This window comes from Allosaccharopolyspora coralli (assembly GCF_009664835.1).
In the GTDB taxonomy this organism is placed as follows: domain Bacteria; phylum Actinomycetota; class Actinomycetes; order Mycobacteriales; family Pseudonocardiaceae; genus Allosaccharopolyspora; species Allosaccharopolyspora coralli.
In genome coordinates, this window is sequence record NZ_CP045929.1 from 2,803,396 (window position 1) to 2,918,738 (window position 115,343).

Below are 115,343 nucleotides of genomic sequence, written 5' to 3' on the forward strand. Positions count from 1 at the left end.
GACAGCATCCGGCGGTTCGCCGACGAAGTCGTCGGAAAGGCCTGAACCGCACCGGCCCGACTCAGGAGGAACTGTGGACGGGATTTTCTGGACGGCGACCGAGGCACATCATCCTGCCCGGTCGGCGGCGCTCGCCTCGATGGACGCCGTGACACGCGGCGCGAAGGAGGAATGGCTCGACCTGTTCACCACGGACGCGGTCGTCGAAGACCCCGTCGGTCCGTCGGTGTTCGACCCGGACGGCACGGGACATCACGGGCGCGACGGACTCGCCGCGTTCTGGGACCTGGCCATCGCCCAGAGCACCCGGCTCGAGTTCCACATCCACGAGTCCTTCGCCGCGGGAGCGGAAGTCGCCAACGTCGGCCTGGTGCGGTCCTTCCTGCCCGACGGGCACGTCATGGACGCCGAGGGGGTGTTCGTCTACCACGTCGGCGACGACGGTCTGCTGAAGTCGATGCGTGCGTTCTGGGAGTTCGACCGGGCCATGACGACAATGCGCAGCGCGGACAGCGTCTGAGAGGGCATTGGGGAACTTGGGGAGGTGGTCCGGTACCGCCGCCCAGTTCGCGCCTCGCGGCGTTGGGGTCCTCTTGAGTACGCGGCCGTACGCGGCGAGAACCCCTGCCTTGCGAGACACGAACTCCGAACGCCGGAGCCCCTCACCCTGCTGCGGCTGAGCACGTATGAGGCGTGCCCTATGGGCACACAAGCCAGTTCCCCAATGCCCTGTCAGAGGACGCGTGGCTCCAGGCTTCGGTTCAGTGACCCTGAGCGTGGCTTCCTCCTCCGACGCACACGAGCCGGTCGCGCCCATCATGAACTGTCGTCGTTCGTGTCAGCGGCTCAACCACGGAGCGGTCACCACCCACGCAGCCCGACCGCCGGCGGGTTCTCAGCCCCCTCCTCGCGAGGACAGCGACTTCGCTGCGTAGGTGGCTACTCGAGAAAGCGATCCCGCAGCGAGGAGGGCGCTGAGGTTCCGCTACCCCGACCCACCGACCAGAACCTCAGGAGTTCACAGACCCTCGTGGCGGGATTCAGTGGTAGCGGACCGGAAACTCCTTGACGCCGTTGAGCCAGCCGGACCGCAACCGGCGGGGCTCGCCGACCTGCTTGATGTCCGGCATGTGGTCGGCGATGGCGTTGAACATCAGGTCGATCTCCACCCGTGCCAGGTTCGCCCCGACACAGAAGTGCGCGCCGGTGCCTCCGAACCCGACGTGCGGGTTGGGGCTGCGCGTGATGTCGAACCGCTCCGGCGCGTCGAAGACCTCGCCGTCGAAGTTCGCCGAGCTGTAGAACATCACGACCCGCTCGCCCTTCTTGATCGGCGTGCCGTTGAGTTCGGTGTCTTCGGTCGCCGTCCGTTGGAAGGAGACCACCGGAGTCGCCCACCGCACGATCTCGTCCGCGGCGGTCTCGGGACGTTCGGCCTTGAACAGCTCCCACTGGTCGGGGTTGTTCAGGAACGCGTGCATGCCGTGCGTGATGGCGTTGCGGGTCGTCTCGTTGCCCGCCACCGCGAGGAGAATCACGAAGAAGCCGAACTCGTCGGGCGACAGCGCCTGCCCGTCGACGTCGGCCTGAACGAGCTTGGTGACGATGTCGTCCATCGGACATCCGCGCCGTTCCTCGGCCATGTTCATGAAATAGCCGAGCACTTCGGTGGCCGCGGTGGTCGGGTCGACGGAGTACTCCGGGTCGTCGTAGGCGACCATCTGGTTCGACCAGTTGAAGACGTCCTGGCGATGTTCCTGCGGAATCCCCAGCAGTTCCGCGATGGCCTGCAGCGGCAGCTCCACCGCCACGTCGCTGACGAAGTCGCCGGTTCCGTTCTCGACCGCGTCGGCGACGATCCTGCGTGCGCGCGCGTCGAGCGCCTGCCGCAGGTTGTTCACCGCCTTGGGCGTGAATCCTCGGGAGATGATGCCGCGCACCTTGGTGTGATCGGGTGCGTCCATGTTCAGCAGGATGTAGCGCTGCAGTTCGACCTGTTCGCGCGTCATGTCCTCGTTGAACCGGCTGACCGCGGTGTTCTGCCAGCTCGAGAAGACGTCGCTGCGCCGCGAGACCTCTTTGACGTCGGCGTGCCGCGTCACCACCCAGTAGCCTTCGTCGTCGAAGCCGGCTTTGCGGTACGGCGTCGGGTTCCACCACACCGGGGCGGTACGTCGCAGCTCGGCGAACTCTTCCATCGGGAGCCGTTCGGCGTACAGATCGGGATCGGTGAAGTCGAAGCCTTCCGGGAGACTCGGGGCGACCACGGCTACCTCCTGCGTGCTGGCGTACGGACACCCACGACGGCGCCGGTACGCGGCATCAGTGAAACGCGTTCTACGTGAAGAGAACCACATGCCGTTGCGTCACGTAAATCCCCCGAGAGCCGGAGGACCGGTCTCTCGATGATCGACTTTAGCTGCCATGCGGGCGAATCGCACACGATTTTCCTCACGCGCCCACGACAAGGGAGCCTTGTTCCAAACAAGAACGTGTTCTACATTGATCGGACGCGAACGCGGCGAGAGGAGCGGCACCGTGGGCACACCGGTCATCGTCGAAGCGGTGCGCACGCCGATCGGCAAGCGACGAGGCTGGCTCTCCGGCCTGCACCCGAGCGAGCTTCTCGGCGCGGCACAACTCGGGGTTCTCGACCGCTGCGGCGTCGAACCCGCGCAGGTCGAGCAGGTGATCGGCGGATGTGTCACCCAAGCAGGCGCTCAGTCCAACAACGTGACCCGCACGTCCTGGCTGCACGCCGGACTGCCCCATCACACCGGCTGCACCACCGTCGACGCGCAGTGTGGTTCCGCACAGCAGTCGACACACCTGATCGCCGGGCTTGTCGCCGCCGGAGCCATCGACGTCGGCATCGCCTGCGGCGTCGAGGCGATGACCCAGGTCCCGCTGCGCAGCAACCTGGGCGTCGACGTCGGCTCGCCGCGCCCGGATTCCTGGGACATCGACCTGCCGAACCAGTACGAGGCCGCCGACCGCATCGCCGCCCGACGCGGACTCACACGGTCCGACATCGACGAGTTCGGAGTGCGCTCGCAGCAGCACGCGCGGCGCGCGTGGGACGAGGGACGATTCGCCCGCGAGATCGTCGACGTCTCGGCGCCGGCACGCGACGCGGACGGAACACCGACCGCCGCGACCCAGCGCATCTCCCGCGACCAAGGACTGCGGGACACGACTCTCGACGCGCTGGCCGGATTGAAACCCGTTCTCGACGGAGGCCTGCACACGGCCGGAACGTCCTCGCAGATCTCCGACGGCGCTGCCGCACTGCTCATCATGGACTCGGACCGGGCTGCCGCCCTCGGACTGCGCCCGCGGGCGCGCATCGTCGCGCAGGCGCTGGTTGGTGCGGAGCCGTACTACCACCTCGACGGCCCGGTGCAGTCCACCACGCGCGTGCTCGAACGCAGCGGCATGAAGATCGGCGACATCGACGTCTTCGAGGTCAACGAAGCGTTCGCCTCCGTCGTGCTGTCCTGGACCCGGGTACACGAGCCGGACCTCACGCGGGTCAACGTCAACGGCGGGGCCATCGCACTCGGGCACCCGGTCGGCAGCACCGGGGCCAGGCTGCTCACCAGCGCGCTGCACGAGCTGGAACGACAGGACGCCTCGACCGCGCTGGTCGCGATGTGCACCGGCGGCGCGATGTCCACCGGCACCGTTCTCGAGCGACTGTGAACGGCTGATCGCGATGTCGCTGCCACCGACCATCCCGCGCGCTCTCGATCTCGCGGCGGAGCGTTTCGCCGATCGCGAGGCACTCGTCGATCACTCCGGTCCTTCGGAGGTGCGACTGACCTTCGCGCAGTTGCGCCACGAAGCCAGACGGCTCGCGCGGGCGCTGCTCGCTCGCGGACTCGGCGCCGGTGACCGGGTCGCGGTCAACGCACCGAACTCGCACCACTGGGTGCTGGCCGCGCTGGGGATCCTCTACGCCGGAGCGACCCTGGTACCCGTGAACACCCGCTACACCGGCTTCGAGACCGCTGACGTGCTCCGCCGCAGCGGTGCGCGGGCGCTCGTGGTCGCCGGCCCCTTCCTCGGGGTCGATCGTCTCGCCGCACTACGTGAGGCCCTGTCCGACGGCACCCTTCCTCCCGAGATCCACACGGTGGTCCAGATTCCGGCAGGCACGGACTCGGTCGTTCCGGACTCGGCGGCACTGCAATGGCACGAACTCGACGGAGCGGGGGCGTCCGTCGGTTGGGATGCGGTCGACGCCGCGGCGGGCTCCGTTCACGCCGACGACACGAGCGACATTCTCTACACCTCGGGCACCACCGGACTCAGCAAGGGCGCGGTCAGCACCCACGCGTCCGCCCTGGGGGTGGCCGACGCGTGGGCCGCGTGCGGAGAGGTGAGCGAGCGGGACCGCTACCTGGTGGTGAACCCGTTCTTCCACAGCTTCGGCTACAAGGCGGGCATCCTCGTGTGTCTGCTGCGTGGTGCGACCATCGTGCCGATGCCGGTGTTCGATGTGGCGAACGCGCTGGACCTGGTGCAGCGCGAAAGGATCACCGTCCTGCCCGGTGCGCCCACCCTGTATCAGTCCATTCTGGACGCACCCGACCGTCGAGCCCACGACCTCACGAGCCTGCGGCTCGCGGTCACCGGCGCGGCGACGGTTCCCGTGGTGCTGGTCGAGCGGATGCAACAGGAGCTGAATTTCTCCACGGTACTCACCGCGTACGGCCTCACCGAGGCCGTCGTCGCCACCATGTGCCGCCCCGGCGACGACCCGGCGACGGTAGCCACCACGTGCGGCCGTGCGGCAGCGGGATTCGACTTGCGCATCGTCGATCGGGACGGAACCTCGTTGCGCGCCGGTGAGGTCGGTGAGATCCAGCTACGCGGGCCGCATTCGATGCGCGGCTATCTCGACGACGCGGAAGCAACGGCAGAGGCGTTCGGCCAGGACGGATGGCTGCGCACCGGCGACCTCGGCAGCGTCGACGACCGCGGCTATCTGACGATCACCGACCGCCTCAAGGACATGTACATCTGCGGCGGTTTCAACGTCTATCCCGCCGAGGTGGAGCAGACCCTCGCCCGGCTCGACGGCGTCGCGGACAGCGCCGTGGTCGGCGTGCCCGACGACCGACTCGGCGAAGTCGGCAAAGCCTACGTGGTGGCCGACGCCGCCCACGCCGTCTCCGCCGAGGACGTCGTCGTGTACTGCAAGCAGCGCCTGGCGAACTACAAGGTCCCCCGCAGCGTCGAATTCCGGGACACACTCCCCCGCAACCCCAGCGGCAAGGTCCTCAAACGCGACCTGCGGTGAGGTGAACGGCACTTTCGCCTCGTCTGAGTGGGCGAAAGTGCCGTTCGCTTCGATGGGTTAGGAATCCTTGCAGCAGAGATGTCGTCGTGTCGTGTCAGCGGCGAAGCTGCTGAGCGGTCACCCCGTACGCAGCCGGACCACCGGCGGGTTCTCAGCGCCCTCCTCGCGAGGACAGCGATTTCGTTGCGTAGGTGGCTACTCGAGAAACCGATCCCGCAGCGAGGAGGGCGCTGAGGTTCCGCTACCCGACCCACCCGAGCAAATCCTCCTGAAGGAGTTCTCACACCCAGTCGTCATCCAAGGGCCAGGTCAGGAAGTCGTTCAGTTCCGCGGTGGGCCGCTCCCACACCGGCTGCGGCTCGATCCCCGTGTACGCACCGCGGTAGAACAGTAGAGGCCGTTCGGCGTGGTGCGGGCCGAGGGTGCGCACCCGTCCCACGACGACGTAGTGGTCGCCCGCGTCGTGCACGGTCTCGACCGAGCAGTCGATCCAGGTGAGCACGTTGGCGAGCACAGGTGCACCCGACGGGGCGACCGCCCAGTCGACACAGGCGAACTTGTCGGCACCGCCCTTGCCGAACACGGTGCTCACGTCCCGTTGCGCCTCGGTGAGGACGTTGACACAGAAGTGTCCCGCCTGTTCCATGATCGGCCAGGTCCGTGAGTTCTTGCCGGGGCAGAACAACACCAGTGGCGGTTCCAGTGACAACGCAGCGAAGGACTGGCACGCGAAACCGACCGGCTCTCCGGTGTCGCTCGAGGCGGTCACGACGGTCACGCCGGTGCAGAAATGCCCGAGTGCCTGGCGAAACTCCCTGGGATCGACCGAGTCGGTGACCACTGGGGACTCTGCTTGCACCTCGTCACTCCCTTCCGTCGCCGGAGGCCGCACTCACTGCTCGCGCATTCCGACGCTGAAGTCGTGTCCCCACAGGCTCACCGCGGTGCTCTCCCGTGCGACCCAGTCCTCGTCGTCGACCTGTCGGCCCTCGCACCCGAACTCGACGTCGAAGCCGCCGGGTGTCTTCATGTAGAACGACAGCATCAAGTCGTTGACGTGACGCCCCAGCGTCGCCGACATCGGCACCTTGCGACGTTGCGCTCGTTCCAGCGTGAGCCCGACGTCGTCGACGTTCTCCACCTCGACCATCAGGTGGACGATGCCGCTGTCGGTGGGGAACGGCAGGAACGCGAGGCTGTGGTGCCTCGGGTTGCACCCGAAGAACCGGAGCCATGCGGGCTCGCCGTCCGCCGGACGACCGAGGAGTTCGGGGGCCATGCGCATCGAGTCGCGGAGCCGGAACCCGAGCACGTCGCGGTAGAAACGCAACGCGGCCTGATCGTCGTCGGTGGAGAGTACGACGTGGCCGAGTCCCTGTTCCTCGGTCACGAAGCGATGTCCGTACGGGCTGACCACGCGCCGGTGCTGCAACGCCGCCCCGTGGAAGACTTCGAGGGTGTTACCGGACGGGTCCTCGAAGCTGACGAGTCCGTTCACGCGCCGGTCGGCGAGTTCGTCGGCCGTGCCCTCCTTGTACGGGACACCGGCTTCGTCGAGTCGGCGCCGGACGTCGTCGAGCTCCTCCTCGTTCGCCGCTTCCCACCCGGATTGCGCGAGCCGGTCCTTCTCACCGGGCACGATCACCAGTCGTGCCGGGAAGTCGTCCATGCGCAAGTACAGGGCGTCGGGATTCGGGCCACTGCCCTCGACCATGCCGAGCACCTTGAGGCCGTAGGTGCGCCAGGCGTCCATGTCGGTCGCCTCGATACGCAGATAACCCAGCGAGCGGATTCCCATCGCGTCCGTCCCTTCTCGCGGCGCCGCCGCCTAGTCGACCAGGAAGTCCTGGGTGATGCGGTTGAACTCGTCGAACTTCTCGAGTTGCGCCCAATGTCCGCAACCGCCGAACACGTGCAACTGGGCACGCGGGATCAGTTTCAGCGCGAGCAGCGCTCCGTCGAGCGGGTTGACCCGATCCTCCCGGCCCCACACCAGCAGGACGCGCTGGCGGAGCCGGTGCGCCTCCCGCCACAAAAGCCCTTCCTCGTACGTGTCCGGCTGCGCGAACGACGCTCCCATCGCCTTCATCGCCGCCCGTGATTCGGGCGTGGTGGCCGCGGCGAACCGCTCGTCGATCAGCTCGTCGGTGATCAGCGATTTGTCATGCACCATCGTGCGCAAGAAGTCGGCCAGTGCGTCCCGACTCGGTGCCATGCCGAAGGTCATGAGCTTGCCGACGCCTTCGGTGGGGTCCGGCGCGAACACGTTGAGGCTCAGCCCGCCCGGTCCCATGAGCACCAGCCGCCCGGCCCGGTCGGGATGGTTCAGTGCGAACCGCACCGCGGTTCCGCCCCCGAGGGAATTCCCCAGCAGATGTGCCTTGTCGATCTCGAGCACGTCGAACAATTCCCGCAACGCCGACGCGCTGTGGGTGAAGTACTGTCCGTGCTCGGTGGGTTTGCTCGACCGGCCGAAGCCGACCTGGTCCACCGCCAGCACGTGGAACCGTTCGGCGAACACCGCGACGTTGCGGTGGAAGTTGCTCCACGCCGACGCGCCGGGCCCGCCACCGTGCAACATCACGACCGTCGTGTCGTGCTCCCGGCCGGCTTCGTGAACGTGCAGGTGCAGGCCGGACGGCAGCTCGACACTGCGGCCGGCCTCGACGACCTCGGCGGACGTGGCTGTCACGATGTCTCCTTCACCTCTCGTGCCGAACACTGTGTCCTGGCCGCTGTATGCGGTCACACCATCGAATCCTTGACCGGCAGGCCGAACTCGCCGGTTCCGAACATGGTGTACGCACGCTCGGGGTCGTTGGCGGCATGGACCCGCCCGGCGTGCGCGTCACGCCAGAACCGCTGAATCGGGGTCCCGGTTGCCAGCGCACGGCCACCGGAGTTCTCGAAGAGCCGGTCGATCGCCTCGATCGACCGCGCGGTTCCCCGGACCTGGTCCCGGCGGGCGCGCAGCCGCAGCGACATCGGGATCTCCTCGCCCGCCTCCAGCAGCTCCAGTTCCTCGGTGAGGTTGCGGGTGAGCTGCAACCACGCGGCGTCGATCTCGCTGGCGGCCTCGGCGATCCGCACCTTCGCGAACGGGTCCTCTTTGGACTGCTCGCCCGCGTACGCGGCGCGTACCCGCTTTCCCTGGTGCTCGACGTGCGCGTCGTAGGCGCCCTGGGCCATTCCGATGATCGGTGCGGTGATGGTCGAAGGGTGCACGGTGCCCCACGGCATCTTGTACAGCGGCGCGGTGTTGACCTCGTGGCCGGGGCAGTCCGTCTTGGACATCGCCATGAAGCTCAGCGCACGGTGCGCGGGAACGAACACGTCGTCGACGACGATGTCGTTGCTGCCGCTGCCCCGCAGGCCGACGGTGTCCCACACGTCGTCGATGCGGTAATCACCCAGCGGCAACAGGTAGGTGCAGAAGTCGACCATGTTCCCCTCGTCGTCGAGGGCGGGGCCGCCGACGAACACCCAGGTCGCGTGGTCGCAGCCGGACGAGAAACTCCACCGCCCGGACAGCCGGTAGCCGCCGTCGACGACGCGGGCCTTTCCCATCGGGGCGTACGACGACGAGATCAGCGTGTCCCGGTCCTCGCCCCACACCTCCTGCTGAGCCTGGTCGCCGAACAGCGCCAGATGCCAGGCGTGCACGCCGACGATGGAAGCGACCCACCCTGTCGACCCGCACGCGCTACCGATCAGGGTGACCGCTTTGTAGAACGTGACCGGGTCGGCCTCGAAGCCGCCGTAGCTGGCGGGCTGCAGCAGCCGGAAGAATCCCGTTTCCTGGAGTGCGGAGATGCTCTCCTCCGGCACCCTCCTGGCGTCCTCGGCCTTCTGCGCGCGCTCCCGCAGATCGGGCAACAGCCGGCGTACCGCGTCGACGACCTGCTCGGTGTCCTGCTGAGTCATGCGATGCTCCCGTTCTGTCTCGGCGCGGGTACCACTACGCGATCACCCGCCGCCCGGGTCCGTACACGGACGCGGCAGGCGCACCGCGCCAGCGGACCCAGACTAGAACATGTTCTCATTACTGTCGATGGGACGGACTACGCGAGTGCCGCTTCCCGCTGCAGCTCGAGCGCGATATCGATCAACTGGTCCTCCTGGCCTCCGACGAGCCTGCGCTGCCCCGCGCGGGCCAACAGGTCAGCGGCGGAGACCTGGTAGCGCTCCGCCTGACGCGCGGCGTGTTTGAGGAAGCTCGAGTACACCCCGGCGTAACCCATGACGAGCGCGGATCGATCGAGCAGGCATTCCTCTGGCATCGCAGGACGCACGACGTCCTCGGCCGCGTCGGCGATCGCGTAGAAGTCCACCCCGGTGCGGACACCGAGCTTGTCGCAGACCCCGACCAACGCCTCGATCGGCGTATTGCCCGCCCCCGCCCCGAATCTCCGGGTACTGCCGTCGATCTGTACCGCACCCGTACGGGCCGCGGCGATGGAGTTCGCGACGCCGACGCCGAGGTTCTCGTGGCCGTGGAAGCCCACCTGCGCGTCGTCACCGATCTCGGCCACGATCGCCGAGACCCGGTCGGAAACCTGTTCCAGTACCAGCGCCCCCGCCGAGTCGACGACGTACACGCACTGACACCCCGCGTCCACCATCACCCGGGCCTGCCGAGCGAGCACATCGGGCGGTTGTGAATGCGACATCATGAGGAACCCGACCGTCTCCAACCCCTGGTCCCGTGCGAGACCGAAGTGCTGCACGGCCACGTCTGCCTCGGTGCAATGGGTCGCGATCCGGCACAGCGACGCGCCGTTGTCCCGGGCGATCCGGATGTCGTCGGTGACGCCCACCCCCGGCAACATGAGGAACGCGATCCGGGCGTGCACGGCGGTCTCGACCGCCGCGATGATGAGTTCCTGTTCCGGCGTGCCGGAAAAGCCGTAGTTGAACGACGAGCCGCCGAGACCGTCGCCGTGCGCGACCTCGATGACCGGAACACCGGATCCGTCCAATGCGGACACGATATCGCGGACTTCCCGCACGGTGAACTGATGTCGTTTGTGGTGAGAGCCGTCGCGCAGCGAGGTGTCGGTGACCCTGATGTCGCGGTCACCCGAGAACGTGCGTACCAGGCCGTTTCCGGATGTCGTGCTCACGCCACCGTCTCCTTCGCACCCGTGGCCCCGAGCGGACTCGTGACCAGCTCCTCGCCGACCTTGACCGCGGCGGCCGTCATGATGTCGAGATTTCCCGAGTACGGCGGCAGGAAGTCACCGGCGCCCTCGACCTCCACGAACACGGCGACCCGTGCGAGGCCGCCGGTGGCCTCCGATGCCTCGTCGAACTGCGGGTCCGCGAGCAGCCGGTAGCCGGGGACGTACGAGGCGATGTCCTCGGCCATCCGGGTCACGGACTCACTGATCGCGTCGACGTCCGCACCGTCGGGAATCGCACAGAAGATCGTGTCCCGCATGATCATTGGAGGGTCTGCTGGATTGAGCACGATGATCGCCTTGCCGCGGCTCGCACCGCCGATGGTCTCGATTCCGCCTGCGGTGGTGCGGGTGAACTCGTCGATGTTGGCCCGCGTGCCCGGACCGGCCGAGACCGAGGCCACCGACGCGACGATCTCCGCGTAACTCACGTCCACGACTCTCGACACGGCGTGCACCATCGGAATGGTGGCCTGCCCACCACAGGTGATGAGGTTGACGTTCGACGCGTCCTGGTGGGCCCCGAGGTTCACCGGAGGCACCACGTACGGGCCTACCGAGGCCGGAGTGAGGTCGATCGCGCGAATGCCCGCCTCGACGTAGCGGGGAGCGTTCTTCCGGTGTACCGCCGCCGAGGTCGCTTCGAACACGAGATCCGGCAGATCGTCTTGGGCGAGCATCCAGTCCACTCCCCCGGCACTGGTCCGCACCCCGAGCTGTTCGGCCCGCCTGAGGCCTTCGCTGTCCGGATCCACGCCGATCATCCATCGGGGCTCGATACCGGAGCGCACCAGCTTGTAGAGCAGGTCCGTCCCGATGTTGCCCGAGCCGACGATCGCCGCCGTCACTGTCCCGCTCATCGTCCACCTCCCGTTCCCCCGGTGATCGCTCCGGAAACTCCGCTGTCCGTTCCGGGGGTTGCACTGTCGTGTCCGGAGTCCGTGCCCTCCTGCGTGAATGTCAGCGACACGGAACCCCAAGGTCCGTCCTCGGTGGTGAAATCGGCGCGGAAGCAGGATCCCGAGACGGCGTCGAACGCCTTGGTGCACGAGCCCGGCAGGACGACGTTGCCTGCGCGGAGCCGTACGCCGTACCCGGCGACCTTTCGCGCGAGCCACGCCACGGCCGTGGTCGGATCGCCCAGTACGGCGTCGGAGCGCCCTTGCGCGACACGGTCGTCGTCCTGCCACAACGTGGCCTCGATCGCTCGGACGTCGAGCTCCGACGGTCGTGTACGAGGGGCACCGAGCACGAAACCCGCCGACGACGCGTTGTCCGCGATCGTGTCGCCGATGCTGATCTTCCAGTCCGCGATGCGGCTGTCGATGAGTTCGATCGCGGGCACGAGCGCCTCCGTGCACGCCAGCACGTCGGCTTCGGTGCAGTCGTCTCCCGGCAGGTCGGCTCCGAGTACGAAGCCCACCTCGACCTCCACACGAGGAACCAGATAGCGGGACGTGCGAACGGGTTCGTGCTCGCTCAACCGCATGTCGGAGAGCAGATGCCCGTAGTCCGGCTCGTCGACACCCATCATCTGCTGCATCACGCGCGACGACAGGCCGACTTTGTGCCCGACGACGTCGACGTCCGCGAGGCGGCGCCGGATGTTCACGAGTTGGATCTCGTAGGCGTCCTCGGGTGTCAATTCCGGGAACTGCTCGATGAGCGGCGGAATCGGCACCCGATCTCGTTCCGCCGTCCGCAGCCGGTCTGCCAGGGCGGTGCGTTGATCACTTGTGAGCACGAGACCTCCTGCCCGTTCCTTCGTCACCGGCACCGTCGGCCGCAGCGTGCGCGCCGCTCCGGCGCCCGGAGAACACGCAGTCGGCCAACGACAAGCCACTGACGTAGGACCGGGAGCAGATCCCGACCGCCGACCGTCCTGCGGCGTACAGCCCCGGAACGGGCGCGCCGTCGTCGCCGCTGACCCGGCCCGTTTCCTCGTCGACGGCCAGCCCCCCGAGGGTGAGCATCGGACACGGATACACCTGGCTCGGCTTGATCGAAATGTCGATCAGCGAGAACGGCCCGGTAGCCGGCGGCTGCGCGAATTCCACGGGCTTGCCCGTCTCGTCCGGTGCACCGGACCGTGCCGCGGTGGTCGCTGCGTCCACTGTGGCCTGCAAGCCGTCCGGAGCGATGCCCGCGCGCGCCGCGACGCCACGCACTGTAGGCGCGCTCACGCGTCCCCGCCCCAGCAGATACAGCGCTTGGAGCCGCTGGAACCACACTGTCTGACTACCGATCTGCCTGCGGGCGCGCTTGCGCAGCTCGGCGTCGACGAGCAGCCACCCCTTGCCACCGTTGCGTTCGATCATCGCCTGTCCGAGCGCCGCGCCGTATCGGGACTCGTCACAGATGCGGTGTCCGTGCTCGTCGACGAGCAGGCCACCGAGCAACGCGCTGGGCGGTGTGATGAATCGCCAGGCGGACACGCGATCCAGATGTGCGACGGCTGCACCGGCCCGTTGTCCGAGCCGGATACTCGTGCCGTCGTCACCGCGCGTGCCGAGCGGGAGTCCACCGCGGTAGTCGGGCGCGTGTTCGCGCATCATCTCGCGGTTCGCGACGAACCCGCCGCTCGCGAGCACCACACCGCGCCGCGCGTGCAGACGCACTGGTGTGGCGTGGCGTGATTCCAGCTTCTCGACCCGAGCGTGCAGTGCCCGGGACAGTTTCGGTACGTAAAGGCCGGGTTTCGCGGCGAGCTTGCTCAACCGCGCGTGGCCGCTGCGCACGCGAGCAGGCGCATCGAGCAGCGTGTCGCACTCGATCCCGGTGACCGTGCCGTCCGCGTTCTGGACGAGATCCCGCACCCGCGTCTGGCGGAGCACCCGCACGCCGTGGGCCTCGACGGCGCGTTCGAGCACCTCGAACAGCACCGACCCCGAGGTGCCCCTGCCGCGCACTCGATGCCCTCGAGGCGCCGGACGCGCCGCGTCCCGGAACCCGCCTGCGGATTCACTCCCGGAGTAGTACAGGTAGTGGCGATTGCTGGGATACGACGTCTTGTACGGACACAGGCTCGACTCGAACGGCACACCCAACTCGCTCAGCCACCCGATCATGGCCGGACTGTCGGCACAGAACCGCGTGAGCGTCTCCGCCGAGACGGCGTCACCGACTTCCTCGGCCAGGTAGGCACGCATCGCCTCGGTCGAGTCGTCGACGCCCGCCGCCCGCTGCACCGAGGTCCCGCCTCCCGCGTAGACGACGCCGCCCGACAGGCGGGTCGCTCCACCACCGGTGAACCGGTCGACGAGCACGACCTCGGCGCCGGCGCGTGCGGCCTCGATCGCGGCGCAGGCACCGGCGGCGCCGAAGCCCACCACGACGACGTCGGCATGCAGCTCGCTGACCAACACATCCTCCTGGTGAAACAGGTTCTCATGCGGTTGCCCCGGGCGACTCTGCCAAGTTTTCCGGCGCGGCCGTAGCGTCCCGACGGGACAAAACTATAACATGTTCCAGTAGACGTGAAGTTGCTTTGGAGGTGCCATGACCACACCCGCTCACCCGCAGACGGGCGGCGACCTCGGCGAGACCGCCTTCGACGTCGTGATCGTCGGCAGCGGCGCGGCCGGGATGACCGCAGGGCTGACCGCCGCACGGCACGGCCTGCGTGCGGTCGTCGTGGAGAAGGCCTCCCGGTTCGGCGGCTCGACGGCCCGCTCCGGCGGCGGCGTCTGGATCCCCAACAACGAGGTACTCCGCCGGGACGGCGTCGACGACAGCGCCCAGGACGCCCGCACCTACCTCGCACACATCGTCGGCGACACCGTGGCCGACGACCGTCGGCAGGCCTTCCTCGACCACGGGCCGAGGATGCTCTCGCATGTGCTGCGCGCGAGTCCGCTGCGGCTGCGGTGGGTGCCCGACTACTCCGACTACTACCCCGAAGCACCCGGCGGTCGCGGTGGCGGACGCTCGGTCGAACCCGGCGTCCTCGACGGCCGCGTCCTCGGCGCGCATCTCGGTGAGCTGGAGCGCGACTACGTCCGCTCCCCCCGCAATCTCGTGATCACCCAGGCCGATTTCCGCAAGCTCAACCTCCTGATGCGGCGACCCACGAGCGTTCTGCGTGCGCTCCGCGTCGGGCTCCGGTGGGCGTGGGGAAACATCACCGGCAGACGCCTGCTCGCGCGCGGTCAGGCCCTGGCAGCCGGACTGCGGGTCGGATTACGCGACGCGGGGGTGCCGCTGTGGCTCGACACTCCCATGCTCGACCTCGACCAGGACGCGTCCGGACGCGTCACCGGCGTCGTGGTGGAACGCGACGGTGAACGCGCCACTCTCCGCGCCCGACTCGGCGTGGTCCTCACCGCGGGCGGCTTCGAACGAAACGAGCAGATGCGCACGCAGTACCAGCGACCACCCATCGGTACCGAGTGGACGGTCGGGGCGAAAGCCAACACCGGCGACGCCATTCGGGCCGGTCAACGGGCCGGTGCCGCCGTCGAGCTCATGGACGACGCGTGGTGGGGGCCGTCCGTCCCGCTGTCCGGAGGGCCGTGGTTCTGTCTGGCCGAACGGACTCTGCCGGGCTGCATCATGGTCAACGGGCAAGGGCGGCGGTTCGTCAACGAGGCCGCGCCGTACATCGACGCCGTGCACGCCATGTACGGGGAGGGCGACGGCCCGGCCCGCAACATGCCCACGTGGCTCATTCTCGACCAGCGGTACCGCAATCGATACGTCTTCGCCGGCCTGGGACCCCGACAGTCGTTCCCGGGACGTTGGCGCAAGGCCGGGGCGGTCCACACGGCTCACAGTCTCGACTCGCTCGCGGAGAAGATCGGCCTGCCACCGGAGAACCTTCGCTCCACCGTGGAACGCTTCAACACGTTCGCGCACACCGGGGACGACACGGAGTTCCGTCGCGGTGACAGCGTCTACGATCGCTACTACGGCGACCCGACCGTCCGGCCGAACCCGTGCCTCGCCGAGTTGCGTGTGCCCCCGTTCCATGCCGTGAAAATCGTGCCCGGCGACCTCGGAACGAAGGGCGGTCTGGTCACCGACGTCCACGCCCGCGTGTTGCGGCAGGACCAGAGCCACATTCCCGGGTTGTACGCGGCGGGGAACACCAGCAGCGCCGTCATGGGCCACACCTATGCCGGTCCGGGCGCCACTCTCGGTCCGGCCATGACATTCGCGCACCTCGCCGTCGAGCATCTCGCCGACGCACCCGCGAACCCACCGGGCACGCCGCCGAGCACAGCGGCCACCACCCAGAACGCGGAACCGTGAGCATCCGTCCACCCAGGACCGTGTCGACCACCGGGGCCACCCGAGGAGAACGAGGAACAGCACCATGACGCAGGTTTCCAGCAACGGCCACGACGAGGTCCGCATCATCGACGTCGGCACTCCACCCACGCGGTTCGCGCGCGGTTGGCACTGCCTGGGACTCTCCGAGCAGTTCAAGGACGGCACACCGCACGCCGTACACGCGTTCGGAACCAAACTCGTCGTGTTCCAGAGCTCGGACGGCGCCCTCAACGTCCTCGACGGCTATTGCCGGCACATGGGAGGCGATCTGACCCAAGGCACCGTCAAGGGTGAGGCCGTGGCCTGTCCGTTCCACGACTGGCGATGGGGCGGCAACGGCCGCTGCGTCCAGATCCCGTACACCAAACGCGTGCCGATGCGCGCGCGAACCAAGTCGTGGACCACGATGGAACGGAACAAGCAGCTCTTCGTCTGGAACGACCCGGAAGGAAACCCGCCGCCGGAGGACGTCACCATTCCCGAGCTGCCCGAGGTCGACTCCGACGAGTGGAGCAACTGGACCTGGGACTCGGTGGTCATCGAGGGCTCGCACTGTCGGGAGATCATCGACAACGTCGTGGACATGGCGCACTTCTTCTACATCCACTACGCGTTCCCGACGTACTTCAAGAACGTGTTCGAAGGCCACGTCGCCACCCAGTACCTCAACACCAAGGGGCGCCCGGACATCGGCGGAACCCAGTCCAACTACGGCGGCGACGAGAACCTCGGTCGTTCGGAGGCGTCGTACTACGGGCCGTCGTACATGATCGACTGGCTGGAGAACGAGTACAAGGGGATGAACATCGAGACCATCCTCATCAACTGCCACTACCCGATCTCCGAGAACTCGTTCGTCCTGCAGTGGGGCGTGCTCGCCAAGAAGCTTCCCGGCCTCACCGACGAGCAGGCCGACAAAATGGCGGCGAAGATCGCCAAGAACACCGGCGTCGGGTTCCTGCAGGACGTCGAGATCTGGAAGAACAAGACCCGCATCGACAATCCGCTGCTGTGCGAGGACGACGGTCCGGTCTATCAGTTGCGCCGCTGGTACGAGCAGTTTTACGTGGACGTCGATGACGTGGCCGAGGACATGACTGCGCGGTTCGAGTTCGAGGTCGACACCACCCGCGCCAACGAGGCGTGGGAACAGGAGGTCGCCGACAACCTCGCGCGCAAGCAGACGGCGGCTCAGGCCGGGGAGGCCTGACGTGGCGTCGCCACACTGGGCCAAGGCACCGACCTTCGCCGATCGTCCGGAGATTCGGGCGGAGCTCACCGAGCGTACCGCCGCCGACCGCGCGGAGTACCTCGCTTCGGGCCTGCGGCCGATCGAGTGCGACCGCTGCGGAACGTGCGTCCGGGTCAAGAAGAACAGCCGGCGACACACCAGTGTGCAGTGGGACAACGGCTCGGCTGCCGGGTGTGCCGTGTTCGCCGAGCAACGCGCCGACGGGCGCCCGAGCGCGCTCATCGACAGTTGCCCCGACCTGGCGGCCAGCATCGACGCCGCGGTCCGCGACGGACGGCTGCGGGTGGGAGACCAGGACCAGGAGCAGGTATGAGCGAACCGCAGCTTCCCGACACCGGTGCTCGGACGCTGGAGGTGACCCGCGTCGTGGTCGAGACGCACGACGCGGTGTCGCTGGTGTTCGCCGTACCTCACGACGATCCGGACCGATTCCGGTATCGGCCCGGTCAGTTCCTCACGCTGCGGGTGCCGAGCGAACACACCGGTTCGGTCGCACGCTGCTACTCGCTGAGCAGCTCACCACACCACGACACGGAGCTGAAGGTGACGGTCAAACGCGTCACCGACGGCTACGGCTCCAACTGGTTGTGCGACAACATCGTGCCAGGGTCCACAGTGGAGGTGCTTCCGCCCGCTGGGGTCTTCACTCCGCACTCCTGGGACGAGGATCTGTTGCTAGTCGCGGGCGGGAGCGGGATCACCCCCGTCGTGTCGATCCTCAAGTCCGCCTTGGCCGAAGGCACCGGCCGGATCGTCGTCGTGTATGCCAACCGGGACGAGAAGTCCGTGATCTTCGCCGAGGAACTGCGCCGGTGGACCGAGCAGTACCCAGACCGGGTCACCGTCGTCCATTGGCTGGAGAGCGTGCAGGGATTGCCGTCCGAGACGACGCTGCGCACGCTGTTCGCGCCGTACCGGCAGTTCCACGCGTTCGTCTGCGGTCCCGAAGCGTTCATGGACGCCTCCTCGGCCGCGCTCAAAAGCCTGGGGCTGCCACGGGAACGGCGTCAGGTGGAACGCTTCCTGTCGTTGGAACAGAACCCGTTCGACCACGACGCCGCGGACGAGGCGGCTACCGACTCACCCGACGCGGGCGAAGCGACGGTGCACGTCGACCTCGACGGCGAACAGCGTCAGCTCGCCTGGCCGCGAAACAAGCGGCTGCTGGACCTCCTGCTGGAACAAGGCATGGACGCGCCGTTCTCGTGCCGCCAGGGAGCGTGCAGCGCCTGCGCGTGCCGCGTCGACAAGGGTGACGTGACGATGGTGACCAACGCGATCCTGGAACAGGAAGACCTCGACGAGGGCATCGTGCTGGCCTGCCAGTCGCTGCCCGTCACCGACGAAGTCCATGTCAGCTACGAATGAGGTGACCCGTGCCGATCGATCCGGACCAGGCCATCGGTGCCGTCCTGCCCACGCAGGAGTTCGGTTGGAGCTCTTCCGACGTCCTGCTCTACCACCTCGCGGTGGGTGCGGGAGCCGATTCCGTCGACCCGCGTGAACTGCGCTACGTGACCGAGAGCGACCTGCAGGTGTTGCCGACCTTCGCGATCGTCGCTCCGAACTTTCACAGGTCCGACCCTCCGGAGGTTTCCTTTCCCGGGGTCGAGATCGACCTCGCGAACGTCCTGCACGGTAGCCAAGAGATCGAGGTGCACCGTCCACTCCCAACCGACGGTAAAGCGACCGCCCGGACACACATCGCCGACGTGCAGGACAAGGGAACAGCGGCAGTGATCGTCCAGGAGACCGTCACCTCCGACTTGGACGGAACTCCGCTGTGCACGACGCGGTCGAGCATCTTCGCACGCGGGGAGGGAGGATTCGGCGGAAACCGAGGGTCTTCTCCACGTTTCGAACGCCCCGCGCGGACACCGGAGGTCGTGCTCGACTCCCCCACGTTGCCTCAGCAAGCGCTGCTCTACCGACTGTGCGGTGATCGCAACCCGCTGCACTCGGACCCCGCTTTCGCCGAAGCCGCGGGATTCCCGCGACCGATTCTGCACGGGTTGTGCACCTACGGCATGGTCGGCAAGGCGATCGTCGACGAGCTCGCGGGCGCAGACGTCACCCGGTTGCGTTCGTACGGCGTCCGGTTCGCCGGCGTCGTGTTCCCCGGCGAGACCGTCCGCACCGAGTTGTGGCGCGAGGGTCACGAGTGGGTCGGCGTCTCGTCCGTTCCCGCGCGCGAGGACGCTCCCGTCCTCAGCGACATCCGCGTCACCACCGACGACTGACGCACGCCACGAGGCGCCCGGGCTCCCCGGCGCCTCGTGTGATCAGCCGATCAGGGCTGTCGGTGTGGCGTCACGAGGCGGTGAGCACCAGGCCGCTGGTGGGGACACCGGTACCCGCGGTGACGACCAACTTGTCTGCGTCGGCGACCTGGTTCACCGAGGTGCCCCGAAGCTGCCGGACGCCCTCGGCGATCCCGTTCATACCGTGGATGTAGGCCTCGCCGAGCTGACCACCGTGCGTGTTGAGCGGGAACCGGCCACCGAGTTCGATCGCACCGTCGGCGATGAACTCCTTTGCCTCGCCCCGGCCGCAGAAGCCGAGTTCCTCCAGTTGCACCAGCACGAACGGCGTGAAGTGGTCGTAGAGCACGCCCATGTGCATGTCCTGCGGTGCCAGCCCGGACTGCTCCCACAGCTGTCGGCCCACCACACCCATCTCCGGAAGCCCGCTGAGCGAGTCACGGTAGTAACTGGTCATGGTGAACTGGTCCGGACCGCTCCCTTGGGCCGCGGCGGCGATCACCGCGGGAGGGTGCGGTAGGTCGCGCGCCCGTTCGGTACTGGTGACCACGAGCGCCACGCCACCGTCACTTTCCTGGCAACAGTCCAGCAAGTGCAGCGGCTCGGTGATCCACCGCGATTCCTGATGCTCGGCGAGCGTGATGGGACGCTGGTAGAACCAGGCGTTCGGGTTCGTCGCCGCGTGTTTGCGATCGGCCACCGCGACCCGCCCGAAGTCCTCGCTCGTCGCGCCGTACTCGTGCATGTACCGCTGGGCGAACATGGCGACCTGTGCACCCGGGGTGCCCAGACCCATCGGATAGCTCCAGCTGTTGTCCAGTCCCGACGACGTGCCTGCCGACGCCGCGGCGGTCGCCACCTGACCGAACCGGTGCCCGGAACGCTCATTGAATGCCCGATAGCACACCACGACCTCGGCCATCCCCGTCGCGACGGCCATCACGGCCTGCTGCACGGTCGCGCACGCGGCGCCTCCGCCGTAGCCGATCCGGCTGAAGAAACTGAGTTCCGGTATCCCGAGTTCCCGCGCGAGGGCCACCTCACTGTTGGTGTCCATCGTGAAGGTGACCAGTCCGTCCACATCGGATGGATCCAGTCCCGCGTCGTCGAGTGCGGTACGGGTCGCCTCGGCCGCGAGCTGCAACTCACTGCGCCCCGACTCCTTGGAGAACTCGGTCGCTCCGATTCCGGCGATGGACGCGACCGACGATGCGCTGTTCATGCGTGCCCTCCCGGCAGAACGACCCGCACGGAGGCTCGCACGTGTTCGCCCAGACTGTTGCGTCCCAAGACCTCGATGACATGGCGGACCTCGTCGCCGGTTTCCTCGGTGTCGAGTACCTGACCGAACAGAGTCAGAGTCTCGTAGGCATAGCACGGGACGCCGAGCTTCACCGACACCCCGCGTACCAACGCCTCCGGTCCCACCCAGTCGGTGACGTACCGCTGCACGATCCCCGTCGAGGTCAGGATGTTGACGAAGATGTCCTTCGACCCCTTGGCGTTCGCGAGATCACGATCGTGATGCACGTCCTGGAAGTCACGGGTCGCGATCGCGGTGCTCACCACGAACGTCGGCGTCACCTCGATCCGCTCCTCCGGAAGCGCATCACCGATTCGCACCTCGTTCGCCGTGCGTGTCCGGCCGAGCCCTGCGGTCATCGCGACACCTCCTCGTTCACGGGCCGCCAGTACGGCAACGCGACTTGTTCGTCCACCTGCTGGAATGCGACCTCGACGCGTTGCCCGATGCGTACGTCGTCCGGCGCACACCCGTGCAGTTCGCCGAGTACGCGCACCCCTTCGTCGAGTGCCGCGACCGCGATCACCAACGGCAGTTGCTTGCCCGGCACGGCGGGCCGGTGGTGCACGACGTAGCTGTAGACCTCGCCGAGGCCACACGCCACCAGGTACGTCGGTTTCGTCGCACCGCACTCGGGGCACATCGGGCCCGGAGGGTGGCGGAGCAGCCCGCAGTTTCCGCAACGCTGGATACGCAGCTCTCCCGCCGCCGCGCCTTCCCAGAAGTACGCCGTGTCCTGGTTGATCGCCGGCAGAATCGACGTGCCCAGCGGAGTACCGGATTCCTCCGTACTCGGCTGGGCACTCGATTCCGGTTCGCGCTCGGACGGGCGGAACTTCAACACTCGGAACATCATCTCCGCGACCGCTTCGTCCCCGGAGTACCAGATGTTGCGTGTCGTGACGAACCAGCCCTGCCCCAGCCCGGTGTTCTTCGGCCCGACGACGGACTCGAGCTTCGTCGACACCGCGACCGACTCACCGTGGCGGAGGTAGCGGTGATACACCTGATCGCTGTTGGTGGCGACCACCGAGGTGAAGCCCTCCTCGTCGAGCGCCGCCATCATCCGGTACAGGGGGTCCTTCGGGTCCCGCTCCGGATTCAGTCCGGGCATCGTCCAGACCTGCGCCATCGCAGGCGGCGCGACAAGTCCTCCGTGGACCGAATCCTGCGCGGCCGCCGGGTCAATGTAGACGGGGTTGCCGTCACCGATCGCCTCCACCCAGTTGTTGATCAGCGGAAGGTTCACCGGGTCGCGGCCCGCACGGCGCGCGGACTCTCCCTCGACCCGGATCGTGTCGGCCAACCGCAGAATCGCGGCGGACACCGCGTCGTCACCGTCGTCTGTCGTCGTCATCTGATCCCTTCCGATCAGCGCGGTACCTTCGGCAGGCCGAGACCCGCCATCGCGATCAGTTCCCGTTGGATCTCGTTCACCCCGCCCCCGAAGGTGAGGACGAGGTTGCGTTTGGCCTGCACGTCGAGCCAGTCCGCGAGTTCGGCGGTGTCCGGCTCGCTCGGATCCCCGTGCCGTGCCACGAGTTCCTCCAGGTCGGCGACGATGCGTTGCAACCGCTCGGAGCCGAAGACCTTGGTCGCCGACGCGTCGGCGATGCTCACCGGGCCGTCCGCAGCCGACGCCGCGACCTGCCAGTTGAGCAGCTCGTTGACGCGCAGATCAGCACGGATCCGGGCCAGCGCGCGCCGGACGTCGTCGCGTTCCAGCAACGGCGCACCGTCCGGACCGGATTGTCGCCCGGCCCAGTCGCGAACCGCGTCGTACACGCACGCGATCCGGCCGGACGGCCCGAGCATGACGCGCTCGTGGTTGAGCTGGGTCGTGATGAGTCGCCACCCCTTGTCCTGCTCCCCCACCAGCCGATTCGCGGGCACCCGCACGTCGTTGTAATAAGTTGCGTTCACGTGGTGCGCGCCGTCGCAGGTGATGATCGGCGTCCACGAGTACCCGGGGTCGGTGGTGTCCAGGATGAGGATCGAGATTCCTTTGTGCTTGGGTGCCTCGGGATTCGTCCGGACCGCCAACCAGATGTAGTCGGCGTCGTGCCCACCCGTGGTGAAGATCTTCTGCCCGTTGACGACGTAGTGGTCGCCGTCGCGAACCGCGCTGGTGCGCAGCGAGGCGAGGTCGGTTCCCGCTTCCGGCTCGCTGTAGCCGATCGCGAAATGGATCTCACCGGAGAGGATCTTCGGCAGGAAGTAGGCCTTCTGCTCGTCCGTACCGTGCGCCTGCAGGGTCGGACCGACGGTTTGCAGCGTGACCGAGGGAAGTTGCACGTCGGCGCGAGCGGCCTCGTTTGCGAAGATCTGTTGTTCGATCTCGCCGAACCCCAGGCCGCCGAACTCGGTCGGCCACCCCACGCCGAGCCAGCCGTCCCGTCCCATGCGCCGGACCACGTCCCGGAACGCCGCGTTGTGGCGGTCCGTCCGCATCGCCTCGCGCTCCTGCCGGCTCAACAGGGTCCGGAAGTACTCGCGCAGTTCCTGCTCCAGTGTGCGCTGCTGGTCGGTGAGTTCGATGAACATCTCGTCCCCTAAACCGTCGCGAGAGCCTCGAGCCGCTGGGCGCTTCCTCCGGCGAGCGCGGCGAGGTCCTTGATTGAGGAGTAGTAGCGGTGCATCGGGTAGGTGACGTCCACGCCGACACCACCGTGCAGGTGATGGCAGGTACGGACCGCCGTGGGCAGTTCATCGGCGAGCCAGAAGGACGCCACGGCGAGATCTTCGTCCGGGTCGAGCCCTTCGCCCCACCGCCAGCACGCGGACGTGGTCGCCACACTCATCGTGCGGGCGGCGACGTAGACGTCGGCGATCTGCCCCGCGACGGACTGGAATTCCGCCAATGGCCGGTCGAACTGTGTGCGGTTGCGCACGTACTCGGCGGTGAGGTCGAGCGCCCCGGCCAGCGCGCCGTCGGCCGTCGCACACAGTCCACAAAGGATGCTGCGATACAGTTCCCGGACCACGTCCGGCCCGGTTCGTTCGCCGAGAAGTGCGCGGCGCGCCAACCGAGTCTCGTCGAAGTGCACACTCGCGGTCGGGACGCCGGCCGAGTTCGTTTTCGAACTGACCTTTACTCCGTCGGCGGCCAGGTCCGCAATCACCACGGCCGGTTCACCGTCACACGAGACCGAGACGAGAGCCCGGTGCGCGGTCTCGGCGTGCTGGACGGCGGTTTTCGTCCCCGAGACGACGATCGCGTCGCCGTCCGTGCGGGCTGTCACACGCGGAGCGTGCGGGAACGGTTCCGAGGGTTCGTGGAACGCCGCGGTGAGTATCCGGCCCCCATCGACCCCGTCGAGAACTGATTGCTGGGCCGGTGTCCCCAGACGCGCGATCGGCAGCACCGCGAAAGCCGTGGTCGCGAGCACCGGAGCACGGATGGCGCGGCGTCCGATCTCGCGCAGCACGGCGGACACTTCCACGGGACCGAGCCCGGCACCTCCGGAGTCCTCGCGCACGGCGAGCGACAGCAGACCCGCCTCACCGAGCGCCTTCCACACCGCCTCGTGCGCGGCATCGTTGTCGTCGCCGGCGCGGTCGCTCTCGCGCCGCAGCACCTCGGCGGCCAGGTCTCGCACCGCCGCCGCGGAGTCCTCCCACGCGAAGTCCACAGTCACTCCTCGGTTCCGGGCGCTTCCCGGGTCGGCCAGCGACCCGTCAGCGAACTGAAACGTGTTCTCGTTGTATCGGCTCGATGCGGACGGCGCAAGATCCTCACCCCCGGGGAAGGCCGAGCAGCCGCTCGCCGACCACCGACAGCAGCACCTGTGTCGTCCCACCGGCGATACTCAGACACCGCGTGACCAAGAACTCGTGCACAGCCGCGGACGCCGCCCCGTCGACCGCAGCGGCATCGGGACCGAACATCTCGAGCGCGAACTCGGCGACGTCCTGGCGATGCCAGACGCCGACGAGTTTCTCCACACTGGACAACGCTCCCGCCGACTCGTCACCGTGTAGTCGCCGCAACGTGGACCGCAGTCCCAGCAACGCGGTCGACACGCTCGTCGCCACGTGACCGCCGAGCTTGTCCAGTACTTCGGCGTCGACCTGCGCGGTTCCATCGCGGCAGAGTTCGAGCGCGCGCTCGACGCCCTTGCCCAACGAACTCCCGCTGAGTGCGACACGTTCGTTGGCCAACGTCGCGCGGGCGATCTTCCAGCCCTGTCCCGGTGCACCGACGACGTCCGTGTCGGGCACGAAGACCTCGTGCAGAAACACCTCGTTGAACACGGCGTCGCCCGTGATCTCCCGCAGCGGTCGGATCTCGACACCCGGGCTCGCCATGTCCACCAGGAAGTAGGTGATGCCTTGGTGTTTGGCGGCATCGGCGTCGGTGCGTGCCAGGCAGATCGCCCAGTGAGCGTCCCTGGCCAGCGAGGTCCACACCTTCTGTCCGGTCAGCTTCCACCCGCCGTCGACGCGGACCGCCTTGGTCCGCAACGAAGCCAGGTCGGATCCTGCTTCGGGCTCGCTGAACAGCTGGCACCACACGACCTCGCCGCGCAGCGTCGGACGGACGAACCGCTCGCGCTGCTGGTCGGTGCCGTGTGCGATGAGCGTGGGCACGGCCCAGCCCCCGATCGTCAGATCCGGTCGCCGGACGCCTGCGCGTTCGAGCTCTTCGTCGATGATCAGGCTCAACGCGGGTGAGGCGTCCCGCCCGTACGGGGCCGGCCAATGCGGTGCGACACAGCCGGATTCGGCGAGCCTGCCTCGCTGTTCCGATTCGGGCGCCTCCGACACCGCGCGCAGGAGTCGGCGAATCTCCGGCCGTTGCGGTTCGGCCTGCTCCAAGAGCTCCTCGGGCACCCGCACGCTTCGCCGCATTCCGGCCGAGGCGAGTTCGGCGGCACGCTTGCGCCAGCGAGAACCGCCACCGCCCGTCCGGCGCAGCGCCATCGCGCGACGCAGGTACAGATGCGCATCGTGCTCCCAAGTGAACCCGATACCGCCGAGTACCTGGACGCAGTCCTTGGCCACCTCCACGGCGGCGTCGAGTGCGAGCGCCCCGGCCACCGCCGACGCCAGCGGTCGCTCGTCGGGCGCGTCGTGCACCGTGCGCGCGGCGTCCCACGACACCGCCGCGACCTGCTCGACACGGCACGCCATCTGCGCACAGAGGTGTTTGACCGCCTGGAACGTTCCGATGACGTGGCCGAACTGCTCGCGGGTGCGCGCGTGGTCCACGGCAGTGCGTAAGCACCAGGCCGCGACACCGGAGGCCTCCGCCGACGCGAGCGTGACGGCGAGGTCCCGCACTTCACTGGTCCCGAGCCCCTCGACGCGCACTGCCTCGGCCGCGCTCAAGCTGACCCGGCCGTAGGTTCGGGAGAAGTCCATGGGTTCTCGTGCGGTGACGGCGACGCCCGGCTGGTCGGTCGCCAGCACGAACCAGGACTCGCCGCTCCCGCCGGATGCCGGAACGAGGAGATGGGAGGTGTCGCCCGCGCTCACCACGTGGTCGATCTCGCCGGAGAGGACGACGTCGCTTCCGGTGTCCCGGCCGCCACCCTCGCTGACATCGGCACTGCCGTCGACGTCACCGGCGACGGCAACCGAGAACGACCCGTCCACGATGCCGGTGAGGATCTCGTGCGCCACCGCCTGGTCGCTCCTGCTCGAGAGCAGGACGCCTGCCAGTGCCGTGGACAGCAGCGGACCGGGGACCAGCGCCGCGGCGGCCTGTTCCAACGCTGCCGCCAAGTCGGCGACCGTGCCCCCGCCTCCGCCGACGTGCTCCGGCAGCGCCACTCCGAGTGCGCCGAGCTCGGCCAGACCCGACCACTGGCGCGTCGGCGCCCCTGGCGAGCCTGCCTGCGGCTCGCGGTCCCGTACCGACGTGGTGTCGAACGAACCGGACCACGCCTTGATCGACTCCTGGAGCGCCAGCTGCTCCTCGGTGATGGCAATCGGCATACCCGGCAGACTAATAGAACGTGTTCTATTTTGGCCAGGTTCTCCGCACGAATCCGCGGAACAGTAGAGTCGTCGGCGAGCCCGACCGAGGAGGAACCGCGTGCACGAGCCAGCACAGACGACGGGCCTCGCCCGCGAGGTCCTGCGGCGCGCGGAGGACGCGGTCGGCTTCATGCCACCCGCCGAGGGCGAAGCACTCGCGGCAACCGCCCTGAGCCACCTCGGCACCGGCATCGCCCTGGAAGTCGGGACCTACTGCGGCAAGTCCACGCTCTACCTCGCAGGCGCCGCGCGGGAGACCGGCGGGACCGTCGTCACCGTCGACCACCACCGTGGGTCCGAGGAACACCAGCCCGGCTGGGAGTACCACGACCCGACCCTGATCGACCCGCACGTGGGTCGTCTCGACACGGTGGGGACGTTCCGGCGCACGCTCGCCGACGCCGGGCTCGAAGACCACGTCGTCGCGGTCCTGGGGCGCTCCCCGCAGGTCGCGGCGCTCTGGCGGTCACCGCTGGCGATGCTGTTCATCGACGGCGGACACACCGACGCCGCGGCGGTCGCCGACTACGAGGGCTGGGCTCCGTGGGTTTCTGCCGGCGGCGTGCTCGTCATCCACGACGTGTTCCCGAACCCGGACGACGGCGGACAGGCGCCATACCGGATCTACCGGCGCGCCGTCGACAGCGGCGTCTTCCGCGAGATCGACGTGTGCGACTCGATGCGGATCCTGCAGCGCGTCGAGGGAACCGCAGGCAGCCTCCACTGAGCTGACAAGAACCGTGCCAGAAGGTCTTGCTCGGCGGGTCGGGTGGCGGTGGTCGTGCTGCATACGTGGTGAGGCTCAGCGGCTCCGCCGCTGACACGACACGAAGAAAACCCTTCCGACAGGAGTGTTCAGCGGCGGAGATCGGCCGCGCAGTCGCACGCGGCGGCTTCCACCGCGAGCCCGGACGGCAGATCCTCGGCCCGGAAGATGCCGTTGCCCGGCGTGGTGCGGGACAGCGCGTCGGCTGCCAGGATCACCGAGGCACCGGTCCAGGTCGTGCGTTCCACCGGCCAGCGTTTGTCGTCCTCGTAAACGTAGCCGGTCCAGTAGGAACCGTCCTGCTCACGCAGATGCTGGATCACCGCCAGCAGCTCCCGCGCCCGGACACGCTCTCCGAGGGCGTCGAGACTCAGCACCAGCTCGCACGTCTCCCCGCCGGTCACCCAGGGCCGGTCGTCGACGCACAGCGCGCCCCACCGGGGCACCACGAACTCGTTCCACCGCTCGGTGATCCGCCGCAACCCCTGCTCGCCCCGCACCGCACCACCGAGCACCGGGTAGTACCAGTCCATCGAGTAGCGCCGCTTGGACGCGAACACCTCGGGGTGCCCGCGCACTACATGCCCGAGCTGACCGAGTGCGACCTCCCAGTCCGGCTGCGGCGAACCGGCCAGCTCGGCGAGCGCCAGCCCGCAGCGCAGACTCTGGTGGATGCTGGAACAGCCCGACAGCAGTGCCTCGCCGGTGGAGTTCCCGTCCACGTCACGTCCCCACTCGATCTCGCCGCGTTCCCGTTGCAAGCCGAGTACGAAGTCGAGCGCGGCACGCACGCACGGCCACATCCGCCGCGCGAACCCGTCGTCACCGGTGATCAGCACGTGGTGCCACACCCCGACGGCGATGTAGGCGCAGAAGTTCGAGTCCGACCCGGCGTCCTCGATCGCACCCGTGCGAATCTGGATCGGCCAGGAACCGTCCGTCCGCTGCGTGCGACGAGACCACTCGTAGGCCGCGTCGGCCTCCGCGAACAAGCCGGTCGCCGACAGCGCCATGGCAGACTCGACGTGGTCCCACGGGTCCACGTGCCCACCCGGAAACCACGGCACAGCGCCGGAATCCTCCTGCACCGACGCGATCGAGCGTGCCGTGTGCGCCACGTCGTCCGCCGAGAGAATTCCGTCGAGGAACGGCACATCAGGCACGGGGTACGGCCACCTTCGGTTTACTCAGGTACACCGCGACGCTCTTGCCGATCACCGGATCGAGCAGCTCCTCAGCGAACCGGGTGATCCAGGGCCTGCTCATCATGTCCCACACCAGCAACCGGTGGTACGCCTGCGGTAGCGGGTGATCGTTGTTCTCCGGCCCGACCGCGCACTTCAGCCACCAGTACGGCGAGTGCAAGGCGTGCGCGTGGCGCCGGAACACCGGGACGAGCCCGGCGTTGCCGAGCTTTCCTTCCAGCTCGTCGATCGTGTAGATGCGGACGTGACCACCTTCGTTGGCGTGGTAGGTGTCCGACAACGCCCAGCAGACCCGCTCCGGGAACCAGCTCGGCACGGTGACCACCGCCCGCCCACCGGGCTTGAGCACGCGCACGAGCTCGTGCATGGCCTTCTCGTCCTCGGGAAGGTGTTCCATGATCTCCGAGGCGACGACCATGTCGAAATGCTCGTCCGGGAACGGCATTTGCAGGGCGTCACCGGCCACAGTGGTCGCCGACGTACCGGCGGGAGCCTCGCCCTCGTGTTCCATCGCGGCGAACATCGTCGCGACGTTCTCCAGCTCGCCTGCGTCCTGGTCGAAGGCCACGACCTCGGCACCGCGCCGATACAGCTCGAACGCGTGCCGCCCCGCGCCGGCACCCATGTCGAGCACCCGCTGGCCCGGCCGTACGCCGAGTTCGTCGAAATTCACCGTCAGCACCGCTGCCACTGCCTCTCTTCGTTCACCGGTGCCCGGCACCGGCAGCACCCGCGCCTCGTGCGCGGGTCTTCTCGATCGCCTCCGTATAGCAGTCCACTGTGGCCGCGGCCACGGAGGGCCAACTGTAGCGGCGCAACGCCCGCTCTCGTCCCGCCGCACCCATCCTGCGCCGGCGCTCCGGATCGTCGAGCAGGTCACCGAGCGCCCGGGCGAGCGCCTCGGGATCGGCAGGCTCGACCAGCTGAGCGGCCTCGCCGTCTTCCCCAACGACCTCGGGGATGGCTCCGGCACGGCTGGCCACGAGTGGCGTACCACACGCCAGCGCTTCGACGGCGGGCAGCGAGAACCCTTCGTACAGGGACGGCACACAGGCCAGCTCGGCCGTGCCGACCAGCTCGGCGAGCTCGTCGTCGGCGATCCCGTGCACCGTCCGCACCGCGTCCGAAATCGACAGATCGTCGATGAGCCGCTCGGTCGGCCCGCCCGGCGTGGGCTTGGCCACCAGCACCAGTTCGACGTGGCGTTCGGTCCGCAGCTTCGCCACCGCCTCCAGCAGCGTGCCGACCCCCTTCAGCGGCGTGTCCGCGCTGGCCATCGCCACGATCCGACCCGGAACCCGCGGGCGCTCGGACGGCCGGAACACCTCGTGGTCCACCCCGAGCGGGACGACCCGGAGACGATCCCGCGGAACGGCGAAGTCCTCGCTGATCGCCTCCGCCGACGAGTGCGAGACGGTGAGCATCTCGGGAAGTCTGCGCGCGACGCGCTTCTGCATCCGCAGGAAGCCGTACCACCGACGGAGCGTGAGCTTGCGCCGGCCGCGCGCCGCGGCGAGATCCACCCGGCGATCGTGGGTGATCGGATGGTGCACCGTGGTCACCAGCGGCACACCGGCCCGCTGCAACGACAACAGGCCCGAGCCGAGGCACTGGTTGTCGTGCACGACGTCGAACTCCCCGGCCCTGGCCCGCAACGCCTTCGCCGCGCGCAGGCTGAACGTCCACGGTTCCGGGAAGCCCGCCGACCACATGACGCCGAGCTCGGCCACGTCGACCAGGTCACGGATCTCCCGCCAGTGCGGGGTGCGGAACGGGTCGGTCTCCCGGTACAGGTCGAGGCTGGGCACCGGCGTCAGCGTGACGCCGTCGTCGAGTTCCGGATACGGCTGCCCGGAGAACACCTCGACCTCGTGTCCCAGATCGAGCAGACCCCGGCTCAGATATCGGACGTAGACGCCCTGACCACCACAATGCGGCTTGCTCCGGTAGGACAGGAGTGCGATTCGCACGGTTCACCTCACACAGCCGCGATCGAGCCGATAGAATGAAACATGTTCTGATCGGTTTGCCTCGTCACCCTAGCCCGTCCTCTCACCACATTTCACATCGTGCGAGACCGATCACTCGCTCGACACGCACAACTTCTCAGGAGATCGTTCCCATGGCCGGATCGCCGCGTCAGCGCGCAACCGGGTCCACCGTTCTGAACCCCCTGCCCGAGGAAGCCCCGCCCGCTACAACGGCTCAGGCCGAGCGACGGAAACGCATCGTCGAGGCCACGATCGCACTCGCCGCGAAGGGCGGGTACGACGCGGTCCAGATGCGCACCGTCGCCGAGAAGGCCGACGTCGCCCTCGGGACGTTGTACCGGTACTTCCCGTCCAAGATCCACCTGCTCGTGACCGGCCTGGCCGAGCAGTTCGAGGCCGCGCAGGAACGGCAGAACCGACGCAAGATCCCGGGTGCGACCACCTACGAACGAGTGCTGTTCGTCCTCAACCAAGCCACCCGGACGCTGCAGCGGAACCCGCAGCTCACCGAGGCGATGACGCGCGCGTTCATGTTCGCCGACACCTCCGCCGCCGCCGAGGTCGACCGGGTCGCGGCGCTGTCCGAACAGTTCTTCACCCGGGCGATGACCGACGACGAACCCACCAACGAGCAGCGCGCGATCGCCAGGGTCATCACCGACGTGTGGATGTCGAACCTGGTGGCATGGGTCACTCGGCGGGCGTCGGCGACCGACGTGTCGAACCGGCTGGAGTTGACCGTCCGGTTGCTGATCGGCGACCCGAACGAGACCGCACCGGAATGATGCCGCCGCCCGGCGGTGCCGTGAGAACTCCTTGCTGAACGAGCTGTCGTCGTGTCGTGCCAGGGGTCACCACGGACGCAGCGGGACCGCCACAGAACCACCTACGCAGATCGATCCGCGCGACCTCTTACCTCAGCCGAGGCGTTCGAGGATGGTCACGTTGGCCGTCCCCCCGCCCTCGCACATCGTCTGCAGGCCGTACCGCCCTCCGGTGCGTTCCAGCTCGTGCAGCATCGTGGTCATGAGCTTGGTGCCGGTCGCTCCGAGCGGGTGACCGAGCGCGATCGCCCCGCCGTTGGGGTTGACCTTCGCCGGGTCGATGTCGATCTCCCGCTGCCAGGCGAGCACGACGCTGGCGAACGCTTCGTTGATCTCGACGACGTCGATCTGATCGGCGCTCATGCCCGCGCGGTCCAGCGCGTGACGGGTGGCCGGGATCGGCGCCGAGAGCATGAAGACCGGGTCGTCACCGCGCACGCTGAGGTGGTGCACGCGGGCGCGCGGCGTCAGGCCGTGCTCGCGCACCGCACGCTCCGAGGCCACGAGCACGGACGAGGCACCGTCGGAGATCTGGCTCGACACGCCGGCGGTGATCCGTCCGCCGTCTTGCAGCAGCTTCAACCCGGCGAGCTTGTCCTTGCCGGTGTCCCGGCGCGGACCCTCGTCGTGTCGGACGGCACCCAGCGAGACGGTCTCGGCGTCGAACCGTCCCTCGTCGATCGCGGTGACGGCTCGCTGGTGGCTCGTGAGCGCGAAATCCTCCATCTCGTCGCGCGAGATGCCCCACTTCTCGGCGATGAGTTCGGCGCCGCGGAACTGGGTGACGACCTCGTCGCCGTAGCGGTCCTGCCAACCGGTCGAGCCCGAACCGGGCCCGTAAGCGACCGGGAACCCCAGGTCGCCACTGCCGTTCAGCGAGCTCCCGATCGGGATCGCGCTCATGTTCTGCACCCCGCCCGCGACGACCACGTCGGAGGTGCCGCTCAGGACGGCTTGGGCCGCGAAATGCACCGCTTGCTGTGAAGACCCGCACTGGCGGTCCACGGTCACGCCGGGGACGTGCTCGGGGTACCCGGCCGCCAGCCAGCCTGTCCGCCCGATGTTGCCCGCCTGGGCGCCGACGGTGTCGACGCAACCCCACACGACGTCGTCGACCGCGCTCGGATCGACACCGCTGCGGTCGACGAGCGCCCGCAGGACGTGCGCGGACAGGTCCGCTGGGTGGATCTCGCTGAGACCGCCCCCTCGCTTGCCGACCGGGGTCCGCACCGCGTCGATGATGTACGCCTCAGCCATGATCGTGTCCTCCCACCGGTTGCGACCGCGCGGACCGGGTGCTCCGCGCACCGGGGCGAACTCTAGTCGAACAAGCAAGCGTTTGGTACGCCACGGTGGTGCGAACGGCACTTTCGCCTCGTCTGGTGGGGCGAGAGTGCCGTTCGCCTCGGTGGTCACTTGCTGCTCGGCGGGCCACTCGGCGACTCGATCACCAAACGACAAGCGCTGAGCACGCCACCGCGGCTAGCGTGACCTCCACACGGGCGAACGCGAACCGGGGAGACAGGAACATGGCCACGAGCACGGACAGGCAGGCGACCGAGCGCGCCTCAGCACGGTCGACCGCACTGCACGAGGCCGACAGTCACGATCTGATTCGCGTGCACGGCGCGCGCGAGAACAATCTCAAGGACGTCCACGTCGAACTCCCGAAACGTCGGCTGACGGTGTTCACCGGGGTGTCCGGCTCCGGGAAGAGCTCGCTGGTGTTCGGCACGATCGCCGCCGAGTCGCAACGGATGATCAACGAGACCTACAGCGCCTTCCTGCAGGGCTTCATGCCTGCGCTGGCGCGGCCCGACGTCGACCTTCTGGAAGGCCTGACGACGGCGATCATCGTCGACCAGGAGCGGATGGGATCGAACCCGCGCTCCACGGTCGGCACGGCCACCGACGCCAACGCGATGCTGCGGATCCTGTTCAGCCGACTCGGCGAGCCGAACCTCGGTTCCCCCAACGCCTACTCCTTCAACATCCCGACCGTGAAGGCCAGCGGCGCGATCACCGTCGAGCGCGGCGCCAAGACCAAGGCGGAGAAGACGACCTTCAACCGGCTCGGTGGCATGTGCCCACGATGCGAGGGCATGGGCTCGGTCAACGACTTCGACCTGACGGCGCTCTACGACGAGACCAAGTCGCTCGCCGAAGGCGCACTCACCGTTCCGGGCTACAGCATGGACGGCTGGTACGGCCGCCTGTTCCGCGGCGCGGGTCTGGACATGGACAAGCCGATCGGAAAGTACGGCACGAAGGAGCTGCACACCCTGCTCTACGCGGAGCCGACCAAGATCAAGGTCGATGGCGTCAACCTCACCTACGAGGGGGTGATCTCCAAGATCCAGAAATCGATGCTGTCCAAGGACGTCGACGCGATGCAACCGCACGTCCGCGCCTTCGTCGAACGGGCGGTGACGTTCACGACCTGCCCCGAATGCGACGGCACCCGGCTCGGTCCCGAACCCCGGTCGTCGAAGATCGACGGGAAGAACATCGCCGACGTCTGCGCGATGCAGATCAGCGACCTGGCCGAGTGGGTCGGAGAGCTCGACGAGCCCTCCGTGGCCCCGCTGCTGACCGGACTGCGGCACCTGCTCGACTCGTTCACCCGGATCGGGTTGGGATACCTCTCCCTCGACCGGCCCGCGGGCACGCTCTCCGGCGGCGAGGCGCAACGCACGAAGATGATCCGGCACCTCGGGTCCTCACTGACCGACGTCACCTACGTCTTCGACGAGCCCACGATCGGGCTGCACCCGCACGACATCGAGCGGATGAACGCCCTGCTGCGGCAACTCCGGAACAAGGGCAACACCGTGCTCGTCGTGGAGCACAAACCCGAGACGATCGCGATCGCCGACCACGTCGTCGATCTCGGACCTGGCGCTGGCGCCGGCGGCGGCGCGGTCTGCTTCGAGGGCACCGTGGAGGCGCTGCGGGACAGCGAGACCATGACCGGCCGGCACCTCGACGACCGCGCGAGGCTCAAGGACTCCGTGCGATCCCCTTCCGGAGCACTCAAGGTGCGGGGAGCGTCGACCCACAATCTCCAGGACGTGGACGTCGACATCCCACTCGGGGTGCTCTGCGTGCTCACCGGCGTCGCCGGCTCCGGGAAGAGCTCGCTGATCGACGGATCGGTCGCAGGCCGCGAGGGTGTGGTGGTCATCGACCAAGGTGCGATCCGCGGGTCGCGGCGCAGCAACCCGGCCACCTACACCGGTCTGCTCGAACCGATCCGCAAGGCCTTCGCGAAGACCAACGGCGTCAAGCCCGCGCTGTTCAGCTCGAACTCCGAGGGCGCCTGCCCCACCTGCAACGGCGCCGGTGTGATCTTCACCGACCTGGGAGTCATGGCCACCGTCGAGTCCACGTGCGAGGACTGCGAGGGCAAGAGGTTCCAGCCCGCGGTGCTCGAGTACACCCTCGGCGGGAAGAACATCGCCGAGGTCCTCGCGATGTCGGTGGCCGAGGCGGAGGAGTTCTTCGGCGCCGGCGACGCACGCACCCCGGCCGCACACCGGATCCTCGACCGGCTCGCCGAGGTCGGACTCGGCTACCTCACCCTCGGCCAGCCGCTGACGACGCTGTCCGGTGGCGAACGGCAGCGCGTCAAACTGGCCAACCAGATGGCCGACAAGGGTGACGTGTACATCCTCGACGAGCCCACGACCGGCCTGCACCTCGCCGACGTCGAGCAGCTCCTCGGCCTGCTCGATCGGCTCGTCGACTCCGGCAAGTCGGTCGTCGCCATCGAGCACCACCAGGCCGTGATGGCGCACGCCGACCGGATCATCGACGTCGGTCCCGGTGCGGGGCACGACGGCGGCCGGATCGTCTTCGAGGGCACCCCCGCCGAGCTGGTCGCCGCCCGCTCCACCCTCACCGGCGAGCACCTTGCCGCCTACGTCGGCAGCTGACGCCGTTCCACGTGACGGGCACGGGGTGATCTGCGTGGCTGGTTCCGTGGCCGGTCTGCGTTCACCGGCGGGACGATGGCCGACGGAGCCAACCACCCGCGGGTTCTCAGCGCCCTCCTCGCGAGGACAGCGATCCCGCAGCGAGGAGAGCGCTGAGGTTCCGCCACCCGACCCACCCGGCAAGACCAGCTGTGCGGAGCTCTAAGAGCCTGTCTTTGATCTTGGTTAGGGGGTGGGGGCCCGCGTTTGTGGGCGGGTCAGTCGTCGGCTCATCATAGTGATCATGGCCCAGTTGATGAAGGCCTCGGAGTGTTCGGGGAGGCGTTCGTAGTCGCGGGTGTTGCGGCGGGCTTGGCTGATCCAGGCGAAGGTTCGTTCGACGACCCATCGGCGGTGCAGGGGCACGAACCCGGTTTGTTCGGCGAGTTTTTTCACGATCTCGACGGTGATGCCCAGGGTTGTTTTCGCCCAGGTCAGCAGGGTTCCGGTGTAGCCGCCGTCGGCCCAGATGTGGCGCACCCTGTGGTGGGCGCGGTGCAGCAGTGACAGCAGAGGGCGCCCGGCGGGCCGGTCTTGCAAGTTGGCGGCGGTGACCATGACGACCAGCAGCAGTCCCATGGTGTCCACGGCGATGTGGCGTTTGCGGCCGTTGACCTTCTTGCCGGCGTCGTAGCCGCGGGTGGAGTCACCGACTGTTTCGGCGGCGCGCACCGATTGCGCGTCGATGGCGGCTGCGGTGGGCCGCGGGCGCCGGCCGGCCTGCTGGCGGACCTGTTCACGCAGCGCATCACGCATTATTTCCACCGTGCCGTTCTCGCGCCAGCGAGCGAAAAAGCCGTACACGGTCTTGCAGGGCGGAAAGTCCACGGGAAGCGCGCGCCATTTCACTCCGTTGTCGGTGACGTAGCGGATCGCGTCGACGATGTCGCGGCGGTGGTGCTTCTCCGGACGCCCCCCGGCCGGGCTGGCACACGCCGCCGTGGGCAGCAGTGGTTCGATCACTGCCCACTCGGCGTCCGTCATGTCCGACGGGTAGCGGCGAATGCGGGCCGATGCGCTGGACGAAGGCGTCGTGGGGTACAAACTGAGTCGGGCCTCTGCTGTTAGTGATCATGACTGGCATCACGATCACTAGCAGAGGCCCTTCACATGCCCACCACCGGGATCCAAGACAGCCTCTAAGAGCGCATAGTGCCCGTAGGGCACGGTCATACGTGCTCAGCCTCGACAGGGTGAGGAGCTCCGGCGTTCGGAGTTCGTGCCTCGCAAGGCAGGGGTTCTCGCCGCGTACGCGTGGTACTCAAGAGGACCCCAACGCCGCGAGGCACGACCTGGGGCGGCGGTACCGGACCACCCACCCAAGTTCCAAACGCCTTCTAGGTAAGCTTCACTGGACCGTTACTGGTACCTGGGGGATTGCCGTGATCGCTGTCGACGCGCAGACGGAGCGTGTGTCGTTGACGGTGTCCGGACGCCCCCTCGCGCCCTGGGCCCGCACCGGCGTCCTCACGATCGTGACCGTCACCGCCGCGCTCCTGACCGCGATCAACGGACGCTACGGCTACCTCTCCGACGAGCTGTACTTCCTCGCGGCCGGAAAGCACCATCTCGACTGGGGCTACATGGACCAGCAGCCGCTGGTACCGCTACTGGCCGCGGCCGCCGACGCGCTCGCACCGGGAAACCTGTACCTGTTCCGACTGCCGACGGTGGTCATGATGGTCGTCGGGATCGTGGCGACCTCCCTGCTCGCCAGGGAACTCGGAGGAGACCGGCGCGCGCAGGTCCTCGCCGCCGCCGCGTACCCGTTGTCACCGTGGCTGCTGCTCAGCGGACACTGGCTCGCCGCGGCGTCGATGGAACCGGCACAGTGGACGGTCATCCTGTGGCTGCTGACCCGATGGGTACGCCTGCACCGGAACGGACGGCGCCGAGACCGCCTGCTCCTGGCGGCCGGGCTCGTCGCCACCGCCGCGTTGCAGACCAAGTTCCAGATCGTCGTACTCGGCGTCGCGGTGCTCGCGTCGGTCGCCGCCGTCGGACCACGTCCCATGCTCGGCCGGCCCGCGCTCTGGGCCGGGGCGGCGCTCACGCTCGGCACCGCCGTCCCGACGCTGTGGTGGCAGGCTCGGCACGACTGGCCCGCTCTCGACATGGGCACGGTCGTCGACACCGAGACCTCGCGGTGGCTGTTCCTGCCCGGTGCCTTGTTCTACTCCGGCGTCGCCGTCGGCGCGGTGCTGTGCCTGCTCGGTCTCTGGACGCTGCTGCGGTCCGAGGAACTCCGCGCGTACCGGTTCCTCGGCTGGACCGTGGTCGCGGTGGCGGCGTTCTTCACCGTCGCCAGTGGACGCCCGAACTACCTCGCCGGTCTCTACGGACTGCTGTTCGCCGCTGCGGCGGTCGGTCTGTGTCACCGGCGAGCGTCACGCGGCGCACGCTGGCAGTGGGTGCCGTGGCCCGCTTACCTGCTCTCGGCCGTGCTGCCGCTCGTCCTCCTGCCGCTCTACCCGACCCAGGTGCTCGCGTCGCACCCCCAGCTCGCGAGCTACTCACGGCTCTACGAGACCGGCTGGCGGGAACTGGCCGCCACGACCGCCCGGGCGTATCACGCGCTCCCGCCGGAAACCCGCGACCGCACCGCCGTGGTGGGTGAGAGCTACCCCATCACCGGAGCGCTGGACGTCCACGGTGTCGAGCTCGGTCTGCCCGTCGCGCACAGTCCGCACCGCGGGTACTGGTTCTTCGGAGCTCCGCCCGACTCGGCGGACTCGGTGCTCTACGTCGGAGTCGACGACACGCTCGACCCGTACTTCGGTCGACGGCGCACGCTCGACACAGTGGACTCGGACCTGGTGAACATCGCGCAGGGCGTTCCGGTCACACATTACGAGCAGCCCACGACGCCGTGGTCCGAGCTGTGGCCGCAGCTGCGACGGCTCTGACTCACCCGGCCGTTCCGGTGGACATGAGGACGGTCACCGCCCGGCACACCCACTGACCGTCGCCGTCGTGGATGTCCAGTTCGGTCCGGATGAGCTCGTGGTCCCCGGCGTCGCGGACGTCGGCGACGCGCCCGGTCACGGTGAGCACGTCACCGGCCACGATGGGCCTGCTGTAGTCGAAGTCCTGTTCGCCGTGCAGCACACGGCTGTAGTCCATCCCGAAGTCCGCCTCGAACAGCGGACTGTTCGCGGCGCCGATACCGGCGAAGACCATCGGAAACGTCGGCGGCGCGACGACATCGGAATGCCCGGCGCGGCGGGCGGCTTCCCGGTCGGTGCGGAGCGGGCTGCGGTCCCCGATCGCTTCGGCGAACTCGCGGATCTTGACCCTGCTCACCTCGTAGGGTTCGTCGGCTGCGAACTCGTGCCCCACGTACGCGCGATTGATCGGCATGACACTCCCCGGTGTCGACTCCGGCCGGAACTGTAACCGCGCGTGAGTCTTTTTGGTGGCTATAGGCACCACAAAGGCTCACGCGGGCCCTTGCTGGACGAACGGACGCAGGGTGACTCCGGCGCCGTCCAGCTGCTGGCGGACCCGGCGAGCGACCTCGACCGCGCCCGGCGAATCGCCGTGCACGCAGATCGAGTCACCGTGCACCTGCACCCGCGAGCCGTCGACCGCTTCGACCCCTTCCCCGCGAGCCACCGCCACACACCGGCGGGCGATCCGCTCGGGATCCTCGAGCACCGCTGCCGGCTGCGACCTCGGCACCAACGTGCCCTCCGGGGTGTAGGCACGGTCCGCGAACACCTCGCGCACGACCCGCAGCCCCGCCTGTTCGGCCAGTTCCAGGAACCGCGACCCCGGCAGCCCCAGCACGGCGAGATCGGAGTCGTAGAGCGAGACCGCGCGCACCACCGCCGCCGCCTGTGCCTCGTGCCGCACGATCGCGTTGTAGAGCGCACCGTGCGGCTTCACGTACGACACGCGGGATCCGGCGATCCGGGCGAACCCGCTCAGCGCGCCGATCTGGTACACGACGTCGTCGGTCAGCTCGGCGGGTGGGACGTCGACGAATCGCCGCCCGAAGCCCGCGAGATCGCGGTAGCCGACCTGCGCGCCGATCGCGACACCCTGCCGGGCCGCGTTCACACAGGACTCTCGCAGCACCCGCGGATCACCCGCATGGAAACCACACGCCACGTTGGCGCTGGTCACCACTCCCAACAGCGCCTCGTCGTCGCCGAGGGTCCAGCGTCCGAAGCTCTCGCCGAGGTCGGCGTTGAGGTCCACGGTTCAGCCCGCCGCGATCGGTCGGCGGCACACGTAGGTACAGGCGGGCGGGACGTTGCGCCACACAGTGCGCGTCGTCACCACCTCGTCGAACGCGGCGTCCACTCGAGACCGGAACGCACGCGCACCGGACATCCCGAGCGCGTGCACGTAGGCGAAGGTCGTGAACGCGCCGCCCGGAGCGAGCACCGCACCGACCTCGGACAGGATGGAGTTCTGCGACTCGGCCGAGAACAGCGACCACGGCAGGCCGCTCACGACCGCGTCCACCCGGTCGATGCCCTGCTCGGCCAGCAACGACGACAGCTCGGCGGCGTCGCCCTGCACGACGTCCAGCCAGGGCAGGTTCGCACGCAGGTAGTCGATCATCCCGGCGTCGAGTTCGACCGCGAGATGACGACCCCGCTCTGGCAGCCGCTCGGAGATCGCGGGGCTCAAGGCGCCGGTGCCCGGCCCGAGCTCGACGACCACGGGTGCGCCCGACGAGGGCACCACGGCGGCCATCTCACGCGCGAGATGAAGTGAACTCGGCGCCACCGCGCCGACCGTGCCGGGCTCACGCACGGCCCGGAGTGCGAAACGCCGGTACACCGCCCATCGGGATCCGGGTCGCGTGCTCCGCCGACCGTTCTCGGGTGGGTGGTCTGCGCTGATGCTCTCGGATGATCTCACGAGTCGCCTTCGACGTCGGACAACGGCGGTGCCGTTCACGGACGAACCCACCCTATCGAGACCGCCGGTCTCGGAGCACCCACGGACCACGCCCCAGCGTCGATGTAACGCACACCACGCCCCGTGCGATGACCACCGTGACGGCCCGACCTCGCCGGACGCACAGGCGGGCACGCAACGACGCCCCGGTTCGACATGTCGAACCGGGGCGTCGTCATCTGTCGTTCCGGCGAACGCCAACCGTTCGAATTACCGCCGGTAACCGGTCTGCGACTCCCCGTCTTTATTGGTCTTCGACGAAGCGGCGGCCGGGTGAATTCGCGGCTGTTCGAGCGCTCATTCGACCGAATCGAGAGTGGCCGCCTTAAGCTCGGAAAACCATTCCGGGCGAAAAGACAGCAGGGCCCGTCCGTCTACTGGACGAGCCCGGTGGGGCCTTGTCAGGCCACGAGTTCGTGCGAGTTCTGGTCCGCGGTGGCAGGCACCGAGACACGACGGACCCACGCCGTCGCCGCGACCGCCGCCGCACCCAGCAAGGCTGCCTCTGCTGCCAGAACTGTCCACACCATGGTCATTTCCCGATGCCTCCCTTCTGCGATCCTCCCCGCTCCCGAGTGCGCGCGAGCGCGCGCGCAAGCGCGCAACATTGCCGCTCACACGCCGTTCGGAAGAGGTTTGGGGCGAACAACCCAACACCACTCATCGTAGGCCGCGAGCCGTGAACGGTCTAACCACATCAACGTGTTTTGTGTCGCACCCGCACGGAGGACCGTCATACACGGCATCCGAAACCTCGGAGTGCATTTCGGGACTTGGGTGGGTGGTCCCGATACCGCCCCCTCACGGTGCTGCGGCTGGTCGGGTACAACCTTCAGCTCCCACATGCACGCTCAGCCGGATCCTGTCGAGTTCGTTCTCCGGACGGCGACCGCGCGAAGCGCGTGATGGCCGATGAGAATGACAGCGGTCCCGAGCGCGATCCCGCCGAAGCCGAACTCCGGGGTGAACTGCAACGACACGCTCCCGACCCCGATGACGACGCCGGCCGCGGTCGGCAGCAGGTTCACCGGGTCGGCGAAGTCGACCCGGTTCTGCACCCAAATCTTCGCGCCGAGCACGCCGATCATGCCGTAGAGCACCACCGTGATGCCGCCGAGCACACCGCCCGGAGTGGCCGCCACGATCGCCCCGAACTTCGGGCACAGACCGAACAGCACCGCCACGAGCGCGGCCACCCAGTAGGCGGCCGTCGAGTACACCCGGGTCGCCGCCATCACACCGATGTTCTCGGCATAGGTCGTCGTGGGCGGCCCGCCGACCGAACTGGACACCGAGGTGGCGAGCCCGTCGGCGAACATTGCACGCCCCCGACTGCCGTCGAGTCTGCGGCGCGTCATCTCCTCGACGGCCTTGACGTGGCCGGTGTTCTCCGCCACGAGCGCGATCACCACCGGCAGCACCACGAGTACGGCGGGGAGGCTGAACGACGGCGCCTGCACCGGCGGCAACCCGAACCACGGCGCCTCCGCGACCGCGCTCAGATCCACCCGGTACCGCTCCACCACCTCACCGTCGGCGTTCGGAGACCGGATCATGCCGAACCATCGATCGAACCCCCAGGACAGCGTGTAACCGGCGACGAGCGCCACGAACACGGCGATCCGGCCCCAGAAACCACGCAGCACCACACTGCAGACCAACAGCACGACCATGGTGAACAGCGCGATCCACTGATCCTGGGGCCAGTAGGTCTCGGCGACCACCGGCGCGAGGTTCAAGCCGATCAACAACACCACCGCGCCGGAGACCACCGGCGGCAGCACCCGGTTCACGACGTGCGGGCCCACCAGGTGCAGGATCACCCCGACCACCGCGAGTGCCACACCACTGATCAGGATCGCGCCGAGCACGGTCGCGGTGTCCCCGCCGCCCGCCCGAACGGCGGCGACCACTCCGACGAACGACGCGCTGGAACCGAGGTAACTGGGGATCCGTCCCTGCACGACGAGCAGGAACAGGATCGTCGCCAATCCCGAGACCATGATCGCCAGGTTCGGGTTCAGCCCCATGAGGACCGGGAACACGAACGTCGCGCCGAACATCGCGACGACGTGCTGGGCGCCGAGGCCGACCGTTCGTGGCCACGACAACCGCTCGTCCGGTGCCACCGACTCGCCCGGTCGCGGTGTCGCGCCGTCGCCGTGCACCGTCCACCCGATGCCGAGCCGCCGCGCCGTGTCCTTGAACATGCGGATTAGTGTCCACCATGGACCGCTGCGGGACAGCTCGGCGCGACCGAGGCGTCGTCCGACTCCGGTTCACTCGCGGAGCCAGTCGCTCCACGTGACCTCGCCCAACGTCCCTTCAGGACACGTCATGGCCTGCAAGCGTCGGCGCGTCCTGTCCGGGAGCGGAAGTCCGAGAACGCGGAGTCGCCGCCGACGTGCCGTCTGCCACTGCTCGACGGCGGTGGCGAGGTCCATCACTTCCGGGCCGCCGAATTCCGCGGCCGTCCCGCTGGGCCCCTTCGCCACGGCCGCGGCGGCGAACGCGGCGAACTCGTCGCTGTCGGCGGGCTGGATCGGCGCCGACTTCGGCAGCGGCACGAGCGGCAGGCGTGCCGCGGAGTCGAGCATCCGCGCGATCAGCCAGTGGAACGGGGTGGACCGGACGATCGACCACGGTACGTCGCCGACCCGCACCAGTTCCTCGGCGGTGTGTTTCAACCGCGGGTACGCGCCCCACGGTTCCTCCACTCCGACGATCGAGACCTGCACGAAATGCCGGACGCCGTTGGCGGCGGCGAGGTCGAGCAGCTGGCTGGTGGCGTCCACGTCCACTTCGGGCGGGCTGCGCCGCGCGTCACGCGGAAGCGGGAAACCGCGTTGCGCCGCAGGTGAATGGGTCGCCGCGTGGATCACGACGTCCGCCCCGTGCACGGCTTCCGGAACTCCTCGACCACTGGCGAGATCACCCCGGTACCACCGGATGTCCGTGTCGGTGCCCGGGCTTCTCGTGAGGACCCGTACCTCGTGCTCGCCGGCCAGTCGCGCCACCAGCGCACGTCCCACGTGACCGGTTCCGCCGGTCACCAGCATTGTGCTCATCGCGGGACCCTCACGTGCGCAGCCGGGGCAGCACCTCGGAGCCGTAGAGCTCCACTGTGGTCTCGTTCGCGTCGTGCATCGCGTACACCGCGAACTGGTCGACGCCGAGCTCGGCCAGCTCGGCGAGGCGCTCGACCTGAGCCTGCGGCGGTCCCAGAAGACAGAATCGGTCCACGACCTCGTCCGGAACGAAGTCGGTGCTGGGGTTGCCCGCGCGACCGTGGTGGGCGTAGTCGTAACCCTCGCGCCGTCCGATGTAGTCCGTGAGCTCCGGCGGAACCTCGTCCGACCCCGCGCCGTACCGTGCGACGAGATCGGCCACGTGGTTGCCGACCATTCCGCCGAACCACCGGCACTGTTCCCGTGCGTGTTCGAGGTCGTCCGAGACGTAGGCCGGTGCCGCCACACAGATCGTCACGTCGTTCGGGTCCCGGCCGGCCGCCACCGCCGACTCGCGGACGTGCTCGATCATCCACCGCGCCAGGTACGGATCGGCGAGTTGCAGGATGAACCCGTCAGCGACCCGGCCTGCGATCTCCAACGCCTTGGGGCCGTAGGCACCCATCCACACGGGAAGTGACATGTCCCCCGCGACCCACGGCAGCTGCACCAGCGTGCCGCCTCGCTCGACCGACCCCCCTTCGGCGAGCGCCTTGATCACATCGATCGCGTCTTCCAGCGTCGCCAGCGAGGCGGGCCGGCCTCCGGTGACGCGCACGGCCGAGTCGCCGCGACCGATCCCGCACACCACCCGTGGACCGAACATCTCCTGCAACGTCGCGAAAGTCGAGGCCGTGACGGTCCAGTCCCGTGTGGACGGATTGGTCACCATCGTGCCCACACGCAAAGACTCGGTGTTCGACAGGATCCGGCTGTGGATGACGAACGGTTCCTGCCACAGCACGCAGGAATCGAACGTCCACCCGTGTGTGAATCCGACGTCCTCCGCACGACGCATGAGCTCGACGACCGACCGGGCAGGCGGATCCGTTTGCAGAACCAGTCCGAAGTCCATGTCGTCTCCGTTCGTCGGTCAGCTCAAGTACTGGCAGGTACTGCGCTGCAGGTAGCGCCCGTGTCCCTTGCGTCCGACGTACTCCCCCGAGTCGATCACGACCTGGCCGCGGGAGAGCACCGTGCGCGCCGACCCGGTCACCCGGCGGCCCTCGTAGGCGTTGTAATCCACGTTCATGTGGTGTGTCTCGGCCGACAGGACGTGTTCGGCGGCCGGGTCGTAGACGACGATGTCGGCATCGGCGCCGGGTACGATCGCACCCTTACGTGGGTGCACACCGAACATCTTCGCCGGAGTCGTGCTGGCGAGTTCGACCCAGCGCCTACGCGAGATCCGGCCGTCGACGACGGCCTGGTGCAGCAGGTCGAGACGGTTCTCGACACCGGGGATTCCGTTGGGAATCTTGGAGAAGTCGCCGGTACCGAGTTCTTTCTGCTGCGCGAAGCAGAACGGGCAGTGATCGGTGGAGACCACGGACAGGTCGTTGGTGCGCAGCGCCCGCCACAGCGACTCCTGGTGCTCAGCAGGACGCAGCGGGCTGGAGCACACGTACTTCGCCCCTTCGAACCCGGGGCGTGCCAGGTCGTCGACGGTGAGGAACAAGTACTGCGGGCAGGTCTCGGCGAACACCGGAGTCCCGACGTCCCGCGCTGCGGTGATCTCGGCGACCGCGTCGGTCGACGAGACGTGCACGACGTAGAGCGGAACATCGGCCACTCTGGACAGTTGAATCGCCCGATGGGTCGCCTCGGCCTCCAGAAGCGGGTGCCGGACCTGGCCGTGATACTTCGGGTCGGTGTGCCCGGCGGCGAGGGCCTGCTTGACGAGCACGTCGATGGCGATGCCGTTCTCGGCGTGCATCATCGTCAACGCGCCGTTGCCCGCGGCCTGCTGCATCGCTTCGAGGATCTGACCGTCGTCGCTGTAGAACACGCCCGGGTAGGCCATGAACATCTTGAAACTGGTGACGCCTTCACCGACCAGCGTGTCCATCTCCTTGAGGGTCTGCTCGCCGATGTCGGAGAGGACCATGTGGAACCCGTAGTCGACAGCACATTCACCCTCCGCCTCGGCGTGCCACGCGTCCAGCCCTTCCCGCAGCGCACGACCCCGCGACTGAATCGCGAAGTCGACGATCGTCGTCGTACCGCCCCAGGCCGCCGCCCGGGTGCCGGTTTCGAACGTGTCGGAGGCATAGGTCCCGCCGAACGGCATCTGCATGTGGGTGTGGCCGTCGACCCCGCCCGGCACCACGTACATCCCGCTCGCGTCGAGCACCCGGTCCACGCCGGCCACCCATTGCTCGCTGGTCTCCGGGCCGGCGAGGGCGGCGATCCGCTCACCCTCGACGAGGACGTCCGCGAGGATCTCTTCGGTGGCGGTGACCACGAGTCCACCGCGGATGAGTGTGCGGCTCATACGTCACTTCCCTTCCCGCAGTGCGGCGAGCAGGATTTCGGCCCCACTGCGCGCCTCGTCCTCGGTGAGGCTCAACGGGGGTGCGATGCGCAGGACGTTGCCGTGCAGCCCTCCCTTGCCGACGAGCAGACCGCGCCGACGTGTCGATTCCAGGATCGTCGTGGCCAGAACGGGGTCGGGTGTGCCGGTGCGGGCGTCACCGAGTTCGACGCCGATCATGAGCCCTTTGCCCCGGATGTCGACCACTTCCGGGATCGCTTCGCACCCGTCCTCCAACAGTGCGCGCAGCCGCCGCCCGACGCGCAGAGCGTTGCCCTGCAAGTCGTGCGCGAGCAGGTGTTCCAGGTTCGCCAGCGCCCCGGCCGTGGTCACGGGACTGCCGCCGAACGTGGAGATCGAACTCGCCTGCAGGCTGTTCATCACCTCGGCGGAGGCGACCACGCCACCGATGGACAGGCCGTTGCCCAACCCCTTGGCGAAGGTGAGCATGTCCGGCGGCCCGTGCTGCGCGTGCGCCTGCCAGCCCCAGAAGTGCTCGCCGGTCCGCCCCCAGCCGGTCTGCACCTCGTCGCTGATCCAGAGAATCCCGTGTTCGTCGAGCACTTCCCGGAAACGACCGAGCAACCCGTCGGGCGGCACGGCGAACCCGCCGACGCCCTGGATCGGCTCGGCGATCAGGCACGCGACCGTGCCGTGAGCCTGGTCGAGCACGTCCCGGAGGTCCTCGACGCAGGCGTCGGCGAGTTCACGATCGCCGAGGTTCGCCCACGTTCCGCCCGGACGGCGGCTGCCGTGCACGTACAAGGTCTGGACCGGGGACAGGCTCGTCGCGGACCAGCCTCGATTGCCGGTGACGGCCATCGAGGCGAAGGAGCGGCCGTGGTAGCTGTTGCGCAGCGCGAGGATCTGGTTGGAGCCCCGATAGCACGTCGCGAGCAGCATCGCCGTGTCGTTGGCTTCGGTTCCGCTGCTCGTGAAGAACACTCTCGGGTCGTCGATGCCGGAGAGTTCGGCGACCCGCTCGGCGAGTTCGATCATCGGCCGGTTCAGGTACAGCGTCGAGGTGTGCAGGATCTTCGCGGCCTGGTCGCTGACCGCGGCCGTCACCGACGGCAGCGCGTGCTCGGTCATGGTGGTGAGGATCCCGCCGAAGAAGTCGAGATAGCGGTTGCCCTCGGCGTCCCAGACGTGCCTGCCTTCGCCGCGGTCGATGTCGATCGGTTCGCCGTAGAACGTGCCCATCCACTGCGGCATCACCGCGTTGCGACGTTTGGCGAGGTCGGCGTGCGTTCCGTGGGCTGGTGTGTGCTGCAATTCCGGTCCTCTCCACAGGGTGTGCGAGTCACGCCGTCACCGGTCAGGGGTCGGTGAGCACGGAGTACGCGTCCGGGCGCCGGTCCCGGTAGAACGCCCACTGGGTACGGACCGAGTCGACGAGTCCGAGGTCGAGGTCGCGGACGAGCAGTTCTTCCTCGTGAGCACTGGCAGGCGCACCGACGAACTTGCCGCGCGGGTCGACGAAGTAGCTCGTGCCGTAGAAGTCGTTGTCGCCGTATTCCTCGACGCCGATCCGGTTGATGGCCGCCACGAAGTACTCGTTGGCCACCGCCGCCGCGGGCTGTTCGAGCTCCCAGAGGTGCGACGAGAGCCCGCGACTCGTGGCGGACGGGTTGTAGACCAGCTGCGCGCCCGCGAGCCCGAGCGCCCGCCAGCCCTCCGGAAAGTGCCGGTCGTAGCAGATGTAGACGCCCACGCGTCCGACGGCGGTGTCGAACACCGGCCACCCCAGGTTGCCGGGACGGAAGTAGAACTTCTCCCAGAAGCCGGGCAGGTGCGGCAGGTGGTGCTTGCGGTACTTGCCGAGGTAGCGACCATCGGCGTCGATCACGGCCGCGGTGTTGTAGTAGAAGCCGGGGCCGTCGACCTCGAAGACGGGCAACACGATCACGATGCCGAGTTCGCCTGCCAGAGCGCACATGCGCCGCGTGGTGGGGCCGCCCGGGACAGGCTCGGCCCACCGCTGGTGCTCGTCGTCCTGCACCTGACAGAAGTACGGCGCGTTGAAGACCTCCTGGAACCCGATGATCCGGGCACCCTGTTCTCGTGCGGTACGCGCGTACTGTTCGTGCGTCTCGACCATCGACGCGCTGTCACCGGTCCATTTGGCCTGGACCAGGGCGGCTCGAACCACCGCGGACATGGGCACCGCACCCCCTCGTCGGAGTCCGGCAGGTCGGCTCGAGCCGGACATCATCCGAACATATGAGCCAGACCACACAGGTGCAACGGCGCTGCCCGGGTGGCTCCGCCGATCACTCGTCCGGCGGGTGAGCGCCGTACTCGTGGCGCCGGGCGGCCCAGCGGGTGTAGCGGCGCGCGTCGCGGAAGACCGCACGCGTCTCCCGCGCCATCCCGACCGGGTAGCCGTGCTTGAGGACGCGGTGCTCGGCCGTGTGCTCGACGTAACCGAAGGCGTAGAACACGCCCACGAACAGGCCCATCCCGAGGCACCCGAGGCGGATCTCGAGCGGGCCCGGTAGCAGCATCACGACCACGCAGAAGGGGAACAGCTGGACGAGTGTGCGCGCGAGGTGCCGCAACAGCCACGTCCGGCACGTGACGTCGTACAGCACCCATTCGGCGTAGCGATCCGGCAACTTGCCGCCGTAGGCGTACCAGATCCACTGCACCGGGTTCGGCCGCGCCTCCACGTCCCCATCCTAAACCGCACGCGTGAGCCTTTTTGGTGGCTATAGCGACTACAAAGGCTCACGCCCGCTGCGCTGCTGCTCACACGAATGTGTGGACGTCGGCGGGCTCCGCACCCGACCGGTCCTGTCCGCATCGTCGCTGCCAGTGGCGTTCCTACCGGATCGTCACCCCGGCCTCGCCGACACCCCGACGGCGGCCGCACTAAGCAGACATTAAGACCACCCGAATCCCGCGCTCCTAGTGTTCGAAGCCGCTCACCCCCCGAGTGGGCACCCGCACTGCAACGGGGAGCGACACCCCGCACAGACGGACCACCGCGCGAGGACGTCAGGAGACCTGATGGGCGAGGTACCCAGCGACTGTCCCGGCCCCGACACGGAACGCTGCACCGGCGACGCCCCGAAGGCGCCCGTTCGGCCGTTCGACGCCGAGTTCCACTTCAGTGTCGTGAACTCCGGGAACGCCACCGCCACCGACGACTCCGTCCTCAGCGACAGTCTCGAGGCAGCACTCCGCACCACGAGCACTCGCGAGCGGTGGACGGTGACCAACGGCGGGCCGTGGTGCGCGGCCACGCCGGAAGAGGGTGTGCGCCGCACGCAAGGGTGGAAGCTGCACGTGTCTGCGACGCCCGTGTCGGCTCCCGACGTTCTCGACCGCGCGCTCCCGGTGCTGCTGGAAGCCCATTCGCCGTTCAAGTTCACCGCGAGCCGGAACCACCTCGCGATGCTCAACGACCGGCACACCTCGCGCGGTCATTCCGGCAAGTTCCTCACCGTCTACCCGGACAGCGACCAGGAGGCGGTTGAGCTCGCGGAACGGCTCCACGAGGCCACCGACGGCCTCGCGGGACCGCGAGTGCTCTCCGATCGCCCGTACCGGCCCGAAAGCCTGGTGCACTACCGCTACGGGGCGTTCGTCGAGCAGCGGCGGTTGTCCCACGACGGGTTCTACGCCTGGGTCATCGAGGACCCGGAAGGAAACCCCGTCGAGGACAAGCGGGTCGGGCAGTACGTTCCGCCGGACTGGGTCACGTGTCCGTTCCCGAACCCGCCGGCCGCGAAGTCCGGCGACCAGCCTCGCCCGCACAGCAACGGTGTGCTGATCGGCGACCGGTTCCTCGCCAAGGAAGCCATCCGGCACACCAACAGAGGCGGTGTCTACCGCGCGACCGATACCGAGACCGGTGAGAAGGTGATCGTCAAGGAGGCCCGGCCGCACGTGGGCACCGACCGGACCGGATGCGACGAACGCGACCGACTCCGGACCGAAGCGCGTGCCCTCGAACATCTCGCCCCGTCGGGACTGTCCCCACGGGTGATCTCGTTGTTCGAACAGGCCACACACGTGTTCCTCGCCGAGGAACACATTCCCGGCACACCGATGCGGAACTGGGTGGAAGAACGGATCCGCTCGAACGGATGGCGGCAGGCGATCCCGGACACCGAGCCGATGGCTCGTCGCGTGGTGAGCCTGTTGCGCGGAGTCCACGACGCCGGAATGGTCGTGCGGGACTTCACGCCGAACAACATCATGGTGCTGCCGGACGGCGAACTCCGGCTGATCGACCTCGAACTGGCGGTTCCGGTCGCGGACAGCGAAGTGCCCGGCCACGTGGGCACACCGGGGTTCAGTGCGCCCGAGCAACTGCGCGGCGCGGCACCGGACCCGCGTGCCGACTTCTTCAGTCTCGGCGCGACCCTGTGCTTCCTCGCGATCGGCGATGCTCCGGTGCTGGTCGAGGATTCCGGCCCAGGGCAACGATCCCCGCACGAGGCCCTGACCGAGTGGCTGACCGCGCGGTGGCACGGCACCGGCCTCCCCGACGCGCACCGCACCCTCGTTCTCGACCTCATGCGGCCCGAACCTGCGGACCGGCCCACAGCGGTGGACGCGGCCACGGTTCTTCGCGAGCCACGTTCCACGGCTTCACCGAGATCGCCGCACAGGCTCGCGGCCGAGAACGCCGAGCACGCGATCGACGGTCTCGCCGAGCACCTGCTCGCCACCATGCAACCGGACGCGGATCGGCTCTGGCCCGTTTCGTGCGCCCATGGCTCACCCGATCCGTGCAGTGTGCAGCACGGGGCGGCGGGTGTCCTCGGTGTGCTGACCCGGTGCCGCGCGCTGGGAGTCGCCGATACCGCGCGACTCGACCACGCGCTCGCGACGGCCGGTGACTGGATCACCGCGAGGATGCGGACGACGGACGGACGACCTCCCGGCCTGTACTTCGGTGAAGCCGGTATCGCCTGGGCGCTCCACGACGCCGCGGAGCAGCTCGGGGACGAACGGCTGGCTGCGGAGAGCCGGAGCGTCGCGGCGAGACTACCGGTCGCCGCGCTCAATCCGGACATCACCCACGGCACCGCGGGCATCGGACTCACGCTGTTGCGTCTCTGGCAGCGCACGGGCGACCCGGAGCTGCTCGCCAACGCCGCCAAGTCGGCGGACCATCTCGTCGCGAGCGCACTCGACGGCCCCGACGGCCTGAGCTGGGCGACTCCGGCGGAGGCCCATTCGAAACTGGCAGGCCGCCGGTACCACGGTTTCGCGCACGGCACGGCCGGAGTCGGCTACTTCCTCGCGGCCACGGCGGAAGCGACCGGCGACGACACCTATCGGGCCGTGGCGACCCGGGCGGGCGAGACCCTGTTGCACCACGCCATTCCCGATTCCGACATGGGACTCTGGGGTGCGGGCACCGGTGACCCCGCGACCGCGCCGCACTGGTGTCACGGTGCGTCGGGCATCGGTACGTTCCTCGCTCGGCTGTATCGCCTCACCGGCGACGACCGGTACCGCACCTGGGCGACGATGTCGGCTCGTGCGGTCGTGGAGAGCTCGTCGCGCGGGGTTCTCGCGCAGTGTCACGGATTGTCCGGCAACGCCGAGTTCCTGCTCGACCTGCACGAGATCACCGGTGATCGGTCCTTCATGGACGACGCGCACCGGGTGGCTCGGCTCGTGCACAGCAGTCGCACGTACCAGGACTCCCGGGTCGTGTTCCCCGACGAGCGGGGCGGTCTCACCAGCACGTGGGGCGACGGCATGCCGGGTGTGCTCTCGTTCCTGCTCCGGCTCGTCCACGGCGGCGGCCGCATGTGGATGGTCGACCCGGCGACACACGGGAGCACGACGTGAAGCGCCGGGACGACACCGTCCGTCGACGGACCGGCTTCGCCTTCGCCGCTCGCGGCCGACGAGCGGTGTCGGTCGCGACGCTGGACGACCGCTCGGTGCTCGAGGCGTGGGACCTGACCGGCCACGTCGCCCGCGCCGCCGACGTTCCCTCGGTTCCGGTCGACCAGGACACCGGTGTTCTCCCGCTCGACGACGGCGGGTACCTGCTGCTGCGCGGCGCGGGTACCGCAACGGTGGAGATCGGTTCCGTCCCGCCCGAACGCGACTCCGAGGACGCCGACGATCTCGGGCCGGAGCGAGTGCTCGGGAAACTGCCCGCGCTCGGCGGCTACCTGCTCCCCTCACCCGCCGGTTCTTCGTTCCCGGGGATCGCGGTCGTGATCGGCACTGATGTGTCCACAGTGGTCCGTCTACGCCCCGATCTTCGGACTCTCGAAGAGACCGCGCGGATCCCCGGAGTTCTCTCAGGAGGTTCGTGGCTCGAACGCGACGTGGCCGCTTTCAACCGGACACCCAACGACGGCCAACCGGACGGGATCGTCGTCGACGTCGAGCAGAGCGCGTGGCGCCGGACCTGGTCGGTGTCGGACACCAGCGCCGACCGGATCGTGCTCTACGCCCCCGCCACCCGACTGCTCGTGGTCAGCAGCAACGCTTCGGGCCGTACCCGCCTCGGGTGGGGGATCCTCGGGCGAGGGACGGTCGAGTTCCCCGACGTCCTCGTCGACGACGACTTCCCGCAGCAGGCGCTCGCCGTCGACGAACGGGGTGAACGGGTCCTGCTGCACCGGATGCGGGGCGCGGTCTCCGAACTGTCGGTGTGGACGCCGTTCGACGGGCACGTCACGCCGCTAGGAGGGCCGCGCGGAGTCGTGACCGGCCCAGTTTCGTGGCACGGCGAGGTGATCCACCTGCCCTTCTCGCGTCCGACCCTGCCGCCGACGATCGCCACCGTCGGTCTCGCCGAGCGCCGGACGCCGCCCCGATGGACATTGCCCCGGCTTGCTGCGGGATTCGCCCACGCCGACCTCGTTTCCGTCGACGGCGCACAGGGGCCGATCGAGGCGGTCCGGTACGGCCGCCGACGCCGACGTGAACAGGGCACACTCGTAGTGGCCCTGCACGGAGGTCCGCTGTCGGCGTGGCGGTACGAGTTCGACCCACTGTTCCAGCGCCTGGCCGCGGCTAGTGTCACCGTCCTCGCGCCGAACTGCCGGGGCAGCGTCGGCTACGGCAGCGACTTCAGCATCACCGGGCGATGGGCGAGTGCCGATCTCGACGACGTCCGGGCACTCGGCCGGGACCTCTCCGCCGAACGCCGCGCGTGGGGACTGCGGGCACCGATTTTGCTCGGCGCAAGCTACGGCGCGTACCTGGCCTTGCTCGCCGCGTGCTCCGAGCCGGACCTGTGGTCGGGGTGCATCGCGTTGGCGCCCTTCCTGTCTCCCGCCGGACTGCGCGTCGACGCGGGTCGAGCGGTACGGGAACGCATCGACGCGCTCGGTGGCACGGACGACGATCGCGACGTGCTGCGCCGGTGTTCGAGTCTGCGCGCGCCGTTGATGCTCGTGCACGGCAGCCGGGACGAACGCATCCCCGTCGAACAGTCCCGTGCACTTCATCGGCGCCTGCTCGCCGACGAGGCGACGCCCGTCGACTACCTCGAACCCGACACCGACCACGCCGGCGTGGTCGCCCACCAGTCGCGGCAGCTGCTGCGGCGCATCGAGCACTTCTGCCTGACGAGCACGACTGAATCCGCTCGGGCAGGAGCACAACCACTCGATCCGGGGGAAGGAGGTGAACGAGATGGAGCTCCAGGACTTCGACATGGTCGCCTCACTGCAGGAACTGCCGGAGACCGACCCGATTGAGGTCGACGGCATTCAGCTGGGCGGAGGCGGAACCTGCGCCTGCGTCGGCCTGCTGACCGTGCTGAACACCGTCTGCATCGGTGTCTCGTGCGTGAACTGATCCGCAGTCGACACACCACCGGCCGCGTTCCTTCGCGGCCCCTCGAGAGCTTCTGCCTCGCGGGCACGGCTCGACCGGGCGGGAGTACTCACATCGCACAGGAGGGGAGGTGAACGACATGGAGCTCCAGGACTTCGACATGGTCGCCTCACTGCAGGAACTGCCGGAGACCGACCCGATTGAGGTCGACGGCATTCAGCTGGGCGGGGGCGGAACCTGCGCGTGCGTCGGCTTGCTGACAGCACTCAACACGGTGTGCGTCGGTGTGTCGTGCGTGAACTGATCCGCATGTGAACCGGTGTTCCCGCCCGCTGGTACCGGGCGGGAACACCGGCCCCTGACGTGCGGGTGCGTGGGCACCGCGCACATCGCTCAAGCAGAGCGCATGTGGGTCGGTGGTCCAGTACCGCCGCCCCGGAGCTCCTCACCCTGCCCCGGCTGGTCAGGTACGAGGCGTGCCCTACGGGCACAAAGCCAGTTCCCACATGCGCTCTCAGGACCTACTCCACAGTAACCGATGCGGGGAGAGCACGGCGATGGCGCTCGGCGGACTGACCAGGGGCTTGCGCAGGCTCGGCGCCGGAACCGCTGGTGACGGCGCCGCCGCGCTGCGCACCGCGGGCAACCGGGTCCTCGCCGACAGCGCCCGCCGCGCCCCCTGGATGGTCGCCGCCGTCGTGGCGACGACACTCGTGCAGGTCGTGGCGACGCTGCTCGTTCCGGCCGCGACGGCCGTCGCCATCGACGCTGCCGTCCGAGGCGACGGCCTCGGATCCGCACTCGGTCGCCTCGCGCTGCTGCTCATGGTCATGACGGCCGCCATGGGGGCGGACGAACTCGTCAGCGCCTACTTCGGCAGCGCCCTCACCGCCGACCTGCGGCACCGGCTGGTTCGCAGCGTGCTCGGCCTCGGCACCGCCTCGACGCGGCGTTTCCCACCCGGCGACGTCGTGGCGCGGTTGACGGAGAACGCGGCCAGCCCGGCCAGTTTCCTGCCGACACTGCTCTCGGCCCTGGCCACGGTACTCACCACGCTCGGCGCGGTCGTGGGGCTGGCCGTCATCGACGGGCGGCTCGCCCTGACCTTTCTGGCCGGTGTTCCGCTCGCGGTGCTCCTGCTCCGGGTGTTCCTCACCCAGGCAGGCGACGCGATGCTGCAGTACCAGCAACGGCTCGCGTCGCTGGCGGCGCGGCTGCTCGACGCGCACCGAGGTGCCCGCACCATTCGCGCCTCCGGCACGGTCGAGCAAGACATCGACCGCGTGCTGGCTCCGCTACCCGGGCTCAACGACAGCGGACGCGCCATCTGGTCGGCCCAACGCGGCGTCAGCTGGCAGATCTCGCTACTCGTGCCGATGCTGCAGGTCGCCGTCCTCGCGGTGGGCGGCTACGCGCTGAGCACAGGCAGCATCACCGCAGGCCAGCTCGTCGCTGCCTCCTCGTACGTCGCCCTCGCGCTCGGCATCGTCGGCGTTCTCGACTCCCTCGTGGCCCTGTTGACCTGTCAGGTGGGCGCGGGCCGTGTCGCGGAGGTCCTCGACTCCCCACGGCCGGTGACCACTCCGGTGGCCCCGGTATCACTCCCGAACGGGCGGGGGCGGCTCGACCTGCGCGGCGTCCGGCTCCGCGAGGGCGAGACCACCGTGCTCGACGGGCTCGATCTGAGCGTCCACGCGGGCACCTGTGTCGCTCTTGTCGGACGGTCGGGCGCGGGCAAGTCCGCACTTGCCTCGCTCGTCGGCCGGTTACGCGACCCTGACGACGGAACCGTGCTGCTCGACGGCGTCGACGTCTCCACAGTGGACCCGCACGAACTCCGGAAGTCCGTCGCCTACGCCTTCGAACGCCCCGCGATGCTGGGCGAGACGGTCGCCGACCTCATCGGCTACGGGACCCAACCGACGGAGCGCGGAGTTCGACAAGCGGCAGAAGTCGCCCAGGCGGCCGGGTTCATCCGCTTGCTACCGGACGGTGTGGCGACCCCGCTCGACCGGGCGCCGATGTCCGGCGGCGAACTGCAGCGTCTCAGCCTCGCCCGCGCGGTACTGCGCGACGCCCGGCTGCTCGTCCTCGACGACGCCACCAGCAGCCTCGACACCGCCACGGAACTGAAGGTCGCCGAAGGAATCGATCAGGTCCGGGGAGACCGCACCGCGCTCGTCGTGGCTCACCGTGTCGCGACCGCCGCGCGCGCGGATCTGGTGGCGTGGCTGGACGACGGACGCGTTCGCGCGATCGCACCGCACCGCCGACTCTGGTCCGATCCCGGGTACCGCGAGATCTTCTCGGCCCGGCTCGACGCGGAACACGACGAGAACCCCGACACGGTGGTGCGGACATGAGACTCACCAGCGGCGCCCGGCTCCTGCACGAGCACCTCCGCCCTCATCGACGGTCGTTGGGGCTGCTCCTGGCGTGGTCGGCGATCGAGGCGCTCCCGACGTTCGCGTCCGGGATACTCGTCGCCCGAGCCATCGATTCGGGATTCCTCGCGGGACGGCCGGGAGAGGGATTCGGATGGCTCGCGACGCTCGCCGCCCTGTGGGTCGTCAGCGCGTTCGGGACCCGCCAGGTGTACCCACGGCTCGCCGACACCGTCGAACCGATGCGGGACACGTTGCTGCGAGCGGTGGTCGCCGCCTCGCTGCACCGGGTCGTCCGGGAGGATCGCCTCGCAGGCGGTTCCAGCGTCGCGCAGATCACCGAGCAGGTCGACGCGGTCCGGATGCTGCTGTCGACGATGCTGCGGAACATGCGCCAGATCGTCGCCGCAGGCGTCGCGGCCCTCGGCGGGCTCGTCGTGCTCTCACCGTTCATCGCCGCCGTCACCGCGGTGTGCGTGACGGTCGCGGTCGCCTTCTTCGCTCTGCTGCTGCGAGTGCTGTTGACCCGCTACCGGAACGTCGTGCTGCACGGCGAGCAGGTCGGTGAGCGCGCCGTCCCCGTCGTCGACGGCATCCGCGACGTCGTCACCCAGACCGCCGAATCACGCGCGGCCGCCGACGTCGGCGAGGCGGTGGAACGCCAAGCCGCGTCACTACGCGCCTTCGCACGGGCGCGAGTGTTCCGCCTTCCCGTCGTGACACTCGGCGTGCACGTGCCGCTGATCGCCTTGCTCGCACTGTCTCCGTGGCTGCTGTCCACCCAAAGCCTCTCCACGGGCGCACTGGCCGGTGGAGTCGTGTACCTCGCGGGCCCGTTGCAGTCGGCCATGCTGTTCCTCGTCAACGCGGGCAGCACCATGCTGGTCAGCATCGGGGTGGTCCTCGACAGGCTCGCCGAGGTGTGCTCGAACGATCGACCTTCCGACGTCGAGCACGGTGCCGTGGCCGACACAGACGGCTACGACATCCGACTGAACGAGGTCACCTTCGGCTACTCGCACCACTCCCATCCGGTTCTCGACCGTCTCGACCTCGACCTGCCTGCGGACAGTCATCTCGCCGTGGTCGGGCCGAGCGGTATCGGCAAGTCGACGCTGGCGAACGTCCTCGCGCGCCTCGTCGAACCAGCGGCGGGCACGGCGTTCTTCGGCGGCACGAACCTGGACCGACTCGGTGCGGACGATCTGCGCCGCGAACTCGCCCTCATCCCGCAGGACGCCTACGTCTTCGCCGGAACCGTGTGGGAAAACCTCACCTATCTCGCTCCCGACGCAACCCGGTCCGAAGTGGATCTCTCGGTCGACGCGACCGGCGCGCGCACCACAGTGGACCGGCTCGGTGGCTACGCGGCGACCATTCCTCCCGGCGGCGACGGACTCTCTCCCGGCGAGCGACAACTGATCGCGTTGGCCCGTGTCCACGTCTCACGGGCACGAGTGGTCGTCCTGGACGAGGCCACCTGCCATCTCGATCCCGGTGCCGAAGCACGTGCCGAACGGGCGTTCTCCCGGCGTCCCGGCACCCTCGTGGTGATCGCACACCGCATCAGCTCGGCGCAGCGTGCCGACCGGATCCTGGTTCTCTCCGGTACCGGCGCCGACGTCGGGGGGCATGACGAACTGCTCAGTCGCAACCGCCTCTACGCGGACCTAGTCGGTCACTGGCAAGCCGTGCCCTGAACAGAGGGCGTTGTGAAACTTGGGTACGTGGTCCGGTACCGCCGCCCCGATTCGCACCTCGCCGTGTTGGGGTCCTCTTGAGTACCAGGTGTTCGCAAACGCGCCCCGAGCTCAGGCCGCGGTGCGCCGACAGTCTTCGTCCGGCCACGCACCCCGGCCAGCCGCGAGGTGCGCTACCCGAGCACCCACGCACACCGCTCCGCGCATCCCGTCTCCAAACGGCTCCCTCAGCGCTGCCCGGGTATCGCGACCGCCATCGAGCCGGGCTCCCGACCGACCGGAGCCGGTCTCGGCTCCACCCCGATCTCCATCATCCGCTGCACGTACTGGGTGTGCCGACGCCGTGCCGCGCCGAACCGTCCCGCACGCTGCAGCAGCGCGACGAGGTCGAGATGGACCCGTTCGTCGTAGATGTCGACGTCCAGCAGCCGCACCAGGCACCGCGCCGCGTTGTCGGTATCGCCCGCGGTCTCCCAGCACACTGCCAAGGCGGAGAGCAACGACCACCAGGTCGACGCGACCTCTTCGGCCAACGACACGGCCCAGGGCTGGCCGGTGTCCTCCTCCAGGAACACGCCCGTGTACAGGCGTTCGGCGCCGAGCATGGCCTCGAGAGCTGCCTCACCGCCTCTCCGGTGCAGATCGAGCGCGGCCCACGACCGCGCCAGGAAGGCTTCGACGTCGATCTCCACGAGTGAGCGATCCAGCCAGACCGCGGTGCCGTCCCCGGCGACGGGTCCGTCCTCGGCGCGCCCCGAAGGCTGCAGCACCTCGCGCAACGTGAACAGCAGCACCGACAACCGGTTGGCCGACTTGCCCGGTGCGACCTCGGGCCACAGCAGCTCGCGCAACGCCTCCCTGGAGACCGGCCTGCGGTGGGCGACGAGGATCTTGAGCAGGTCCCGCGCCTTGCGCGACTTCCACTCCGCCACCGGCACGGCCACGCCGTCGCGCCACACCTGGAACGTGCCCAGCGTGCGCACCGTGATCGGGGGACTGCGATGAGCCGAGGCCTGCAACGGCCCGGCGACCTGTCTGGTCTGCACGTCGACCCCGCAATCCCGGAGGAACTCGGCGGCGCGCGCGGCCTCCGGGTCCGACCCCGGGGAGAGCCTCCCCGCCACGACCAGGGCCGCGGCCGCCTCGACACCACAGCCTGCCTCCTGCCAGACCTGCACCGCTTCGGGGAGTCGACGGCGCTCCCGAGTCGGTTCGTCGGCGGCCAGCACGCGCAGCACCAGCGACTCCGCGATCCCGACTTCCTCGCCCCGCGTGCGTGCGAGTTCCGCGGCTCGCGCCGCGTCGCGCAGTGCCGCTCGTGCGTCGCCGTCGAGCAGGCGCAGCCACCCGCGTGTCACCAAGGCCGGGATCGCACACGTCGTCTCCCCCGAGGCCACGGCCCGGTCGACATGACCGAACGCGGACGCGAGGTCCTCGGCAGCCGTGACCCGTGCGATCCCGACGAGCGCCGCGCCCCTTCCGACGGTGTCGTGACTCCGTTCGGAGAGCTCCAAAGCGCGCTCGTAAGCCGCCAGCGCCCGTGCCCGCTGCCCGCGCAGCCGATGCACGTCGGCCAGACCGCACAACGGACGGACGAGCAGTCGGGATCCCATTCGTTCGAGCGCTCCCCTCGCCTCGGTGAAATCGGCCGCGGCGTCCTCGTGACTCCCGGCACGCAGCGCGGCTCTGCCGCGCATGGTCAAGGCCAACGCTGTCGCGCACACGTCGCCGCACCTGCGTCCCAGACGCACTGCGGCATCGGCTTCCTCGCGGGAGCCGAGCGGGTCGCGGGACTCCGTCCACTGTTCGAGGGTCACGACCCGGATGCGGAGTTCCTGGAGCACGTCACCGGCTCGTGCGGCGGCGTCCAGTGCTCCGGTGCGATAAGCCTCGGCACGGACGAGGTCGCCGGAGCAGGCGGCGTGCGTCGACGCTGCGAGGTACACGGCAGCGTGCGCGCCGGCGTCGCCCGACGCACTCGCGGCGGCCTCGGCCCGCTCCACCAGCGCACCTACGTCGGCGTGGTCACCGACAAGCCGTCGTGCGGCGGCCGCCAATGCGAGAACCCGGGCGCCGTCGGCCGTGCGCTCGCCTCGCGGGTCCGAGCGGGCACAGGCCTGCAGGGCCTCGTCGATCTCACCCCGGTCGCAGGCGAGCTGCGCGACCCGCCAGGCCAGCGCCGGTTCCAGCATCTCGCGGTCCGCACCGGCATCCCGGAACGCCGCCAGCGCCGCGACCCACTGGCCCCGAACCTGGCGCGCCTGCCCCACGATGCGCAGAGCGGTGGGGTCCTTCCACGTGGTCACGTCGATGGAGGCGATGCGTTGCACGTCCTCGGCGACTCCGGCCTGGACCATCACGGCACCGTGCGTCGCCAACAGCGTGGCGCACACTTCCGGGTCGCCGGACGCGACGGCGTGTCCGAGCGCCGGTGACAGTGCGCCCTGCTCACCGCAATGCCGGGACAGTCCACGATGCAGCGCGGTTCGGGTGCGCGGTGCACGGCGTAGTTCCAGAGCGAAGTGGTCGCGCAGCGGTGGCACGAGCTCCCAGCCGCGGTCGGCCTCGGCCCGCACCAAGCCACGCCGGGCCAACCCGATCAGACGTTGTTCCCAGGCCGGACAGGGCACCGCCGCGCCGCCGCGGTGCGCACACGCGGCCAGCGACCGCAGGTCGTCCCGCGAGTCGGCCGTTTCCTCACCGAGAACCTGCTCGAGCACGTATCGGTGGAACGGCTCCCCCGGTGTGGCGAACCGCTCCACGACGCTCACCCGACGTTCGAGCGGGATGTCTCGGAGCAGTCCGATCAGATGGTCCACCGCGCCGGGCCAGCCACCGGTCGCACGCCAGACCAAGTGCGCGAGAGCGCGTGGGTCCTCTCCGACGGTCGCCCGCACGAGCGTCTCGATCTCCGTCTCCGAGTACCCCAGATCCTCGGCTCCGAGCTCGGACATTCCGCCTTGGCCGCGCAACGATTCCAGCGAGAACGGCAGCGGCTGACGCGACAGGAGCACCAGGCTCAACCAGTCCGGGCCGTGCAAGCACACGTCCCGAAGCTGTCGTGCCTCCGAACTGTCGGGCGTGATGCGCTCCAGACCGTCCACAATCAGCACCGCGGCGATGTCCGGCCGGAGGGAATGCAGCCAGCTGTACAACGGCTGCTGATCCGCGGGTTCGCCCTCCACCAGGTCCGAGATCGCGGAGCGGACACGTTCGGCGAGGTCGCCACGCCCGGGAGTCCCCAGTGAGACCCACACCGTGTTGTCCGGGTCGCCGTGCTCGCGCACGCTCGTCGTCTTGCCCCAGCCTGCCGCAGCGGTGACCACGCAGACGCGCCGTCGTCCCGCAGGCCGCAACGCGTGGCTCAGCCGTGGGCGCGGACCGACGGCGAGCAGCTCGTCGCGGCCGGTCATCCGGTGACTCGTCGGTCCGTCCAGTACTGCCGTGTGCGCGACTCGGATGGCGAACAGAACACCGTCGATCACTCCCCCGGGCACCGCTCAGCCTCGGCGCCCCCTCGATCGAAGCAGAAACCGCGGGGCACATTCGGGAATGTCCCCTACCCACCATCGCGCGAGGGTCAGGGCGCGTGTCACCCCGTTCGAATGACAGCGCCGGAAAGGCCGGAGAAACCCCCGATTGTGGTAATCCACGGGCGGCATTTCATGAAATGCATTTACGAAGAACGCTCATCTCGAGCGGCGTTCACCTCGCCTTCCGGGCGACACACAGGACCGACTGACCAAAGGGCACCCGAACGTGCTTCTCGATCCGCCTCGTCACGGGCACCAGGAACCGGTCGTAGACCGACACCAGTCGCGGATTCGGCGCGCCGGCACCGCCCTTGCGCACCGCAGCCCACCAGGCGAAAGCGCCGACGAAATTGACCGGACGCGCGACCTCGACCCGCAGTTCCGCCTCGCGCGCGGCCGCGCTGACCGTACTCGGCGTGTACCGGCGGAAATGGCCGACTTTGCGGTCGAACTCGCCGTAGAGCCGCTGGTATCCCGGGACGAACAGAATCACCGACCCCCCCGGCCGCAAGGACTCGGAGAGCGAGCGCAACGCGGCCGCGTCCTCCTCGACGTGCTCGAGGACGTTGATGGCGATCAGCGACTCCACCGGATCGTCCAGCACCTGCTGGCCGTCGAGGTCGAACTGCATCGCCTCCACCTCGGGCCGATGCTGGAACCGTTCCTTCATGTGGCTGACCGCGCCGGGGTCCACGTCGGTCACGACGTAGCGGTCCGTCCCGGTGAACCCGTCCGCGAACTCCCCGGTCCCGGCACCCACCTCGAGGACGGTGCGGCCACAGTGCGGGCGGATCAGCTCCCGCTGGTAGGCCATGTACCGGGGTTTGCCGCGGTCGTTCTCCAGAGCTCGTCCGGTCGCAGCCGTGAACGCGCCCTGTCCTTGGTCCACCGGGCTCTGGTCGTCACACGTCATGGGGCTCCGCATCGTCGCGGCCCACCACGGGAGCGCACCCACAGGCGAACGGATCACCACGTGGTACCCGAAATGGGCGTTCTGTCCGTCTTCGGCGGACGCTAGCAGAGGCGACACACGCACACGGCCGGGCGCCCCCACGACGTCGAAATTCACCCGATCGGGCACACAACCGAAACGGCTTCGCCCTGCCAGTCCGGCATACCGCACCCACCCGTACCGCGCCACGCGACACTCCGAACCGGACTCGCGGCATTCGGGTCCTTCACCGGCGGCACCCCACGAACACGGCCGAGATCGACACCGATGCGACGCTTCGACGCTTCGGCGGTGGGACCGGTCGACGGAACGGTATTGCCTCGTGGGTTAGCGCCTCGCCGAACCCCGGGGTTCGTTCAGCGGCACGTCACCGAGCCACACCGTCCATCGGATCGGTGCAAGCCCGGCCCGACCATGCTGCGAACCACCCACGGCGCGCTCTACGCTCGGACGAGCTCGTCACCGACCGCACCACCGAAGGGACCGGCATGGCCGCCCCAGCCGGGGTCGCACTGGAATCGGCTTCAGGTCGCTGGCTTCTCGTCGCGACGATGCTCGGCTCCGGCGTCGCCTTCCTCGACGGGTCCGTCGTGAACGTGGCTCTTCCCGCGATCGGACGCGACCTCGGTGGCGGCTTCGCCGTTCTGCAGTGGACCGTCGACGCCTACCTGCTCACGCTCGGGGCGCTGCTGTTGCTCGGTGGCGCCATCGGCGACCGCTACGGCCGCCGCCGCGTCTTCCAGCTCGGGCTCGTCCTGTTCACACTCGCCTCGCTGGCCTGCGGACTCGCGCCGTCGGGACCCGCGCTGATCGTCGCGCGGCTCGCGCAAGGTATGGGCGGGGCACTACTGGTCCCCGGCAGTCTCGCGCTCATCAACGCCACGGTGCGCACCGACGATCGCGGCCGGGCGGTCGGCACGTGGGCCGCGCTGACGGGTGTGGCCTCGGCCATCGGCCCGTTCGTCGGCGGATGGCTCGTCGATGCCGTGTCCTGGCGGTGGGTCTTTCTCATCAACCTGCCCATCGCCGCTGCCGCCATCTATGCCGCGCAGCGCCACGTTCCGGAAAGCAAGGGCTCGAGCACCGGACCGCCCGACCTCGCCGGTGCCTTCACGGCGACCCTCGGGCTGGCTGGATGCGTCTACGCCTTGATCGAGATCCCCGCGCACGGCGCGACGACGGTCACTCTCGTCGCGGCGGTCGTCGGCGTGGCCGCGCTGGTCCTGTTCCCGTTCCTCGAGAAGCGCCACCCCGACCCGCTACTGCCGCTGGAACTGTTCCGCTCGCGACAGTTCACCGGCGCGAATCTCACCACGCTCACGGTCTATGCCGCCCTGGGTGGAGCGCTGTTCCTGCTGTCACTGCAACTGCAGACGACCATGGGATACAGCGCTCTCGCGGCCGGAACCGCCACGCTGCCGATCACGATCATCATGCTGCTGCTCTCGAGCCGGATGGGCGGGCTCGCGCAACGCACCGGACCGCGGCTGCCGATGACGATCGGGCCGCTGGTGTGCGCCGTCGGCCTCGCACTCATGACTCGCGCACAGCCGGGCGCCGGATACGTCACCGGCGTCCTACCGGGGGTGGTCGTGTTCGGTCTCGGTCTCGCGATCACCGTGGCGCCACTGACCTCGGCCGTGCTCGCGTCCGTCGATCCGGAACGAGGCGGGGTGGCCTCGGGAGTGAACAACGCGGTCTCACGCATCGCCGGACTGCTCGCGGTCGCGGTGCTGCCGGTGGTGGCAGGATGGGATCCGGCGGGGCCCGGCGGAGTCGGCACGGTGTTCGGACGAGCACTGCTGATCTCTGCCGTGTTGTGCGCATTCGGCGGTGCTCTGGCGTGGTGGACCATCGATCGGACGGTCGCGGTGCAGTCGTCCCCGGTTCCCGGTGTTCAACACGCCTGCCAGCACCCCTGCACCCGCGAATCCGCGAACACGTCCGACTGAGCGCAGTCGACCGTTACCCCTTCCAGTGATCGACCGGCAGCGGACCCCGGTTCATCACGGTACGGATGGCGAACGTGCTGCGCGCATCGACGACGGGGCCGATCGCGAGGATCTGGTCGAGGAGCAACCGCTCGTACTCGGCCAGCCCTGGGACCACCGCCTCGACGAAGAAGTCGGCCTCTCCGGAGACCACATGGCAGGCGACCACCGCCGGACAGGCGATCAGCGCGGATTCCACGAGGTCCGAAGTCTCGCGGGAGTGTCGTTCGACCTTGATCGCGATGAACACCGTCAACCCCAGGCCGATCTCGTCTCGGTCAAGCTCGGCTCGATACCCGCTGATGACCCCGCTCGACTCGAGCGCCTTGGTGCGGCGCAGACACGACGAAGGCGACAACGACACTGACTCCGCCAGGTCGACGTTGGCGATTCGCCCGTCGCGCTGAAGCCGAGCCAGTATGGCGCGATCTGTCTTGTCAGCAGCGTAGTCCGACATAGTCAGGACGATACACCGTCCGGTCTCGGCATAATATTGCGCGAGGGACGCCTGGCTCGGTCATATTTGCCATCGCGTGCCGCGCTTTGTGGGCCACCCTGACGAGCATGGGAAACACACCCGCTACGGCACTGTCGATACCTCGCGGAACCGCGCTCTACATCGGTGCTTTGCTCGGCCCGAGCCTGATGCTGCTGCCCGGATTGGCCGCGAGCCTGGCGGGTCCGGCCTCGATCCTCGCGTGGCTGGGCCTGCTGGTCCTCTCCGGACTACTGGCCTGGATCTTCACCTGCCTCGGCACTCGCATCACGAGTTCCGGGGGTGTCGTCGCGTACGCCCACGCCGGACTCGGCTCGGCTGTCGGCCGGGTCGTCGGCTGGTGCTTCCTCGGCGGAGTCATCGCGGGCGCACCGGCCGTGTCCCTGATCGGCGGAACGTATGTGGCGACCCTGGTGGGCGGCGGGCGCACCGCGAGCGTCGCGGCCGCGGCCGCGCTCCTGCTGCTGGTACTCATGCTGACCCTCGGCGGAGCCCGCACCACGAGCGGCGCTCAGCTCGCACTGGTCGCGGTGCTGATCCTGCTCGTCGCCCTCGCGGTCGCGGGTTCAGCGCACGAGGCGCGCGCCGCACACTGGACACCGTTCCTTCCGCATGGTTGGGCGTCGGTGGGCAGCGCGGGCGCGGTGTTGATGCTCTCGTTCGTCGGATGGGAAGCGATCGCACCACTGACCTCACGATTCCGGCACCCGGCGCGGCAGCTCCCGCGCGTGATCGGTACCGCCTTCGCCGTGACGACGGTCGTCTACCTCGCTCTGGCGGCCGCCACGATCGCCGTGCTCGGCTCCGGCGCGGCCACGCTGGTCCCGCTGGCGGAGCTGCTTCGTGTCGCCGTCGGGCCGCTCGGGCCGGCGCTCGCGGCCGCCGCAGCCGTCGCGCTCACGCTCGCTGCCACGAATGCTTACCTCGCCTCTGCCACGACGCTGGCGAGCGACTTGGGCGCACGTGCACGCACGGCTGGACGTACGACGTTGCAGATCGGAATCGCCGTGGCCGGTGTCGCGCTGCTCGGTACCTACGCCGTCGACCTCATCTCGGTCGACCAGCTCGTGGCTCTGCCGACGACCCTGTTCCTCACGGTCTATCTGGGATGCACGATCGCGGCTGCACGGGTGTTGCGTGGACCCGTTCGCGCTGCCGCGATCGTCGCCACCGTTGTGATCGGGATCGTGTTGGGTTTCAGCGGGCCGGCGCTCGTGGTCGCGCTCGGAGTGTCCGCCTTGGCCCTCGCAGTCCACCACCGCGCCCGCTCCACAGGGGACGAACACGAGACCGACCCGGTAGGCGCAACCCATCTTCCCGAGTAAGGGGTCCTTGCAGAATGAACTGTAGTCGTGTCAGCGGCCACACCGCCGAACGGTCATCACTCGCGCACATCAGCCAGCGGCGAGTTCTCAGTTCCCTCCTCGCGAGGACAGCGATGTCGTCGCGTAGGTCGCTACTCGAGAAAGCGCTCCCGCAGTGAGGAGGGCATGAGGTTCCGCCACCCGACCCACGGAGCGAGCGTGCTCACCCTCCATGCGCAGAGTTCTCGTCCAGCAACGCCTGAAGCTTCGCACGCACCGCGTCCGGAAACGGACAGGTCTCGTTGCGTTCGACGTCGACGTGCAGCGCCACGAGGTCCTCGGTCGCCACGACGGTGTCCGCGACACGCATCTCGTGCGAGACGAGGAGCTTCTTCGACCCCACCTCCGTGACACGGCTCCGTACGACGACCGAGTCCTGCTGCCTGACCTCACGCAGATAACGGACCCGAGCCTCCACCGTGTACAGCGAACACCCGCTGCCCCGGCGATACTCGTCGTCGAGTCCGGCCAGTTCCATCAGCGCGTCGGTCGCGAACCCGAACACCAGGACGTAGTAGGCCTCGCTCAGGTGGCCGTTGTAGTCGATCCATTCAGGACGGATCTCCTGCCGGAACTCCGGAATCGTCGTCATCGTTGCGACCCCCGCACCTCGTTCATGGCCTCCATGACAGCGATGATCCCCTGGTCCCGTGCCGCGACCAGGTCCTCGATGGACCGCCCCTGCGCGGCGGACTCGCATCCGGCAACCATCTGGTCCCGCAACTCGTCGGTGAGGTCGGGCGCCTCGAGCCGGGTCCACGGCGACTTCAACGACGGGCCGAAATGGTCGAGCATGTGCGCCATACCGCCTTGGCCGCCTGCCAGGTGAAAGGTCAGACACGGCCCGAGCAACGGCCAGCGCAATCCCGGTCCCTGCGTGATGGACGTGTCGATCTGCTCCACTGTGGCTTCGCCTTCGGCCACCATGTGCAGCGCCTCCCGCCAGATCGCCTCCTGCAGCCGGTTGGCGATGAAGCCGGGAACCTCGCGGTCCATGGTGATGACCTGTTTTCCTGCCACCTCGAAGAACTCGGCCGCCCACGCCACTGCTCGCTGCTCGGTCCGCTCGCCGCCGACGACCTCCACCAGCGGGACGAGGTAAGGCGGGTTGAACGGGTGCCCGACGACGAGTCGTTCGGGCGTGGCACACCGCTGCTGCATCTCCGTCATGCCGTAGCCGGAGGTCGACGAGGACACGACGACTCCGGCGGGTGTGGCTGCGTCGATCCGGGCGAGTACGTCCCGCTTGAGTTCGAGGTCCTCCGGGACGCTTTCCTGCACGAACTCCGCGTGCCGCACGGCCTCCTGCAACGTGGCCGCCACGGTGAGATTGTCCCGCGACGCCCCGTCGGCCAGCCCGAGCCTCGTCAACGCCGGCCACGCCGCGTCGACCAGAGCGCGAAGCGCCGTCTCGGCATCGGATGCCGGATCCCACGCCGTGACCTCGTAGCCGCGTGCAAGAAAGTGCGCGACCCAGCCGCCTCCGATCACTCCGGCACCGATGCAGGCGATTCGGCGCGCCTCGGCGGGCGCGGTGCGGTACTCGTTCACGACGTCACTCCCTGCCGGTCGTGGCTGCGGTTCAGCCCGAGGATGCGGCGTGCCGCGTCGGGTGTGGCGACGGTCGAGCCCATTCCCTCGACGACGCTCACAGCGCGCTCCACCAGCTGCGCATTCGTCGCCTTCACGCCCTTGCTCAGGTACAGGTTGTCCTCGAGACCGACGCGGACGTGGCCTCCGAGCGCGGCGGACTGGGCCACCCAACGCATCTGGTTGCGACCCAGGGAAAAGCTGGCCCAGTTCGCACCCTTGGGAAGCATCCCGACCATCGTGTGCAGGAGGCCGGGGTCGGCCGGAGCGCCGTACGGGATTCCCATGCACAGCTGGAAAAGCGGCGGCGCGTCGATGATGCCTTCGTCGATCATGGTTTTAGCGAACCACAACTGGCCGGTGTCGAAGATCTCCAGTTCCGGCTTGACGCCGAGTGCCTGGATGCGGCGCGCGCCGGCACGCAGCATATCCGGAGTGCTGATGTAGAGCTGGCTTCCCTCGCCGAAGTTGACCGATCCGCAATCGAGGGTGCAGATGTCCGGCAACAGCTCCTCGACGTGCGGAAGCCGTTCGAGACCGTTGACCAGGTCCGTACCGTCGGCGGCGCGATGCGGATCGGCGGGATCGAGGAACAGGTCCCCGCCCATTCCCGCTGTCAAGTTGACGACAACGTCCACACCGGACTCTCGGATGCGCTCCACCACCTCTCGATAGAGTGCGACCTCTCGCGATCCCTGGCCCGACTCGACATCCCGTACGTGGATGTGAACGACGGCCGCCCCGGCGTTCGCCGCGGCCACCGCGTCCTTGGCGATCTGGTCGGGGCTGACCGGCACGTGCTCGCTACGACCGACGGTATCGCCCGCACCGGTCAGCGCGGCGGTGACGATGACGTCATCAGACACGACATTCTCCCTTCACAGGACGGTTTCTCGACAACAAGCGTGGTCCGCCGTGATCGAGCGGACCTACTGGACTTTCAGTGGCGGACGATGTTCCGGTCGACGAAGTCCTGCAGGACCTGTCGCATCCGGTCGACAGAGCGCCCCGGCCTGCCGGTGAGCACCTGGATCCCGAGACCGTCGACGAGCGCGGTGAGCGTCAGCGTCAACTCCTCCGGGTCGGCGTCGGTGAACAGGCCTTGACACTGCCCTTCGCCGATCGTGCGTGCGATCGTCTCGTGCCACCGGGTGTACGAATCACTGTGCAAAACACGGAGTTCGGGCCGGAGCGCGCTCTCGTTCCACACCTGCAGCCAGATCGACCACTCCGAGCGAAGCAGCCCGTCCGTCGGCAGCTGGAGTTCGACCAGTCGCAGGAGTCGTTCGTGGGCGTCGTCGACGGTCTGCAACTCGGCGATCTGCCGTTCGAATGCGAGGCGCACCGAGTACCGCAAGGTCTCGACGAGCAGGTCGTCCCGACCGGGAAAGTGATAGTGAATCGTGGCGGTACTCGTCCCGCACGCCCGAGCGATGTCGGTGATCCGGACCGCGTGATAGCCACGCTCGGCGATCAGGTGCCACGCCGCATCGAGAATCTGCTGGTACCGACCGGCCTCGGTGACATCCACCGGGTCGCGATCGGACAACGCGGTTCGCCGAGGCACGGCCACGCGTTCGACGTCGTCGCTGCCGTTGAACAGCCAGCCGACAGTGACTCCGCCGACCTCGGCGACCCGGGTCAGCTCGACCGCGGTGAACCGGCGGGTCCCGCGCAAGGACTTGGACAGCTTCGGCGCGTCCAGGCCGACCCGGTCGGCGAACTCGCGTTGGCTGCCCGAGTACCCGTCGAGCACCTCGCGCACCCGGTGCCGAACCTCGGCCGTCGTCTCTGCCACGACACATACAGTAAATCCCGCTTGCGCTAATCGCAATCCATCGCAACTCATTGCGGCGATCTGACCCGCGCGAGCGGAGCTATCTCGATAGCAGATACGTGCTTATACGCTGTTCAGATACGGCCCGCTTGACTTGACCGCGCGACGAGAGCACAGTACGGCGTTGTCGCGTCGACTGATTGCCCAGTTGAATCGCAACGCCGGACACGGGTTCTGCACCCGCTCCCGGGCTCGTCGGCCGACCGGTGGTGCCGCTCGCCCACCGGCCCAACGTTTCAGTGGAGGTGCTTCCGCCATCGATGTGCGGACGAACAAGATCTCGCTCAACCAACCGGTCTTCTGGTCGTCGCTGACGCTCGTCGCGGTGATCTGCGTACCCGTCGTGCTCGCCCCACAACGAGGTCAACAACTCCTCGACGGCGTGCTCGGGTTCTTGTCGGGCAGCTTCGGGTGGTTGTATCTGTGGTTCGCCGTGGCGGTCGCGGGGTTCCTCGGTTGGCTCGCGTTCAGCAGACACGGCCGCATCGTGCTCGGCGACCCGGGTGAGAAACCCCAGTTCGCCACCCATTCCTGGCTGGCCATGATCTTCACGTCGGCCATCGGGGGCGGGATCATGTACTGGGGCATCATCGAATGGGCGCACTACTACAACGAACCGCCCATGGGAGTGCAGCCCCGGAGCGTGCAGGCCGCGGACTGGGCGGGCGCCTACCCGATGTTCCATTGGGGCATCACGGCGTGGGCCTTGTTCTGCCTGCCGGCGATCGCGCTGAGCTACGGCTATCACGTGCGCAAACATCGGACGCTCCGACTCAGCGACGCCTGCCGTGGCGTCATCGGCGATCGAGCGGACGGCTGGCTCGGCAAGTCCATCGACGCGCTGTTCCTGTTCGGCCTCGTCGGCGCCGCAGGGACCTCGCTCGGCCTGGAGATTCCCGTGGTGTCCGAGAGCATCGCCTCCCTGACACCGATGGAGAAGGGGCCGACGCTCGACATCCTCGTGATCGCCGTCTGGACCGCCCTGTTCGGCACGAGCGTCTACCTCGGACTGCAGAAGGGCCTCAAGCGCCTGGCCGACGTCAACATCTGGCTCGCCGCCGCCCTCGGGCTGTTCCTGCTGGTCGTCGGGCCGACGGTGTTCCTCATCGACACCACGACCAACAGCGTTGGACTCATGCTGCAGAACCTGCCCCGCATGAGCTTCTACACCGACCCGGTGGGTGGTTCCGGCTTCGAGGAGGACTGGACGGTGTTCTACTGGGGCTGGTGGATCTCCTACGCACCGTTCGTCGGTCTGTTCGTCGCGAAGATCTCGAAAGGTCGCACGATCCGGGGCATCATCGGCGCGATGTGTCTGGCAGGCAGCGCCGGCTGCTGGCTCTCGTTCGCGCTGCTCGGCAACACCGCGCTGTTCTACCAGATCCAGAATCTCGTTCCGGTCGCCGACATCGTCGAATCCGAAGGCGACACCGCCGCGATCATCGCGGTACTCGACACCGTTCCCCTCGCCCCGCTCGCTCTCGTGGTCTTCCTCCTGCTGCTGGTGATCTTCCTCGCGACCACATTGGACTCGTCCGCGTACACGATGGCCGGCGTGGCGTCCAAGCATCTCCCCCGGGATGCCGACCCGGCGCGGTGGCACCGCGTTTTCTGGGCGGTCGTCCTCGCCGGTGTGTCCATCGTGATGATGTACTCCGGTGGGCTTGAGACACTCCAGACTCTCTCGATCATCACCGCGTTCCCGCTGATCTTCATCCTGGCCCTGGTCCTGTTGTCCTTGCGGCGCTGGCTCATCGAGGACGAACGGCCCAGCTCAGAGGCCGACCCCAGTCCGGAGGCCGCGCCCGACAAAGTCGGTGCCGGTTCGATGTGAGAGGGCAGTGTGGAACTTGGGTGGGTGGTCCGGTACCGCACCGTGCTGGGCACGTATACGGCGTGTCCTACGGACACAAACGCCACTTCCCCACCGCACTCTGAGGGATCGCGGGCGCTCGGAGACGGCGCGCTAGCGTGACCGGATGACGACACGGCCGTTCGGTTCCCGGCTGCTCGGCGCCCCCGAGCAGTCCGGCGCGATGCTCCGGTGGCGCGTACAGGTGCTGCTGACCGCGTCGCTGGTGCTGGCCAACCTGATCGGCGCCATCGTCGTGGTCGCGCTGATCATCCTGGTGATTCCGGGACCGACCGTGTTCACCGGTGGGCTGTCGGTCCTGTCGATCGTGCTGGTGCCGGTGTACGTCGGCTCGGCGGTGCTCATCGGCATCGTCTGGGGCACCGCGCGAGCGCTGCGGACGTTGCGCTGGGCGTTCGAGCGCCGCGAGCCCCACGAACGCGACCGGCGGGCGACGCTCAGCGTGCCGTGGCGGCTCACGAGGATGCAGGGCGTGCTGTGGCTGATCGCGGCCGTGCTGTTCTCGACCATCAGCGTGCTGACCAACCCGGACGCGGTCTTCAAGGTGGCGTTCACGGTGAGCTTCGGTGGCATCGTGGTGTGCGCGAACTCGTACATGCTCAGCGAGTTCGCCCTGCGTCCGTTCGCGGCACGTGCGCTTTCCAGCGGCCCACCGTTGCAGCGCCGGATGGTGTCCCGAGTGAGCATCCGGATCATGCTGGCGTGGGCGTTGGGCTCCGGGATCCCCGTGGCCGGGCTCATGGTGGTGGCGCTGTTCTCGCTGGTCCGGGACGACGTCTCGAGCGTGCAGCTCGCGATCGCCGTCCTGGCACTCGGTGCGGTGACGTTACTGTTCGGGTTCCTGCTCGTCGTGTTCCTCGCGCGGGCGACGGTGGCACCCGTGCACACGGTGCGGCTCGCGTTGAGCAAGGTCGAGCGCGGTGCACTCGAGACCGAGATCGTCGTCTTCGACGGCACCGAGCTGGGACTGCTGCAGTCCGGGTTCAACCGCATGGTGGCCGGATTGCGGGAACGGGAACGCATCCGCGACCTCTTCGGGCGTCACGTCGGACGCGAGGTGGCGGGCCAGGCGGTGCAGCGCCAACCCGAGCTCGGTGGCGAGGTCCGCGAGGTAGGCGTGCTGTTCGTGGACGTCGTCGGCTCGACAGCGCTGGCCGCCGAGCGGCCGCCCGGCGAGGTCGTCACGCTGCTGAACCGCTTCTTCGACGTGGTCGTCGACGAAGTCCACGCGTGTGGCGGGCTCGTCAACAAGTTCGAAGGCGATGCTGCGCTCGCCGTGTTCGGCGCGCCGGCCGACGTCGACGACCCGGCGGGCAGCGCGCTCGCCAGCGCACGGGCCATGGGCAGGCGCCTGACCAACGAGGTCTCCGAGTGCACGGCGGGCATCGGCGTCGCATTCGGCAGCGCGGTCGCGGGCAACGTCGGCGCGGAGAGCCGTTTCGAGTACACGGTCATCGGTGACCCTGTGAACGAGGCGGCCCGCCTCACAGACCTCTCCAAAGAGGTGCCGGGCCGGATCGTCGCCTCCGCGACGGCCGTCGACAACTCCGACGCGGCCGAAGCCGACCGCTGGCGGGTCCTCGACGAGGAGCACACCCTGCGCGGCCGGAACGAGACCACTCGCTTGGCCGTCCCGGCTTCGTGAGAGTCGTTATACGCTGCGGCGACACCGAGTCACGGCCCGGCGTCGTCGGCACAGAGGCGATGTTGTACCGTACAGACACACCCCACAGCGGGTGGCCGGGACGTGGCGCAGCTTGGTAGCGCACCTGACTGGGGGTCAGGGGGTCGTGGGTTCGAATCCCGCCGTCCCGACCAGCGGCAAAGCCCGCTGAACTGCCCCTCGAGGTAGTTCAGCGGGCTTTCTCGTGCGCTGGCTTGGGTCTTGGTCAGCGCACTGATGCATGGTCGACAAAGCCGACGGAATCCAGTCTTTGACTCAAGGCCGGAACGGGGTCGCGTCGATCTCCGCTCCAGGAGGCGATGGCTGAACGGGCCCGAGCCGCTTTGAACGCCCGCCGACGGAAGCAGCCCGTGCCACTTGAGCCATCGCCGATGGCCCCTAAGGCCCCTTGGACCGTAAGCTGTTACGAATCCCAGCGGCCCTACGGTGATTTCGGGCTCCGATCGTACTTGGCTTCGGCGAGCCTGCCGTCAGCTACGCCGATGCTCTCTGCCCGCTGGAGGATATGCCTGCGATGTGGGGTCAGTCGTGGCTCGCCTCGGACCGGAACGAATCCGAGACGGACCAGCGTTTCCTTGTGGAGCTCATCCGTCGATCGGATATTTCTGCGGGCCTTCAGCAGCGCAGCACGCATCGCGTTCGCGATCTCTTCCGGTGCGACCTCCTCGAGCTTGCGGCCGCGCTCACCGTCCTCCGCCGCCGACCGGCGGAACCCCCGCCACCTCACCGGATCCAACCGTGCAGGCCACACGAATGCGCCAAGGGGCGACTCGCGTACCACCAGGCTCGGGGGCAAGTACCGCAGCACGCTCTGCACCCGGGAAGAGTGACTCTTCCCGAAGTCGAACCGCTCGAGAATCAGCTTCACCAGCCGGTCTCGCTCGATCGGACCTTCGACCTCGACCACCTCCACGAATGCTGATCGCAGCAGCCGCCGTACCCCCGGATCCCGATCGACATCATTAAGATCCTGCTGTGATCCCAGGCGGGTCGGTTCGTAGGGCGTGAATCGCTGCGGCTCCGGTACCGCGCAGGCCGATCCGCTGTCTGCGCCAGGTGTCCCGCCGACCGGTTCGTGATCACCGTCCGCGATGTCTGGTGCCGCCTCGGCGACTGTCGCCAATGTTCGAACTGAGTCCGCAACGCCGACCGCGACACGCTCGTCGCCGTCCTCGTTCAGGATGCCGGTTTGCGGGGGAGACTGACCCGACTCAGCCGAAGCTGGTGCATCATCAGTCCGGGCAGGCAGCGCCGACGGTGGTGTTCTCGATACGGCCTCACTGCTGGCTTCCTCCTCAAGCGTTTGCTCCGGTGCGCCGGTAGCGGGTTCGCGTGCCCCAGCGATGGCCGCGTCGATCTCGACAAGCACACGGTCCCGATCGTTGATCCACTGAGGGAGCCATACGCGCACGACAGCAGGCCATTTCATGACGCTGCGCAGCAGTTCCGGAGCCGCATCGCGGTCAGCCACAGTCGGCCGGCGGCTCCACTCCGGGCTGTCCAGCAGCACGGCCGCCTGCCAAGAGCTACTGCCTGCATCACGCGCCGCCAGGTCGACCGTGAAGTGCGACAGCCCATATCGCGGGGCGACCTCGTAACCGCGCGAACGGAGACTGTTCGCGATCTCCTCGATCACTGGCTCCCGATGTGCCCGACGTTGAGGGAGCGGCTCACCGTCGGTTCGAGAGCCGTCGAATGCCATTTCGAGGTACTCGCGCAGGTGTCGCACACCGAGCGACTTCGTCCGGCTCAGGTCGAGATCAGCCGGGTCGAACGAGCTGAACAGGATGACCTGAGTGCGAGCCCGGGTGATGGCCACGTTGAGACGCCGTTGACCGCCCTCGCGCAGCAGCGGCCCGAAGTTCATGGGGAGCTTCCCAGTGGCGCGATCGACGGAGAAGGCCAGCGAGAACAGGACCACGTCCCGTTCGTCGCCCTGCACGTTCTCCAGGTTCTTCACGAACAGCGCCTCGTCGTCCTCGCGAGCCAGTGCCGCCTGCACGAGCGGGTCGTCGCTCTCCTCGAGCAGGTTCAACAGCAGGTCACGTTGCTGGATGTTGAACGTGACCACACCGATCGAGCGTTCCCGTGTATCCGAGTCCGCGAGGATCTTCCGAATTTCGGCGACGATCGCTGCCGCCTCGATCTCGTTGGTCCGACTCGCTCGTGTTCCCCGGTCAAACACTCCCGCCACACGCCGCGCGGAGACACCGCTGCGCGGTCCGCTCCCCGGGGACGGCAGACTGGCGAGCTGGTTCTCGTAGTAGTGCGTGTTGGAGAAAGCGATCAGTGACTCGTCCGAGCTGCGGTAATGCCAGGACAGCCACACCTGCGGCAGTCCGGACTCCACGCACTCGCTCAAGATGCTGTCCATGTCCTCGGGAACCGGCACGTCCTCGCCGGAGTTCTCCGCGGTGTCGTCGTCGCCGCGGTTGACTTCCATCACGCTGGTCGGTGGCATCTGTTTCGAGTCACCGACGACCACGACCGACCGGGCACGCCCCATCGCACCGACCGCTTCGGCCACGCGAATCTGCGACGCCTCGTCGAACACCACAAGGTCGAACTCCACCGAACCGGGTTCGAGGAAGTTCGCCACTGACGCGGGACTCATCAGGAAGCACGGCATCAATCCCGTGATCGTGCCCGAGTGGCGCGTCAGAAGCTCTCGGAACGACAACCCCCCTCGCTTTCGCTCGAGCTGCCGGACGAGCTCCCCGTCACGGCCCGACTTGTCCGTACTCACCCGTGGGCGCTGCTCGATCAGCTTGCCCGCTAACCACTCCGGCACGTTGGCTCGGAGCCTGCGCGTCGCCGTGAGGTACTCCTGCACCTCATGTGTGTGCGCAGGCCCGTCGAACAGGTCCAGGTTCGTGTCGGACAGACGTTCCGACAACGCTGCGGTGGCCACTCCCCGTTGGAACGCCTCCTCAGCCTCTCGGGCCTCGATGTCCGCGTCGAGCAATTGCCGCGCGAACGTCGACAACCCGGCCGCCTCCATGACGTCGAGCTGGATGAGCACCGCGCCCCACCGGTGCGGGCCGGTCAGACCTCGGGCGTGCACCTCTTCGGTCCACGCTGCGCCGTCACGCTCCCAAGCCGCCGTCCATGCCCGACCGTTCGTCCACCGGTCGAACTCCGTCCGGGTTGTCGCCAACAGTGCCAGCCACGTTCGCCATGCCTGGACGATCGCGTTCAGGTCGTTGACCGGTAGCCCCGCCGCCAACGCGGCGTAGACGCGAGCCAGGTCGGGTTGGTTCACCGAGAGGTTTCGCCACACAAGGGCGTAATGATGAGCGGTCTCGACGGTCCGGACGGCGTGGGCGTGGGCGGGTCGCCACTGCGGCGGCAGTTGCAGCCCCTTGACAGCCGCTGCCTGCTGCATCAGGTCGGTAGCGGCCGAGCAGACGGTCATGGCGTCCGTGAGCAGCTGGTACACCGTCTGCTCATCGATCCGAACGTCGCCGTGAGCGTAGGGCTGGAGGCGTTCGGCGACAGCGCGAAGCTTCTTCTTCCGACGCCACATCGACCGCCGCGCCGCGTCCGCCTCGGCATGCCAGCCGGCCAGTTCCGCGTGCTCGAACACCTCGGGACGCAACGCCGTGAGAATCTCCTGGTGCTGCTCACGGAACTGACCGAGCGCCTGGTGGAAGGCGGCAAATGCCGCGTCCCACCCGGACTGCAGTGTGGAGGTAGTGGCAGACTCGTCGACCCGGTAGCCGGTCGTGGCGATCCGGGCGGCTTCCAACGTCGCGCCGAGCTCTCCCGGACCCTGCAGCGCGGCAACGGCGGCTCGCAGCGGCTCGGGCAACCGCTGCCAGAGCGCACGGACCCGCTCCAGCTCGTCCACGGCGGCGCGGCACTGGTCGGACTCCAGGGATGTTGCCGACCGCAGGCCGCTGAGCCGCCACGGATGCTGCGGGCGCACCCGCGCCGATTCCAACACGGTCGGAAGCTCGCGCGCCGCGTTCGCGACCGCTTCGCGCTGCTCTTCGGGCAGCGAGAAGTACGAGGGCGCAACCTCGGCGGTCGGCCCGACGCCGTGGGCGAGCACCGCTTCGTAAGCTGACCAGGCGGAAAACCCCGCCGCGTTGGTCTCGTGGATGCGTTCTGGGTGGCGCCGCAACGTCTCCAACCGCTTGCGGTAAGCCGTCTCGGCAGCCGTCCACCCGTGCCGATCAGGCGTGACCTCGTGATGCAGAGCGTCCTTGAGCTGCTGGCGAATGTTGGGCAGAGACTGTTTCCTGCCGTGCAGGTCGAGGCAGAAATGGTCGAACCCGATCGCGCCAAGACGGCGTTTGACCACATCGAGCGCGGCTTGTTTCTCCGCGACGAACAGGACCTTCTTGCCGGAGGCGATGGTGTGGGCGATCAGGTTCGTGATCGTTTGCGACTTGCCGGTCCCCGGCGGGCCTTCGAGCACGAACGACCGGCCCTGTGCCGCCATGGCGACGGCCTTCATCTGCGAACCGTCGGCGGCGATCGGCAGGTGCAGCGCCGACTCGTCCACCTCGACGTAGCCGGTGTCCTGTGGATCCTCGAACCGGTCTCCGGCCTTGGTCACGAGATGTCGCACGACCGGGTTGCTCGTGACGGTCTCCCAGTGGTTGGTCAGATCGCGCCACATCTGAAACGTGGAGAACTGGAGCAACCGCAGGCTCGCACTCGACTCGATCCGGTAGTGCAAGTTGTTCTCGACGAGACTTTGCCTGATCTTGGCGAGAGTCCTGACGATGTCGATACCGGACTCGTCGGTGACCGGCTTGTCCAACTCCGGGATCCGCAGCCCGTGGTGCACCCGCAACCATTCGATCAGGCAGTAGTTCGGGGTGGCGATCTCGTCGCCGTCAGCGACGATCGAGTAAGCCTTGTGCCCGGAGCCGCCTTCCAGCCGCACCGGCAACAGGAACAACGGAGCCCGCGCCTCTCCCGTTCGGGAGGGGTGCACGAGTGCGCCCAGCGTCAGGTAGAGATAGTTCCCACCCGTTTCCTGCAACATCGTCCGTGCCTCACGCTGCAGCGTGCGCAGCCGGGTGACGTAGCGCTCCTCAGTGACGTTGCCGTAGACGCGGTGATCGGTGGTCAACTCGTCCGCGAGGACCGCGTCGTCCAGTTCCTGGGCGCGGTGGATCCCCGCGAGCTTGTGGACACCGCTGATCGTGTCCTGGGCCACGACGGTGATCGGTGTGTGCTCGTGGACGAGATCGTCGAGTTTCGGCAACGCCTCCGCCGGCGTGTGCAGATCCAGGCCCTTGCCCCGGGTCGGCAGTTTGAGAAGCGGGTTGCGCAGGCTCAGGTCAAGCAGGCTGTTGCGCCACTGCCCCACCCGGGCCGGTGCCCCGTCGTCAACGAGTTCGACCGCCGGCTCGTCGTCGGTGTTCGTATCGGTATCCAACGGCACGAATCCGGCCAGCTGGTGCGGCAGATTGATCCGCGGAGTCGTCTGGTCATCAATGTCCCCCGAACCCTGCGCCACCTCGCTCGGGCGGTCACCCGACGGCAGCGGTTTGATCCCGGAACGGTGCGCCAAGTGCACGTCCACCATCCCGCGCAACCCCGACGCACCGGCGTGCAAGTGTCCGAGCCCGACACTCACGGCGCGTTCGAAGTCCAGCGTGTTGCTTCCGCGCCCGACACCGGTCAGCTCCACCGGCACGACCATCCCGGACTGGACGAGGTTCGCCACGTGGTTCGTGTCCAGCGACACCGCCTCCGGCAGACGGCTGTGTTGCCGGAAGAAGCCCGCGAACGCGTGCTCTGGCGTGAAGAAGATCAGCGGATGCAGGCCCGCCGCCTCCAGGCACGCGGCATAGGTAACCGACAGGTCGATGCAGTTGCCGAGCCGCTCGGCGAGCACCCCCGCCGTCGTACGCACCTTCTGGCCCGTGTCCTCGAACGAAGCGGGCATCGTGACATAAGTGATCGACTCGGCTCGCAGTGCCTCGTAGATCGCTCCGGCGATCAGAACAACACGCTCGGAACCGGACTGGTACCCGTCAAGGCTGCCCGTTCCGGTCTGCCGCTCCAGCAGCTGCGCCGCTTGGCGCAGGACATGCGACACCGACGACGTGTTCGGCTGTACGAACGCCGCGATCAAGTCGTAGACGGCGGGCGCATTGAACCACTCGTTGTGCGCAAGGACCTCCGACGGCACCACGAGATTCGCCAGCGTGTCCGCACCGTGCGCGACCGTGACGCGGTACTGGACCGGGAACGCTTCGTCTGTGTGCGCGAACGTGGCGGTTTCGCACGTGAAGCCGGTGAAGGTATCGAACCGCAACTCTCGTCCACCGGCGACGCCGGGAACTCTTCGTACCCAAGGACCGGCCAGCAGTCCCTGCGGACCGGACAGTTCCACCGTCACCTCGAGGTCACGCAACTCATCGACGGTGAGGTTCTCCACCACAAGCCGGCGAACGAGCGGCACCCTGTTGTGCGCGAGCGCGTAGTTCAACGCGGGCGGTACCTGCACACCCAGCCGCAGCTGATCGTCGGAGTGTTCGGACTCGGAGAACAGCACGCGACTCAAATGAACCTCCCAGAACGGTCACAGACACACCAGTGCCCACGATCGACGCGACAGACGACGGCCCCGTTCCTGGTGTGGCCAACGCAGCCCACAGCAACGATCGACAGCGACCACCCTGAGTATCGTCACCGGCACCGGACGTGTAAGCAGCAGTTACCGACTCGTTGCATGACCGTGCGTCGGTCTTGTGCCGCACGAGCCTCCGGCTTCGGTACCACGGCGAAGGTCCGATCAATCCACGGTCAGTTGATCGACTCTACGACGCGGACCACAGGTTGCGACGATTGATAAACTGGAGACCGCGCTTTCTACCAGTGGGCCGGTTCCGGTCAACGGGCGACGACGCCACCAACACCGCACCCGGCAAGCCCACTACCAGCGACAATCCATCCGCGAACCATGATTCACACGAACTCCGGCTGCCGCACTAGAAGCAACCGATGCCACGAGCGAGCTCCAGTGAGGGGCCGGCCTGTTTTCGGACGGCTTGTTAGTGGGTTATTTTATGCCGCGTTCGCATGGTTGTAGTACTCGGCATGGGCTTCGTTCGGGGCCTTGTATCCGATAGCGGAATGGAGCCTGCGGTGATTGTATCGAAGCTCGATATAGGAAGCAATGTCAGCCTTGGCGTGGTCTTTGGTGAGGTAGGTAACTCGATGAACGCGTTCATTTTTCAGGGTGGCGAAGAAGGATTCGGCCATGGCGTTATCGAAGCATATCCCGGTGCGTCCGACGGATTGTCGGATGCCGAGCGAGCGTAGCGTCATCGCGAAGTCGGCGGACGTGTAGTTGCTGCCCCTGTCTGAATGGAAAATCGCGCGGGCGGGAAGGGTGTGGTTGCGGGCAGCCATGTGGATCGCCTTCTCGATAAGTGGTGTGCGGTAGTGGTCGTCGATGGCCCATCCGACGACGGCTTTCGAATAACAGTCGATGACCGTGGCCAGATACACCCATCCCTGTCCGGTCGGGATATAGGTGATGTCGCCAACCAATTTCTCGCCCGGCTCACGGGCGGTGAAGTCACGTTTGAGCAGGTCCGGCAGCACGTGCGTGCTCGCCTGGGTCAGGCTCGGGCGCCAGGGCCGAGGCTGGCAGGGGACGAGCTGCTGATCCCGCATGATGCTGCGCACGAGCTCCGGCGTGGCCGGCTCTCCGCAGCGGGCCAGCCACGCGTGGATGCGCCGGTGGCCGTAGGTGCCATCGGAGTCGTCGAAACACTTCTTGATCAACGTGCCCAGGTAGCGACGGCGCCGGTCGGTGTCCGACTCGGGTCGCGACAGCCAGTCGTAGAATCCAGATTTCGACACGTTGAGCCAGGCACACATGTTCTCCACGGTGTAGCTCTTCACGCCGTGTTCGTCCGTGGTGTCCTTCTCTGCAGCGATGAACGCGTACCGCTGGCTCACCGATACTCGCTGGCAAAGAAGGCGGCTGCTTTTCCCAGAAATTCCGTCTTCATGCGCAGCTGACGATTCTCTTCTTCCAGCTCACGCAGTCGCGCACGCTCGGACACGCTCAACGACGGCTCCGGAGCATCGTGCGCGGCCTCGTACGCGTTCACCCAGTTCCGCAGGGTCTGCTGATTCAACCCGAGCTCGCGAGCAACCTCGGCCACCGTACGACCGGTCTCGGTCACCATCTTCGCCGCTTCATCCCGAAACTCGGGAGAATACGACCGACGCTTCGTTCCAGACACAGACAACCTTCCCTCGAAGGAGCGATTTTAGTTGGCTGCCTGTCCGAAAACGCCACGGCCCTCTACAGTCGATCCACCAAGCCGGTGTTGCATCGGTTGAGTCCGGTGCCCTCTCCCAGACGCTTGATCCATCCCACTACGCCGAGGTTGTCTCTGTAAGCAAGGCCAACGGAAACCGCAGCAGCCTCATGTCAGCTCTTCCTCTGCGACAGTGCGGCATTACTCAGAGCCACGTAGTAGTCGACGCCGGTGCGTAGGACGTCGTCGTTGAAGTCGTACTCCCGGCTGTGCAGTGGCATCCCACCACGGGCCGGGTCGGTGCCGTTGCCGAGGAAGGCGAAGCAACCGGGCACTGTCGAGGCGAGAACGCCGAAGTCCTCGCTGGCCATCGACGGAGCGCAGCGTGCGTTCACGCGCTCGGCCCCGACGGCTCCGACGGCGGCATCGACGGCGACCGCGGTCGCCGCTGCGTCGTTGGTCGTCGGCGCGAATTCGTGGGTGTAGGTCACGATGCAACTCGCGCCGTGGGCGACAGCGATGTGCTCGCACAGTTCCCGCATCCGATGCTCCAACAGTGTCTGCACGTCCGGGTCGAAGACCCGTGTGTCGCCACGGAGGACCACCTCATCGGGGATCGCATTCCGGGCGCCATCGGTGGTGACCTCGGTGCACGAGACCACGGCCGAGGAGTACGGGTCCACGTTGCGTCCCACGATGGTTTGCAGCGCCAGGACGATCTCGGCGGAGACGACCAGCGGATCGATGACCATGTGGGGGCGGGCGGCGTGCCCGCCACGGCCGGTGATACGGATTTCGAAGTTGTCCTCACTGGCCATGATTCCGCCGTCACGAGTGTGCAGTTCACCGGCGGGCAGTCCGGGCATGTTGTGCAGACCGTAGACCGCCTCGACGGGGAACCGGTCGAACAGCTTGTCGTCGATCATCGCCTGCGCGCCGCGGCCGTGTTCCTCGGCGGGCTGGAAGAAGAAGTACACGGCACCGTCGACGTCCCCGTGCGCGGCCAGTTCAGCTGCCGCACCCAGCAGCATCGCCATGTGGCCGTCGTGGCCGCAGGCATGCATCACCCCTTCGTTGCGGGAGATGTGGGCGTGCCCACCGCGTTCCTGCAGCGGCAGGCCGTCCATGTCGGCACGGAAGCCGATCGCCCGATCGCTGCCGCCACCGCGTAGCGACCCCACGACGCCGGTGCCCCCGACGCCGATCTCGACTCGCAGACCCAGGGCGCGAAGGACATCGGCGACATAGGCGGCGGTCGCATGCTCCGCGAACCCGGTCTCGGGCCGCTGATGAAGGTCGTGACGCCACCGGCGAAGCGTCGTATCCAGATCCTCGATCATGCCGCGAGTCTGACCGAGCGGCAGGATCGTTGCTAGGCAGCAGGTGCGGAGCTCAGAACTGCCCGGCGCTGGCCAACGAACCCGCACTGGTTCGGCGAACCTCGCCTTGCCGAACGCCGGGAACGCCGAACCGACACACCGAATGCGTCAGGAGTTCTCAGAGCTCGCCGGAGTGGTCAGTCCTGATCGGCGAAAATGCCCTCTATGCTGCAGTCGAAGGTGCGGGCGAGCCGGAATGCGACCTGCAGGCTGGGGTCGTACTTGCCCTGCTCGATCGAGTTGATCGTCTGCCTGGATACGCCGAGTTCGTCGCCCAACCGTTGCTGGCTCCACCCTCGCTCGGCCCGCAGCACTCGAAGCCGATTGCGCATCAGAGGTACTTCTCGGAGCGTGCGCCGTGTGCGAGTGCCCAGCACACCGCCCCGGCGCCGACGATCATGTATCCGTCCGGCTGCGGAAGGTCCGCGATCGCCTGTATCAGCATGTAGGTGAAGGCGACCCCCATCAGGAGCCAAAAGGCGAGCCCCGAGCTTTCGACGTAGACGGTGCGCTCCACGCCTTCCTGACGCAGCACCGACCGGCCGATGACGGCGGCGACACTCAGGAAGCCAGCGATGGCGACGACGGCCAGGATCGCGCCGAGGAGGCGCGTAGGACCGGCGCCGAGCCACACCACCACCACCACACCTGCCGCCACAATCCCGCTCGTCCACACTGCGCTACCGGCCCACACGGTGATCGTTTCGACGCGTGTCAGGTTCGAGACGTTGGCATTCGACATACCCGAAAAAGTAAAGTCTACTTCCCATATTGTCAAACTCACTTTACAGTGCGAGTGATCAAGCGGTGCGCGCGCCGGTGCTCGGTAGACAAAGTTGCGCTGGGAGCGCAGCGAGTGCGGCGCATTGACGAGGGCGATACGTGGTGGTGGGTGATGCGCGACCCGGCTGGCAACGCGTTCTGCCTGATCGCTGCGCAAGGTGCCGATCGGTCGCTGTGATGGCGAGCCCTGCGTTCGCCGAGCGTGCTGTGCGGTCACTACGTGGGCGCTCGGGCGGTCAGCAGCTGGGCGCCCTCGTCGTCGGTGACGAAGACGTCGGTGAGTCCCGCCTCGCGTGCGAGAGAGACGAGCTGCTCGTCGTCGTAGAAGTGACCGTGGCCGGCGACCGGTTCTGGTGCGGCGGCCGTGCCGCGCAGCGACGGTCCGGTCGTGTATACCGCCAGGCGCCCGTCCGCTGCGAGCACACGCGCGCACTCACGCAGCACTCCAACCGGGTCGTCGAAGAAAAAGAACACCACTGACAACGCCGCTGCGGTGAACGCCCCGTCTTCGAACGGCAACCGGTCGGCCTGCCCTCCGACGACCTCGGCACCGTTGGCGCGATCACGGGCGAGCGCGACCATGTCGGAGCTGTGGTCGATGCCGGTGGCCTGGGCGCCGGCATCGAGCGCGTCCCGCAACAACTGTCCGCCTCCGCAGCCGACGTCCAACAGTCGATCACCCGCCCCAAGGTCCAGCGCCCCCAGGATCGCTCGGCGCGCGAAGTCGTGCGTCGTTTCAGCCCCATAGACCGCGATTGCCTGCCCACCCGAAGGGCAGCGTGCTACTCGATCGATCAGCCAGCTGTCGAACTCCTCGTCCGGTCGGCCACTGGCGAGCCACGCCTGCAAGTCCTCGTCACCAAGTCCGAAGGTGTCCAACAAACTCAGATTTGCGCCCATGGCGCGACCGTACACAGCGTCGAGGGGCGAGACATGTACGAGGAAGCACTGTCCATGGGGCCGGACGCGACAGACGCGGCCACTCGTGCGCTGGCGCCCGAGGTCGCGGCGAAGGGCCTGAAGTCGCGATGCGCCTCGATCATCTCGGCGGTGGGGTCGATGATCTCCTGATGCTCGCCGATGACGGGAGCAACAACAGCACCACCAACACCCAGCCGCTCATCTCTGCCCGTGCGAGATGGTTCTCGCCCTGCGATCCACCGAGTGATCCACCATGGACGGTGGTTCGCGATGGAAGGTCCAGTGCTCGGTGTGAGGCGAGCCAGCTCCAGCGTCTCCGGTGCGGTCACGTTCTACTCCAGGAACGACGGCCTACCGCCCAGGATCACACGTCGACCCGCGGCACATCGCCAGTTCCTTCCACTTCAAGGCGATCCGTGGAAACGCCCTCCCGCCGACGACCTTGCGTGCGAGGATGCCTCGGCACGCATCCCGACTCTCAGGAGGCCACCCCCATGCAGCCAGCACCACCGGCGACGTCGCTGGTACAGCGCCGCCCGGACGTCACCGCCTACGTCACCGTCGTGACAGGCGTGCTCCTGACGGCTGTTGTGGTGTTCGGCGCGGGATTGCTCACCGATCTTCCGAGCTGGGTCTTCGGCGGTGTCGGTGGCGGCAGCGCGGCGTACGCGATCGTGTGGCTGCGGACCCGCTCGCACGTCGTCGACCGTAGTGGGATTCGTCGCGGCCCTACGCGCGTCGAACTCGACCAGCTGACCGAGTTGACCGTCGCGAACCGCTCACTGCGCGTGCGGGCGGGCAAGCGAGTCCTCCGATTCAGCCTCGCCGAACTCCACGCCGACCCGGAGACCCTCGACGCGTTGCGTTGGGCGCTGGCGGACCGGCTCGACAACTCGTCGGTGCACTGCGACACGGCGGCGCGTGGACTGCTTACCGGCTCGGTGTCGACCGACGGACGCCCGACACTGCGCTGGATGTGGTGGGCGGGCGTGGCGTCGGCCGCTCTGAGCCTCGGCGCGAACGTAGCGGGCTTCGTCGATCCGGAGATGTATTCGATGCCGTCGGGCATCGTGGTCGTGACGATCGCGTTCGTGATCGTGTTCCTGCTCGGCTGGTCGGTCGCGTGGTTGTTCTTGCTGCGAGCGGCTGGACAAGGACGCGGCTGGGCGCGCAGCGTCGCCGTCGTGGCAGCGGCGCTCTGGATCCTGAGCAGCTTGTCCTCGTTCACCGGTCCGGACATGTTCGGAGGCGTCGCCGCAGACGTCCTCATGGGCTTGTGCGCGATCGCCGTCCTCGTCGTGCTGCTCCTACTCAACGCACCCGAAGCACAGGCGGCGCAACGGGAGCGGGAACGTTCTCCGGGACAGTGACCTACGGGCCGACGACCCCCGTGGGTGCGAGGGGTGTTGTCGGGCTGAGACGCCCATCCGACGAACTTCCGTCCAGTAACGCAGGATGGAGGGGACGGTCACCGACGAGGAGGCAACCCGTGGATCTCGACGACGCACGCGCGATCGTGCGTGAGCAGCCGCGCGCTGTGCTCGCGACGACCCGCAAGGACGGAAGCCCGCAGATGTCGCCGGTGCTCGTCGCGGTCGACGGGCAGGGGCGGCTGTTGGTCAGCACCCGTGAGACAGCGATGAAGGCTCGCAATCTCGAGCGTGATCCTCGGGCGTGGTTGTGCGTGCTGCCCGACGGATTCTTCGGGCGCTGGATCCAGGTCGAGGGCAGGGTCGAGGTCGTCACCTTGCCCGAGGCGATGGACCTGCTGGTGGACTACTACCGGCGGGTCAACGGTGAGCATCCCGACTGGGACGACTACCAGCGTTCGATGCGGGAGGAACGGCGGGTCGTGGTCCGGATCGAGCCGGCACGTGCGGGCCCGGACCGGTCGGGCTGACCCCGCGGAACCCATCGGAGCCGGTCGAACCTGGAACGCACGCGAATCGAGGCTGTGGCGCCACAGTGCGCCGAGGGTCTTTCCGCCGGTCTGGCGCAGACCGGCCACCAGCGCGTTCTCACCTCGTGACTGGCAAGGACAGCGTCGACGTGATGGAGAGGCGCGCTACCTGAGCTCGACGCTCCCGCAGCCGGCCGCGAGGTGAAGTTCCGCCACCCGACCACCCACACGCATCAACCCGCGCGCTCATGCGGCTTCCGTGCGTGTCGTGAAGTCTGCGCGTTCCAAGAGCCACGACACTGCCAGCCCTGCCAGCAGACCCCAGAACGCGGAACTGATGTTCGCCACCTGCACACCGGAGACCGTGACCACGAAGGTGATCAGCGCCCCCATCGTGAAGCGGCCGCTGAACGCGGTCACGAACGAGGTTTGCAGCACACGCAGCATCGCCAACCCACCGAGCGCGGCGATGAACGCGCCGGGCGCACCGAGCATCCACTGCGTGAACAACGGCGCGAACAGGCCGAACCCGATGGCGAACACCCCGCACGCGATTCCCGCGATGTAGTGGCGGGAACGCTCACCCGACGCCACGAGCAGCGCGTTGGTCGGCCCCGTCAAGCACGTCGACACCGCTCCCACGAAGGAGGCCAGCACCGACCACACCCCGCACGCGATGGCGGCCATGTTGACCGGCGCCCGGTGGCCTGCCGAGCGCAGCACGGCCACACCCTGGCCGTTCTGCACCACCAGGACGGTGATCGTCAGCGGGATCACCAGTTCGAGCATCGCCTGCCACGACCACTGAGGGGTGGTGAACACCGGCGCCGCGAGCCACTGGCTCACCGGTCCCGGCGCGAAGCGCCCGCTGACGGCAACCGCGAGTCCCCCGATGAGCAACGCGCCGATGATCGGCGGCAACCACCGGCCCAGCGCTGCCCGCCAACTCAACACCACGAACAGCCCGACCATGGGCCCGGCGATGGCGATGTCGGACGCGACGGCTCGGACGAGGTCGAGCCCGAAGCTCAGGAACACCCCGGCGACCATCCCCATGACGATCGGCATCGGGATCAGCTCCATGACCCGGCGGACCCACCCGGTCAGCCCGAGCACGAGGATCAGCACGCCGGTGGCGACGAACGCACCCACGACCTCGGGCCACGCGAGATGTGTCAGGGCGGGGCCGACCAGCACAGCCCCGGGAATCGTCCAGAAGAACCCGAGCGGCTGGCGGTAGGACCAACACGCAAGGATCGTGAGAATGCCGTTGAGGAAGAAGACGCCGAAGATCCACGACGCGAGCTGAGCGGAGGAGAGCCCGCCCTGCTGTCCCACGGCGAGGATGACCGCGACCGGCCCCGTCGCCGCGAAGATGAGCCCGACGAGACCGTTGGCGGCGTAGAGCGCGCCGAAATCGCGGGCGAGACGGCGCGGCCCCGGAAGAGGTCGTGTGGGCAGCTCGAAACCGCGACGCTCGACCGTCGTCGTCTCCGAGGTTTGCTCCCGCTCGGCCGTCTCGGTTGTCATCGGCACCTTTCGACACTGCGACGCCACGGTGGGGCCGCCCGATGCGCTTCCCGCGACAGAGCGGCTCGCCCGAACGGACCGTACTGTCCGTGCTGCTCAGGGGCCAATACGCGATGACGCCGCATCAAGAGACAACGCCTCTCAATGGGGTCCAGGGTGCGCAATGTCGCCCACCGCTGAGGGTGCGTGAGTCTTTGTGGTGCCTATAACCACCACAAAGGCTCACGCATCACGCCGCCGCTGGGCGTAACGACATCGCAACCACGGTTGGCAACTGATGACAACTCGTTGCCGCGAGCGGGCTCTCCTGGGTGAATACCGGGAACACGTATCGCGTCTGCCGCTCGACGACGAGCAGAACAGGGATCACCATGACCAGCAAGCCGTTCGCGCTCGCGGCCGCACTCAGTGCCCTTGCGCTGGTGCTGGCCGGATGCGGTCCCGCTGCCGACACTGCCGGTGAGGAGCGCGGCGGGACACTGCGCCTGGCTCTCAACCAGTCCGAGGACCACCCGTCCTACGTCGCGCTCGAGAACTTCAGCGACCGCGTCCGCGAACGCACCCAGGGCCGATGGAACATCGACGTCTACCCCAACGAGAACCTGGGCAACCAGCAGGAGTCGCTCCAACTCACCAGCGACGGCAGCGTCGACCTCGCGATCGTCTCCGGTACCCAGCTGGAGAACCTCAACCGCGACTTCGTGGTGTTCAACCTGCCGCACGTCTTCGAGTCCATCGAGCACCAGATGCGGGTCATCACCGACCCGAGCATCGTCGGTGACCTCTACTCCTCGCTGGAGGACAGAAACCTCACCGTGCTCGGCGGGTTCACCCAGGGCGCGCGCAACATCTACAGCTCACGCGGCCCGGTGACCAGCCCCGCCGACCTGGCAGGCCAGAAGATCCGGGTGCAGGAGAGCAAGGTGCACGCCGACATGCTCGACAGCATGGGCGGCGCTGCCACACCCATGGCCTACGGCGAGGTCTACACCGCTCTGCAGTCCGGTGTGCTCGAAGGGGCCGAGAACAACGAGGTCTCCTACGAGACCCAGAAACACTACGAAGTGGCTCCGCACTTCTCCCGTACCGAACATCTCATCGGGCTCGACTACCTGGTCGCGAACACCGATCGGCTGGACCGGCTGCCTCCCACCGACCGCGCGGTCTTCGACGAGGAATGGGCCGCGACGATGCGGGAATTCACCGATCTCTGGACCACAGCGACCGACGAGGCCATCAGCGAGTTGCGCAGTCAGGGCGTCCAGTTCCACCCGGTGGACGATGCGGCCTTCCGCGAAGCCCTCGCGCCGCTGACCGAGCAGGCGCTGCGCACCGCAGGCCCCACCGCCCGCACGGTGTACGAGAAAACACGGGCGGAAGCGCCGTGAGCCAGCGAGGGAAACGAATCCGAAAGGCCGGGAGATGCGGGCGTTGAAGAAGGCTTCCGACAGGGTCCTCGCCACCGCGTGCGTGGCCCTGTTCGCGATCCTGATCGTGACCGTGACCTGGCAGGTGTTCACCCGGCAGGTGCTCAACGAACCCAGCAGCTGGTCGGAAGAGCTGGCGAAGTACGTGTTCGTCTGGCTCGGGATGTTCGGCGCCGCACTCGTGTTCTCGGAACGCGGTCACATCGCCGTCGACGTCGTCGCCCGAAAACTCCCCGAACCGATCCAGCGTGTGGTCGCCGTCGGCGTCCAACTGATCGTTCTCGTCTTCGCCGGCCTCACGCTGGTGTGGGGTGGCCTGCGCCTCACTGCCGTCGGCTGGGGCCAGAGCCTGACGGCACTGCCCGGCCACCTCGGGCTCGTCTACCTGGTCATGCCGATCACCGGCGTGATCATCGCCTACTACGCCCTTTACCACGTCGCCTCGATCCTGCGCCGGGACGAAGTAGCGGTCGAAACCGACCACACGGCCGAGGAAGTCTAGGAGCAGTGATGGATCCAGCACTCCTCGCAGGGCTCGTCCTGCTCGTCGGCATCAGCAGTCTGATCCTGCTCAGCGTCCCGATCGCCGTCGCGATCGGCCTCTCCTGCACCGTCGCGGCCATCGCGGTGCTGGGAGCCGATCACGCCGTTCTCGTCGCCTCCCAACAGATCGTCTCCGGCACGAGTTCGTTCACGCTGCTGGCGATACCGTTCTTCGTGCTGGCCGGGGTGCTGATGAACAACGGCGGCATCGCCACGCGGCTCATCGACGCGGCGAAGGTACTCGTCGGGCGGATGCCCGCGTCGCTGGCGCAGACGAACGTGGTCGCCAACGCGATGTTCGGCTCGGTCAGCGGCGCTGCCGTGGCCTCGGCCGCGGCGGTAGGCAGCACGATGGGACCGCGGCAGAAGGAGGAGGGCTACGACCCCGCTTTCTCCACCGCGGTGAACGCGGCGTCCGCGCCGGCCGGGATGCTTCTGCCACCCAGCAACACGTTCATCGTCTACTCGCTCGTCAGTGGCAGCTCCGTGGCCGCACTCTTCGTCGCGGGATACGGGCCCGGCCTGCTGTGGGCGCTGGCCTGCATGCTCGTCGTCTTCCTCTACACGAGGAACCGGAGCGAGTTCGCGGGCTCCGGGGGCGTCACCTTTCGGCAAGCACTGCTGGTGCTTTTCCGGGCCGTGCCCGCGATGTTGATGATTCTCATCGTCATCGGCGGGATCCTGGCGGGCTTCTTCACCCCCACCGAGTCCGCGGCGATCGCGGTCCTCTACTGCTTGGCGCTCGGGTTCCTCTACCGGAATCTCACGATCTCCGCGCTGCCCGGCATCCTGCTGCAGGCGACGCGCACGACTGCGATCGTCATGCTCCTGGTCGGCGTCTCCTCGGCGATGTCCTGGGTGATGTCCTACACCGGCATTCCCGACGCGATCTCCACCGGGCTGTTGGGGATCACCGAGAGCCCCACAGCCATCCTGATCCTGATGATGATCACGTTGCTGGTCGTGGGCACGTTCATGGATCCCACGCCCGCGATCCTCATCTTCACGCCGATCTTCCTGCCGATCGTCGAGGAGTTCGGCATCGACCCGGTGCACTTCGGCACCATGATCGTGTTCAACCTGTGCTTGGGAACCATCACGCCGCCGGTGGGCAACGTGCTGTTCATCGCCGCCCGCGTCGGTGAACAGCGGATCGAACCCGTGATCCGGAGACTCGCCCCCTTCTTCGCGGCGCTGGCGGCGGTGCTGTTGGTGGTCGTCCTCGTTCCGGAGCTGTCCCTGTGGCTGCCGACGCAGCTCAACCTGCTCACGAGTGACTAGATTCCGTTGCACGAGCCGGCTTCCTCTCGTGCCTGCTTCGAGTCGCTGTCCTGCCGTGCCCCGGCGTCCGACTCGTCACCCGGCCTCGCGCGAATCGGTGCTTCCGCGTCCCTGTGCATCGGTAACCGCGTCGGTCTCGCCTTCGCCTGGGGCCGCCTCCGGGCCCGCGCGGTCACCATCGTCGTCACGTGATTCCGGCGCGGCGACGCTGTTCTCGGGCGCCGATTCGGACTGCTGGGCGCGCTGCCCGCGACGTTGTTGTTCGCGATAGCCGTAGGCGGCTTGGCGCACCGCCTCGTCGCTTTCCAAGCTGGACCCCAGGGCGCCCGCGACCACGCCCATGGTCGTGAACCCCCACGCCAGAGCGATGTAGGTCGACGGTGTCGCCGCTGTCGGGCCGACCGTGCTCGCGATCAGCGACATCGGCACGAGAAAAGCCGCGACGGCGAGGTTGATCACGAAGAGGCCGAGATACAGACACCCCACTCCCACGGTCAGAGTGGCCACAGTGGAGAGGTTGTACAGACGCGCCTGTTCCCGGTCGTTCGCCGTGCCGGCCGAGGGGCTCTCCCACAGATGGTGCGCGGCGATCAGCCAGCCCACCAGCACCCCGACCGAGAGCACCGCGGCGATCACTTCGCGCAGCGGGCTGAGCTCGTAGGCGATCTGCCAGATCGTGCTCGACGAGAGGCCGAACGCACTCGTGGCCACCGCAGCAACCAGGGCGCTGGACATGCCGAAGACCAGACCCCATGGACGGTTGGTGCGCACCATGCCCGTCAACAACCGTGCCCGCCCCCGTTTCCGGGTGGCCTCGTAGCGCACGTCGACCTCACCCTGGTCGGTGGAGGATTCGGTCCGCGTGATCGGCGCGAGTATCCGAGTCGGACGGCTCTGCAGCTGACGCCGGCTCTCGCCAGGGTCCTCTTCGGCCCGTTCGGCGGCGGTGAGCTCTTCGAGGACCTGCGTGCACAGCTGGCGCGCACGGCGCCGCGGTTGCAGTCCGCCGAGCGCAGGCAACGAGATCACGGCGACACGCTCGTCCCGGTGGACCTCGGCGAGCACCGGCCGCCGGTCCCGACGCAGCGGCAGGTCGGTGACGCACAGGGCGAAATCCCACCCGCGCCGTGCCCTCAGTGCCGACACCGTGTGCAGAATCTCGAGCACATCGTGCTGGCCCGCCGCGATCGGATCGACCTCGACCTCGAGGTCCCACTCGTGCTCGTCGCTGAGCACGTCGGGAAGTTTGTCGGCCAGCCATTCCGCGGTGGTCTGGGGAAAATCCGGGTCGGCGACGATCCCGACCCTGTACCGACTCGCCATAGCAGTCACTTCCTCCCCTGCGCACCTTGCTCACGGACGCGACCGTCGAAGCGTGCACATCGACGGTTCCGAGCCGCAGTATCCGCTGACGTCTCTGGGGCGTCGCGCGATCCGCGGCGCCGGTGTTCGATTCCGAAGCGACTTCGTCCAGTATTTCGAGCGTCTTCGGCATTCCCCGGAGACGCGCGCCGGGGAATGTACCGCACATCGCTGGTGCGGCAACGCCTCGGTCGTCGAGCGAGACACGGAGCCAGGACTCGGAATCGCATCGTGGAGTGTCGGACCGTCCACTTGCGGGTAACCGAGAACGGGCCCCGCAAACCGGGGTGCTCTCTGTGTGATGTCGACCCGACAAGGACTGTCCGATGCGCCGTTCCGAGGCTACAGAGGCCGTACTGGAGGCCAAGCAGGCCAAGAACCTGTCTTTCAGCGGTATCGCCGACGAGCTCGGCACCGACCGCGTATGGACCACTGCCGCGTTGCTGGGCCAACACCCCTTCGACGACGGCACCGCCACGCGCCTGCGCACTCTGCTGGATCTGCCCGAGGAAGCGGTCGCGGCCCTCAGCGAAATTCCCACGCGAGGCAGCCTCGACCGGCTTCCGCCGACCGATCCGACCTTGTACCGACTCTACGAAGTGTTGCAAGTGTACGGACCGGCGCTCAAGGAGCTGATCCACGAAGACTTCGGCGACGGCATCATGAGCGCCATCACCTTCCGCGCGGACGTGCAGCGCGTCGATGCCGAGGAGGGACCCCGTGTACAGATCACTCTCGACGGGAAGTTCCTGCCGTACAAGTGGTGAGTGGGTGGGGTTCCGCCGCCCCATGACCAACGCCGAACACTCCACGCGCCCTCGGTGAGGAACGGCTCGATGGTCGAGGTTTTGACGTTCGGTCACGGCACCGCCACACAGGAGGAAATGATCCGTCTGCTGCACGATGCGGAGGTAGCCGAGGTGGTTGATGTGCGTTCCGCCCCCGGCAGCCGCCGCAATCCACACGTGGCCAAAGCCGCGCTCGAAGAGTGGCTTCCCGCGCACGACGTCGGCTACCGCTGGGAGCCGCGTCTGGGCGGGTTTCGCAAGCTGCCGCCGGACTCGCCGGACCGGTTGTGGCGCAACGACTCGTTCCGGGCGTATGCCGCGCACATGCGGACACCTGATTTCGTCGACGCCGCGCGGGAACTCGTCGAGGACTCCGCTACTCACCGCGTCACGATCATGTGCAGTGAAACCGTGTGGTGGCGCTGTCACCGACGCATGATCGCCGACTTTCTCCACGTCGCACACGACGTCCTGGTACGCCACCTGATGCACGACGGAACGATGCCCGAACACGAGCCACTCAGCGGCGTCCGGACCCGCGCCGACGGCCTGCTCGTCTACGACTGACCCGGTCGGGTTTGACGATCTCCGCGTCGAGGTAGCCCGTGCCCACCGGAAGTCCGCAGGAGCACGACACACGGAGGAAGCTCATGCCGCCCGACGACCGACGTTCCGAACACGAGGCACCCGGTCCAGATCCCATCGTCACCCCTGGCCTGGACCCCGGCGGCGGCGTGCCTCCGGGTGAAACCCCGCCTGCCGAGGGAGGACTGTCCGGTGTCTCGCATCAGGAAAGTGGACCGACCCGCGGCTTGCACGTGGTCACCACCGTGTTCGTGTTCGTGGTCGCGGTGGCCGTCGCCGGTTTCATCGCCGGACACGTCTTCGGGCTCCTCTGAGTTCCCGCTGGGTTTCAGCCGCCTCCGGAACGGGTACTGAGCAATTCGGGAGGACGCGAGGAGGTGCTGTGCAACGAACGCGAGTGGTGATCGTCGGAGGTGGGTTTGCCGGATACCACACGGCGAAGCACCTCGCCACTTACACGGATCCGAACGAGACCGAGATCGTGCTGATCAACCCGACGGACTACTTTCTGTATCTCCCGCTGCTGCCTGAGGTCGCGTCCGGAATCCTGGACCCGCGTGCGATCTCCGTCCCGCTGCCCGGAGCGATCCCCGGCGTGCGATTCGTGCTCGGTGAGGTGACCGGAGTCGATCCGCACCGCCGGGAACTGGCCTACACCGACCCCGAGGACAACCCGGGGTCGATGTCGTTCGATCGCATCGTCCTGGCCGCAGGCAGCGTGAACAAGCTGTTGCCCATTCCCGGGGTCGCCACGCACGGTAAGGGATTCCGGGGCGTACCGGAAGCGCTGTACTTCCGAGACCACGTCACCCGGCAGATCGAACTGGCAGCGGCCAGCAACGATCAGCAGGAGCGCGACGCTCGCTGCACGTTCGTCGTGGTCGGTGCGGGCTACACTGGAACGGAGGTCGCCGCTCAGGGCCCCGAGTTCACCGCGAAGCTCGCCCAGCGCCACCCGGAACTCGACGGCCAGCGGATCCGCTGGTTGCTCCTGGACGTCGCCGAGCGGGTGTTGCCGACACTCGACCGGCGACTGTCCCGCACGGCGGACAGCGTCCTGCGGGAGCGTGGTGTCGAGGTTCTCACCGAAACCTCCATCGGCGAGGCGTCGGAGTCGGGAGTCACGTTCCAGGACAGCGGGTCATTCGTCCCCACCCGATCGTTGATCTGGTGCGTGGGTGTGCGCCCGGACCCACTCGTGCAAGGGTTCGGGCTCGCGACCCAGCAGGGCAGGCTGGTGGTGACCGACGAGCTCTCGGTACCCGACCATCCGCACGTGTTCGCGTGCGGCGACGCGGCAGCGGTACCGGACCCCACACGCCCGGGCGAGTTGACGCCGATGACCGCCCAGCACGCGGTGCGACAGGGCACGCTCGCCGCTCGCAACGTCGCCGCGTCGCTCGGGAGGACCACGCCGTCCCGGTACCGCCATCGCGATCTCGGCTTCGTCGTGGACCTCGGCTCCGGCAAGGCGGCGGCGAACCCGCTGCACATTCCGATGTCGGGATTCCTCGCCAAGGTCGTGACGCGCGGCTATCACCTGATGGCCATGCCCGGCAACAGAGTCCGCGTCGCCCTGGACTGGCTGCTCGACGCGACGAGCGAACGTCAGCTGGTGCAACTCGGGATGGTCCGGTCCGGTACCGTGCCGCTGGACACCGAATCACCCGAGCTGCCGAAGCTACGTCCGTACCGGCACCAACAGCAGGTCGAAACCGGGGGCTGAGAACTCCCTGCAGAAGGTTTCTCGGTGGTCGGGTGAGCGGAACATCAGCGCCCCTCCTCGCGGGCACACGACGACAGCTCACTCTGCACGGACCGCTCAGGCGACGGTGCGCGTCATGATCGGGCCGAAGGGAACTCCGGCTCCCGCTTCTCGCGGAGCGCGGCAGCACCCTCGACGACGTCGGGCCCCATGAAGCAGAGCATCTCGTACGCCGCGGACTGGTCGAAGATCGGCCCCGCCATCTTGAGCCAGTTGCTCATCGCCCGCTTCGTCCACCGGATCGCGGGTTGGGAGCCGGTGGCCAGTGTCTCGGCGATCCGCATCGACTCGTCGAAGACTTGGTCGCGGGGCAACGCTTTGCTGACCATGCCGATCCGTTCGGCTTCCGCTCCGTCGAGCATCTCGCCCGTGAGCAGGTAGTAGCGCGCCTTGGCCATGCCGCAGAGCAGCGGCCACAGGATCGCCGCGTGGTCCCCGGCGGCGACGCCCAGTTTCACGTGCCCGTCGCCGAGTTTGGCGTCCTCGGCGCACACCGAGATGTCGGCGAGCAGCGCGACCACGGTCCCCGCCCCGACCGCGACGCCGTTGATCGCCGAGACGATCGGCTTCTCGCAGTTGATCATGTTGTAGACCATGTCGCTCATCTCGGAAAGCATGTGCGAGACACGGTCGTGGTCCCCGGCCATCCGCTGAACCATGCCGAGATCGCCCCCGGCGGAGAACGCCTTGCCCGCGCCGGTCACCACTGCCACCCGAGTCTCCGGGTCGGCGGAGACGTCGGAGAACACCCGGGCAAGCTCGGTGTGCATCTGCTCGTCGGTGGCGTTGTACTTCTCCGGCTGATCGAGCGTGATCAGCAGGACGCCGTTGTCCCGGCGCTCGAACGTCAACTGCTTGTAGTCGGCGAAATCCACGAGTGGTCCTTTCTGTGCTGTGGTGGTGGTGCGACGCGGGTGATCGGCTACTCGTTCACGGTGACCTCGTTCGGGCGCCCGGCAGCGGTGAACAGGTCGTCGGCGTATTCGGTCCTCGCCTGTTCGCGGGCCTTGTAGTGCACCTTCTTGCCGGTGGCGGTCACGGGTAGGGAGTCGACGAACCGGTAGGCGCGGGGGCGCTTGTACCCGGCCAGCATCGGATGGTCGCGACAGTGCCGGTCGCAGTCAGCCACCGTCAGCGTCTCGTCGGACGGCACGACGTAGGCGACCACGAGCCGGCCCCACCGCTCGTGCGGGACGCCGACGACCATCGAGTCCGCGACGGCCGGATGCTCGTTGAGTACTTCCTCGACCTGCACCGGATGGACGTTCTCCCCACCCGAGACGATCATGTCGTCCTTGCGGCCGACGATCGTCACGTACTCTGCGGCGTCCCAGGTGGCCAAGTCACCGATGTAGAGCCAGCCGTTGTGGAACTTCTGCGCCTCCTGCTCCGGCGCGTTGACGTACGCGTATCCGCACTTGGGCGAGCGCACGATCACCTCGCCGACCTCCGCGTCGTCCTTGGCCACGGTCTCGTGCGGTTCGGCGGGACGGTCGTCGAGTACCTTGACCACGGCGACGTCGTCGTCGGTGCAGGCACGCCCGGCGCTTCCGGCGTGCTGCGGCAGGTCCGCCGGCCGGAGGAAACTGTTCCAGAACGCCTCGGTCGTGCCGTAACCGTTGAAGATCCGCGGACACAGCACTTCCTGATACCGCAGGGCCGCCTCGCGTTCCAGTGGCGCCCCCATGGTGACGATCCCGCGCAGACTGGAAAGGTCTCGCGGTTTCTCGGCCTGCACGGAGGTGAGCATCGCCAGGTTCGTCGGCGCCCCGACGAGATAGGTGATGCCGGAGCGTTCCACTTCGTCCAGGAACGCCACCGGGTCGAACGCGCGCATCGGCACCACCTCGGAACCCAGGTAGAACGCCGCGTTCGGCCCGCCGGCGTACAAACCTCCACGATGGAACCACGGGGTCATGTTCAGTGTCCGATCCTCCGGTTCCATCGGAAAATGCATGATCACATCGTGCGCGGTGAAGATCTCGATCATGCTGTTGAGCGGAACCGCCTTGGGCATACCGGTGGTGCCGGAGGTGTAGAGCCGCGTCGTCTTGTCGTAGATCGTGCGGCCCGTGTCCGTCGGCGGGGTGCCACCGCGACTGAGCAACTCGTCGAAGGAAACCGTGCCAGGGCCCCGCTCGTCCCCGACTGCGACTACGAGGTCGGGCCGGTGCTCCGCGCGCTCCAGCGCGGCCGAGACCTCCTCCGACAACGCCGTGTCGTGGACGAAGACCCGTGGACGGCTGTCGTCGAGGATGTAGGCCGTCTCGCCGGGCGAGAGCCGGAAGTTGATCGGGGAGCCGACCGCACCCGCGGCTTGCGTCGCCAGATACAACTGCGCGAACTCTGGACTGTTGTAGAGCTGATAGACGACGAGGTCGCCGGGACGCACCCCTGCGGCGACCAGGCCTGCGGCGAGTTCGTCGACCCGAGTCCCGAGTTCGGCGTAGGTGAACCGTGTCCCGGTGTGCGGACACCGCATCGCCACGCGGTCGCCGTAACGGTGCACGTTGCGGCGGAATCCGCCGAGGTAGCTGAAATGATGCTCGATGAAGTTCCGGTAAGCGGTGGGATCGTAGGCGGGCATTGTTGCCTCCTCGTTGAGGTTCCGACGCACGGTGCGGTCGCAGTCCCCGCGTTCGGCGTCAGCTCATGGTGAGTCCACCACTGACGCTCACCGTCTGTCCGGTGAGATAGCCGGCTTCGTCGGAAGCGAAGAAGGCGACGGTGTTGGCGAGATCCCGGGGCTCGGCGAGTCGACGGAACGGGATGGCCTTGGTCAGCGACTCCCGCAGCTTCGGGTTGTCACCGCCGATCGATGCGAACAGCTCGGTGTCGGTCGGCCCGGGGCACACACAGTTCACGTTGATCCGGTTGCGCGCCATCTCGCGGGCGAGGGTCTTCGTGAACGACACGATGCCGCCCTTGGCGGCGGAGTACACCGCTTCACCGGACGAGCCGACCCGTGCCGCATCCGATCCGAGATTGACGATCGAACCCGACTGTCGCTCGACCATCAACGGCAACGCGGCCTTCGTGGTGTGCAGGGTGCCGTAGAGGTTGATCGCGATGATGCGGTCCCAGTCGGATTCGCTGCTGTCGATGAAGGGTTCGGCCTTGTCCCATCCCGCGTTGTTGACGAGCACGTCCAACCGCCCGAAGCGGGTGCGCACCTCGTCGATCATCGCCTCGACCGATTCCTTCGACGCCACGTCGGCATGCAGTCCGACGGCACCACCGCAGAGTTCCTTCGCCGTCGCCGCGGCCGATTCCCCGTCGACGTCCGAGACCACGACCGTGGATCCCTCACTCGCCAGCTTCTCGGCGATCGCCTTGCCGATCCCGCGCCCGGCACCGGTCACCACGGCGATCTTGTCGTTCAGTCGTCCCATCGTCGTCGCCCCTCCTGACGTCGCGCTCACGGAGCCCACTCCCGTCCGAGCCGGTCCCGAGCGATGATCAACTTCATGATCTGCGCGGTGCCGTCGCCGATCTGGAGACCGAGCACATCGCGCAGACGTTGCTCCAACGGCAGCTCGGTGCGGTAGCCGTACTGGCCGTGCAAGAGCAGACACGTCTGGACGGCCTCGAAGGCGTCTTTCGGCGCCATCCACTTGCACATCGCCGCCTCGGCGGTGTGCGGCAGTTCGTGGTCCTTCAGCGACAGCGTCCGCCAGCAGAGCATTCGGGCGGCTGCCAGGCGTGTCTCCGCCTCCGCCAACGGAAACGACACTCCTTGGAACGTGCTCAGTGGACGGTCGAACGCCTCCCGCTCACTGACGTAGCGCCAGGTCTCGTCCACGCTGGTCTGTGCGGCCCCGACACATTGCAGCCCGATCAGCGCGCGGCTGAAGTCGAACCCGCGCATCACCTCGGAGAATCCCGCGCCCTCCACGCCGATGAGGTGGTCTCCAGGTACGCGGGCGCCGTCGAAGTGCACCGCTCCCCTGCCGACGGCCCGGGTCCCCATATCGGTGTACGACTCCCGTCGTATCCCGGAAACGTCGAGCGGCACCAGGAAGGCGCTGATGCCCTTACCTCGCACCTGCTCCTGCGAAGTGCGGGCGAACACCACCACAGCGGACGCGTCGTTGGCGAACGACAGCGATTTCGTGCCGGTGAGCACGTAGGAGTCGCCGTCTCGGTGGGCTCTGAGTTCGGGCATTCCCGCGTCGGACCCGGCCTGCGGTTCGGTCAGTCCGATGCCGACGACGTGCTCACCCCGACAGATCCCCGGCACCCAGCGGGCAGCCACGTCCGGGTTCGCCTCACTCGCCAGGATCTGACCGACCAGCGACCCCACGACCTGCAGGTAGGCCACCGAGAAGTCCCCGCGGGCGATCTCCTCGACCAGCAGTCCGGACGTGAGTCGGTCGAGGCCGCGTCCGCCGAGCTTCGCGGGCAGCTCCGGAGCGATGAACCCGAGCGTGCCCATCTCCCGCCACACCTGCCGCTCGACGGCGCCGCGTTGCTCGCGCTCCTGGTAGCGAGGCGCGAGGCTCTCGGTCGCGTACTGACGAGCCTGCTCGCTCCACTGGACCTGGGCCTGCGACAACGTGACGTCCATCGACTACTCGCCGTCCTCGTGATTCGGCATGTCGGACACCCCTTCATGCGCGTGACCTGCACCGCAGCGCACTGAATATATGTTCATTCCAGATGAAGATTGACTCACACAGCGTGTCCTGTCAAGGATGAGGACACACACGAACGACCCCGGGAGGACCCTGTGCGCGCAATCCGCATCACCGAGCTCAACGGCCCCGACTCGGTGGACCTCGCCGAGGTCGAGGCGCCGACGCCGAACCCCGACGAGGTGATGATCGAGGTGCGAGCCGCCGGGGTGACCTTCCCGGACGTACTGATGACACGCGGCGAATACCAACTCAAGCCGGACCCGCCGTTCGTGCCGGGCTCAGAGGTCGCCGGTGTCGTCCGTAGCGCCCCCGAGTCGGCAGACGTCCAGGTGGGTCAGCGGGTCGCCGCGTTTACCGGCATCGGAGGCTTCGCGGACCTGGCCACGGCGCCGCCGACGAACGTCTTCGCACTGCCCGAGAACGTCTCGTTCACCGAAGCGGCGGGTCTTCCCATGAACTACCTGACGGTGCAGTTCGCACTCTCCCGCCGCGGCCGCCTGAACCCCGGCGAAACCGTCCTCGTGCACGGAGCCTCCGGCGGGGTCGGGACGGCCGCGGTGCAGATGGCCCGCGCGATGGGCGCTCGCGTGATCGCCGTCGTCTCCCAGGAATCCAAGGCCGAGTCCGCCCGCAGTGCCGGTGCCGAACACGTCGTTCTCGCCGACGGGTTCCGTGACGCCGTGGCAGAACTGGTCGGTCCACGCGGGACCGACATCGTCGTGGATCCGGTGGGCGGCGACCGGTTCACCGACTCCTTGCGGTGTCTGGGCCCGGAAGGCCGCCTGTTGGTGATCGGGTTCACCGGCGGGGAGATCCCCACGGTCAAGGTCAACCGCCTGCTGCTGAACAACCTCGACGTCGTCGGCGTCGGGTGGGGAGCGTTCTGGCGGTCGCGGCCGGACTATCTGCCCCACCAGTGGCAGGAGCTTCTCCCGCATCTCGAATCAGGCGCGTTACGGCCGCTGCTGGGCCCCACTTACTCGCTGACCGACGCGGGCCGGGCACTGCGTGAACTCGACGAGCGCCGTGCCACCGGCAAGGTCGTCCTGACGCTTTCCTGAAGGCTGCCCTCGCGGCGACGGACCACCTGTCCGGCGCACGTGCGTTCCTACCGCACGTTGCGCCGAAGGCGGACTCGGTACGAGTAGTGCTCAGGGTGGAAGTAGCTGACCGCGAGCTCGACGGGCTGTCCGGCGGCGGAGTGGTACACCCGGTCGATGCGCAACAAAGATCGCCCGGCTTCGCACCCGAGGAATTCCGCGATCTCGGAGGTGGCCGTTCCCACCGTGATGCTCTGCTCGGCTTCGGCGATGGGATCGGGCAACCGTTCGTCGAGCAATCCGATGATGGTGGCCCTGCTCCGAGCGCCCGTGGTCGTCAGGTCCGGCAGTGCGGCGACAAGCCGCCCGGCCGCCGGGGGCAGATACACCGTGGTCAGACAGAACGGCGTCTCTTCGTGCAGCCGCAGGAACGTGAGTTGGTGGACGCGGTCGGACTGCAGGCGCAGCCGCCCGGCGGCATCGAGGTCGACCCGGCGGTGCAACGGCACAACCAGCTCCATGCTCGTGTCGATCGAGAGCCCCATCAGGTCGTCGACGGAGCCGAACTGCCGCAGGTACTGCTCCTCGCGGGGAGCGGCGAACGTGCCGCGACCCGGTACGCGATACACCATGCCCTCGGCCACGAGGTCCTGAAAGGCACGACGCACCGTCTGCCTGCTGACCCGGTACGACTCCGCCAGCTCAGCCTCGGTGGGAAGCCGGACGCCGTCCGGGAAATCGTGCCGCAGGATGGCGGTGCGCAACTCCCGCGCGAGTTTGACGTAAGCCGTCTCCCTGACACTTCCGTCCTCGACTTGTTGTGCCATGCCATCACCGATTCCGAAGTTCTCCGAATGTAGCGGGTCCCTCCCGCACGGTCAGGACTCCAACCCACCGCGCGCGACGAGTTGCGCGGCGATGACGTTGCGCTGGATCTCGTTGGTTCCCTCACCGACGATCATCAGCGGAGCGTCCCGGAAGTAGCGTTCGACGTCGAACTCGGTGGAATAGCCATATCCACCGTGGACACGCACGGCGTTGAGCGCGATCTCCATCGCCGTCTCGGACGCGAACAGCTTCGCCATTCCGGCTTCCATGTCCACACGACGACCACCGTCGGCCTCCCGCGCCGCGTGCAGCGTCAACTGCCTCGCGGCGGTCAACTTGGTCGCCATGTCGGCGAGGTAGTTGCCGACCGACTGATGCTTCCAGATCGGTTTGCCGAAGCTTTCCCGTTCCTGGGCATAGCGCAGGGCGTCATCCAGAGCGGCTTTGCCGACACCGAGCGCTCGCGCGGCGACCTGGATTCGCCCGGTCTCCAGCCCCTTCATCATCTGTCCGAAGCCTGCGCCTTCGTCCTCGCCGAGCACGGATCCGGCTGGAGTGCGGTATTCCTCGAAGGACAGTTCGCAGCTCTCCACGCCCTTGTATCCGAGTTTGGACAGATCACGGGACACTGTCAGTCCCGGACCGTGCTCGGCGAGCAGGATGGACATGCCCTGATGCGCCGGTCGTGCGTCCGGGTCGGTCTTGCACATCAGCGCGATGAGCTGGGAGCGGCGCGAGTTGGTGATCCACGTCTTCGCACCGTTGACGACGAACTCGTCCCCGTCGCGCCGGGCCGTGGTCGTCATCGCCTGCAGATCCGATCCCCCGCCCGGCTCGGTCAAGGCCATCGTCGCCCGAACCGCGCCGTCGGCCATCCGGGGCAGGTAGTTTCGTTTCTGCTCCTCGGTACCGAACAGCACGAGCAGCTTGGCGACGACCGTGTGGCCGCCCATCGCTCCCGCCAGACTCATCCACCCGCGGGCGAGTTCCTCGGTGATCAGCACATAGCACGACGTCGACACCGGCGTGCCGCCGTACTCCTCGGGAACCGCCAACCCGAAGATCCCCAGCTGTTTCATGCGCTCGATCAGCGCTTCGGGATAGGTATCGGTGTGCTCCAGCTGTTGCGCGACAGGCCGGACCTCCTTGTCGACGAAATCGCCCACGGTCTCGACGATCAGTCGCTCGTCGTCGTCAAGATGGTCCACAGTGCTCATACGTCACTCCTGTCGTGGCTGTCACGGATCAGCGCGGACTCGGACGTCAGGGTCGAGCGACCTCCGCACGTGCGCACCGAAGGCAAGGTCGCGTCCGCCAGCAACTCCGGGACGTCGGCTCCGCACGCCGCACGCGGCCAAGGCAACCGCGGCTCCGCACGCCGCACGCGGCCAAGGCAACCGCGGCGGTGTCGACGCGCACTCCCGGCGCGAGCGCCAGAACCTCCTCGTCGGCTTGAGCGTGTGCGCCCACTCGGCAAGGGCAAGTGCGCTGGCGGCCATGGTTCCTTCCGGTGCGCGAGCGACGCCCGACCGCGAGAGACCGTCGAACCTGTTGTGTTATTTGTACGGCCAAATAGGGACAGGGTCAACACGATCTCCGGCATCAGACTCACCCGCCCACATGCCCTGGAAATAGTAGCAATAGCGCCACTAGTGACACTTCTCGGGCTTGAGGCCGCGGGCCGACGGCGTGAGCGTTGACACGCCACGCCCTGCGTCGCATACTTTCCGCCATGATTTGTACGGCCTAATGCGGCTCGGCGGCTCACGAACACCGATGTAGCGGCCACGGTTCTCGCATGGTCGATACAGGTCCGTCGCGGCCGGTCAGGCCGCAAACACCCGAGTAAGAGGAGTTTTTCGTGTCCGGTCTCGATTCCCACCTCGAAGGGTGGGAGCCAGCGCCGCTCACCACGACCGACGCGCTGCCTGCGGAACAGGCACACGCACTGGCGGTGGTCCTAGACATCGAGGCCCCGCCGGCAGCGGGCACGGCACTGCCTCCGCTCTGGCATTGGGTGTATTTCCAAGAATGGCCGCGACACGAACAACTGGGACCGGACGGGCACCCCGCGAGCGGGCACTTTCTGCCCCCGATCCCGGACCGCCGGCGGATGTTCGCGGGTGGACGGCTCACCGTGACCGAACCGCTCCGCATCGCTGAGCCGACCCTGCGCCGGTCGTCACTGTCCGACGTGACGGTCAAGCACGGGCGATCCGGCGAGGTTGCCTTCGTCACCCTGCGCAGTGAGTTCTGGCAAGACGACCAGCTGAGGATGGTCGAGGAACAGGACTACGCCTACCGCTCCGGCGAAGGGCCCGCCAAGACTCGACGCCCGAGCCGGCCGGAGACGCTTCCGCACTCGACCGCGGCGTGGCAGGACTCGTTCACCGGTGATCCCGTTCGCCTGTTCCGCTTCAGCGCTCTCACCGCCAACGCGCACCGCATCCACTACGACAGCCCGTACACGCGCGAGGTCGAGTCGTACCCTGACCTCGTCGTGCACGGACCGCTGCTCGCCCTGCTCATGACCGAGCTCGCGCGCGCGGGTTCCGGAAAATCGGTATCCACGGTGGATTACCGACTTCATCGCCCGGTTTTCGCAGGGGACCCCGTCCTGCTCACCGGCGAACCAAGTGACGAAGGCGCCGACCTGGCCGTGCTCACCGCACCGGAGAACACGATGGCGACGGCGACGGTGGGGTTCGCATGACACTCGGCGACACCCTCGGACATGCGCGAACCCTCCTGTTCGTCCCGGCGGATCGACCCGAACGGTTCGCCAAGGCCACGGCCAGCGCCGCGGACGGCATCATCCTCGACCTCGAAGACGCGGTCGGAGCCGAGCACAAGAGCACCGCACGGCAGCACGTCGCGGAGTATCTTCGAGCCGGAAACTCCGCCGTCGTCCGGATCAACGCGCCCGGAACACCCTGGCACGACGACGACGTGGCCATGATTCGACGGCACACCTGCGGCGTGATGACGCCCAAAGCCGAGGATCCGGAAATTCTCGCGGAGTTGCATCGCGCGTCCCCGCACCATCCGTTAATACCGCTTCTGGAGACAGCGACCGGCTTGCTCGACGCACGCGAGCTCTGCCGAGTCGATGGCGTCGTCCGCCCAGCCTTCGGCAACGTCGATCTCGCCGCCGAACTCGGCGTCGACCCCGCCGACCAGCAGGCGTTGCGGCACGCGCGGTCGAGTCTGGTCCTGGCAGCAAAATCGGTCGAGGTCGCCGCTCCGCTCGACGGAGTGACGACCGCTGTACGCGACGACACCGCTCTCGCCCGGGATGCCGAACATGCCGCGAGCCTGGGATTCACTGGCAAGCTGTGTATCCATCCTGGACAAGTCGCGCAAGCGACAACGGCGTTCACTCCCTCGCCAGACCTGGTGCGGTGGGCACGGAAGCTCCTCCGGGACTCGAACGACGGGGCGGCGACGCTGGTCGACGGCCAGATGGTCGACACGCCGGTGCTGGAGCGGGCTCGGGCCGTTCTGGCTCGTGCGGGAGCGTGACCCCGCCGCACGATCCGGAAAGCGAGCGTCACTGCCCTCCCCACACCGAACCGCAAGGAGTCCCATGGCAGCCCTCGACGATGTCACCGTCGTCTCGATCGAGCAGGCCGTGGCCGCTCCGTTCGCGACGCGGCAGCTCGCCGACCTCGGCGCCCGCGTCGTCAAGGTCGAACGCCCCGGTTCGGGAGACTTCGCGCGCGAGTACGACCGGACCGTCCACGGGCTCTCGAGCCACTTCGTCTGGCTCAACCGTGGCAAGGAGTCCCTGGCGCTGGACCTGAAGAACGCCGACGACGCGTCGCTGCTGCACCGCCTCGTCGACCGTGCGGACGTCTTCGTGCAGAATCTCGCGCCCGGCGCTGCCGAACGTTCGGGTTTCGGGGCCGACGATCTCCGCCGCCGCAACCCGGAGCTGATCACATGCCAGATCTCCGGGTACGGCCCCGAGGGACCGTACCGGGACAAGAAGGCCTACGACCTGCTCATCCAGTGCGAGGCCGGATTGCTCTCGATCACGGGAACCGAGGACGAGCCCGCCAAGGCCGGTGTTTCGATCGCCGACGTCTCCGCGGCCATGTACGCCTACTCCGGGATCCTCGCGGCGCTGCACGAGCGTCACCGGACCGGCGTGGGGAGCCACGTCGACGTCGCCATGCTCGACGCACTCGGTGAGTGGATGGGCTATCCGTACTACTACGCCCACTACGGCGGCGAACCACCGAAGCGCTCCGGAGCCAGCCACGCCTCCATCGCGCCCTACGGCCCGTTTCGCACCGGGGACGGCGCGGACGTGTTCCTCGCGGTGCAGAACGATCGCGAATGGCAGACGCTGTGCACCAAGATCCTCGGCGCACCGGCGCTGGGCACCGACCCGGAGTTCGCCACGAACAGCGATCGTGTGCGTAACCGGGACCGGGTGACGGCGGCCATCGAGTCGGCGTTCGCGTCGCTGACGGCCGACTCGGCCATGCGGCTGTTGGACGAGGTCGGAATCGCGAACGCCCGGCTGCGCACCATGGCCGAGTTCGCCGAGCACCCGCAGCTCGCCGCGCGCGGGCGCTGGCGTGAGGTCGGCACGCCCGCCGGTCCGGTCCAGGCGCTGTTGCCGCCCGTCACGCCGAGCGGAGCCGAGCCCGTCATGGGCTCCGTCCCGGCCGTCGGCGAGCACAACGCGACGATCCTCGCGGAGCTCGACGCGCAGGCGTGAGTCTTTTTGGTGCCTATGACCACCAAAAAGACTCACGCCTGCGAGAGGGGTGGGTGCGGGGGCGGAGGGGCCCGTCCTCGACCCGACAGGGTGAAACTCTCCGTCTGTCGGATCACGTCGCGATGCGCTGCACACGTTCCGTCGGATACAAGGAGTCCACCGACCGCAGACGACCCGAGGACCGCATGCCCACCGAACCGCTCAGCCCACTCGATCTCGCGTTCTTGTCCCTGGAGAGCGAGACGACTCCGATGCACATGGCGGCGGTCGCCGTTTTCGCACCCCGGGACGTCGACGATCAGGACCTCGCCGGCTTGCTGGCCGAACGCGCCGAGCAGATACCTCAGCTCCGCACACGCGCCCGAGCCGCCACCTGGACTCCCACACAGGCGCACTGGGAGGACGATCCGCACTTCTGCGCGGACAACCACATCCACCGCCACCACCTCCCCGCTCCCGGTGGTCGAGCCGAGTTCGCCGACATCGTCGGGCACCTCGGCGCGGAGCCGCTCGACCTCGCTGCCCCGGCGTGGGAGTTGCACCTGATCACAGGCCTCGAGGGTGGCAGGTTCGCCCTCCTCGTCAAGCTGCATCACGCGCTCGCCGACGGCGCGACCGGCGTCCGGATCGGGCTGGGCCTGCTCGACCCACTCCCCCGCAGGCAGCGTCGATCCGCCGACGAAGCCGCCACGGCGGACGAGTCGTTCCTGCGACAGCTGTTCACCAGCCCCGGACTGATCCCCCGGAGCGTGCTGCACGCCGCTCAGACGACCGTCTCCGCCGTCGGAGAGACGGCAGGCATCGTCGGCAGCGTGCTCGGCAACGCACGCTTCCGCTCGGCCACTCCCCTGGCAGCGACCGACACACCTTCGCGGCGGGTGGCCATGCTGGGGTTGCCGATGCGCGAGGTCCGCGCCATTCGCGCGCGACACGGAGGAACCTGCAACGAGATCGTCATCGCCGTGATCACCGGCGCGTTCCGTCACTGGCTGGGCAGCCGCGGTCATTCGCTCGACGCACTCGACCTCACCGCACTGATCCCGGTCGACCACCGCGCCCGGAGCCAGACAACGGACTCGTCCAATCAACTCTCCGGGTATCTGTGCGAGCTCCCCGTCGGCGAAGACGACCCGCTGCGCCGCCTCCACGCGATCAGGACGTCGATGGCCGAGAACAAGGCCGCGGGCCCCCAGTGTGGCGCGGGAGCGTTCCCTCTCGTCGCGAACCGGACACATCCCCTGCTACACCGTGTCATCACACCGGTCGCGGGTCAGTTCGCCTCGCTGCTGTTCGACACGATGATCACCCACGTTCCCGTTCCCAAGGTGCCGCTCGCGCTCGCGGGTACGGATCTGCTGGAGTTGTACCCCCTCGCACCGATCCCGTCGGGGCACGCGCTGTCGATCGGCGTCATCCAGTACCGCGACACCATCCACATCGGCTTGAACTGCAACCGCACCGCGGTGCCCGACATCGAGAAGCTGACCGACGCCGTGCCCGCCGCGTTCGACGAACTCCACGACGCGGCGACCGATGCCGCGCTCGCGGCACTGCGGTGATCTCAGACTCCTCCGGAGCGAGGAATGCTTCCCGGTGAGTTCAACACGCGGGACGGCGGGCCTGTGCGGTGTGTAACAGTCCGATCACTGCAGAAGGGCTTGGCGCACACCTTCGCCCGACAACAACCGCGCGGCTTGTCTGCCACGCTGCACTCCGGCCGGTCGATCACTCTCAGTGATAACCCCTTCCGAAATGCCACACTAGGGGGTCTCGACGAGCGATTCAGCCCGCACCAGGACTCATGCTTTCATCTGCCCGTCGTCGTCCCGAGCACAAGCCTCTCGCCACACTTCGACGGCGCCACGTCGTGCGGTTACCCTCGGTACATGAGTTCCTCGAACGAAGGGGCTGGGGCACGGCAAGCGCCGCGACCTGCGAAAGGCCGGTAGAGGCGAACCGGACGATGCCGCCTTCCGCATCGCGCTCCCGTGCGTGTTCACGCGCGGCGAACACGCAGGCGTCCGACGCGCGAGCCGGAATGAGCGCGGGGGTCTGGTCGTTGAGAGGAGAGTCCACGACAGTGTGGAGTGCAGTAGACAGGGAGCGTGAATGTTCGAGAGGTTCACCGACCGCGCGAGGCGGGTGGTCGTCCTGGCCCAGGAAGAGGCCCGGTCGCTCAACCACAACTACATCGGCACCGAGCACATCCTCCTGGGTCTGATCCACGAGGGTGAAGGTGTCGCCGCCAAGGCGCTCGAGTCGCTGGGCAGCGAGCTGCAGAACGTCCGTCAGCAGGTCGAGGAGATCATCGGCCAGGGCCAGCAGGAGCCCAGCGGTCACATCCCCTTCACGCCGCGGGCGAAGAAGGTGCTGGAGCTCTCGCTGCGGGAGGCACTGCAGCTCGGCCACAACTACATCGGCACCGAGCACATCCTGCTCGGCCTGATCCGCGAGGGCGAGGGCGTCGCCGCCCAGGTGCTCGTCAAGCTCGGCGCGGACCTCAACAGCGTGCGCCAGCAGGTGTTGCAGCTGATCTCCGGCTCCGGTGCCACCGGTGAGCAGGCGGAGACGGCAGGCTCCAAGGGCGAGCCGAGTTCCTCGACGACCCTGGACCAGTTCGGCACCAACCTCACGCGCAGCGCGCGGGACGGTGAGCTGGACCCGATGATCGGCCGCGACCAGGAGATCGACCGCATCATGCAAGTCCTCTCCCGCCGGACGAAGAACAACCCCGTGCTGCTCGGCGAGCCCGGCGTCGGCAAGACCGCCGTCGTCGAGGGCCTGGCGCAGAAGGTCGTCAAGGGCGAGGTGCCCGAGACGCTGCGGGAGAAGCAGGTCTACACACTCGACCTGGGCTCGCTGGTGGCGGGCTCGCGCTACCGCGGCGACTTCGAAGAGCGCATGAAGAAGGTGCTCAAGGAGATCAAGTCCCGCGGCGACATCATCCTGTTCATCGACGAGATCCACACGCTCGTCGGAGCAGGCGCGACCGAGGGCGCCATCGACGCGGGAAGCATCCTCAAGCCGATGCTGGCGCGCGGTGAGCTGCAGACCATCGGCGCGACCACGATGGACGAGTACCGCAAGCACATCGAGAAGGACGCGGCGCTGGAGCGCCGTTTCCAGCCGATCGACGTCAGCGAGCCCTCGCTGGAGCACTCCATCGAGATCCTCAAGGGCCTGCGCGATCGCTACGAGGCGCACCACCGGGTGTCGTTCACCGATTCCGCACTGGTCTCCGCGTCGACGCTGGCCGACCGCTACATCAACGACCGGTACCTGCCGGACAAGGCGATCGACCTCATCGACGAGGCTGGCGCCCGGATGCGCATCCGCCGTGCGATGGCGGAGTCCGACCTCGACGCGGTCGCGGAGATCGACGACGAGCAGATCGCCGAGGTGCTGGCCCACTGGACCGGCATTCCGGTGTTCAGGCTCACCGAGGAGGAGACGACGCGGCTGCTCCGCATGGAGGACGAGCTGCACAAGCGGATCATCGGCCAGGACGACGCGGTCAAGGCCGTCTCGCAGGCGATCCGCCGTACGCGTGCGGGTCTGAAGGACCCGAGCCGCCCGTCGGGGTCGTTCATCTTCGCCGGCCCGTCGGGTGTCGGTAAGACCGAGCTGTCGAAGGCGCTGGCGGAGTTCCTCTTCGGCGACGACGACGCACTGATTCAGATCGACATGGGCGAGTTCCACGACCGCTACACGGCCTCGCGGCTGTTCGGTGCCCCTCCGGGCTACGTGGGCTACGAGGAGGGCGGTCAGCTCACCGAGAAGGTGCGCCGCAAGCCGTTCTCGGTGGTGCTCTTCGACGAGATCGAGAAGGCCCACCAGGAGATCTACAACACCCTGTTGCAGGTGCTCGAGGACGGGCGGCTCACCGACGGTCAGGGCCGCACGGTCGACTTCAAGAACACCGTGCTGATCTTCACCTCGAACCTCGGTACCGGCGACATCTCCAAGGCCGTGGGTCTCGGGTTCTCCGCGGGCTCGAGCACGGAGTCGAACTACGAGCGGATGAAGTCCAAGGTCAACGAGGAAATGAAGAAGCATTTCCGGCCGGAGTTCCTCAATCGCATCGACGACGTGATCGTGTTCCACCAGCTGACCCAGGACGAGATCATCTCGATGGTCGACCTGCTGATCGGCAGGGTGGAGACAGCACTCAAGGGCAAGGACATGTCCCTGGAGCTGACCGACAAGGCCAAGCGGCTGCTGGCCAAGCGGGGCTTCGACCCGGTGCTGGGCGCCCGCCCGCTGCGGCGCACGATCCAGCGCGAGATCGAGGACCGGCTCTCCGAGAAGATCCTCTTCGGCGAGGTCGAGGCCGGTCAGATCGTCATCGCCGACGTGGAGGGCTGGGACGACGAGTCCGGCTCGGACGATTCCGCCCAGTTCGTCTTCCGCGGCGAAAGCAAGCCCGCACCCGTCCCGGACGCCCCGCTGAACATGGCGGACACCACCGACTGACGGGCGCACACCGACAGGTTCCTCCGCCGCCTGCGGGTGGCGGAGGAACCTGTGCGTGTCGGTCGTCTGCTCGGCGAGGAAGTGGTCGCATCGCCGTCCGTCTTGTGGGACGACTCTCCGCGCGAAGACGGATTCTTCGCGGGCGAGAAGTGGAATTCGTGATTCGCACGGGTAGACCTGGGGTATGGCACGCATCGGAAGTACCGAACTCGACGTTTCCCGGCTTTGCCTCGGCGGCAACGTCTTCGGCTGGACCGCCGACGAGGCAACGTCCTTCGCACTGCTCGACGCCTACGCGGACGCGGGCGGCAACATGATCGACTCCGCGGACGTGTACATGGCGGGCGCGGAGGGCAACTCCGGCGGCGAGTCCGAGGAAGTACTCGGGCGCTGGATGGCGTCTCGCGGCAACCGCGATCAGATGGTCATCGCCACGAAGGTCGGGCAGCTGCCCGGACGCGAGGGCTTGTCCCCGGAGACTGTCGCCGCGGCCGCGGAGGATTCGCTGCGGCGGCTGCAGACGGACTACATCGACCTGTACTACGCGCACGTCGACGACTCGTCCGTGCCGCAGCAGGACTCTCTCGCCGCGTTCGACGCCCTGGTCCGGGCGGGAAAAGTGCGCCACGTCGCGGCGTCCAACTTCGCCACCGACCGGCTCACCTCCGCCCTCAAGATCTCTCACGAGCACGATCTCGCCCGTTTCGTCGCCGTTCAGCCGCACTACAACCTCGTGGAGCGGGAGTACGAACGGGACCAGGCACCCACGGTCGAGCACCACAACCTCAGCTGCTTTCCGTACTTCGGGCTCGCCAAGGGCTTCCTCACCGGCAAGTACCGCCCGGACGCCGCGCACGTCGACACAGGTGCGGAACAAGGTGCGATGGGCTGGGCGCGCGCCAAGGGCGCCAGGTCCTACCTCGCCGAGGATCGTGGCCCGCGAGTGCTCAAGGTGCTCGACGAACTCGCAGCGGCCCACAGCGTTTCGGTGTCGGCCGTGGCGCTGGCTTGGCTCGCAGACCAACCGAGTGTGACCGCGCCGATCGCGAGTGCTCGTACTCTCGATCAACTCGGGGAGATCCTTCCGGCCGCCGAGGTGACCCTCTCTCAGGACGAGCTCGAGGCACTCGACTCGGCATCACGGTAGAGCCAGACTCGCACGTCACGGTCGAGCGGATGCGCGTCTCGCACAGGCGAGGCAGCCGTGGCTCGCTCACTCGGCCGTGATGTGCGAGTGTGCTGTTCGATCCTCATCAGACTCTCGGGCGGTTCCGGCATGAAGCTCTCGCAGCGGCTACCAGCGTCGTGCACCGACTTTCTGGACCGGCTCGCCGATACCAGCGTGGTCGTCGGCTACACCGAGCTCGGAGCACGCCTTCGACGTGCCGGGTGGTCCCAGGACGATCCCGAACCGGGGGCATTGCGCAACGCGATCGCCGTCGTCACCGGCGGAAGTTCCGGCCTCGGCGAGGCGACGGCCGTCGGTCTCGCACGGCTCGGGGCGACGGTGGTCCTGTTGGTCCGTGACCTGAGCCGGGGCGAGCAAGCGCGCGAACGCATTCGGTCCGAGGCCCCGAACGCGGACATCGTTCTCGAGCGGTGCGACGTCTCCGATCTCGCCGACGTCCGTCGGTGTTCCGGCGAACTGCGGTCCCGCTACACCGAGCTCCACGTTCTCGTGCACAACGCGGGCGTGCTGCCTGCACACCGCACCGAATCCGTCGACGGCCACGAGATCACCCTGGCCACGCACGTGCTCGGCCCGCTGCTGCTCACCGAGGAACTCCGACCGTGCCTGCGGAACGCGTCCAGCGCGTGCGTCGTCTGGGTCTCCTCCGGGGGCATGTACACCCAGTCGCTGCCGGAGGATCCCGAGTACCGCGAGGGTCAGTACCGGGGCGCGACCGCGTACGCCCGCACAAAACGTCTTCAAGTCGCGTTCACGCCGCTGCTGGCGCGGCGCTACCGCACCGACGGCATCCGTGTGCATGCGATGCATCCCGGCTGGGTCGACACGCCGGGCGTGGCCGAGTCACTCCCCGGTTTCCGCCGCGTCACCGAACCACTGCTGCGCGACCCGCACACCGGTGCCGACACCGTCGTCTGGCTGGCGGGGACGACACCCTCACCCGAGGGCGGCAGGTTCTGGCACGACCGACGTCCACGACCGATGCATTACCTGCCGTGGCAGTCGGACGATCCCGAATCGCTGCGACGTCTGTGGAAGTACTGCGCGCGTGAGTCCGGCGTTCAGCCGAGCTGATCCTCTCGAGGTCACGAAACCTGCCACTGTTCCCGCAGCCGCCACAGGGACACGTGGCGTGTCCGGCCTTCGGCACTGCGCCGTCGGTATTCGCGAACGGCTCCCGCGCGACTGAGTTCGTCCAGCGCGTGCCACGTGTTGGCGCGGGAGAGCCCGACCTCGTCGGCGACCTCGGACAGACTCAGCCCGTCGGGGTGTCGCGCGAGCACGCGCCGAACGGCCCGTTGCCACGAGTGATCCACCGCGACCACCTCGCCCAGTTGCATCGCTTTCGCATCGATTCTACCCTCGTCACCGTCTCCTTCGTGGTGAAGGGAGTCGAGATGGCGAACAAGAGCAGGGCTCCGACACTGCACCGGCTGCCACGCCCGGTCACCGAACGCTGGGACTGGCAACTGCGTGCGGCGTGCCGGGATGCCGACACGAGCGTGTTCTTCCCACCGGCCCGAGGCTCGGCGCGCGAGCTGAGCGAGGCACGAGGAAAGGCTCTGTGCATGCAGTGTCCGGTGCGTCTCACGTGTTTGCAGTACGCGCTCGACGTCGAGGAGTCGTTCGGCATCTGGGGCGGTCTCACCGCCGCGGAGCGCCGCGAGCTTCACGGTCGTCGCGCGAATCCCCCGCCCGGTGCGGAAGAGTCCCACCCCGTCACCGAGTCCGGAGAGCGCCGTCCATGACTTCATCGCACGCATCGTCCAACGAATCCGGTCGCGCGACACCGTCCGACGCCACGACTCGGGCCGACCAGCCCGATCCGGCCACCACCACACGCGTGCCGGTGTCGGTCAGCGCGGCCACGTCGATCTTGCGGGCGCACCGCGCCGTGTGCGCCCAGAGCACCAAGTTGCGCGGCCGCAGGCGGCGCACGGCCTGGAGAAGAGCCTCGTGGGGCATCCGAGCCCCGAGGAACCGGGCGGGACATCCCCGCTCGGAAAGCGCCGCGTGCAGAGCTTCCAGCGGCAACGTGTGTTGTTCCTCCGCGACGCACGCGAGCAACGCGGGCAGCCGACGGGACTGTGCCGGGACCGGCACGCCGTGCAAGGCGCGCAGAATGCCGACCGTCGCGGCGTGTTCACTGGCGACCACGTCGTCGCCCAGGTCGAAGTGGTCGCCGAAGGTTCGCAGCAGCGGCGTGAGAATCTCGTCCCAGGTGCGCACCACTCCCCGCTCACCGAGATGTCGCGCGACGGTGTCGTGAATCCGGGCGACGTCGAGGCTCTGCGCGGCGCGCGCCAGTCCGCGCACGGCGGAATCGGCACGCCCGACCGCGAGTGCGCCCGAACCACCGCCGTCCCGTGCAGGAACGTCCGTCGTCGTCCCGCCTTGAGCCAGCTCCGCTGCCACCGCAGGCGGCACCCCTTCGGTCCTCAGCGCGATCATGCGGTCCAGGCGCGCGAGATCCTCGGTCGTGTAGCGACGATGTCTGCCCTCGTCGTGCGAGCCGGGCCCGAGGCCGTACCGCCGGTCCCAACTCCGCAGTGTCGGAACAGCGATGCCGAGTCGCTGTGCGACGGCGCCGATCGTCAACGCGACATCGGCTTCCGACTCGCCCATCAGGCGTCACCTCTTCCGTCAGTGGAACGGCGCCGTCCGCTCCGGCCGGGGCCGGGCCGAGTTGAGCCGTTCCTGCACTGGTCCTATGGTGCAGTTCGAGTCGGCTCCGTACCAACGCGGGAGGGTCGCATGTCGAACGTCGCGGCCTCGGGCTCTGCTGAGCGGCTTCGCCCCGTGCGCGTCGACGACGCGTTCCGCGAGCAGGTGCATCGGGCGATCGTCACGTTTCTCGCCGAACGGGAAGGGGAACTGCGGGCCGCAGCGCCGGACGCGGCCGAACTGATCGAACTCGCAGTCGATTTCGTCCAGGGCGGCAAGAAGCTGCGTTCGACGTTCGCCTACCTCGGCTGGCTCACCCGGCGGCCCGATTCG

The 115,343-nt window shown here is 68.0% G+C and carries 98 protein-coding genes and 1 tRNA gene (2 of these 99 only partly in view); 45 read left to right on the forward strand and 54 right to left on the reverse strand.

The features are described from left to right. Positions 1-45, forward strand: partial view of a TIGR03619 family F420-dependent LLM class oxidoreductase gene (locus GIY23_RS13300; RefSeq protein ID WP_154076953.1) — the 3' portion only. It extends 825 nt beyond the left edge of the window; the window shows 45 of its 870 coding nt (coding positions 826-870); its start codon lies off the left edge, out of view; the stop codon is at positions 43-45. Between the two features lie 28 nt (positions 46-73). Next, positions 74-520 (forward strand): nuclear transport factor 2 family protein, encoded by a 447-nt coding sequence (locus GIY23_RS13305; RefSeq protein WP_228717271.1) that lies wholly within the window; start codon positions 74-76, stop codon positions 518-520. Between the two features lie 520 nt (positions 521-1,040). Here GIY23_RS13305 and GIY23_RS13310 read toward each other — a convergent pair. Then, positions 1,041-2,267, reverse strand: a complete 1,227-nt coding sequence (locus tag GIY23_RS13310) for a cytochrome P450 (protein WP_154076954.1) — start codon at positions 2,265-2,267, stop codon at positions 1,041-1,043. Between the two features lie 271 nt (positions 2,268-2,538). Between GIY23_RS13310 and GIY23_RS13315 the strand changes: the two genes are divergently transcribed. Both GIY23_RS13315 and GIY23_RS13320 read left to right on the forward strand, forming a co-directional pair. Continuing rightward, positions 2,539-3,702: a steroid 3-ketoacyl-CoA thiolase gene (locus tag GIY23_RS13315; RefSeq protein ID WP_154076955.1), complete on the forward strand. Its 1,164-nt coding sequence runs from the start codon at positions 2,539-2,541 to the stop codon at positions 3,700-3,702. 13 nt (positions 3,703-3,715) lie between these two features. Continuing rightward, positions 3,716-5,305: a FadD3 family acyl-CoA ligase gene (locus GIY23_RS13320; RefSeq protein WP_154076956.1), complete on the forward strand. Its 1,590-nt coding sequence runs from the start codon at positions 3,716-3,718 to the stop codon at positions 5,303-5,305. Between the two features lie 280 nt (positions 5,306-5,585). Here GIY23_RS13320 and hsaB read toward each other — a convergent pair whose 3' ends face one another. From hsaB to GIY23_RS13360, 8 genes are all read right to left on the reverse strand, one after another. Then, entirely contained in the window at positions 5,586-6,146 is a 561-nt protein-coding gene (gene hsaB / locus GIY23_RS13325; RefSeq protein ID WP_154078823.1) for a 3-hydroxy-9,10-secoandrosta-1,3,5(10)-triene-9,17-dione monooxygenase reductase subunit, read from the reverse strand. A gap of 51 nt (positions 6,147-6,197) precedes the next feature. Further along, positions 6,198-7,103 (reverse strand): iron-dependent extradiol dioxygenase HsaC, encoded by a 906-nt coding sequence (hsaC, locus tag GIY23_RS13330; protein WP_154076957.1) that lies wholly within the window; start codon positions 7,101-7,103, stop codon positions 6,198-6,200. A gap of 30 nt (positions 7,104-7,133) precedes the next feature. Then, positions 7,134-7,997, reverse strand: a complete 864-nt coding sequence (hsaD, locus tag GIY23_RS13335; protein WP_228717272.1) for a 4,5:9,10-diseco-3-hydroxy-5,9,17-trioxoandrosta-1(10),2-diene-4-oate hydrolase — start codon at positions 7,995-7,997, stop codon at positions 7,134-7,136. A gap of 53 nt (positions 7,998-8,050) precedes the next feature. Then, positions 8,051-9,229 (reverse strand): 3-hydroxy-9,10-secoandrosta-1,3,5(10)-triene-9,17-dione monooxygenase oxygenase subunit, encoded by a 1,179-nt coding sequence (gene hsaA, locus GIY23_RS13340; protein WP_154076958.1) that lies wholly within the window; start codon positions 9,227-9,229, stop codon positions 8,051-8,053. 137 nt (positions 9,230-9,366) lie between these two features. Continuing rightward, positions 9,367-10,428 (reverse strand): 4-hydroxy-2-oxovalerate aldolase, encoded by a 1,062-nt coding sequence (dmpG, locus tag GIY23_RS13345; RefSeq protein ID WP_228717273.1) that lies wholly within the window; start codon positions 10,426-10,428, stop codon positions 9,367-9,369. Next, positions 10,425-11,345 carry an acetaldehyde dehydrogenase (acetylating) gene (locus GIY23_RS13350; RefSeq protein ID WP_154076959.1) on the reverse strand — a complete coding sequence of 307 codons (921 nt, stop codon included), beginning with the start codon at positions 11,343-11,345 and terminating at the stop codon, positions 10,425-10,427. Before GIY23_RS13350 ends, dmpG begins: the two co-directional genes overlap by 4 nt. After that, positions 11,342-12,229 (reverse strand): 2-keto-4-pentenoate hydratase, encoded by an 888-nt coding sequence (locus GIY23_RS13355; protein WP_222850151.1) that lies wholly within the window; start codon positions 12,227-12,229, stop codon positions 11,342-11,344. The genes GIY23_RS13350 and GIY23_RS13355 overlap by 4 nt, the downstream gene beginning before the upstream one ends. Then, positions 12,216-13,847, reverse strand: a complete 1,632-nt coding sequence (locus GIY23_RS13360) for an FAD-binding protein (RefSeq protein ID WP_154076960.1) — start codon at positions 13,845-13,847, stop codon at positions 12,216-12,218. The genes GIY23_RS13355 and GIY23_RS13360 overlap by 14 nt, the downstream gene beginning before the upstream one ends. A gap of 136 nt (positions 13,848-13,983) precedes the next feature. On the opposite strand from GIY23_RS13360, the gene kstD reads away from it, so the two are divergent. The 5 genes from kstD (at position 13,984) to GIY23_RS13385 (ending at position 19,248) form a co-directional block, all read left to right on the forward strand. Continuing rightward, on the forward strand, positions 13,984-15,735 hold the full coding sequence (gene kstD / locus GIY23_RS13365; protein ID WP_154076961.1) for a 3-oxosteroid 1-dehydrogenase: 1,752 nt from the start codon (positions 13,984-13,986) through the stop codon (positions 15,733-15,735). Positions 15,736-15,799: 64 nt separating this feature from the next. Then, positions 15,800-16,966: a Rieske 2Fe-2S domain-containing protein gene (locus GIY23_RS13370; protein ID WP_154076962.1), complete on the forward strand. Its 1,167-nt coding sequence runs from the start codon at positions 15,800-15,802 to the stop codon at positions 16,964-16,966. Position 16,967: 1 nt separating this feature from the next. Beyond that, positions 16,968-17,321: a hypothetical protein gene (locus tag GIY23_RS13375; protein ID WP_154076963.1), complete on the forward strand. Its 354-nt coding sequence runs from the start codon at positions 16,968-16,970 to the stop codon at positions 17,319-17,321. Next, positions 17,318-18,376, forward strand: a complete 1,059-nt coding sequence (locus GIY23_RS13380; protein WP_154076964.1) for a ferredoxin--NADP reductase — start codon at positions 17,318-17,320, stop codon at positions 18,374-18,376. Before GIY23_RS13375 ends, GIY23_RS13380 begins: the two co-directional genes overlap by 4 nt. Before the next feature lie 8 nt (positions 18,377-18,384). Then, the gene (locus GIY23_RS13385; RefSeq protein WP_154076965.1) at positions 18,385-19,248 is read left to right on the forward strand and encodes a MaoC/PaaZ C-terminal domain-containing protein; all 864 of its coding nucleotides are present in this window, start codon (positions 18,385-18,387) and stop codon (positions 19,246-19,248) included. Between the two features lie 70 nt (positions 19,249-19,318). Here GIY23_RS13385 and GIY23_RS13390 read toward each other — a convergent pair whose 3' ends face one another. The 6 genes from GIY23_RS13390 to GIY23_RS13415 all read right to left on the reverse strand — a co-directional run bounded on the left by GIY23_RS13390 (position 19,319) and on the right by GIY23_RS13415 (position 26,512). Next, entirely contained in the window at positions 19,319-20,491 is a 1,173-nt protein-coding gene (locus GIY23_RS13390) for a lipid-transfer protein (RefSeq protein WP_154076966.1), read from the reverse strand. Beyond that, the gene (locus GIY23_RS13395; RefSeq protein ID WP_228717274.1) at positions 20,488-20,931 is read right to left on the reverse strand and encodes a hotdog family protein; all 444 of its coding nucleotides are present in this window, start codon (positions 20,929-20,931) and stop codon (positions 20,488-20,490) included. Before GIY23_RS13395 ends, GIY23_RS13390 begins: the two co-directional genes overlap by 4 nt. Next, positions 20,928-21,929: a bifunctional MaoC family dehydratase N-terminal/OB-fold nucleic acid binding domain-containing protein gene (locus GIY23_RS13400; RefSeq protein ID WP_154076967.1), complete on the reverse strand. Its 1,002-nt coding sequence runs from the start codon at positions 21,927-21,929 to the stop codon at positions 20,928-20,930. Before GIY23_RS13400 ends, GIY23_RS13395 begins: the two co-directional genes overlap by 4 nt. Positions 21,930-21,943: 14 nt before the next feature. Then, entirely contained in the window at positions 21,944-23,116 is a 1,173-nt protein-coding gene (locus tag GIY23_RS13405) for an acyl-CoA dehydrogenase family protein (protein ID WP_154076968.1), read from the reverse strand. Positions 23,117-23,124: 8 nt separating this feature from the next. Further along, positions 23,125-24,204, reverse strand: a complete 1,080-nt coding sequence (locus GIY23_RS13410) for an acyl-CoA dehydrogenase family protein (RefSeq protein ID WP_154076969.1) — start codon at positions 24,202-24,204, stop codon at positions 23,125-23,127. Positions 24,205-24,307: 103 nt separating this feature from the next. After that, positions 24,308-26,512, reverse strand: a complete 2,205-nt coding sequence (locus GIY23_RS13415; RefSeq protein ID WP_154076970.1) for an acyl-CoA dehydrogenase — start codon at positions 26,510-26,512, stop codon at positions 24,308-24,310. 100 nt (positions 26,513-26,612) lie between these two features. Between GIY23_RS13415 and GIY23_RS13420 the strand changes: the two genes are divergently transcribed. After that, entirely contained in the window at positions 26,613-27,281 is a 669-nt protein-coding gene (locus GIY23_RS13420) for a class I SAM-dependent methyltransferase (protein WP_228717275.1), read from the forward strand. Positions 27,282-27,409: 128 nt separating this feature from the next. Here GIY23_RS13420 and GIY23_RS13425 read toward each other — a convergent pair whose 3' ends face one another. From GIY23_RS13425 to GIY23_RS13435, 3 genes are read right to left on the reverse strand one after another with little or no spacing between them, the layout of a single operon-like run. Then, a complete protein-coding gene (locus tag GIY23_RS13425; RefSeq protein ID WP_154076971.1) occupies positions 27,410-28,483 on the reverse strand; it encodes a prenyltransferase in 1,074 nt (357 codons plus the stop codon). Next, a complete protein-coding gene (locus GIY23_RS13430) occupies positions 28,476-29,216 on the reverse strand; it encodes a class I SAM-dependent methyltransferase (protein WP_228717276.1) in 741 nt (246 codons plus the stop codon). Before GIY23_RS13430 ends, GIY23_RS13425 begins: the two co-directional genes overlap by 8 nt. Before the next feature lie 13 nt (positions 29,217-29,229). Next, entirely contained in the window at positions 29,230-30,495 is a 1,266-nt protein-coding gene (locus tag GIY23_RS13435) for a glycosyltransferase family 4 protein (protein WP_154076972.1), read from the reverse strand. 152 nt (positions 30,496-30,647) lie between these two features. On the opposite strand from GIY23_RS13435, the gene kstR reads away from it, so the two are divergent. Beyond that, positions 30,648-31,301 (forward strand): cholesterol catabolism transcriptional regulator KstR, encoded by a 654-nt coding sequence (gene kstR / locus GIY23_RS13440; RefSeq protein ID WP_154076973.1) that lies wholly within the window; start codon positions 30,648-30,650, stop codon positions 31,299-31,301. Between the two features lie 132 nt (positions 31,302-31,433). Here kstR and GIY23_RS13445 read toward each other — a convergent pair whose 3' ends face one another. Continuing rightward, positions 31,434-32,597, reverse strand: a complete 1,164-nt coding sequence (locus GIY23_RS13445) for an acetyl-CoA C-acetyltransferase (RefSeq protein WP_154076974.1) — start codon at positions 32,595-32,597, stop codon at positions 31,434-31,436. A 272-nt stretch (positions 32,598-32,869) separates the two neighbouring features. Between GIY23_RS13445 and GIY23_RS13450 the strand changes: the two genes are divergently transcribed. Next, positions 32,870-35,275, forward strand: a complete 2,406-nt coding sequence (locus tag GIY23_RS13450) for an ATP-binding cassette domain-containing protein (RefSeq protein ID WP_154076975.1) — start codon at positions 32,870-32,872, stop codon at positions 35,273-35,275. 225 nt (positions 35,276-35,500) lie between these two features. Here the strand turns inward: GIY23_RS13450 and GIY23_RS13455 are convergent, their stop codons facing one another. Continuing rightward, positions 35,501-36,298: an IS5 family transposase gene (locus GIY23_RS13455; protein WP_154075648.1), complete on the reverse strand. Its 798-nt coding sequence runs from the start codon at positions 36,296-36,298 to the stop codon at positions 35,501-35,503. 398 nt (positions 36,299-36,696) lie between these two features. Here GIY23_RS13455 and GIY23_RS13460 point away from each other — a divergent pair, with 398 nt between their 5' ends. After that, the gene (locus GIY23_RS13460) at positions 36,697-38,220 is read left to right on the forward strand and encodes an ArnT family glycosyltransferase (RefSeq protein WP_228717277.1); all 1,524 of its coding nucleotides are present in this window, start codon (positions 36,697-36,699) and stop codon (positions 38,218-38,220) included. A gap of 1 nt (position 38,221) precedes the next feature. Here GIY23_RS13460 and GIY23_RS13465 read toward each other — a convergent pair whose 3' ends face one another. The 11 genes from GIY23_RS13465 to GIY23_RS13510 form a co-directional block, all read right to left on the reverse strand. Further along, positions 38,222-38,674 carry a MaoC family dehydratase N-terminal domain-containing protein gene (locus tag GIY23_RS13465; protein WP_154076977.1) on the reverse strand — a complete coding sequence of 151 codons (453 nt, stop codon included), beginning with the start codon at positions 38,672-38,674 and terminating at the stop codon, positions 38,222-38,224. A 78-nt stretch (positions 38,675-38,752) separates the two neighbouring features. Continuing rightward, on the reverse strand, positions 38,753-39,517 hold the full coding sequence (locus tag GIY23_RS13470; RefSeq protein WP_154076978.1) for a LamB/YcsF family protein: 765 nt from the start codon (positions 39,515-39,517) through the stop codon (positions 38,753-38,755). Positions 39,518-39,520: 3 nt separating this feature from the next. Then, positions 39,521-40,081: a class I SAM-dependent methyltransferase gene (locus GIY23_RS13475; RefSeq protein ID WP_154076979.1), complete on the reverse strand. Its 561-nt coding sequence runs from the start codon at positions 40,079-40,081 to the stop codon at positions 39,521-39,523. A 548-nt stretch (positions 40,082-40,629) separates the two neighbouring features. Further along, positions 40,630-40,764: a hypothetical protein gene (locus GIY23_RS23235; RefSeq protein WP_267313223.1), complete on the reverse strand. Its 135-nt coding sequence runs from the start codon at positions 40,762-40,764 to the stop codon at positions 40,630-40,632. Between the two features lie 315 nt (positions 40,765-41,079). Then, positions 41,080-42,438 carry a uracil-xanthine permease family protein gene (locus GIY23_RS13480; protein WP_154076980.1) on the reverse strand — a complete coding sequence of 453 codons (1,359 nt, stop codon included), beginning with the start codon at positions 42,436-42,438 and terminating at the stop codon, positions 41,080-41,082. Between the two features lie 69 nt (positions 42,439-42,507). Further along, entirely contained in the window at positions 42,508-43,296 is a 789-nt protein-coding gene (locus GIY23_RS13485; protein ID WP_154076981.1) for an SDR family oxidoreductase, read from the reverse strand. Between the two features lie 10 nt (positions 43,297-43,306). Continuing rightward, positions 43,307-44,311, reverse strand: coding sequence for a TIGR03842 family LLM class F420-dependent oxidoreductase (locus tag GIY23_RS13490; protein ID WP_154076982.1), 1,005 nt, complete (start codon positions 44,309-44,311; stop codon positions 43,307-43,309). Between the two features lie 18 nt (positions 44,312-44,329). Further along, positions 44,330-45,730 (reverse strand): dihydropyrimidinase, encoded by a 1,401-nt coding sequence (gene hydA, locus GIY23_RS13495; RefSeq protein WP_154076983.1) that lies wholly within the window; start codon positions 45,728-45,730, stop codon positions 44,330-44,332. Between the two features lie 3 nt (positions 45,731-45,733). Beyond that, entirely contained in the window at positions 45,734-46,984 is a 1,251-nt protein-coding gene (locus tag GIY23_RS13500; RefSeq protein WP_154078829.1) for an aspartate aminotransferase family protein, read from the reverse strand. A 103-nt stretch (positions 46,985-47,087) separates the two neighbouring features. After that, positions 47,088-47,930, reverse strand: a complete 843-nt coding sequence (locus GIY23_RS13505; RefSeq protein WP_154076984.1) for a nitrilase-related carbon-nitrogen hydrolase — start codon at positions 47,928-47,930, stop codon at positions 47,088-47,090. Between the two features lie 112 nt (positions 47,931-48,042). Then, positions 48,043-48,441, reverse strand: coding sequence for a DUF5313 family protein (locus GIY23_RS13510; protein WP_154076985.1), 399 nt, complete (start codon positions 48,439-48,441; stop codon positions 48,043-48,045). A gap of 340 nt (positions 48,442-48,781) precedes the next feature. On the opposite strand from GIY23_RS13510, the gene lanL reads away from it, so the two are divergent. From lanL to GIY23_RS13535, 6 genes are all read left to right on the forward strand, one after another. Further along, on the forward strand, positions 48,782-51,586 hold the full coding sequence (lanL, locus tag GIY23_RS13515) for a class IV lanthionine synthetase LanL (RefSeq protein WP_154076986.1): 2,805 nt from the start codon (positions 48,782-48,784) through the stop codon (positions 51,584-51,586). Beyond that, complete coding sequence (locus tag GIY23_RS13520; RefSeq protein WP_154076987.1) at positions 51,583-53,460, forward strand: alpha/beta hydrolase family protein; 1,878 nt, start codon at positions 51,583-51,585, stop codon at positions 53,458-53,460. The genes lanL and GIY23_RS13520 overlap by 4 nt, the downstream gene beginning before the upstream one ends. Then, positions 53,417-53,560, forward strand: a complete 144-nt coding sequence (locus GIY23_RS22660) for a VenA family class IV lanthipeptide (protein ID WP_323844976.1) — start codon at positions 53,417-53,419, stop codon at positions 53,558-53,560. Before GIY23_RS13520 ends, GIY23_RS22660 begins: the two co-directional genes overlap by 44 nt. Positions 53,561-53,678: 118 nt before the next feature. Beyond that, entirely contained in the window at positions 53,679-53,843 is a 165-nt protein-coding gene (locus tag GIY23_RS13525) for a VenA family class IV lanthipeptide (RefSeq protein ID WP_187352166.1), read from the forward strand. 253 nt (positions 53,844-54,096) lie between these two features. Beyond that, positions 54,097-55,902 (forward strand): ABC transporter ATP-binding protein, encoded by a 1,806-nt coding sequence (locus tag GIY23_RS13530; RefSeq protein ID WP_187351875.1) that lies wholly within the window; start codon positions 54,097-54,099, stop codon positions 55,900-55,902. Continuing rightward, complete coding sequence (locus tag GIY23_RS13535) at positions 55,899-57,623, forward strand: ABC transporter ATP-binding protein (RefSeq protein ID WP_154076990.1); 1,725 nt, start codon at positions 55,899-55,901, stop codon at positions 57,621-57,623. The genes GIY23_RS13530 and GIY23_RS13535 overlap by 4 nt, the downstream gene beginning before the upstream one ends. Before the next feature lie 227 nt (positions 57,624-57,850). Here GIY23_RS13535 and GIY23_RS13540 read toward each other — a convergent pair whose 3' ends face one another. Next, complete coding sequence (locus GIY23_RS13540; protein WP_187351876.1) at positions 57,851-61,036, reverse strand: BTAD domain-containing putative transcriptional regulator; 3,186 nt, start codon at positions 61,034-61,036, stop codon at positions 57,851-57,853. A 292-nt stretch (positions 61,037-61,328) separates the two neighbouring features. Further along, positions 61,329-62,069, reverse strand: a complete 741-nt coding sequence (locus GIY23_RS13545; protein ID WP_154076992.1) for a class I SAM-dependent methyltransferase — start codon at positions 62,067-62,069, stop codon at positions 61,329-61,331. 527 nt (positions 62,070-62,596) lie between these two features. Here GIY23_RS13545 and GIY23_RS13550 point away from each other — a divergent pair. Then, positions 62,597-64,060: an MFS transporter gene (locus tag GIY23_RS13550; RefSeq protein ID WP_154076993.1), complete on the forward strand. Its 1,464-nt coding sequence runs from the start codon at positions 62,597-62,599 to the stop codon at positions 64,058-64,060. A gap of 13 nt (positions 64,061-64,073) precedes the next feature. Here GIY23_RS13550 and GIY23_RS13555 read toward each other — a convergent pair whose 3' ends face one another. Then, positions 64,074-64,556 carry an Lrp/AsnC family transcriptional regulator gene (locus tag GIY23_RS13555; RefSeq protein WP_154076994.1) on the reverse strand — a complete coding sequence of 161 codons (483 nt, stop codon included), beginning with the start codon at positions 64,554-64,556 and terminating at the stop codon, positions 64,074-64,076. Positions 64,557-64,663: 107 nt separating this feature from the next. Here GIY23_RS13555 and GIY23_RS13560 point away from each other — a divergent pair, with 107 nt between their 5' ends. After that, a complete protein-coding gene (locus tag GIY23_RS13560) occupies positions 64,664-65,920 on the forward strand; it encodes an APC family permease (protein ID WP_154076995.1) in 1,257 nt (418 codons plus the stop codon). Between the two features lie 202 nt (positions 65,921-66,122). On the opposite strand, the gene GIY23_RS13565 is transcribed toward GIY23_RS13560, so the two are convergent. The 4 genes from GIY23_RS13565 to GIY23_RS13580 all read right to left on the reverse strand — a co-directional run bounded on the left by GIY23_RS13565 (position 66,123) and on the right by GIY23_RS13580 (position 69,347). Then, the gene (locus GIY23_RS13565; RefSeq protein ID WP_154076996.1) at positions 66,123-66,551 is read right to left on the reverse strand and encodes a thioesterase family protein; all 429 of its coding nucleotides are present in this window, start codon (positions 66,549-66,551) and stop codon (positions 66,123-66,125) included. Then, the gene (locus tag GIY23_RS13570) at positions 66,548-67,510 is read right to left on the reverse strand and encodes a 3-hydroxyacyl-CoA dehydrogenase NAD-binding domain-containing protein (protein WP_154076997.1); all 963 of its coding nucleotides are present in this window, start codon (positions 67,508-67,510) and stop codon (positions 66,548-66,550) included. Before GIY23_RS13570 ends, GIY23_RS13565 begins: the two co-directional genes overlap by 4 nt. Next, entirely contained in the window at positions 67,507-68,415 is a 909-nt protein-coding gene (locus GIY23_RS13575) for a BKACE family enzyme (RefSeq protein ID WP_154076998.1), read from the reverse strand. Before GIY23_RS13575 ends, GIY23_RS13570 begins: the two co-directional genes overlap by 4 nt. A 74-nt stretch (positions 68,416-68,489) precedes the next feature. Further along, positions 68,490-69,347: a TetR/AcrR family transcriptional regulator gene (locus tag GIY23_RS13580; protein ID WP_228717278.1), complete on the reverse strand. Its 858-nt coding sequence runs from the start codon at positions 69,345-69,347 to the stop codon at positions 68,490-68,492. A gap of 301 nt (positions 69,348-69,648) precedes the next feature. Here GIY23_RS13580 and GIY23_RS13585 point away from each other — a divergent pair, with 301 nt between their 5' ends. The 3 genes from GIY23_RS13585 to GIY23_RS13595 all read left to right on the forward strand — a co-directional run bounded on the left by GIY23_RS13585 (position 69,649) and on the right by GIY23_RS13595 (position 73,077). Beyond that, positions 69,649-71,220, forward strand: a complete 1,572-nt coding sequence (locus GIY23_RS13585; RefSeq protein ID WP_222850152.1) for a BCCT family transporter — start codon at positions 69,649-69,651, stop codon at positions 71,218-71,220. Between the two features lie 145 nt (positions 71,221-71,365). After that, positions 71,366-72,904, forward strand: a complete 1,539-nt coding sequence (locus tag GIY23_RS13590) for an adenylate/guanylate cyclase domain-containing protein (protein WP_154077000.1) — start codon at positions 71,366-71,368, stop codon at positions 72,902-72,904. A gap of 96 nt (positions 72,905-73,000) precedes the next feature. After that, positions 73,001-73,077, forward strand: a tRNA-Pro gene (locus GIY23_RS13595). 287 nt (positions 73,078-73,364) lie between these two features. Here GIY23_RS13595 and GIY23_RS13600 read toward each other — a convergent pair. The 5 genes from GIY23_RS13600 to GIY23_RS23045 form a co-directional block, all read right to left on the reverse strand. After that, the gene (locus GIY23_RS13600; protein WP_228717731.1) at positions 73,365-79,463 is read right to left on the reverse strand and encodes a DUF4011 domain-containing protein; all 6,099 of its coding nucleotides are present in this window, start codon (positions 79,461-79,463) and stop codon (positions 73,365-73,367) included. A 512-nt stretch (positions 79,464-79,975) separates the two neighbouring features. Continuing rightward, positions 79,976-81,111, reverse strand: a protein-coding gene (locus GIY23_RS13605; protein WP_154075325.1) for an IS3 family transposase whose coding sequence is annotated in 2 segments (ribosomal slippage) — positions 79,976-80,913 and positions 80,913-81,111 — 1,137 coding nt in all. Because the reading frame shifts where the segments join, the coding sequence is not laid out codon by codon here. Between the two features lie 248 nt (positions 81,112-81,359). Beyond that, entirely contained in the window at positions 81,360-82,526 is a 1,167-nt protein-coding gene (locus tag GIY23_RS13610) for an amidohydrolase (protein WP_154077002.1), read from the reverse strand. Between the two features lie 176 nt (positions 82,527-82,702). Further along, on the reverse strand, positions 82,703-82,897 hold the full coding sequence (locus tag GIY23_RS13615) for a helix-turn-helix transcriptional regulator (protein WP_154077003.1): 195 nt from the start codon (positions 82,895-82,897) through the stop codon (positions 82,703-82,705). Then, the gene (locus GIY23_RS23045; RefSeq protein ID WP_228717280.1) at positions 82,897-83,307 is read right to left on the reverse strand and encodes a hypothetical protein; all 411 of its coding nucleotides are present in this window, start codon (positions 83,305-83,307) and stop codon (positions 82,897-82,899) included. Before GIY23_RS23045 ends, GIY23_RS13615 begins: the two co-directional genes overlap by 1 nt. Before the next feature lie 114 nt (positions 83,308-83,421). Between GIY23_RS23045 and GIY23_RS23240 the strand changes: the two genes are divergently transcribed. Continuing rightward, positions 83,422-83,526 carry a VOC family protein gene (locus tag GIY23_RS23240; RefSeq protein WP_267313224.1) on the forward strand — a complete coding sequence of 35 codons (105 nt, stop codon included), beginning with the start codon at positions 83,422-83,424 and terminating at the stop codon, positions 83,524-83,526. A gap of 38 nt (positions 83,527-83,564) precedes the next feature. Here GIY23_RS23240 and GIY23_RS13625 read toward each other — a convergent pair whose 3' ends face one another. After that, on the reverse strand, positions 83,565-84,248 hold the full coding sequence (locus tag GIY23_RS13625) for a class I SAM-dependent methyltransferase (RefSeq protein WP_154077005.1): 684 nt from the start codon (positions 84,246-84,248) through the stop codon (positions 83,565-83,567). Positions 84,249-84,281: 33 nt separating this feature from the next. On the opposite strand from GIY23_RS13625, the gene GIY23_RS13630 reads away from it, so the two are divergent. The 3 genes from GIY23_RS13630 to GIY23_RS13640 all read left to right on the forward strand — a co-directional run bounded on the left by GIY23_RS13630 (position 84,282) and on the right by GIY23_RS13640 (position 86,169). Next, positions 84,282-84,419: a hypothetical protein gene (locus tag GIY23_RS13630; protein WP_154077006.1), complete on the forward strand. Its 138-nt coding sequence runs from the start codon at positions 84,282-84,284 to the stop codon at positions 84,417-84,419. Between the two features lie 344 nt (positions 84,420-84,763). Then, complete coding sequence (locus GIY23_RS13635; protein ID WP_154077007.1) at positions 84,764-85,639, forward strand: hypothetical protein; 876 nt, start codon at positions 84,764-84,766, stop codon at positions 85,637-85,639. Between the two features lie 119 nt (positions 85,640-85,758). Further along, positions 85,759-86,169, forward strand: coding sequence for a PPOX class F420-dependent oxidoreductase (locus GIY23_RS13640; protein WP_154077008.1), 411 nt, complete (start codon positions 85,759-85,761; stop codon positions 86,167-86,169). A 246-nt stretch (positions 86,170-86,415) separates the two neighbouring features. On the opposite strand, the gene GIY23_RS13645 is transcribed toward GIY23_RS13640, so the two are convergent. Next, a complete protein-coding gene (locus GIY23_RS13645; protein ID WP_154077009.1) occupies positions 86,416-87,699 on the reverse strand; it encodes a benzoate/H(+) symporter BenE family transporter in 1,284 nt (427 codons plus the stop codon). Between the two features lie 371 nt (positions 87,700-88,070). Here GIY23_RS13645 and GIY23_RS13650 point away from each other — a divergent pair, with 371 nt between their 5' ends. The 3 genes from GIY23_RS13650 to GIY23_RS13660 are packed head-to-tail and all read left to right on the forward strand — an operon-like array spanning position 88,071 to position 90,950. Further along, positions 88,071-89,087, forward strand: coding sequence for a TRAP transporter substrate-binding protein (locus GIY23_RS13650; RefSeq protein WP_154077010.1), 1,017 nt, complete (start codon positions 88,071-88,073; stop codon positions 89,085-89,087). Positions 89,088-89,130: 43 nt separating this feature from the next. Continuing rightward, positions 89,131-89,628 (forward strand): TRAP transporter small permease, encoded by a 498-nt coding sequence (locus GIY23_RS13655; protein ID WP_222850153.1) that lies wholly within the window; start codon positions 89,131-89,133, stop codon positions 89,626-89,628. Between the two features lie 8 nt (positions 89,629-89,636). Next, a complete protein-coding gene (locus tag GIY23_RS13660; RefSeq protein WP_154077012.1) occupies positions 89,637-90,950 on the forward strand; it encodes a TRAP transporter large permease in 1,314 nt (437 codons plus the stop codon). A gap of 75 nt (positions 90,951-91,025) precedes the next feature. Here the strand turns inward: GIY23_RS13660 and GIY23_RS13665 are convergent, their stop codons facing one another. After that, complete coding sequence (locus GIY23_RS13665; protein WP_187351878.1) at positions 91,026-92,273, reverse strand: hypothetical protein; 1,248 nt, start codon at positions 92,271-92,273, stop codon at positions 91,026-91,028. 365 nt (positions 92,274-92,638) lie between these two features. On the opposite strand from GIY23_RS13665, the gene cynS reads away from it, so the two are divergent. The 4 genes from cynS to GIY23_RS13685 all read left to right on the forward strand — a co-directional run bounded on the left by cynS (position 92,639) and on the right by GIY23_RS13685 (position 95,411). Continuing rightward, positions 92,639-93,079: a cyanase gene (gene cynS, locus GIY23_RS13670; protein ID WP_154077013.1), complete on the forward strand. Its 441-nt coding sequence runs from the start codon at positions 92,639-92,641 to the stop codon at positions 93,077-93,079. Positions 93,080-93,148: 69 nt separating this feature from the next. Beyond that, positions 93,149-93,667 (forward strand): DUF488 domain-containing protein, encoded by a 519-nt coding sequence (locus GIY23_RS13675; RefSeq protein ID WP_154077014.1) that lies wholly within the window; start codon positions 93,149-93,151, stop codon positions 93,665-93,667. Between the two features lie 83 nt (positions 93,668-93,750). Beyond that, positions 93,751-93,999, forward strand: coding sequence for a DUF6480 family protein (locus tag GIY23_RS13680; protein ID WP_154077015.1), 249 nt, complete (start codon positions 93,751-93,753; stop codon positions 93,997-93,999). Positions 94,000-94,067: 68 nt separating this feature from the next. After that, complete coding sequence (locus GIY23_RS13685) at positions 94,068-95,411, forward strand: NAD(P)/FAD-dependent oxidoreductase (protein WP_154077016.1); 1,344 nt, start codon at positions 94,068-94,070, stop codon at positions 95,409-95,411. A gap of 113 nt (positions 95,412-95,524) precedes the next feature. Here the strand turns inward: GIY23_RS13685 and GIY23_RS13690 are convergent, their stop codons facing one another. Genes GIY23_RS13690 through GIY23_RS13705 form a run of 4 tightly spaced genes read right to left on the reverse strand, consistent with a single transcriptional unit; the run spans position 95,525 to position 100,017 of the window. Beyond that, positions 95,525-96,325, reverse strand: coding sequence for an enoyl-CoA hydratase/isomerase family protein (locus tag GIY23_RS13690; protein ID WP_154077017.1), 801 nt, complete (start codon positions 96,323-96,325; stop codon positions 95,525-95,527). Between the two features lie 47 nt (positions 96,326-96,372). Next, the gene (locus GIY23_RS13695; protein ID WP_154077018.1) at positions 96,373-98,037 is read right to left on the reverse strand and encodes a class I adenylate-forming enzyme family protein; all 1,665 of its coding nucleotides are present in this window, start codon (positions 98,035-98,037) and stop codon (positions 96,373-96,375) included. A gap of 58 nt (positions 98,038-98,095) precedes the next feature. After that, positions 98,096-98,842 carry an SDR family NAD(P)-dependent oxidoreductase gene (locus GIY23_RS13700; protein ID WP_154077019.1) on the reverse strand — a complete coding sequence of 249 codons (747 nt, stop codon included), beginning with the start codon at positions 98,840-98,842 and terminating at the stop codon, positions 98,096-98,098. Between the two features lie 26 nt (positions 98,843-98,868). Beyond that, on the reverse strand, positions 98,869-100,017 hold the full coding sequence (locus GIY23_RS13705) for an acyl-CoA dehydrogenase family protein (RefSeq protein ID WP_154077020.1): 1,149 nt from the start codon (positions 100,015-100,017) through the stop codon (positions 98,869-98,871). A gap of 162 nt (positions 100,018-100,179) precedes the next feature. Here GIY23_RS13705 and GIY23_RS13710 point away from each other — a divergent pair, with 162 nt between their 5' ends. Beyond that, positions 100,180-101,148, forward strand: coding sequence for an NADPH:quinone oxidoreductase family protein (locus GIY23_RS13710; RefSeq protein WP_154077021.1), 969 nt, complete (start codon positions 100,180-100,182; stop codon positions 101,146-101,148). Positions 101,149-101,195: 47 nt separating this feature from the next. Here GIY23_RS13710 and GIY23_RS13715 read toward each other — a convergent pair whose 3' ends face one another. Both GIY23_RS13715 and GIY23_RS13720 read right to left on the reverse strand, forming a co-directional pair. Beyond that, positions 101,196-101,954, reverse strand: coding sequence for a GntR family transcriptional regulator (locus GIY23_RS13715; protein WP_154077022.1), 759 nt, complete (start codon positions 101,952-101,954; stop codon positions 101,196-101,198). A 51-nt stretch (positions 101,955-102,005) separates the two neighbouring features. After that, positions 102,006-103,172, reverse strand: a complete 1,167-nt coding sequence (locus GIY23_RS13720; protein WP_154077023.1) for an acyl-CoA dehydrogenase family protein — start codon at positions 103,170-103,172, stop codon at positions 102,006-102,008. 644 nt (positions 103,173-103,816) lie between these two features. On the opposite strand from GIY23_RS13720, the gene GIY23_RS13725 reads away from it, so the two are divergent. The 7 genes from GIY23_RS13725 (at position 103,817) to GIY23_RS13755 (ending at position 113,420) form a co-directional block, all read left to right on the forward strand. Then, positions 103,817-104,668, forward strand: a complete 852-nt coding sequence (locus GIY23_RS13725; RefSeq protein WP_154077024.1) for a hypothetical protein — start codon at positions 103,817-103,819, stop codon at positions 104,666-104,668. Continuing rightward, positions 104,665-105,477 carry an HpcH/HpaI aldolase/citrate lyase family protein gene (locus GIY23_RS13730; RefSeq protein WP_154077025.1) on the forward strand — a complete coding sequence of 271 codons (813 nt, stop codon included), beginning with the start codon at positions 104,665-104,667 and terminating at the stop codon, positions 105,475-105,477. Before GIY23_RS13725 ends, GIY23_RS13730 begins: the two co-directional genes overlap by 4 nt. Before the next feature lie 64 nt (positions 105,478-105,541). Beyond that, the gene (locus GIY23_RS13735) at positions 105,542-106,684 is read left to right on the forward strand and encodes a CaiB/BaiF CoA transferase family protein (RefSeq protein WP_154077026.1); all 1,143 of its coding nucleotides are present in this window, start codon (positions 105,542-105,544) and stop codon (positions 106,682-106,684) included. Between the two features lie 122 nt (positions 106,685-106,806). Continuing rightward, positions 106,807-108,243, forward strand: a complete 1,437-nt coding sequence (locus tag GIY23_RS13740; protein ID WP_228717282.1) for a wax ester/triacylglycerol synthase family O-acyltransferase — start codon at positions 106,807-106,809, stop codon at positions 108,241-108,243. A gap of 550 nt (positions 108,244-108,793) precedes the next feature. Continuing rightward, the gene (locus GIY23_RS13745; protein ID WP_154077027.1) at positions 108,794-111,157 is read left to right on the forward strand and encodes an ATP-dependent Clp protease ATP-binding subunit; all 2,364 of its coding nucleotides are present in this window, start codon (positions 108,794-108,796) and stop codon (positions 111,155-111,157) included. Between the two features lie 184 nt (positions 111,158-111,341). Beyond that, entirely contained in the window at positions 111,342-112,304 is a 963-nt protein-coding gene (locus tag GIY23_RS13750) for an aldo/keto reductase (RefSeq protein WP_154077028.1), read from the forward strand. A 129-nt stretch (positions 112,305-112,433) separates the two neighbouring features. Continuing rightward, positions 112,434-113,420 carry an SDR family NAD(P)-dependent oxidoreductase gene (locus GIY23_RS13755; protein WP_154077029.1) on the forward strand — a complete coding sequence of 329 codons (987 nt, stop codon included), beginning with the start codon at positions 112,434-112,436 and terminating at the stop codon, positions 113,418-113,420. A gap of 11 nt (positions 113,421-113,431) precedes the next feature. On the opposite strand, the gene GIY23_RS13760 is transcribed toward GIY23_RS13755, so the two are convergent. Continuing rightward, positions 113,432-113,686 carry a helix-turn-helix domain-containing protein gene (locus GIY23_RS13760; protein WP_154077030.1) on the reverse strand — a complete coding sequence of 85 codons (255 nt, stop codon included), beginning with the start codon at positions 113,684-113,686 and terminating at the stop codon, positions 113,432-113,434. 39 nt (positions 113,687-113,725) lie between these two features. Here GIY23_RS13760 and GIY23_RS13765 point away from each other — a divergent pair, with 39 nt between their 5' ends. Beyond that, entirely contained in the window at positions 113,726-114,094 is a 369-nt protein-coding gene (locus tag GIY23_RS13765) for a WhiB family transcriptional regulator (protein ID WP_407646765.1), read from the forward strand. On the opposite strand, the gene GIY23_RS13770 is transcribed toward GIY23_RS13765, so the two are convergent. Then, on the reverse strand, positions 114,066-114,971 hold the full coding sequence (locus tag GIY23_RS13770; protein ID WP_154077031.1) for a MerR family transcriptional regulator: 906 nt from the start codon (positions 114,969-114,971) through the stop codon (positions 114,066-114,068). The two genes, GIY23_RS13765 and GIY23_RS13770, sit on opposite strands and share 29 nt — an antisense overlap. A gap of 129 nt (positions 114,972-115,100) precedes the next feature. On the opposite strand from GIY23_RS13770, the gene GIY23_RS13775 reads away from it, so the two are divergent. After that, positions 115,101-115,343, forward strand: partial view of a polyprenyl synthetase family protein gene (locus GIY23_RS13775; RefSeq protein ID WP_187351879.1) — the beginning only. The gene runs 837 nt beyond the window's last position; 243 of the gene's 1,080 nt are visible here — the first part of the coding sequence; the start codon lies at positions 115,101-115,103; its stop codon lies off the right edge, out of view.

Excerpts from the sequence above, each read along its gene's own strand:
- GIY23_RS13665 (WP_187351878.1), bottom strand. The coding sequence starts at position 92,273 with ATGGCGAGTCGGTACAGGGTCGGGATCGTCGCCGACCCGGATTTTCCC.
- GIY23_RS13660 (WP_154077012.1), top strand. The coding sequence starts at position 89,637 with ATGGATCCAGCACTCCTCGCAGGGCTCGTCCTGCTCGTCGGCATCAGC.
- hsaA (WP_154076958.1), bottom strand. The coding sequence starts at position 9,229 with ATGACTCAGCAGGACACCGAGCAGGTCGTCGACGCGGTACGCCGGCTG.
- GIY23_RS23235 (WP_267313223.1), bottom strand. The coding sequence starts at position 40,764 with ATGACCATGGTGTGGACAGTTCTGGCAGCAGAGGCAGCCTTGCTGGGT.
- GIY23_RS13730 (WP_154077025.1), top strand. The coding sequence starts at position 104,665 with ATGACACTCGGCGACACCCTCGGACATGCGCGAACCCTCCTGTTCGTC.
- cynS (WP_154077013.1), top strand. The coding sequence starts at position 92,639 with ATGCGCCGTTCCGAGGCTACAGAGGCCGTACTGGAGGCCAAGCAGGCC.
- GIY23_RS23045 (WP_228717280.1), bottom strand. The coding sequence starts at position 83,307 with ATGTCGAATGCCAACGTCTCGAACCTGACACGCGTCGAAACGATCACC.
- GIY23_RS13560 (WP_154076995.1), top strand. The coding sequence starts at position 64,664 with ATGGGAAACACACCCGCTACGGCACTGTCGATACCTCGCGGAACCGCG.
- GIY23_RS13415 (WP_154076970.1), bottom strand. The coding sequence starts at position 26,512 with ATGCCGATTGCCATCACCGAGGAGCAGCTGGCGCTCCAGGAGTCGATC.
- hydA (WP_154076983.1), bottom strand. The coding sequence starts at position 45,730 with ATGAGCCGCACACTCATCCGCGGTGGACTCGTGGTCACCGCCACCGAA.
- GIY23_RS13650 (WP_154077010.1), top strand. The coding sequence starts at position 88,071 with ATGACCAGCAAGCCGTTCGCGCTCGCGGCCGCACTCAGTGCCCTTGCG.
- GIY23_RS13755 (WP_154077029.1), top strand. The coding sequence starts at position 112,434 with ATGAAGCTCTCGCAGCGGCTACCAGCGTCGTGCACCGACTTTCTGGAC.
- GIY23_RS13700 (WP_154077019.1), bottom strand. The coding sequence starts at position 98,842 with ATGGGACGACTGAACGACAAGATCGCCGTGGTGACCGGTGCCGGGCGC.
- GIY23_RS13720 (WP_154077023.1), bottom strand. The coding sequence starts at position 103,172 with ATGAGCACTGTGGACCATCTTGACGACGACGAGCGACTGATCGTCGAG.
- GIY23_RS13540 (WP_187351876.1), bottom strand. The coding sequence starts at position 61,036 with ATGACCGGCCGCGACGAGCTGCTCGCCGTCGGTCCGCGCCCACGGCTG.
- GIY23_RS13505 (WP_154076984.1), bottom strand. The coding sequence starts at position 47,930 with ATGTCCGCGGTGGTTCGAGCCGCCCTGGTCCAGGCCAAATGGACCGGT.
- GIY23_RS13485 (WP_154076981.1), bottom strand. The coding sequence starts at position 43,296 with ATGAGCACAATGCTGGTGACCGGCGGAACCGGTCACGTGGGACGTGCG.
- GIY23_RS13320 (WP_154076956.1), top strand. The coding sequence starts at position 3,716 with ATGTCGCTGCCACCGACCATCCCGCGCGCTCTCGATCTCGCGGCGGAG.
- GIY23_RS13680 (WP_154077015.1), top strand. The coding sequence starts at position 93,751 with ATGCCGCCCGACGACCGACGTTCCGAACACGAGGCACCCGGTCCAGAT.
- GIY23_RS13490 (WP_154076982.1), bottom strand. The coding sequence starts at position 44,311 with ATGGACTTCGGACTGGTTCTGCAAACGGATCCGCCTGCCCGGTCGGTC.
- GIY23_RS13705 (WP_154077020.1), bottom strand. The coding sequence starts at position 100,017 with ATGGACGTCACGTTGTCGCAGGCCCAGGTCCAGTGGAGCGAGCAGGCT.
- GIY23_RS13750 (WP_154077028.1), top strand. The coding sequence starts at position 111,342 with ATGGCACGCATCGGAAGTACCGAACTCGACGTTTCCCGGCTTTGCCTC.
- kstD (WP_154076961.1), top strand. The coding sequence starts at position 13,984 with ATGACCACACCCGCTCACCCGCAGACGGGCGGCGACCTCGGCGAGACC.
- GIY23_RS13370 (WP_154076962.1), top strand. The coding sequence starts at position 15,800 with ATGACGCAGGTTTCCAGCAACGGCCACGACGAGGTCCGCATCATCGAC.
- GIY23_RS13525 (WP_187352166.1), top strand. The coding sequence starts at position 53,679 with ATGGAGCTCCAGGACTTCGACATGGTCGCCTCACTGCAGGAACTGCCG.
- GIY23_RS13380 (WP_154076964.1), top strand. The coding sequence starts at position 17,318 with ATGAGCGAACCGCAGCTTCCCGACACCGGTGCTCGGACGCTGGAGGTG.
- GIY23_RS13390 (WP_154076966.1), bottom strand. The coding sequence starts at position 20,491 with ATGAACAGCGCATCGTCGGTCGCGTCCATCGCCGGAATCGGAGCGACC.
- hsaC (WP_154076957.1), bottom strand. The coding sequence starts at position 7,103 with ATGGGAATCCGCTCGCTGGGTTATCTGCGTATCGAGGCGACCGACATG.
- GIY23_RS22660 (WP_323844976.1), top strand. The coding sequence starts at position 53,417 with ATGGTCGCCTCACTGCAGGAACTGCCGGAGACCGACCCGATTGAGGTC.
- GIY23_RS13630 (WP_154077006.1), top strand. The coding sequence starts at position 84,282 with ATGTACGAGGAAGCACTGTCCATGGGGCCGGACGCGACAGACGCGGCC.
- GIY23_RS13555 (WP_154076994.1), bottom strand. The coding sequence starts at position 64,556 with ATGTCGGACTACGCTGCTGACAAGACAGATCGCGCCATACTGGCTCGG.
- GIY23_RS13735 (WP_154077026.1), top strand. The coding sequence starts at position 105,542 with ATGGCAGCCCTCGACGATGTCACCGTCGTCTCGATCGAGCAGGCCGTG.
- GIY23_RS13530 (WP_187351875.1), top strand. The coding sequence starts at position 54,097 with ATGGCGCTCGGCGGACTGACCAGGGGCTTGCGCAGGCTCGGCGCCGGA.
- GIY23_RS13395 (WP_228717274.1), bottom strand. The coding sequence starts at position 20,931 with ATGACCGCAGGGCTCGGCCGGACACGCACGGCGAACGAGGTGCGAATC.
- GIY23_RS13400 (WP_154076967.1), bottom strand. The coding sequence starts at position 21,929 with ATGACGACGACAGACGACGGTGACGACGCGGTGTCCGCCGCGATTCTG.
- GIY23_RS13545 (WP_154076992.1), bottom strand. The coding sequence starts at position 62,069 with ATGACGTGTGACGACCAGAGCCCGGTGGACCAAGGACAGGGCGCGTTC.
- GIY23_RS13760 (WP_154077030.1), bottom strand. The coding sequence starts at position 113,686 with ATGCAACTGGGCGAGGTGGTCGCGGTGGATCACTCGTGGCAACGGGCC.
- kstR (WP_154076973.1), top strand. The coding sequence starts at position 30,648 with ATGGCCGGATCGCCGCGTCAGCGCGCAACCGGGTCCACCGTTCTGAAC.
- GIY23_RS13550 (WP_154076993.1), top strand. The coding sequence starts at position 62,597 with ATGGCCGCCCCAGCCGGGGTCGCACTGGAATCGGCTTCAGGTCGCTGG.
- GIY23_RS13715 (WP_154077022.1), bottom strand. The coding sequence starts at position 101,954 with ATGGCACAACAAGTCGAGGACGGAAGTGTCAGGGAGACGGCTTACGTC.
- GIY23_RS13695 (WP_154077018.1), bottom strand. The coding sequence starts at position 98,037 with ATGCCCGCCTACGATCCCACCGCTTACCGGAACTTCATCGAGCATCAT.
- GIY23_RS13770 (WP_154077031.1), bottom strand. The coding sequence starts at position 114,971 with ATGGGCGAGTCGGAAGCCGATGTCGCGTTGACGATCGGCGCCGTCGCA.
- GIY23_RS13610 (WP_154077002.1), bottom strand. The coding sequence starts at position 82,526 with ATGATCGAGGATCTGGATACGACGCTTCGCCGGTGGCGTCACGACCTT.
- GIY23_RS13480 (WP_154076980.1), bottom strand. The coding sequence starts at position 42,438 with ATGTTCAAGGACACGGCGCGGCGGCTCGGCATCGGGTGGACGGTGCAC.
- GIY23_RS13615 (WP_154077003.1), bottom strand. The coding sequence starts at position 82,897 with ATGCGCAATCGGCTTCGAGTGCTGCGGGCCGAGCGAGGGTGGAGCCAG.
- GIY23_RS13405 (WP_154076968.1), bottom strand. The coding sequence starts at position 23,116 with ATGTTCATCGAACTCACCGACCAGCAGCGCACACTGGAGCAGGAACTG.
- lanL (WP_154076986.1), top strand. The coding sequence starts at position 48,782 with ATGGGCGAGGTACCCAGCGACTGTCCCGGCCCCGACACGGAACGCTGC.
- GIY23_RS13445 (WP_154076974.1), bottom strand. The coding sequence starts at position 32,597 with ATGGCTGAGGCGTACATCATCGACGCGGTGCGGACCCCGGTCGGCAAG.
- GIY23_RS13645 (WP_154077009.1), bottom strand. The coding sequence starts at position 87,699 with ATGACAACCGAGACGGCCGAGCGGGAGCAAACCTCGGAGACGACGACG.
- GIY23_RS13535 (WP_154076990.1), top strand. The coding sequence starts at position 55,899 with ATGAGACTCACCAGCGGCGCCCGGCTCCTGCACGAGCACCTCCGCCCT.
- GIY23_RS13635 (WP_154077007.1), top strand. The coding sequence starts at position 84,764 with ATGCAGCCAGCACCACCGGCGACGTCGCTGGTACAGCGCCGCCCGGAC.
- GIY23_RS13500 (WP_154078829.1), bottom strand. The coding sequence starts at position 46,984 with ATGCCGCAGTGGATGGGCACGTTCTACGGCGAACCGATCGACATCGAC.
- GIY23_RS13450 (WP_154076975.1), top strand. The coding sequence starts at position 32,870 with ATGGCCACGAGCACGGACAGGCAGGCGACCGAGCGCGCCTCAGCACGG.
- GIY23_RS13565 (WP_154076996.1), bottom strand. The coding sequence starts at position 66,551 with ATGACGACGATTCCGGAGTTCCGGCAGGAGATCCGTCCTGAATGGATC.
- GIY23_RS13745 (WP_154077027.1), top strand. The coding sequence starts at position 108,794 with ATGTTCGAGAGGTTCACCGACCGCGCGAGGCGGGTGGTCGTCCTGGCC.
- GIY23_RS13590 (WP_154077000.1), top strand. The coding sequence starts at position 71,366 with ATGACGACACGGCCGTTCGGTTCCCGGCTGCTCGGCGCCCCCGAGCAG.
- GIY23_RS13455 (WP_154075648.1), bottom strand. The coding sequence starts at position 36,298 with ATGACGGACGCCGAGTGGGCAGTGATCGAACCACTGCTGCCCACGGCG.
- GIY23_RS13675 (WP_154077014.1), top strand. The coding sequence starts at position 93,149 with ATGGTCGAGGTTTTGACGTTCGGTCACGGCACCGCCACACAGGAGGAA.
- GIY23_RS13350 (WP_154076959.1), bottom strand. The coding sequence starts at position 11,345 with ATGAGCGGGACAGTGACGGCGGCGATCGTCGGCTCGGGCAACATCGGG.
- GIY23_RS13625 (WP_154077005.1), bottom strand. The coding sequence starts at position 84,248 with ATGGGCGCAAATCTGAGTTTGTTGGACACCTTCGGACTTGGTGACGAG.
- GIY23_RS13465 (WP_154076977.1), bottom strand. The coding sequence starts at position 38,674 with ATGCCGATCAATCGCGCGTACGTGGGGCACGAGTTCGCAGCCGACGAA.
- GIY23_RS13740 (WP_228717282.1), top strand. The coding sequence starts at position 106,807 with ATGCGCTGCACACGTTCCGTCGGATACAAGGAGTCCACCGACCGCAGA.